Below are 115,343 nucleotides of genomic sequence, written 5' to 3' on the forward strand. Positions count from 1 at the left end.
GCAGCCAACTACGTCAACCTCCGCTTTATAATTAATAACCTTAAAATTAAACACCATGACTCAAATTGAAAAACCAACTGACGTCGATTTCTTCGATATCAATGTGTACTGCCCACAGAGGTAATTACCCCCTTACAAACTAACCTTATAAATAGTAGTGATCATTGATCCACCCGATCACTACTATTTTTCTTCAACAACTAAAAAAATTAACACTATGAATATTTCACACAATTTCTTTTTATATTTCAAAAACAACGAACCTGTCTTATTTAACTACAAAGAAAAAAAGGAGTACAGCGTAAGAAAAGAATACCTGAAAACCCTTATTGATCATTCTAATACAGGTGAAGAACAAACAAATGAAGATATTATTGTCAGAGATTTTATCAATGCTGACATCCTTACCGATAAGAATAATTTAGAAACACCCTATTTAAATTATTACGCCCACATTTTCCATAATATTACCAAAGATACCTCGGTTACCATGTCAGATTCTACAGAAGAAGAATGGGCAGGCCAATATTTGGAGGTATGCAAAAGAGTAAAACAGGAACCACTTCCAAGAAGAGGAAAAGTAGAAGATTTTGAAGTAGTGATCAAACTACCCGCACCGGATGAAATCAATCTCAATTTAGTAGATACCCTTAAAAAAAGAAAAACCGTAAGAGAGTTTGAAGAAACAGAAGTTGATATCAGACAGCTGAGCAACCTGTTGTTTTATACTTTCGGATATATACATGGAGAAGAAGAAGAATATGGAGAGTTCAGAAGAAGAAGCAGCCCTTCAGGCGGATGTCTTCAAATCATAGAACCTTATATCACAGTATTCAATGTAGAAGGCGTGGAAAAAGGAGTATACTGGTACGAGCCGGAAACGCATTCCTTATGTAAAGTAACCGATGAATTTTCCTACCAGGATTTAAGAGACTGTTTAGCAGGACAGTTCTTCGGAAACAAATGTTCATTCGGAGTCTTTTTTGCCGCCAATCTTGAAGTACTGGCCTGGAAATACAAAACCCCAAGAAATTATAAAGTGGTGTACCTGGAAGCAGGACATTTCTCTCAGACTTCCCAGCTTATTGCCGTTACGCAGTCACTTAATACCTGGATCACAGGAGCGTTTACAGAATCAGCTATCGAAAAACTATGTCAGATGGACGGCATTAAGAAGATCCCTGTCTTTTTTACCGCATACGGAAAAGGAGAATTATTATCCATGCATTCCATCATGAGAAAAAAACTAGATGAATATAGCGCCAATTAAAATACAGATCTGCTATGTGAACATGATACTAATCAAATTTAATTGATATGAATTCACAAAAAGAACTATTAAAAAGATTTTCAACCTATATCTATCCGTACATCAAAGAAGAGATCATTCTTTTTGTCCTTATGATTCTCTCCAGTGCCGGATCTTTGGTCACCCCCTATATGCTTAAAGTCATTATAGATGATGTGTTTCCCAAAGGAAACTTTCACGATCTTGCGATGCTGCTCGGGATTCTGGTTGTGATCTACGTACTGCAGATTGTTTTTTCCATGATCTCAGATGTAATGTCTACGACGGTCAGCAAAAAAATATCCTCAGATATCCGGGAAGAAGCGTTTGTGAATATTTTGAGTAAAGACGTGTCTTTCTTTAAAGATTCTAAAGTAGGAGAGCTGGTTTTCACGTTAATGAATGACGTAGATAATATCCAGCAAACCATTTCTTCACTGCTGATACGATCGATAAAAAATATCATTGTTCTGATCGGAGTAGTCGTCATGCTTTTTATCCTCGACTACCGGCTTGCCCTTATGAGTCTTCTTTTTCTTCCGGCCATCATATTTGTGCTCAGAAAATTTACCCCATACATCAAAAAGAATTTTTTGGGAATCCAGCAGATGGAAGGCGGACTGAATAATTACTTAGTAGAGAGAATAAAGAACATACGGGTGATTAAAAGCTATGGAACCATCCGGCATGAAAACCGGAATATTAAAAAACAGCACGATGATCTCGTTGCCAAACATTCAAGAGGAACATTGGTATCCGGATTAAACACCAGTATATCATCACTGCTCATGTCGTTGGCTCCCATTTTAGTATTATCATATGGAGGGTATCAGGTCTTTCAGCATACCATGAGTGTAGGCGTATTAATCGCTTTTATACAATATTTAAACAGATTATTCGGACCTACCATCGAAATTGTAAGTACCCACAGCCAGTTTTCAAAATCTCTGGTTTCGATGAAAAGAGTGGCGGAATATTTTAACGGTAAAAATCCTTATGTAGATCATCAAAATGACGGAATACGAACTCCTGTAGGAGAGATTACTTTTCAGAATGTTCATTTACATCATGGTGAACATCCTATTTTAAAAGAAATAAACTTAACTTTCAGGCAGGGGAAAACGTACGTGCTGAGCGGGAAAAGCGGAAGTGGAAAATCTTCCATCATCAATCTGCTCTGTGGTTTTACAGATCCGGTAGAAGGCCAGATTCTGATCAATACTCAAAGTATAATCGACAGTACCTACTGGAAAAATGAATACTGTCTCATAGAAAAAGAAAATCAGCTCTTTCATGATACCCTGAAAAACAATATCCGGTACGGAACTCAGGAAAGCAAATTTGAAATTGACGAAATTCTAAGATATGTCCAGCTGGAAGATGCCGTAAAAAAACTGGAAAGCGGAATGGAAACTACCATATCCTTCAGTGGCGGAACATTGTCGGACGGGCAAAAGCAGCGGGTATCCATTGCAAGAGCCATCAACAGATCGCCGTCCGTATTTATATTTGATGAATCCACCGCGTCCCTGGATGCCAAGCTGGAGAACGAAATCATTAAAAATATCCGTGGCCTGTTTCCCGAATCCATTATTATCATAGTCTCGCACCGACTGGAAACATTCGATCTTGCAGATTATATATTCAAATTGGAAAAAGGTAATGTAGTACAACATACCATGCTTGCGAAAGCAATATAAACTCAGTTAAGAAAATTAATAGAATGGGGCTGGAAGTTGGAAGCGAGAGGTTACAAGTTATACTTTCTGTGTCAATTACTTCCCTTTTCCAGCTTCAAACTTCCTTACATTGTTAAAATTTATCCTGAACTTAGATTAATTATTTAAATTACAGCATCATGACGAAGACATTATTAGCATTTCTAATGCTCATTTCAGTACAGGTTTTTTCACAAAAAATACCCTTTAAGTTATTGCCTTCAGGACACATCGTTGTACAGGCGAAAATAGAAGGAGTAGAAGGAAACTTTATTTTTGATACAGGAGCAGGAATCAATCTCTTTTTTAATGATTTTGCTGAAAAGCTGCCCAATAAACCATCCTCGTATAACTTTTTTACAGGATTCCGGGCAACAGGAGAACGTTTAGACATCCCTATGTTTAAAAATAAAGAAGTGCTTTTTGCAGGGAAAAAGTTTACAGATATCCCTTTCTCTACTGCTGAAATGAAAATACCGGGCATTGATGGTCTTATCTCACTTAAAATGTTCGAAAATACAGATATTGTCATAGATTATGGAAAACAGGAAATAAGTTTTGCCGATGCAGCTCCTGCATCCTATTCAAAATCAATTGACATTTTCCTTTCTACTCAGGCAGATGATACCGTTGATATCTTTACCTACGCAGTACTGAATGATAAGTACAAGATCAAAGTGATGCTGGACTCCGGAGCAGGAAGCAATTCTTTCTGGCTGAGTGATAAGCTGATCAAAACGCTTGGTGTGGATATCAGCAGCATGAAGGTCTTCGAGAAAGAAAGTGAATTTAATAAAGCAGTAAAAACGAAAATATATCAAGGAAATATTGGATCTATTTCCAACCCTTACGCTCGTGTGGACAAGCCGGCTGTAACATTTGTTGAAAACCTCATTTATGAAGGAAAAACAGGGATTAACTGGCTCGGAAACAAGATCGTAATAAGCATTAAAGACAGGAAGATATATATTATCGGATAAAATTATGTAACAGTGGTTTTATTCGTAAAAATGGATCAAAATATACGATTCAGGTCTTTAATCAATTCAAATAGTGTGAAACTTTTTAGTTGCAGTTAGGTAATTATATGATATTTTTGCTGAAACTCTAAATTCTTAACAGAAGATAGATCATTTCACAATGATACCATGAAAAAATATGATGCCTACAACAAATATGTCATAAGGAAGCCATTGTTTTCTTATGACATATTGTTTAATGCCGATAAACAAACAAAAAACATAGAAGAGACCGTTAATGAGCTCATACACAATGATGATTTCATAACATCAGTCTATTGGAGCTCGCCGGACGTATACCAAACCATCATCAGCTATAAGGAAAACAGGTTGAAAGCCGATAAAATTCCTAAACTTATCCATACCCTGAAAAAATATGCCATCCGTGCCAGTACTAGATGTACACCGTACGGGACTATGGCTGGTGTAGCCATCCAGGACCTGAACAATCCGGTAAACAAAAACTCAGTCAGCCGTAAAGCCAGAATTGATATGGAATTCCTGGCAGCCATAAAATCCCATATTGAAAACAATCGCTACATCAGGTATAATCTGAAATATAAAGCCAATAATACTATTGCGGCAATACCGGGACAATTCCGATATGCAGAACCCATAGAAAAAAGGGAGAAGTGGACAGACCAGATTTCCTCACTCGAGAGAAACGAATACCTTGATACGTTGTCTGAAATTTCCGAACCGTTGAGGTATGAAGACATCAAAAGACTCTTTTCATCCGATTTTGAAGAAGATGAAATATCCGATTTTCTTGAAGAACTGATCAGCATGAAATTTTTGGTAAGTGAACTGCAGCTTGCTCTTACCTCAGATAATACCGGGAAGATCATAAACGTTTTACAGCGTTTACAACAGGAAGGTATTGATGAGGTTGACCAGTATCTTGATATTTTCCATGCAGTAGATCATTGTATTGCGATCATTGAAGACTCTCCGGTCGGTTACCTTCCACTGGACGAAATAGAAAAAATTAAAAACCTGGCAGGAGAGATTGGTATTCATAAAAAGCATGTCTTCCATGTTGATCTGAAACAAGATTCAGAAAGTTCTTTCACCTTGTCAGATAAAACCCTTCGGAATATCAATACTTCGTTGTCCCTGTTGCACAAGTTTGGTACAACAAATCCGGTACAGAAAGATCTGGATCATTTTAAAAAAACCTTTACTTTAAAATACGAATCCCGGGAAGTTCCGTTGACGCAGGTATTAGATTCCGAGTATGGAATAGGCTTTCCTGCGGACCCGCAAATAGGAAATCTTCAGACCAGCGTTCTTTTGGAAGGAATTGCAACAGGGAAGGATAAAGAAAATAAACCAGCTGAAACATTTCACTCCAATATCCTTTTAGATCTCATTGAAAAGAATCCGGAAGAAACTCTTTATCTGGAAAAACAAAACCTGGGAGAACTGAATGATGAACCCATTATGTCACAAAATTTTTGCGTGGTAGGATCCCCGTTTGGAGGAGATTACTTTCATCTTCAAAATGTGGGTGCCTCAGGAGCGAATAGTATTTTGGGAAGATTCGGAGTACTGGATGAAGAAATTGAAACATTAGGCAGAGAAATACATCGGAAGGAAGAAGAACTCAGTTCAGACCTTATTTTTGCAGATCTTATCTATATCCCAGAGAAAAGAACAGGTAATATAGCCAGGCGTCCTGTGCTTTCAGGCTATGAGATTCCTATTTTTGCAGACAGTGGCTGTACGATAGACAATCAGATTCTATTAAAAGATATGATGGTTTCCGTAGACAGAGGAGAGATTATGCTGCGGTCAAAAAAACTGAACAAGAGGATTATTCCAAGGCTTTCCAATGCCCATAATTTCTATAAAAGCGAAAATGCGGCCTATCGTTTTTTGTGCTCAGTGCAAAGTCAGAACCAGAAAAATATCAATTTGAATATAGAATATTCGAAGCTAAGAAAAAGATTCTTCCCGAGAATAGCCTATAAAAATATTATCCTTCACAGGGCCTGTTGGATACTTCATGAAGATGATCTTCAGAGCATAAAAAAAGCTGCCTCACCTATCATGGCTCTTAGAGAATTTTTCCGGCAATGGAAAGTGACTCAATATGTGGTATTGGTTCAGGGAGACAATGAATTATTTTTAGATACGACCCATGAAAGCTACATGCAGTTGCTGCTGGAAGAATTAAAAAGCAGTACGATGATCCAACTCGCTGAATGGCTCCAACACGCTGATGATGGAAATTACAGTCAGCAGATCGTTCTCCCTCTTGAAAATAAACGTTTTAACAATGAAACGAAAACTGCTCAACATACTTCATCTTCATTACAAAGAAGTTTTGCACCCGGAAGCGAATGGCTGTATCTTAAATTGTATTGCAGTTCGAGTATTTCCGATGCTTTATTACGGGATGCCATAAAACCTGTTCTGGATCAGCTGGTAGAAGATAAAATAGTACAATCATCATTTTTTATACGGTACACGGATCCCCATCATCACTTACGAATCAGATTACGATTAAAAAATAAACAGCAGTATTCTGAAGCTATCCGGCAATTGCATGAAACGTTAGATCCTTATTTTCAGGAAGAAAGCATATGGAATATCCAGGCAGATTCTTACCATCGGGAGATTGAGAGGTATGGTGCAGACTATATCCAAGCAACAGAAGCGATGTTTGGATACGACAGCCAATTGATTTTAACCCTGTTGGAAGATGAAAATTTTGCAGCAAGTGAAGAAATAAGATTGTTTTCTGCCGTTAAAAATATAGACTGGTGGCTTTCCTTATTCCATTTCTCATTACCTCAAAAGCTGGAATTCTGCGAATCCGTAGAAAATGTCTTCCTGAAAGAATTCAATCCCGAATTAAAAGCTCATATCACCTCAAAATACAGGATTTTGAAAGATGATCTCCATTCTTTTGTCAAAAGTTCTGATTTTGAAAAAGAATGGAGTGAAAGAGATAAAAATATAAGTCAGTTGACATTGGATAAAAATAACCTTTCCAGTTATATTCATATGAGTCTCAACAGGTGGTTTCCCTCAGAACAGCGGGCATTAGAATTGATGACGTATTCATTCGCTGTAAAATATTATAATAGAATTTTAAATCAATCCAGGTAATTTATGTATCAGCCAAGTAACACGATAACTCCGTTTTTGGAGAAAATTTCAAAAGTAAACTTCGACAAATATTATACTCCCGGCATTAAAATACTCTGTCATGCATTCATGTGGATCTTCTTTTCCTCATTGCTTTTTCTGAACTATTGGGTAGAATTGAAACTGTCTTTTGATTCCAGTTTCTTGCTTACGGCTAGGGGAACAGTGAATAATATGGTGGTCTTTTACATATTTTTTTATGTAATTGTTCCGAAAATTTTCAAAAGTAATGTACTGGGAGTTTTCCTAGTATTGATCTGCCTTCCCATCTGTATTTATATCTGGCTTTCCGTTAATTATCTGCAGTTTATCGGGATGAATTATTTTGGGATAGAAATTAATAGTGGTCCGTTGCAGAATATTGTGAGCCGAAACGCAAAACAAACCGTTGCAGAAGCGTTGTCTTTTAAGAATGTTTTTGGAAATGCGATGCTTGTAATTTATTCATTCTCACCTCCTTTCTTTGTGAAGATGCTTTTTGATATTACCAGGTTATTCAACAGGACTATTTATTTTCAGAAGCAGACCTCAGAACTGGAACTCCAAAACCTGAATATTGAAAAAGATTTTCTGAAAGCCCAGCTGAATCCCCATTTCCTTTTTAATACCTTAAATAATTTGTATGGATTGGTTGTGAAAAAAGATCCGTCTGCTCCTGAAGCGATTATCAATATTTCAGATTTAATGGCCTATACCTTATATGAATCCAATACCGAGCAGGTACCTCTGGAAAAAGAACTGGATTTTATCCGAAATTATTTTGCATTGGAAAAGATGAGGTATTCTGCTGATAAAGAAATTGAACTGAATATTTCTGCTCCGGAAGATCTTCACCAGGTAATGATTGCTCCTTTGTTAACCTTTACGTTTATTGAAAACGGATTTAAATATGGGCTAAAGAGCTCAGACCGCAATTTTTTAATAATAAATATCAATTTTGTTAAAAATATTTTTTACTTTTCCATCGAAAATAATAAAGACACTAATATCCATAAAAACGGCCCCTTCGGAGGCATTGGAGTGAAAAACGTTGAAAAGAGATTAAATCTGCTCTATCCAGCTAATCATAGCCTGAAAATAGAAGACAGAGAAAATAGTTTTTTCGTTTCGCTCTCAATAAACTTGACCTAGATGAACGAGAAATTAAAATGCATTGTTATTGATGATGAGCCTATTGGCAAAGAACTGATTGTAGATTTTGTAAAAACCATTCCTTTTTTAGACCTGCAGGCTTCTTATGAAGATTCTATGGAAGCACTGGCTTATCTTCAATCCAATGAAGTAGATATCATTTTTAGTGATATCCAGATGCCTAAAATTAATGGAATTGAACTCATTCGCTCACTGTCCAAGCAGCCTTCCATTATATTTATTACCGCCCACAGAGACTTTGCTCTTGAGGGGTTTGAAGACGGGGTAGTAGATTACCTGGTGAAACCTGTAGCATACAACCGCTTTTTAAAAGCTGTCAACAGAGCCAAAGAACGCATACAAAGTGCTGCGGTCTCTTTTAAAACAGAAACTCCAAAGCCTGAGGAAAGCAGTAAAGCATCTGTAGACCGTATTTTTATTAAAGTAAATGGCAAACTGGTAAAAGTCATTCTGTCTGACATCCTTTATGTGGAGGCATTAGGTGACTATCTTAAAATCGTTACCGATACAGAATCATTTACTACACTGGCCACTTTGAAATCCATGGAAGACCTTTTGGTACCCCCAATGTTTTTTAGAGTGCAGCGTTCTTTTATTGTAAAGCTTACCTCTATAAAATCTGTTTCTGGAAACGTCATTGAGCTGAATAACGGAAAAGCAATTACTATCGCTTCATCAAAAAAAGATGAAATGTTTAATTTACTCGGAATATAGCTTCTGCTTTTGCATCCATAATTCTGCTGATTTCATCAACAAACTGACTGTAGATAATATGTTTGGTTAAAGTGCCTACACAAGGCAAATGTTCCTTTTCAAATAATTTATTGATGACATCCTTGGAAAGCAGGGATGAAATAACGATGATGATAGAACCAAACCCTACTATTTCTTTAACGTAAGAAGATTCTATATTTCGGGTATCTACATCCCAAAAGATGATCTGCTGGTCCGCTCCGTTCTCTGTATTTTCATGCAGTAACACTAAAAAAGGAGTTTGGATGATAAACTCCTTAAATTTAGTGTAAAGGAGTGGATTACTTGATATTATTTTACAGTTTACCCACATAAGCAAATATGAATTTAAAAAAATGATGAACTTATTGATATCGATGTAGGATTGGTTTCAAAACCTCCATCTTTAGATTTTAAAGAATAATTTTTGATAACTTTTTTTCTGATTACTAATTTCTTGTCTTGTGATTGAGTAGAGTTTTTCATGGTGTTTTAATTTATATGTCAAATTTGCAGCATATAACATTTTAAAACAATTTGCTTCGGTAGAATGAGTGATTTATCCGGTGAAATATGAATTAATACCGATGAATGGTTTTGAGGTTACTTCCTGAACATTTACATACTTGTAAGAGAATAATCTATGCATCATAATTTTATACGACGAGTTTTGGCGTTACCCGTGTCTACATTTGGCTTATAATAATTCAAATGATATGATACAAAGATTAGAATATGTTTTAAATAGAGACATTGACAGTCCTTTAGGAGAAAACAGTGTATTTTATGAAACCTTTGTTGTTCCTCCAGAGTTAAAAGACAGCTATCCCAAATCTGAAAAATACAGTGTAGTTCATCATCAGGCTGTTTTTTGTAAAAGTGGAATAGAAGTTTTTGATAGATACGAGAAGGACAAAATAGAACCTGATTATTTTACTATTTATTATGAAGAGACTTCCAAAAACACCAGTAACTTTTTTGGTACGGCTTGCAGGGTGAAAATGGGAGATTATGCAAGACAAAGATTAATAAGAGACTACAACAGTAAAGGAAAAACCATTAATTATGATGGTAATACGGTAGATGGGAGTGTGCCGGATTTTGACGGTCTTATAAGATTAATTGCTAAAGATTATGGAATTGATGATACCTTACTTAAAGGTGCTATCTATTTAGAAATACTTGATAAAAGTAAAATCAACGAAGCTTTTAAAAAAGTCTCTTCATTGAACAATCAATTAGCAGACTGGTTAAAAGGTGGTATTGAAGCCACTGAAAAATGGAAATTTACAGAGGAAAATTATGACTATATCAAGTTTTACGTAGAGCCTATGTATAGTAATTTTCAAAATAAAGCTGGTGCAAGTGGCTTTCCCAAACAAGAAGTACAATACAAGCCTATTATTCCTGTTCCGTTCTCTTGCAATGAGTATAAAAACATGTCTGACAATCAACAAGGGATTGCAGAAACAGGATTGAAAAAACTTTCTGAATTTGTTGCATCGTTTGATGAAATTTCCACTGCTGCTGTTTTCAAGATCGTAGCAGCAACACCTACTATTACTGATGATATTTTGTTTGCTGTTACATTTCTTGTAAAAAACTTTATAGAAGATAACATGCCTAACAGCATAAAGAATATTTATAATAAGTTAAAAGCATTATTTAAGGAAGTTCAGAATATCATTTCAGGCATAGGAAGTATAATTAGTGAAAAATTAAACCAAGAAATTGCAAAAATCAATGCTTTTCTCTGTGGAATACTCAATGGACTTATCTCTTTGGTGCAATTGATTATTATGCTATTAGCAATGATAGTGGACAAACTTCCTATTTTTGAATTAGAGAAAATGAGTGCTTTGGAGTTGGCAAAACACCAAGAGAAATTGGAATTTATAGAAGATTTTGTAGATTTATTTGATGAAAATGCAAAAGAATTCCTTAACGGAATTAAAAAACTTTTTACTGATGATAAAATATGGAAAGACATTTCTACTTTTATATCTGGCTTGAGTAAAAAAATTTCTAATTACAATGAGTATTTCTGGGCTTACTTCATAGGGGGAGTTGCCTTTGAATTGATTTTAGATGCTGTTATTGCCTACTTTACGGCTGGAAGTTCATTAGTTGTCGAAGCATCTGCAAAAATCAGTAGATTGACAGCTAAAGCAGAACAAGCAGGAACTAAAGCACTGAATTTTTCTAAAAATTTAGGAAAGAAAATTGTAAACACAACACAAGACCTTTATAAGTGGCTTGAAAAAGAGTTTCTTGAAATGATAGAAGCTATAAAGAATGGGAAAGTTGCAGAATGGCTTAAAAAGAAAATTGATGCTATATTTGGAAGTGGAAATAGAATTCAAGATGAAATAGTTGACGATATTGAGGAGCTTTTCAGAAAAATTAATGATGGTTTTGGATTCGATGGGGGAAGGTTGCTAACTATAAAAGAGCTTAAAAAACTTCGAAAATTGCTAAAGGAACTTTATGATGTAGATTTGAAAATAGTAGATAAGGACTTTGGAATGAAGCAAAAGCTTAAAGACTGGAATGCAAGAGGTGTAGTAGGTTCTTTCAATTCAAGACTTAAAACCATGTTTGTACGTTCAGAAGTTTCAGAGTTAACCGTTTTTCATGAAATGGTTCATATGAAAACTTGGAAAAGATTGTCATCTGAAGAGTATGCAAAATTACCCCTTTGGGAGGATGAAACAATAGTTTGGGATGCTATCTGGAAAACAAAAGAAAAATGGACAAAAATTGAACTTGTAGATTCTTATGAATATATGAATAAGTTCAGGGAAGAATCTGGAATAAGCAAAATTTTCATTGATGAAATGGAAGAATTAGTAAAATTAAGAAAATTAGGAATATTAAAATAACAATTATGAAAAATACTGAGAAACAAATACTTGAACTATCTAAAAAAATTCTAAATAATTCTGGGTTCGGTTATGATGACGAGAATCAAATAAAGTGTACAGAATTAAATGAAGATTCTTTTTTTGGTTACAGCAAAAAAGAAAATCAAAACATTTGGCAGATTTCTTTTTTATGGGGAGAAGAAGATTTTGGTAAAAGCAGAGGCGCTTTCCTATATATTGATGATGATAAAAAATTACCTCTTTTATTGGTTCATTCACTCGGTCAATCTAAAATTAAATATTCTTTATCAAATGATGGAAAAACAATTGTTAGTAGTACTAATGTAAAGTTTACTATTGAAGAGTAAAAATGAAACACACAGAAAAACAAATACTAGAAAAAACAAATTTCAGATATGATACTAAAGAAAAAATGATTATCCGTGAAAATGAGTATTTCTACTTGGATGGAGAAGAAATTAACTCTTGGAATGTATCAGTATTTTTTGGAGAAGAAGATTGGGGTAAAACAAATTAGCAGGACTTGTAATAAATGATGAAAACGGTCACCCTATTTACTTGCAACACAGTTTTAATAGTTTCATTTATTATAAGATTCATGATAATGGAGAAATCTCAACAGAAGTAAGGCAAGGTAGTAAATAAAATAATTATGATTACAAAAGAAGAAGCTTATAATAAAATTAAAAGCTATTTAGATAAAAATATTAATTATTCAAGTATTGATAGCATTGATAAAATTGCACTTACTTCAAAAGAAGAGATGACTTATCCGATTTCTTATGGAAAATATAAAGGAGAGAATATAGATTATTATGCAATTTCTTATGGAGAAATTTGGGGAATTGAAGAAAGAAGTATGGGAATTTTAATTCATGCAAAAACAGGAGAACTTTTATATATTACAACACCTCATGGGTATTTAGATATTGAAGAATAATTAAAATAAAGCAAAACTTCCTTTTTTGAGGGAAGTTTTTGCCATAATACAATATGTGTTTATCCTTGGTTCTGGATTTACGTATAAATTTCTAACTACCTTTCAAAGTATTTGCAGTAGACCTTTTCAAAACAATCATCAATTAAGATAGAGACTTCTAAGGACCCCATATTATACTGATTTGATAAAACAAAAAAGAGAAGATGTAATTATTTACATCTTCTCTTTAGTTTAAAAAGTGGAGTTGGAGGGATTCGAACCCTCGTCCAAACAAGCAACACATAAGATTTCTACATGCTTATTCTACCATTGATTTTCGACTGAAGGCAGAGGGCAGACACCCAACATCCAGCTTATCTTCTAAGGTTTTCGAGTTTCAGCCGAAGCATCTGAAACCTTATTTCTACATTCCTATATCTCAGGATCAAACGCCGTAGAACGGAGCATTTGTGAGATATCTTGCTTCCTTACTATCTTCGGGAAAGCGCTTGAATCTTACTTTATTCGGATTAAGCTGCAAGAGCGAACTCTTCGTTGCCAGTTAAAGTTGTGTAGCAAGGGATTAAAGAGATCGCGCTACGGTTCTCTGCATGCTTACTTACCCATTGATCTTGCTGTCGAAACCAGTCAACCCCATGAATTAAGTGATTGCAAATATAAAACTTTTTGTTTACATATAGTTCATAATACGGCATACATTTCAGATAATCCACGATATGTTCATATATATTGCTGTTGTTAACAATATAAGGTATAATAGAGGGTAACTCAAATGTAAGGATATTGGACTTATCCACATTCTTGTGCTTAATTGTGGATAACTTCTACTGTATTTTTTTGAAAGAAAATAGAGTTAAATTTTGCAGTTTAATAAAAAATGTCTAGTTTTGCAATCCAAAATGAGATGTAAAATATGTTAATAATTCCAGTAAAAGATGGTGAATCCATCGACAGAGCTTTAAAAAAATATAAAAGAAAATTTGATAAAACAGGTACAGTTCGTCAATTAAGATCTAGACAAGCGTTTATCAAGCCTTCTGTAACTTTAAGACAAGCTAGGTTGAAAGCTGCTTACAAGCAAAGAGGACTTAGCAAGGAAGAGCAGGCTTAAGAAATTTTTCTTAAACACATATTAAATTCACTTCTTAAATACTATATTTGAGGAGTGAATTTTTTATTTGCGCCCCAACCATGTTAGAAAAATTTTTAGACTATCTACAATTCGAAAAGAGGTATTCGCCTCATACCATTGCAAGCTACAAAAAAGATCTTGAAGATTTCCTTCATTTCTATCTCAAAACAGAATCATCCGACGATATTTCCAAAGCGGATAAAAAAGTAATCAGAAATTTTATCGTTGATCTCAGTGAAAATAATATTGCAAAGAGAAGCATCAACCGGAAATTGTCTTCACTCCGAAGTTTTTATTTATTTCTTTTAAAAATTGGTGAAATTAAAGTTTCTCCTACTGAAACGATCCCTTCCCTGAAATTTTATGCTGAAAAGCAGACTCCTATGTCCAAAGAAGAAATGCAGGCTCTTAATGACCGTCTTTTGGAAGAAGAGCCGGATCTGCTGGAAAAGTGTATTATTGAAGTATTATATCAGACAGGAATTCGAAAAGCAGAGCTTTGTGGCCTGATGTTTGACAATGTTAAGTTAGACGAAAATGAATTGAAAATTATAGGAAAAGGAAATAAAGAACGCTTTGTTCCTATATCTGAAGATTTAACTCATCTGTTGAGAAGTTACCTGGAAATAAGGAAACCGGAAGACAAACAAGAATCATGTTTTTTTGTCAATCCGAAAGGGAAAAAACTCTCAGGAAAATTTGTTTATGTTGTGGTTAATAAGTACCTTAGTCTTGTAACTACAAAGCAAAAAAAAAGTCCTCATATTCTAAGACATAGCTTTGCTACACACGTTTTAGATAATGGGGCGGAGATCTCCAAAGTAAAAAAAATATTAGGGCATTCCAGTCTTGCAAGTACTCAGGTCTATACGAATGCCAATATTGAACAATTGAAAAAAGTGTTTAATCAGGCTCATCCAAGAGCATCTAAAAAAGAAGAATTATGAAGATCACAGTTCAATCAATTGGTTTAACTCCACACGAACCATTAGAATCACACATTGAAAAAAAAGTTAGTAAACTGGAAACATTTTATGACAAGATTCATGAATGTAAAATTTTCCTAAAAGTAGAAAACACATCGGATAAAGCAAATAAAACTGCAGAGTTGATATTGGCCGTTCCGGGAGACGATATTGTAGTAAAAAAGACTTCTAGCTCTTTTGAAGAAAGTCTGGATCTTTGCGTTGATGCAGCTAAAAAGCTATTAATCAAGAAAAAAGAAATGGCTTAGAAAAAAAAGTTAAAAAAAGTTAGCAAAAAGTTTGAGAATTCAAAAAATCAGTTCTATATTTGCACTCGCAAAAAGGGAACAGTTGATCTTTTGAATTCTTTTTTATTTGCCTCCATAGCTCAGTTGGCCAGAGCACGTGATTTGTAATCTCGGGGTCGTGGGTTCGAATCCCTCTGGAGGCTCATTTAATATAAACTTTTGGGGAGATTCCAGAGTGGCTAAATGGGACTGACTGTAACTCAGTTGCTTCGGCTTCGCAGGTTCGAATCCTGCTCTCCCCACATTTTTATTTAATAAAAAATTTGCAGGTTTAAAAGGATTTTCCTAGCTTTGCAAAGCGTTAACCAATAGTTTTGGAAACAAAATTGCGGAAGTAGCTCAGTTGGTAGAGCGTCAGCCTTCCAAGCTGAATGTCGCGAGTTCGACCCTCGTCTTCCGCTCAATAAAATCACACTTTAACAGGGTGGTTTTTTTTTACAGCTGAATTGCATAGAGTAGCATTCTCTAAAGTGTTCAGTACTTTTTTTAAAATTGCCTCCATAGCTCAGCTGGCCAGAGCACGTGATTTGTAATCTCGGGGTCGTGGGTTCGAATCCCTCTGGAGGCTCAATTTTAATATAAACATTAGGGAAGATTCCAGAGTGGCTAAATGGGACTGACTGTAACTCAGTTGCTTCGGCTTCGCAGGTTCGAATCCTGCTCTTCCCACAGTTTATATTGAAAAAATAATTTGCAGATTAGAAAGAATTTTCTTAAATTTGCAAAGCGTTTACCAATAATTTTGGAAACAAAATTGCGGAAGTAGCTCAGTTGGTAGAGCGTCAGCCTTCCAAGCTGAATGTCGCGAGTTCGACCCTCGTCTTCCGCTCAAAAAAAATCATGCTAGATAGTGTGATTTTTTTGTTTCAGGCCGACTTAGCTCAGCGGTAGAGTGCTTCCTTGGTAAGGAAGAGGTCACGGGTTCAAGTCCCGTAGTTGGCTCCACTTTTAATCCCGATACAATCGGGATTTTTTTTGCCCGAAATTTTAAATCAATATCATTCAATATCCTGAAGTTTTCCGATTAGAGTCTATAATTGAGAAGCCATTAAAGCTATTGTTGACAATAGCTCCAGACATTTATTTAATGTATTTTTAGGTTTCAATATTCTTATCACCTGAAAACAACTTCGGAACACTCTACATTCTATTAAAATTTAATTAAAATACCTCAGAAAGCGAAGTCACTTCCGTCATTGATTCAAAATCATAAAAATTTTCGTTAAATTCGTATAAAATAAATTTGATGAATATTCTTTTATTAGAGGACGACCTTATTCTTTCGGCAGAACTTTGTAAGTTCTTAGAGTCAAATAATTTTACTTGTGATAAAATTTATGATGGGGAGACATTTCTTCGCCAGATTAAAAACAATAGTTATGAACTCTACCTGCTTGATATCAATGTTCCCAAGATCAATGGGCTTGATGTCTGCCAAACCATTCGTTCTTTTGATAAAAGTACACCCATTATCATCATTTCTGCATACGGCGATATTTCCGATAAAAAAGATGCTTTCAACAGGTTGGCGGATGATTATCTGGTAAAACCTTTTCAGTTTGAAGAACTTCTGCTTCGTATCAATTCCTTATTGAGAAGAAAAATGCCTTCAGAGAATACAGATCAGGACATCATCAGAATAGACGATTTGATTATTAATAAAACAGAACAAAAAGTGTATCGCGGCGGGAATGAAATTACCCTGACCTTAAAAGAATTTCAACTGCTGGCCTACCTTGCAGAAGCGCAGGGCAGAACAGTTTCTAAACAGCAGATTACCGAACATGTATGGGAGCATAATTTCAATACAAATACCAATACGGTAGAAGTGTACATTAATTTTCTAAGAAAAAAGATCGATAAAGATTTTAAACTTAAGCTGATTCATACGCGTTCAGGATTCGGATATTATTTAAGCCCATTATAAAATGTCATTAAAGAGAAAGATAGCCCTCACGATCAGTATTGCTTTTTCACTGCTTTTTGGTGTTGTGATGGCTGTGATTTATTTGTCTTTTAATGATTTCAGAAGGGATGAATTCAAGGAAAGATTCAGGCAGCGCTTAGAATTTACGACTCATTTTATCTCAAAGTCAAAAGATTTTGAAGAAGAAGCTCCCATTTTTTTTAACGAAAATGCAGATAATGTACTTCTCAATGAAACTATTTTAATCTTCAATGGTCAAAAAGAGCTGATATACAGTACTATAAAAGACCGTAATGTCACTTGGGATAGTGCTTTGCTCAAAGAATTGGATGAAAAAAAAATCATTTATACTGAAAAAACAGTTCCCGAAATTTATGCAGCCCTAAGAACAATTAATGGAGAAAATTATTATATCCTCACTAGTGCTTTCGATACCAATGGAAAATCTAAACTGAATTATCTTAAATACCTACTGATTGCTGCTTATGTAATGAGTACACTTCTTATCGGATTTTTCAGTTATTATTTCATGGGCCAGTTTCTACGCCCTTTGGAAGATTTGAATAAAGAGATTTCAGAAGTTACGGCCCATAAATTAACCACCCAAATTCCCGTTCAGGAATCCAATGACGAAATAAATGTCCTGGCTAAGTCCTTCAATACCATGATCGCCAGGTTAGATGACGTTTTCCAGTCACAGAGAGACTTTACTGCGAGTGCCTCCCATGAGATCCGGACACCCATTACGAGGATGGCTTTTCAGCTGGAAAATTTAATTAAGCTCAAGCAGCATTCCCCTGAAACCCTGCTTTCTTTACAACAGATCCAAAAAGACGTGTATCAATTGTCGGATTTAACGAATTCTTTATTGCTTCTTACTAAATTTGACAAAGAAAATATTCAAAGTATTTATGAGGAAGTAAGAATTGATGAAGTCATTTTTGAATCCTTCGAAGCCGTAGAAAAAAGTTATCCAACGCTGAAAATGGATTTTTTGATTTCCGAAGAAACTTCTGAGAACCCTCTTTTAACCATAAATGGAATCCAGTCGCTGCTGGATATTGTTTTTATCAATTTGTTTAAGAATGCCGCAGTATATTCAGATCATACGGAAGTGGATGTACTGATCACTGAAACAAATTTGAAACTGATAGTAGATGTTATTTCTCGTGGAAAAACAATTCCCGAACAAGAACAGTCAAAATTATTTGAGGCCTTTATGAGAGGTAATAATTCACAAAATATTTCAGGTTCAGGATTAGGATTACGAATTGTAAAACGAATTTTGGAATATCACGGTGCAGAAATTATCTATTCTTCTCCTGCAGAAAGCACCAACAAATTCAGTGTTATCTTTGAAAAGTAGCTTTTTCTATTTAATAATTCCTTATTTAGTGAAACGCGCATTGGTTTTTTGTTGATTTTTCATTAAAACATAGTAGGATTTTAATGAAAAATGGACATTTTATATCTTAAAAACAATTAAAAAAATCCCATAAACACAGCTGCTAGCGAAAAAATTTAATTTTTTTTTAATCCTCCTTTAAGTTTGTTTTAATCGATTCAAGGCAATTTTGTAATTTAAAAGTAAAAAAATGAACAAAATTGCAGGACTGTTTATTGTCATTTCCTCATTCATGGCAGCACAACAGGATATGTCGCTTTTGGATTGCGAAGAAGCTTTCCAGAAGAACAATCTTCAACTGCTTGCTGAACAATATAATATCAATATGGCGGATGCAGATATTCTGCAGTCTAAAATATGGGAACTTCCGCAGTTAAGCGGACAATTCAACGCATATAATCCTCAGGATAAAAAAGTTTTTGATGCTGGCCATTCAAAAGGAGCACAGGTAACGCAGCTCATTTATATGGGGGGCAAAAAGAAAAATGAAATTGCTTTTGCCAAATCAAATAAAGAACTCGCTCAGATTCAGTTTTCCCAATTATTGGTTGAGCTTAAAACACAGCTTCACACCACTTACTACAATCTTTACTACCAAAAATTAAAACTCGAAAATACCAATAAACAGCTTGGCTATATGAAAGAGTTGCTGAACGCTTATAAAGTACAGTCTGCAAAAGGGAATATTTCTCTTAAAGATGAAGTGAGGCTGCAGAGTATTGTTATTCAATTAAATAATGATAAAGTAGAGATCAATAAGACGATTTTGGAAGTGGAGCAAACTCTAAAAGTATTAACAGGAGTTACAGATGATATAGAGCCACAGCTTTCAGATGCTGAAGCTACGGAAATTCTGGCTTCCCAGCCTTTTGGAGATGAAGAAGAATTAAAAAAGAAAGCCCTGGAAAATAACGCAGATTATTTATACAATTTAAAATTGATTGATAACAGTAAGCTATTTGCCCAATGGCAGAAATCATTAAACGTTCCGGATTTGAATGTCGGAGCGGGTTGGGACCAAAATGGAGGAACTTTTCAGAATGAAGTAAACGTAATGGTTGGAATTCCTTTACCGCTTTGGAAAAGCAATAAAGGAAATGTTGAAAAGGCAGGTTTTGCCATCCAGCAGAATCAAAAAAACGCAGAATACCAAAAACTAAATCTTGAAACGAAAGTACAATCTGCTTTCAGAACCTGGAAAACACAATACGACCAGTTTTCAGAAATTAAAGCCACTGACCTTAATAATATGGATTTGGTTTACAACGGAATGCTGAAAAATTTTAGAAGCGGCAATGTCAGCCTGATCGAATTTACAGACTTTATGGAAAGCTACCGGCAGACCGCGCTTCAAATCTATGATATGAAAAACGATATCATTCAGTCGGCAGAACAGCTCAATCAACTAGTACAAACGAAAATCTTCTATTAAACAATGAAAAAATATATCATTACCATGTGGGTAGCCTTGTCTTTATTATCCTGTTCCAAAAAAGAGGAAAATAAGGCATCGCAAGCGAAAAAAGGCTTTGAATTAAGCAATACAATGCTTAAATCGATCACTTTGGCAAAAGTTGAAAAGAAATATATAGAAGATGGCTACAACTTTTATGGAAAGATATCTGCTGACAAAAACAGCTATATTGATGTCTATCCGTTAGTGGGGGGTAATGTTTTGAGCGTGAATGTAGAACTGGGAGATTATGTGAAGAAAGGACAGATTCTGGCAACCATAAGAAGTACCGAGCTTGCAGAAGTGCAAAAAGATGTAAGTGATGCGAAGACAGATCTTGTAGTAGCCCAAAATAATGTGCGGGTTGCCAAAGAAATGTACGAAGGAAAACTGAATACCGAAAGAGATGTTCTTGAAGCTAAAAGCCAATTGCAGAAAGCCCAGGATCAAATGCAGAGAGCGAATGCTGTAAGTACAGTATATAATGTAAAAAAAGGAAATATTTACAGTGTTGTTGCCCCGATCAGCGGTTATATCGTTCAAAAGAATATCAATAAAGATATGCAGCTGAGAGCGGACAGAAGCGATAATATCTTTGATGTAGCCAATACAAGCAATGTATGGGCAATTATGAACGTCAACGAATCCGATATTGATAAAATAAATCTGGGAATGAAAGCTGAAGTTTCCACCCTCTCATATCCGGACAAAATTTTCTACGGAAAAATTGATAAAATATTTAAAATTATAGATCCCCAGACTAATGCAATGCAGGCGAGGGTAGTATTGGATAATGCTAACGGATTATTAATTCCCGATAGTAAGGCAACCATAAAAGTTTCAAGATCTGAAACAAGTACGGCACTTACAGTTCCATCCAAAGCCGTGATTTTTGATGATAACAGAAGTTTTGTAGTCATTTATAAATCAAGAGCAGATTTGAAAGTTAAAGAAATAAAAGTCATGAAACAGGCCGGTGATGTTACCTATGTTTCAGAAGGTTTGTCAGAAGGAGAAGAAGTAATTACCAATAATCAATTGTTGATTTACCGTTCTCTCAACAATTAAGAGCACTGAAATTTTTCTTTAAACGGCCTTTTTAGGTTATTAATGTAAATAATCATGAATAAATTCATAAAAAATATAATTGCTTTCTCCCTTAAAAATAAGGCATTTACCTTTATTTGGGTGGCAATTTTGGCGGTTGCAGGATTTATAAGTTTCAAAAATATGCCTATTGAGGCTTTTCCTGACGTTACCAATACACAAATTGTAATCATTACTCAATGGAATGGGCGAAGCGCAGAAGAAGTAGAACGCTTTGTCACAACACCCATCGAATTAGCAATGAGCCCGGTACAGAAGAAGACTAGCGTGAGAAGTACCACAATGTTTGGACTTTCTATTGTTAAAATTCTGTTTGATGATGGGGTGGACGATACTTTTGCACGAAATCAGGTCAATAACCAATTAAGGACAGTCAGTCTTCCTGATGACGTAGACCCGGAAGTACAACCACCCTATGGGCCAACCGGAGAAATTTTCAGATACACCCTTGAAAGCAAGAAAAAAGATTCCCGAGAACTCTTAACCCTTCAGAACTGGGTGGTAGACCGAGCACTGAGAGGTGTTCCCGGAGTTGCAGATATCAATGTTTTTGGAGGTCAGGACAAAGTTTTTGAATTAAGCATTGATCCCAGAGCATTGGATAAATATAATCTTACACCGCTTCAGGTGTATGATGCCGTTACCAAAAGCAATTTAAATGTGGGCGGAGATGTTATTGAGAAAAACGGACAGGCCTACGTCGTAAGAGGAATAGGTTTGGTGAGATCCGTTGCGGATATTGGTAATATTACCATTCAAAATGACAGCGGAAACCCAGTTTTGGTTAAAAATGTAGCAGATGTTCATGAAAGCTCGATGCCTAGAGTAGGGCAGGCAGGGTTGAACAACTACGAAGATACCGTAGAAGGTATTGTCGTGATGAGAAAAGGAGAAAACCCGCGTGATGTGTTGGTAGGTGTAAAAGCAAAAATTAAAGAGCTTAACGAAAAGATCCTTCCAAAAGATGTTAAAATGGTCACTTTCTATGACCGTGACAATCTGATGGATTTTACCACGCATACTGTAATGCATAACCTTATTGAAGGAATCATATTGGTAACGGTGATTGTTTTAATCTTCATGGCAGACTGGAGAACTACGTTGATTGTTTCTATTATTATTCCTTTATCCCTGTTATTTGCATTCTTGTGTTTAAAACTGGCTGGAATGAGTGCGAACCTCCTTTCATTAGGAGCTGTAGATTTCGGGATTATTATTGACGGAGCCGTCGTCATGGTGGAAGGGCTCTTTGTAATGCTTGACCACAAAGCCGAGAAATATGGAAAAGAAAAGTTTAATAAAATGGCTAAAGGAGGCTGGATCAAGCAAACCGGAACAGGTCTTGGGAAAGCAATTTTCTTTTCAAAACTGATTATTATTACCTCATTGATTCCTATTTTTTCATTCCAGAAGGTAGAAGGTAAAATGTTTTCGCCATTAGCCTTTACCCTGGGGTTTGCATTAACAGGAGCTTTAATATTCACTTTAACGTTGGTTCCCGTTCTTTCCCATATTCTTTTAAATAAAAATGTAAAAGAAAAGAACAATCCGTTTGTTAACTTCTGGGACAGAATTGTGATAAAAGGATTCAACTATACTTTCAGACATAAAAGAATGAGTTTAATCGTTGCCATTTCATTTTTGGCAGTGACGCTGTTCTCCGGAAAGTTTTTGGGAACTGAATTTTTACCGCAGCTTAACGAAGGCTCACTTTGGATAACCGCAGAAATGCCGATGAGTTCCTCATTAAAGGAATCCTTAAAAACAGCTGATCTTCTTAAGAAAGACATCATGAGCTTCCCTGAAGTAACGGATGTGTTGGCACAAACTGGTAGAAGTAATGATGGAACCGATCCTAATGGATTTGGATTCGTGCAGTTTGCTGTCAATCTTCAGCCCAGAGAAGACTGGAAACGTAAAATCAGCTATGATAAACTGATCGAAGAAATTGATAAAAAACTCAGAAATTATCAGGGAATTACTTTTAATTATTCTCAGCCGATTTCAGATAACGTAGCAGAAGCCGTTGCCGGTTTCAAAGCAGAAAACGGAATTAAAATTTATGGAGATAATCTTCAAACCCTGGACAGACTGGCGGAAGAAGTTTTACAGCAGGTGAAAGATGTTGATGGGGTAAAAGATCCTGGAATCATTAAAAACATTGGTCAGCCGGAAGTAAGTGTAGTTTTAGACCGTGATAAAATGGCGGCCTACGGAGTAATGCCTGCAGATGCACAGGCTGTTCTTGAAATGGCTTTTGGAGGAAAAACAGCTTCAGAAATGTTCGACGGAGAAAGGAAATTTCCGATTCGCCTTCGGTATTCACAGGAATATAGAAAAGATGAGAATGATATTGCTGCTTTGATGGTTCCTACACAGGACGGAGCGAAAATTCCGTTAAAAGAAATCAGTACGATTGTTAAAGATAATGGTGCTGCGTTTATTTACAGAGATGATATCAAAAGATATATTGGAGTAAAATTTTCAATCCGTGACCGTGATTTAGGAAGTACCATTGCCGATGCACAGAAAAAAGTATCTAAAATTGAACTTCCGGACGGCTATTCAGTAGGGTGGACAGGCCAGTTTGAAAATCAGCAGCGGGCATCACACCGATTAGCGCAGGTCGTACCGGTAAGTATTCTGATGATCTTCTTCCTGTTGTTTATTCTTTTCGGAAATATAAAAGATTCATTGCTGGTATTAGCTAATGTTCCTTTTGCTTTGATCGGAGGAATTATCGCCCTGCACGTTACCCGGATGAATTTTGGAATATCAGCCGGAGTAGGAATGATTGCCCTCCTGGGAATTTGTATACAAAATGGAGTTATTCTGATTACAGAATTTCATCAAAATGTTAAAAACGGGCTCCATTTGGACCTTGCTATATTAAATGGGGTGAAATCCAGAACCAGACCCGTAATAATGACTGCCCTGATGGCCTCTATAGGTCTTATGCCGGCTGCATTATCCACCGGGATCGGATCTGAGTCGCAAAAACCGCTTGCCATTGTGATTATTGGCGGGCTTATTACAGCGACCGTCCTCACTCTTCTTATTTTCCCGATCATTTTCTGGATCTTCAACCGAACTAAAAAATCGCAGCAGATCTAGAGTTCTTTTATTTTATATTAATTGAGGCCTGAAATACATGTATTTCAGGCTTTTTATTATTGAATATGTATAATTTGTGCGAAGTTTTAAGCTTATTGGCTTGTCTTTCGGACGTCAAAAACCAATTATAATCAAGCATAATGATTGTGAGAAGATGAATTTTAAAGAAACTATTACGTGAAAATACATACTGAGCTCTTGTAAAATACTCAATAATAGGATAATATTTTTTTCATACGATTGATTTTATGGATTCATAATTATATGCAAGAAGAAATATGCCGTGAATTTTGATCTGTTTTTTGACAATATCTTTTAATAAAGGCATAAAACATGTTCCTGAAAATCAGACGCAAAGAAGAAAAACGAACAAAGTAGGGATTTGTTTTTGTTAAAACATTCGTTAAAATAGAGGATAAGGATTTTTTAAATAGAGATTTTTGTGTAAATTTGCAGTCTCAATATATAGAAATATATGGAGTTTGTAATTCTTTGGATTTGAATATTGATTTTTTTGTATAAAAAAGTTTTTAGTATTTAAAAATTCATTATATTTGCACACCGAAAATTTGAATAAACAATAAATAAATAATTTTAAATCATGGCAAAGGAAACGTTTAATCGTAACAAACCACACTTGAACATTGGTACTATTGGTCACGTTGACCATGGTAAAACTACTCTTACAGCTGCTATTTCTGCTGTATTAGCGAGCAAAGGTCTTGCTGAGAAAAAAGATTTCTCCGCTATTGACTCTGCTCCAGAAGAAAAAGAAAGAGGTATTACTATCAATACGGCTCACATTGAGTACGAAACTGTAAATAGACATTACGCTCACGTTGACTGTCCAGGTCACGCGGATTACGTAAAGAACATGGTAACTGGTGCTGCTCAGATGGACGGTGCAATCGTAGTATGTGCTGCTACTGACGGACCAATGCCTCAAACTAGAGAACACATCTTGCTTTGCCGTCAGGTAAACGTACCTAGAATCGTTGTTTTCATGAACAAAGTTGACATGGTGGATGATCCAGAATTGTTAGAGCTTGTTGAAATGGAACTTAGAGACTTATTGTCTACTTACGATTTCGACGGAGATAACTCTCCAGTAATTCAAGGTTCTGCACTAGGTGCACTTACTGCAGCTACTGCAACTCCTGTTAACACAGAAGATAAGTGGTTCAAAAGTGTTGAAGAATTAATGGATGCTGTTGATACTTGGATCGAGCAACCACCAAGAGATACAGATAAGCCATTCTTGATGCCAATCGAAGACGTATTCTCTATTACAGGTAGAGGTACTGTTGCAACTGGTAGAATCGAAGCTGGTATTATCAATACAGGTGATCCTGTTGATATCATCGGTATGGGTGAAGAAAAATTAACTTCTACAATTACAGGAGTTGAGATGTTCAGAAAAATCCTAGACAGAGGTGAAGCTGGTGATAACGTAGGTCTATTGTTGAGAGGTATTGAAAAAACTGACATCAAGAGAGGTATGGTTATCGCTAAGAAAGACTCTGTGAAGCCACACAAAAAATTCAAAGCATCTGTTTATATCCTTTCTAAGGAAGAAGGTGGACGTCACACGCCATTCCACAACAAGTACCGTCCTCAGTTCTACGTAAGAACTACTGACGTTACAGGTGAGATCTTCTTACCAGAAGGTGTAGAAATGGTAATGCCTGGTGATAACTTAGAAATTACTGTAGAATTGTTACAACCAATCGCTCTTAACGTAGGTCTTAGATTTGCGATCAGAGAAGGAGGTAGAACAGTTGGTTCAGGTCAGGTTACTGAAATCTTAGACTAATCATCTTAAAATAAATAAGGCTTCCGTAAGGAATTACGGAAGCTTTTTATCTACGGGCATCGTCCAATGGTAGGATACCGGTCTCCAAAACCGTTGATCAGGGTTCGAATCCTTGTGCCCGTGCAAATATAAATTATGAGTTCATTAATTGATTTTTTAAAAGGTTCTTATAACGAATTCAGACATAAAGTTGAATGGCCGAAGTGGGCTGACTTACAGTCTTCTACCATCGTAGTGACTATAGCGACAGTTATTTTGGCATTATTTACCTTTGGAGTTGATGAATTGTTTTCAAAAGCAATCAGCAACATAATAGGAATACTCATCAACTTGTTCAACTAACAAAAAGTATTTTCCCATAATGAGCGAATTGAAATGGTATGTGCTGAAAGCAATCAGCGGACAGGAAAATAAAGTGAAAAACTATATTGAGACAGAAATCAAACGTTTAGGGTTTGAGCAGTACGTTACTCAAGTGGTTATTCCTATGGAAAAGGTAATTCAAATTAGAAACGGTAAAAAAGTTCCTAAAGAAAGACCTTACTATCCTGGTTACTTAATGATCGAAGCAGAATTGATGGGTGAAATTCCTCATGCGATTAAGAACATCCCTGGTGTTATCTCTTTCTTGAGTTTAACCAAAGGTGGAGATCCTGTTCCAATGAGAAAATCTGAGGTAAACAGAATGTTAGGAAGAATGGACGAGCTTTCTGAATTTGCAAGTGATGTTGAAATTCCATTCGTAGTAGGTGAAAACGTTAAAGTAATTGACGGACCTTTCAATGGATTTAATGGTACTGTTGAGAAGATTCTTGAAGACAAAAAGAAAATTGAAGTTTCTGTACTTATCTTCGGTAGAAAAACTCCAATGGAGCTTAGCTACATGCAGGTAGAAAAAGTATAAACGAAAACAATACATAAAAGAAAAGCGGATTTTTTAATCCGCTTTTTTTATTTTTACTTATTAGAAGTTTATATATGCTGAGTTCCTCAAAAATGCGTTTTGCCGATTTTTTTCTTAATTGGAAAACCTTTCTTATTTTTAATGTACTTATTTTTTTAATAAAAATATCCTTTTCAGCACATCATAATTTTACTGCTGTTTTTTTTGAGGATTGGAAAATTGCTAAAAATATTGCATACTATGGGGTATATTCATTAGACTTAAGGTATGGAAGTTCTGCCTACAAACTTCCTGTTTATCCACTGTTTTTAAGTTTTTTTATAAAAATTTTAGGAAGTCTGAGCGCTGTAAAGTTTATTATTATTACCCAGCACATTTTTTATTGTATTATCCCTGTTGTAATCATTAAAATTTTTGAAAATTTAAATTTGAAAATCGCAGGCTTTTTATCTGCCTATTTCTTTATTTTTTCTCCTTCATATTTTTATTATTCCAATATTCTGGAAGCAACTAACCTATTTATCCTGTTTTTTGCTGTTTGGCTCTATCTTTATTCAGAATTGTGGATGCAAAGGAGGTCATCCTGGATGTTAATAGCCTTTTCTGTGATGACAGCTGTATTGGCATTAACTCAGGTAGTAGCCATACCTCTTATGGTATTGATGACTTTACTTTTATGCTTTTATAAAAAACTTTCACTAAAAAATATAGCAGTTGTTTTTTTGATAGCCGGGATTTGTTATTCTCCTTGGGTAATTCGGAATTATATTAGTTTTGATAGGCTTATTATGAGTAAATCTCCGGTTTGGCAGAATGTATATCTGGGATATGTTTCAGAATACCAGATCCTACCGGATAATCACTTTATTACGGAACAAGAGGAGGAAAAGATTACTAATCAGATTGTAGCCCATGATGAATTTGTAGGGGAACATATTTATGAAAATGAAGTTCATAAGATCATTGAAGCAGATCAATGGGCACCCTTAAAAAAAGGAATTAATAACCTGATCAGTTTGTGGTATGTTCCCAAAAGATATTTTGATGACAACGGATTATCCATTCTTGTTGGAAGGAAGGCATATGTGGTGATCATTAATATTTTATTATTTTTAAGCTTACTATACTTTTTTAAAAATAATAAGCAACTATTTCTGTTTCTGTGTGTCGTATTTGCAGGATTTACTTTTCCTTATCTGGTAGGGCATGCGGCGAATATTCGGTTTAAACTAGATTTTGAATGGATACAGACCTCAGTGATTGCATTATGGATATGCTACAGATTCTTTATGAATGAGAAAGAACCAGAAACTTACCTTGTTTTTGAAAATAAAATATAATTCTTTCTAAAAATCAACACATTCCGTTTGGTAATTCAAAAATATTTCATAATTTTGCAGTCCGAAAAGTAGGCTTACTATATGTGAGTGCGGTAACCTGCTGAATAAATAATGCTTCCAAACTCATTAATTATTCAAATTTAAAAAATAAAAAATGGCTAAAAAAGTCTTTAAAATGGTAAAGCTTCAGGTGAAGGGAGGGGCAGCAAACCCGTCTCCACCAGTAGGTCCTGCATTAGGTTCTGCCGGTGTAAACATCATGGAGTTTTGTAAACAATTTAACGGAAGAACTCAGGATAAGCCTGGGCAAGTTTTGCCAGTAGTAATTACTGTATACGAAGACAAGTCTTTTGAATTCGTAATCAAAACTCCTCCTGCTGCAATTCAGTTAATGGATGCTGCAAAAATTAAAGGAGGTTCCGGTGAACCAAACAGAAACAAAGTAGGTGCTGTATCTTGGGAACAAGTAAAGAAAATTGCTGAAGATAAAATGGTTGATCTTAACTGTTTTACTTTAGACTCTGCTCTTTCTATGGTTGCAGGTACTGCTAGATCTATGGGATTGAGAGTAACAGGAACAAAACCAACTAACGCTTAAAACTTAGAGAAATGGCAAAATTAACGAAGAAGCAAAAAGAAGCTTTAAGCAAAGTAGAAAAAGGTAGAGTTTATAGCCTTGACGAAGGGTCTGCTCTTGTAAAAGAAGTAAATACTGCGAAGTTTGATGCTTCTATAGATATCGCTGTTAGATTGGGTGTAGATCCAAGAAAAGCAAACCAAATGGTAAGAGGTGTTGTATCTCTTCCACACGGAACTGGTAAAGATGTTAAAGTATTAGCTCTTGTAACTCCGGATAAAGAGGCTGAAGCTAAAGAAGCGGGTGCTGATTATGTGGGTCTTGACGAATATTTACAAAAAATAAAAGAAGGTTGGACAGACGTTGACGTTATCGTTACTATGCCAGCTGTTATGGGTAAATTAGGACCTTTAGGTAGAGTATTAGGACCAAGAGGTTTGATGCCTAACCCTAAATCAGGTACTGTAACTATGGAAATTGGTAAAGCAGTAGCTGAAGTAAAAGCAGGTAAAATTGACTTCAAAGTAGATAAGTATGGTATTATCCATGCAGGTATCGGTAAAGTATCTTTTGATGCTGATAAATTGAAGGAAAATGCTCAGGAGTTAATCTCGACATTGATCAAAATGAAGCCTACTGCTGCTAAAGGAACTTATGTAAAAAGCATTTATTTGTCTTCTACAATGAGCCCAGGTATTGCAATTGATACTAAATCTGTTAACTAATATAAATCCTTAAGACAATGACAAAAGACCAAAAAGTTGTAGCAATACAAGAGATCAAAGACTTGCTTCAGGATGCAAAAGTAGTATACGTAGCAGATCTAGACGGATTGAACGCGGCTAAGTCTTCAGAATTCAGAAGACAGGCTTTCAAACAAAATATCAAAGTAAAAGTTGTAAAAAATACACTTTTACAAAAAGCAATGGAGCAAATTGAAGGAGTAGATTACTCTGAAATGTTCCAGACTTTTAAAGGAAACACTGCATTAATGGTTTCTGAGACTGCAAACGGTCCAGCGAAATTAATCCAGGGATTCAGAAAGAAAGAAGATAAGCCAGCTTTAAAATCTGCTTACCTTCAGGAAACATTCTACGTTGGAGACGAAAACTTAACTGCACTTGCTAACATCAAGTCTAGAGAAGAAATGATCGGAGAAATCATTGGATTACTTCAATCTCCAATTCAAAGAGTTGTTTCTGCTCTTCAAAACAAATCTGAAACGGTAGAAGCTAAAGCTGAAGAAGCTGCTCCTGCTGTAGAAGAAACTCCTGCTGAAGCTCCAGAAGCTGCTGCAGAAAGCACGGAAGAAACTCCAAGTGCTGAATAATTACACTCAAGAAATTAAATAAATAATCAACAAAAACATTACAACAATGTCAGATTTAAAAAATTTAGCTGAAACGCTAGTAAACCTAACTGTAAAAGACGTAAACGAATTAGCTACTATCCTTAAGGATGAGTACGGAATTGAGCCAGCTGCTGCTGCTGTAGTAGTTGCTACAGGTGGTGGAGAAGCTGCTGAAGAGAAAACTGAATTCGACGTAATTCTTAAAGCTGCTGGTGCTTCTAAATTGGCTATCGTTAAATTAGTAAAAGATTTAACTGGTGCTGGTCTTAAAGAAGCTAAAGATATCGTAGATGGAGCTCCTGCTGCTATCAAAACTGGTATCTCTAAAGACGAAGCTGAAGCTCTTAAGAAGCAACTTGAAGAAGCTGGTGCTGAAGTAGAAGTGAAGTAATTCATTTTACTCTTACATAATAAGCCTGGGCATAACTGCTCAGGCTTTTTTTATTTTAATATTATGAAAGAGTGTTTTTATTTTCAATTGTAATGCAATATAATTGTATTAAATAATTACATATCTTAATATGATTTATTATTTGATAAAAATTATAACTATGTTTTGAATAATAATTATAGTTATTGGTGTTTTGTGATTTTATTTTTAATTAATTTCATTTTTTATTGAAAAAAAGATATATCTTTGCACCTGAAAAAACACACATAATTTGAAAAGAAACGATTTTCTTTTCCTATGCTATATAATTAACTTCTTACTGTACAGGTTATTATTAAGCATAAGGAAATTAAAGGCAGGATTACCCCCATCAGCAATTACTTCGGCTGAAATGTTTTCTTGTGAGAAGAATGATAAAAGTAAGATCAGCTTGCTTAATGATGCTTTCCATTTTATCAAGAAAATGATTTTTAAGACTGATCCCTCTTTATTTAAGGAGAAGAGCCAAAATTCAGGTATTTTCTCGACTTATAAGGAATATTTTAAATCATTACCTGTGTCAGGATATAATTATATCATAGGAGAACGAATCCCATTACTCTACAAAATAGATTGTAAAATTCCTGATTTTTCATTACAACATAAAAATAGAGGTAATGAATTCCTAGAGCAATTCTATCATAATATACACTTGAATTTTTCTTTTACTAAGCCATCTCTAGTAGATCTCTGATAAGTAATTTTAAACAGAAAAGTTCAGTCGTTTGCAGGATTTGTCATACAAGCGCAAGTTGGAATTAATACTAATTTCTCAGTTTACATAATCAATTTTTACAGACAAAATTCGATCATTTGCTTATTTATTAAGCTAAATGATGAGTGCTACATCTTCAGACATTAAAACAAAAACAACAAATATCATTAGAATGAAAAACAAATTATTAACACTTGCAGTCTTATCTTTTACAGGATATCTTGTACAAGCACAGGTTGGGATTAATACTGCTCTTCCTCAAGCTACATTAGATGTTACGGGATTTCCGACAGTCACAGGTAAACTGGATGGAATTATAGCACCGAGACTTTCAATAAGCCAATTGGTTGCTAAAACATATACCTCCGCGCAAACAGGTGCAATGGTGTATGTAACCATTATTGATGCTACCCCTACTGGTCAGACCAGTAATGTGGTAACTCCAGGCTATTATTATTTTGATGGAGCAAAATGGGTGGGGCAGACTGGAACAGACTGGCATACTGTGGGAAATGGAGATAATGAAGTAAGCACAGTTGCTGAAACATTAGGAAATGCACCGGCTTCTGCTAATTATTTAGGTACTCAGGGGGCTACAGATAATTTAGTTGTTTCAAGCGGTAATAAAACACATGCTGTACTTGACACTGCAGGAGGTTTGTCAGGAGGGGGTGAAAATGGTTCTTCTTTATCGTGGGGAAGTGGTAATTCTATAAATGCAACTTCCAATAATATTGCCCTTGGTAGAGGAAATACAGCAACTGCTTCGGCTGCCAATTTTCCTGCTATTGCTATTGGTCAGAATAATAATGCAGCAGGAGGTGGAAAAGCATTTGGAACCAGTAATTCTACCCTCCAAGCTGTTAATTTCGCTTTCGGGGCTTTTAATACAACAGGAAATACAGTTGCTGTGGCAGTAGGGCATACAAACAATGCTACCAATGGAGGATTTGCTTTTGGGGCCAATAACGTTGTCAGCTTAAATAATTTTGCTTTCGGAAGCAATAATACAGTGAGTGGAACAGCTTCTGTTGCAATCGGAATTAACGGTACTTCAGTGGGTAACCAATCAACGTATGCTAATACTGCACATGTATTCTCCGGGCAGGGAGCTGTAGGTACAGCGATTACCGATGTCGGAATAAATGTAACTCCTAATCCAAGCAATTTTGCAGATTTGGAAGTGAGCAAGGCTATCCAAATAAAACCTACTACAAAACCGACATGTGATGCATCTAATGCAGGATCAATAGTATATGAAGTAACGACAGTGTTAGGTGTAACATCCGGTAATTTTTTTGGATGCAGACAGACTGGTAATACTACCTATGGTTGGGCGTCGCTATAATAGAACACAAATTTTAACAAAAAATAAAACAACAAAAAAATGGTAAAAAAATTATTCGAAAGATTTGCAGTAGTGCTTCTTATGTTGACTATGTCAGCGGTAGTATTTGCTCAAAAAGGATACGAACCTATCCGTGGGATGGGCGTGCAGGCAAAGCCTGTAAATAACTCAGGGATTTGCCTTGCTTGTTACAATGGAAGTATGAATCCGGTCATAGACGCTAATTTAGATAACAGCGTAAGCATGGGGAACTTTGCTTCATTGGTAAGTGGAAACGGTATATCTGTAAAAAACACAAATACTACTTATCCGGCGGGATACATTACAGGATTCAATGTAGATCTGGGGACAAGCTTTATTACTGTGGATTTGCTGAGTTCATTAAGAATCAGTACCTATAAAAATGGAGTTCTGCAAGAGTCTACCACAAGCAGTACTTTATTATCAGTGCCTGCCTTTGGAGGAGCTAAAAACAGAATTTTCCTTCATCTTAAAACAACAAGAGAGTTTGATGAAGTAAGATTGTATCAAACGAATGTGCTTTCAATATTCAGTGCAATGAATGTGTATTATGCTTTCGCATTTGATCCGGCTAAAGTACCAGTTGACAATAATGGAATCTGTGATGATATCATTGCTGGAAGTGGAGTAGACGGGAATGTATCAGGAAGCAGCAGTTTTCTGGCGCCACTTTCTTATGTTCAAAACAGAGAAAGAATAGGAGACGGAGATAAAAATTCTTACGGATCAATTGTATTGCCGGCTGGACTTCTAGGGTCTTACTCAGTAGGAGTATTAGATAAAAATCAAGTATATCCTGCAGGAAACAAAACAGGTTTTGTGATTTCTCCGGATGATGAAGGAAAGCTTTTAAGCGCAGAATTCTTAAAAAATATTACGATAGAAACTTATTTATATGGGCAACTGCAGGATTCCAAAACGCTATCTGATGGAGGAGGGCTTATCAATATTAAAGTGTTAGGTTTTGGTTCAGGAAAACAAAAAGTTTCTCTTACGTCTTCTAAGCCTTTTAACGAAGTGCGTTTAAAAGTTACACAAACTGTAGGGGTTAATTTGGGCGCTTTGAAAGTGTATTATGCATTTGAGGAGCCTGTAGCTTGCGAATGTAATGATAAAATTCAAACAAGTGGTGGCGCGTTCCAGGGAGACCTGGTTTCAGGAAGTAACTGGACTTCAGGTCCTGGACTTTTTGGTCTTATTTTAGCAAAAATGGTAAACCCATCAGCTATTGTAGATACCAATACATCTAATTATGCTACAGCAACTATTCCGGCTGCTTCAATTTTAAGCATTTTCTCAGCGTATGCTACAGTAAGTACTAACAGCTTACTTCCTGCTAATACTTATGCGGGATTCACATTGGAGAAAGCGGCGAACCTGATTGGAGTAAGTGTTCTTGAAAATATTACGGTAACACTTTACAATAATAGTACTCAGACAGATACTTTCACAAGTACAGGAAGTCTGATTAGTGGAAACTTCTTTACAACAGATTCTAATAAATTTTATGTAGGAGGTAAATCAACAAGGCCTTTCAACCGTATTAAGGTAACTTTCTATAGTGGTACAGGAGTACGAATTCCTCAGAACTATTATATCTATAATGCGTTTGCCAGCAGAGATGATGATAACGATGGGGTGCCTAATTGTTTTGACCAATGTCCAAACGGGAATGACAGCATTGATACAAATGGAAACGGTATTCCGGATTGTGCAGAAGGTTGTACAGCAGTAAATGATAAATCTCCTAGCATTGATACGGATGGTGATGGAATTGTAGATGCATGTGATCTGGATTCTGACAATGATGGTATTCCTGATGCTATTGAAGATCTTGATCAGAATGGTAAATTTGAAGATGATGATACAGAAGGAGTATTTGGGCCTGTTCAAGTATTGGGAGATGGAATTCCAGGTTATTTAGATCTTGATTCTGATAATGATGGTATTTTAGATTTATTTGAATCAGGTATTCCGGTATCCGTAATTAATCAAATTGATGCTGATCATAATGGTATTATCGACAATGGTATTGCTGTTGGAACTAATGGTCTTGCTGATGTTTTAGAAACTTCTCCGGATTCTGGAGTATTGAAATACCCTATTAGAAATACAGACGGTGATGATAAGCCGGATTTTGTAGATTTAAATTCAAACGGAGTTGACAATGATCTATGGGTTATCGGTAAAGATAATTTGGATGATTTTGGTTCAGGATTTATTTCCAGAATAAGCGATAGTGATAAAGATGGTATCCAGGCTGTTGTAGATACAGATCTTATAAAGAGGGGAGCACCTAATTCTCCATTGTCTCCATATGCTTCATTCGCTAAAAATGCAGGAGCTGTAGCTGCTAAATTTACTGATATTACTGCTGTTGCATCAGATGTTAAAGTATATCCTAACCCGGTAAAAGCAGGTGAAAACCTTACGATTACGTCTGGGGAAGAAGGAGTTTATACTATTTTCTCTGCACAGGGTCAATTGGTAAAAACAGACAAGTTTAAAGGGAATGCTTCTGTTAATACCTCTTCACTGGTAGCAGGTGTCTACATTGTGAAAGTGGAAACAAAAACAACCGCAAAATCTTATAAAGTTATTGTAAAATAAATTTTAAGATCATTTTTTATAATAAGGAAGGGCCGTCCAGTTTGGGCGGCCTTTTTTATTTGGGAATGATTTAACCGCTTCAAAATGAAGACGTTTATATTGTGGGACTGAATTATTTTTCGTACATTTGCAACTCTTTTGGCGCTAATAATTGTTTGTAAATCAGTAAAATATTGTAAATCAACTCTTTCGTAAATATGAAAGGGATTTCTTGTTTATACGTGTTACGGCATTTTTGCCTCAAAAGTCATTAAGAATATTTTGCATTACGCTGTGAAAAGATATACCAGCGTTGCAGTTAGAATTAGAGTATAAGAATAAAGAATTAGAATAAAGACCACTTCTGATAGCGCCAAACATCAAATGTCTTTTCTCTTACCTCTTTATCTGTCAGTCTTTTTCTGATATTTTTTGTAAAATCAAAATATTTTTTAACCCTTTCTTAAAAGTTTTATGAGTAAAACAACAGCAACAACCAGGGGAAACCAGAGAATTAATTTCTCATCAGCGAAAGGAAAAATCATCACTCCAGACTTCTTGGATATCCAAATCGAGTCTTTCAGAGATTTTTTCCAGCTTGATACCCTTCCTGAAGACAGACGTAGTGAAGGTTTGTACAAAACCTTCCAGGAGAATTTCCCGATCACGGATTCTAGAAACCAATTCGTATTGGAGTTTTTAGATTATCTAGTAGATTCTCCGCGTTATTCAATCAATGAGTGTGTGGAAAGAGGATTGACTTATTCAGTTCCTCTTAAAGCAAGACTTAAATTGTATTGTACAGACCCTGAGCACGAGGATTTCCAAACCGTAGTTCAGGATGTATATTTAGGCCCGGTTCCTTATATGACGGCCAGCGGATCTTTCATCATCAATGGTGCAGAGAGAGTTATCGTTACGCAGTTACACCGTTCACCTGGTGTATTCTTCGGACAGACTTACCACGCAAACGGAACTAAATTATACTATTCAAGAATTATCCCTTTCAAAGGATCTTGGATGGAATTTACTACGGATATCAACAGCGTAATGTATGCGTATATTGACCGTAAGAAAAAATTACCATTAACAACGCTTTTAAGAGCGATCGGTTTTGAATCTGATAAAGACATTCTTCAGATTTTCGACCTTGCAGAAGAAGTGAAAGTTTCTAAAGCTGCTCTTAAGAAAGTAGAAGGGAGAACATTGGCTGCGAGAGTATTGAACACTTGGTTCGAGGATTTCGTAGACGAAGATACCGGTGAAGTTGTTTCTATCGAAAGAAACGAAATCATCCTAGACAGAGAAACGATTCTTGAAAAAGAACACTTAGATCTTATTCTTGATGCTGGTGTGAAATCTATCCTGATTCACAAAGAAAACAGCAATGAATTCTCTATCATCCAGAATACATTACAGAAAGACCCTACAAACTCTGAAAAAGAAGCAGTAGAGTACATCTACCGTCAGTTAAGAAATGCAGATCCACCCGATGAGGAAACAGCAAGAGGAATTATTGAAAAATTATTCTTCTCTGAGCAAAGATACTCCCTTGGTGAAGTAGGACGTTACAGACTAAACAAAAAGTTAGGTCTTAATATCCCTACAACAACTGAAGTTCTTACCAAAGAAGATATCATTGCGATCGTAAGACACTTGATCGAATTGGTAAACTCTAAAGCAGAGGTTGATGATATCGACCACCTTTCTAACAGAAGAATTAAAACTGTTGGTGAGCAATTAGCAGGACAGTTCGGTGTAGGTCTTTCAAGAATTGCCAGAACAATTAAGGAAAGAATGAACGTTAGAGATAACGAGATATTTACTCCACTTGACCTGGTAAATGCTAAGACATTAACATCAGTTATTAACTCATTCTTTGGTACCAACCAGCTTTCTCAGTTCATGGACCAAACCAACCCGCTATCAGAGATCACGCACAAGCGTAGACTTTCTGCACTAGGGCCTGGTGGTTTATCTAGAGAAAGAGCAGGTTTCGAGGTTCGTGACGTTCACCATACTCACTACGGTAGAATTTGTCCGATTGAAACTCCGGAAGGACCAAACATTGGTTTGATCTCTTCATTAGGAATCTATGCGAAGATCAATAACTTAGGTTTCATCGAGACTCCATACAGAAAAGTAGAAAACAGTACGGTAAATCTTACGGCTGATCCTATTTATCTGAATGCAGAGGACGAAGAAGATAAAGTAATTGCTCAGGCTAACGTAGAATTGAGTGATAACGGTGAATTCTTAACAGATAGAATTATTGCAAGACTAGACGGAGATTATCCTGTAGTTGAGCCTCAACAGGTTGACCTTATCGACGTTGCACCAAACCAGATTTCTGGTATCTCCGCTTCATTGATTCCTTTCTTGGAACATGATGATGCGAACCGTGCATTGATGGGATCCAACATGATGCGTCAGGCAGTTCCTTTATTGAAGCCACAAGCTCCAATTGTAGGTACAGGGCTTGAGCAGCAGGTGGCAAGAGATTCTAGAATTTTGATTAATGCAGAAGGTACAGGTATTGTAGAATACGTGGATGCTGATAAAATCACTATTAAATATGAAAGAAGCGATGACGAGGATCTTGTATCATTCGAATCTGCAACTAAAACATATAACTTAACTAAGTTCAGAAAAACCAACCAGAGTACTACCATTACACTAAGACCAAACGTAAGAATTGGTGAAACAGTGCAAAAAGGACAGGTTCTTTGCGACGGATATGCTACTGAAAACGGAGAATTAGCTCTTGGTAGAAACTTAGTGGTTGCCTTCATGCCTTGGAAAGGATATAACTTTGAGGATGCGATCGTGATCAACGAAAAAGTTGTTCGTGAAGACTGGTTTACTTCAATCCACGTAGATGAATACTCTCTTGAAGTTCGTGATACCAAACTAGGTATGGAAGAATTGACAGCAGATATTCCTAACGTTTCTGAAGAAGCTACTAAAGATCTTGATGAGAACGGTATGATCAGAATTGGTGCTGAAGTGAAGCCTGGTGATATTATGATCGGTAAGATCACCCCTAAAGGTGAATCTGACCCAACTCCTGAAGAAAAACTTCTTAGAGCAATCTTTGGTGATAAAGCGGGTGATGTAAAAGATGCTTCACTAAAAGCAGACTCTTCATTAAGAGGAGTGGTGATCAACAAAAAGTTGTTCTCTAGAAACATTAAAGATAAAAAGAAGAGAAGCGAAGAAAAACTTAAACTTGAAGAAATTGAAAACACTTACAAGGCTAAGTTTGATGAGCTGAGAAATACTTTAATTGAAAAATTAAATACTCTTGTTAGCGGTAAAACTTCTCAGGGAGTTACCAATGACCTTGATGAAGAAATCATCGGAAAAGGAGTAAAATTCACTCACAGATTGTTAACTTCAGTTGAAGATTACGTAAACGTTAGTGGTGCAGATTGGACTGTTGATAATGATAAAAATGAATTGATTAAACAATTAATTCACAATTACAAAATCAAATTCAACGATATCCAAGGGGTTAAAAACCGTGAGAAATTTGCAATTTCAATCGGAGATGAACTTCCAGCAGGAATCATGAAGTTAGCTAAAGTGTATATTGCTAAGAAACGTAAACTGAATGTAGGGGATAAAATGGCAGGACGTCACGGTAACAAAGGTATTGTTTCAAGAATCGTTCGTGAAGAAGATATGCCATTCCTTGAAGACGGAACACCAGTAGATATCGTATTGAATCCACTAGGGGTACCTTCTCGTATGAACATCGGACAGATCTATGAAACAGTTCTTGGATGGGCTGGTCAGAAATTAGGAATGACGTTCGCTACACCGATCTTTGATGGGGCTACTCTTGATCAGATTACTGAATATACAGAAAAAGCAGGTCTTCCTAAATTCGGACACACTTACCTTTATGATGGAGGTACAGGAGAAAGATTTACACAGCCGGCAACAGTAGGTATCATCTATATGTTGAAATTAGGACACATGGTTGATGATAAAATGCACGCGCGTTCTATCGGACCATACTCATTAATTACTCAGCAGCCATTAGGAGGTAAAGCTCAATTTGGTGGTCAGAGATTTGGAGAGATGGAGGTTTGGGCTCTTGAAGCATTCGGAGCATCTAATATCCTGAGAGAAATCTTGACGGTGAAGTCGGATGACGTGATTGGAAGAGCAAAAACTTATGAAGCTATTGCGAAAGGGGAAGCAATGCCTGAACCAGGTATTCCGGAATCATTCAATGTATTACTTCACGAGTTACAAGGACTTGGACTTGATGTAAGACTTGAGGAATAATTTTAAATTTTGAATGTTGAATTTTGAATCAGTTCAGAATTTATAATCCAGAATTTACAATCCAAAATCTAAAATCTAAAAAATGTCAAATAAAAATAAATCAAGTAGATTTAATAAAATAACCATCGGTTTAGCTTCTCCGGAATCCATTTTACAGGATTCAAGAGGAGAGGTTCTAAAACCGGAAACTATTAACTACAGAACGCACAAACCTGAGAGAGACGGGTTGTTCTGTGAAAAAATCTTCGGTCCTATCAAGGATTACGAATGTGCTTGTGGTAAATACAAGAGAATTCGTTACAAAGGGATCGTTTGTGACCGTTGTGGAGTAGAAGTTACGGAGAAAAAAGTAAGAAGAGAGAGAATCGGACACATCAACCTTGTTGTGCCTATCGCTCACATCTGGTATTTCCGTTCTTTACCAAACAAAATCGGTTACCTTTTAGGAATACCTTCTAAGAAATTAGATATGATCATCTACTACGAAAGATATGTAGTGATTCAACAAGGTATTGCTAAAAAATTAGACGGTTCTGATTTCGATGATAAAGAATTCCTTACAGAAGAGGAGTACTTGGATATCATGGAAACTCTTCCAGTTGAAAACCAGTATCTTGATGATTCTGATCCAAACAAATTCATCGCTAAAATGGGTGCTGAAGCTGTTGAGGAACTATTAAAAAGAATCAACCTTGATGCATTGTCTTTCGACTTAAGACACAAAGCTCACAACGAAGGTTCTAAGCAAAGAAGAACAGAAGCTCTGAAAAGATTAAATGTTGTAGAAGCATTAAGAGGTGCTAATACAAGAATGATCAACAGACCAGAGTGGATGATCATGCGTGTACTTCCTGTAATTCCACCAGAATTAAGACCATTGGTTCCATTGGATGGGGGACGTTTCGCAACTTCTGACTTAAATGACCTTTACAGAAGAGTGATCATTAGAAACAACCGTTTGAAGAGATTATTGGAGATTAAAGCTCCTGAAGTAATCTTAAGAAACGAGAAGCGTATGCTTCAGGAATCTGTAGATTCATTATTCGATAATACAAGAAAATCTTCAGCTGTAAAATCTGAATCAAACAGACCATTGAAGTCACTTTCAGATTCATTGAAAGGTAAGCAAGGTCGTTTCCGTCAGAACTTACTAGGAAAAAGGGTAGATTACTCTGCGCGTTCGGTAATTGTTGTAGGTCCAAACCTAAAACTTCACGAGTGTGGTATTCCTAAAGATATGGCTGCGGAATTATACAAACCGTTTATCATTAGAAAACTAATTGAAAGAGGGATTGTAAAAACAGTAAAATCTGCAAAGAGAATTATTGATAGAAAAGAACCAGTAGTATACGATATCCTTGAAAACGTGATGAAAGGTCACCCGGTTCTATTGAACAGGGCTCCTACACTTCACAGACTAGGTATCCAAGCTTTCCAGCCGAAAATGATCGAAGGAAAAGCAATCCAGCTGCACCCATTGGTAACGACGGCATTCAACGCCGATTTCGATGGTGACCAGATGGCGGTACACTTACCGTTAGGTCCTGAAGCGATCTTGGAAGCTCAGTTATTGATGTTAGGTTCTCAGAATATCTTGAACCCGGCGAACGGTTCTCCAATTACAGTACCATCTCAGGACATGGTTCTTGGTCTTTATTTCATGACCAAAGAGCTTAGTTCAACAGATGATATGAAAGTATTGGGTGAAGGACTGGCATTCTATTCTCCTGAAGAAGCAGAAATTGCTTACGCAGAAGGTAGAGTTTCTCTTAACGCTAAAGTAAGATGTAGACTACCGGTAAAAGAAAACGGAGAATTGGTTACAAGATTAATCGAAACTTCTGTAGGTAGAATTTTATTCAACCAAATCGTACCTAAACAGTCAGGATATATTAATGAACTTCTAACGAAGAAATCATTAAGAAACGTTATCGGTAAAGTTCTTGCAGATACAGACTTCCCTACAACAGTGAAGTTCTTGGATGCAATGAAGGACTTAGGATATTCAAATGCATTCAAAGGAGGTCTTTCATTCTCACTAGGGGATATTGTAGTTCCTGTTGAGAAGAAGCAGATGGTTGCTTCCGCAATTGAAACAGTAGATGAAATTAGAGCCAACTATAACATGGGTCTTATTACAGATACAGAACGTTACAACCAGGTAATTGACGTTTGGACGAATACCAACGCAGGATTAACTGAAATGATTATGAGCAGAATGAAAACCGATCAAGGTGGGTTCAACTCTGTATACATGATGCTTGATTCCGGGGCGAGGGGTTCTAAAGAACAGATCCGTCAGTTATCAGGGATGAGAGGTTTGATGGCAAAACCGCAGAAAGCCGGTTCTACTGGTGCGGAGATCATTGAAAACCCGATTCTTGCAAACTTTAAAGAAGGTCTTTCGATCCTTGAGTACTTTATCTCTACTCACGGTGCACGTAAAGGTCTTGCGGATACCGCTCTTAAGACTGCCGATGCTGGTTACTTAACCAGAAGATTAGTAGACGTTGCTCAGGATGTTATCGTTACAGAAGTAGACTGTGGTACTTTAAGAGGTACTGAAGTTACTGCATTGAAGAAAAATGATGAGATCGTTGAGAAAATATCTGAAAGAATTTTAGGTAGAGTTTCTCTTCATAATATCTATGATCCTGAATCAGATGAGCTTATCGCTGAAGCTGACCAGGTAATCAATGAAGAATTAGCGAAAAGAATTGAAGCAACAGGATTAGAAGCTGTTGAAGTTCGTTCTCCATTAACATGTGAAGCTAAAAAAGGTATCTGTGCTAAATGTTACGGTAGAAACTTAGCAACAGGTAAAGTAATCCACATGGGTGAAGCTGTAGGGGTAATCGGAGCACAATCAATTGGTGAACCGGGAACTCAGTTAACGTTGAGAACCTTCCACCAAGGGGGTACTGCAGGTAACGTTTCAGAAAACCCATCAATTGTTGCAAGAAGAGATGGTATCGTGGAAATGGATGATGTAAGAACAATTACATCTGAAGATGAAGCTGGTAAAACTGCTGAAGTAGTAGTATCTCGTTCTACAGAATTTAGATTGGTTGCTGATAACGAATCCAAAACACCGTTAATGATCGCTAACGTACCTTACGGATCTATATTAGCTGTGAAACCAGGTGATAAAGTGAAAAAAGGAGATGTAATCTGTAGATGGGATCCGTATAACGCGGTTATTATTGCAGAATCTGCTGGTAAGGTAGAGTATGAAGATATTATCCAGGGTATTTCATTCCAACTGGAAATTGACGAACAAACAGGATTCGAAGAGAAAGTAATCTCTGAATCTAGAAATAAGAAAGCCGTACCTACTCTGAAGGTGGTAGATTCTAAAGGAGTTGAGCAAAAAGCATACAACTTACCGGTAGGAGCCCACTTAATGGTAAACGATGGTGAAAAAATTAAGGCTGGTAAAGTTTTAATCAAGATCCCAAGAAAATCTGCAAAAGCAGGGGATATCACCGGAGGTCTTCCGAGAGTTACCGAATTATTCGAAGCAAGAAACCCTTCAAACCCAGCGGTTGTTACAGAGATCGATGGAGTAGTTTCTTATGGAAAAATCAAGAGAGGTAACCGTGAACTTATTGTAGAAGCTAAAACAGGAGAAAGAAAAATTTACTTAGTGAAACTTTCCAACCAGATCTTGGTTCAGGAGAATGACTTCGTAAGAGCTGGTTCTCCACTTTCTGACGGTTCTATTACACCAGACGATATCTTAAGAATCAAAGGTCCAACGGCGGTTCAGGAATATCTGGTAAATGAAATTCAGGAAGTTTACCGTCTGCAAGGGGTGAAAATCGACGATAAGCACTTTGAAATCATCGTAAGACAGATGATGACAAAAGTATCAATCGTTGACGGAGGTGATACTCAATTCCTTGAAGGAGCATTAGAGCACAAATATGATTTCTTAGAAGAAAACAACAGAGTATTTGGTCTTAAAGTAGTAACTGAAGCTGGTGATTCTAAAGAATTCAAACCAGGTCAGATGATTACTGCAAGAGAATTAAGAGACGAAAACTCTAAGTTGAAGCGTGAAGATCAAAAACTAGTTGAAGTAAGAGAAGCACTTCCTGCTACAGCAACGCCTGTATTACAAGGGATTACAAGAGCAGCTCTTCAAACTAAATCATTCATGTCTGCAGCATCATTCCAGGAAACTACAAAAGTATTGAACGAAGCAGCAGTTGCTGGTAAAGTAGATTACTTAAGTGGTCTTAAAGAAAATGTAATTGTAGGACACAGAATCCCTGCAGGTACAGGTCTTAAAGAGTACCAGAATGTTATTGTAGGTTCTAAAAAGGAATTCGAAGATATTAACTAAAAAGTAAAGAAAAGTTTCAGGATTCGAGTTTAAATTTTAAATTAGAGGCCTGAAACTTTTTAAACAAAAAATATTTAAAGAAAACATGGACAATCAAAATCAAAATCCTCAAGACGGAAACATCAACATCGAATTGAACGAAATGGTAGCTGCAGGTGTATATGCTAACTTAGCATTGGTAAACCACTCTCCATCTGAGTTCGTTGTAGATTTCATCCAATTAATGCCAGGTGTTCAACAGGCTAAAGTAAGATCAAGAATCATTCTTGCTCCACTTCACGCTAAAAGAGTTTTATCTGCTCTTCAACAAAACATCGCTAACTACGAGCAACAATTTGGAGAAATCAAAGAAGTTGAGCCTTTCGTATTAGGTACAAACAACGTACAAGCTTAAGATTTATCTTATCAATACATAAGAATGCCCCAGCGATAGTTGGGGCATTTTTTATATAGTGTCTCCTGTAGTACATTCCTTACTGTGCAAGACAAGAGACTTTTGACAGTGAACAAATAATATACAATTTTGCAATTATTGTCATTCCGACGAAGGAGGAATCTTTTCATAGATGAGATTCTTCATTTCACGCCATTATATTCAGAATGACAATAGAATAAGCAGGAATAAAGTCTAGTGTAAATTACATATTCTTACCTTTATTTTAATTTGTATATGCTCCGAAAGCTACAACATCAGGATAAGAATACATTTTCAACTGATAATTACTTCCGCCATACGCAAAATCAACTACAGATCCGAAAGAGGTCATATCATCTGTTACAACTATTTCATTTGTATTATTTTCTGAAATCAATTCTCTACTAAAATTAGCATCATAACTAAGATGTGACCAATTGGAAGGAAGTATACCAAACGAGCCAATACCTGCCTTAAAGCCGGAATTTATGAAACCGTTAGTGATAAGATTGTTACTTGCATCAAGTACTTCATAACTCATGTAATATATTTTTCCCGCCTTATAAAGTAAGTCTAATTCCTTATCAGTTGCTCCGGAGCTAATAAAGCTAAAAGTAATATTTTGAGGAAAAACATTCGGTCCTATAGGAGAAATTGGGAAATGTCCTATCATAGAATCAACACCAAATCCATTTGAAGATGTTGGTAGAATTAGTTCGTCTGAAACAATTGTATTACCATATTTTAAATTGGAACTATAAAGTAATGGATAGTGGCCATTACTCAAATCAGCACCCATATAATCAGGTGAGCTTGGATTACTGCTGTCATAGTAAGCTAGACCTACATACGCTTTAATTTTGATTTTAAATGGAGTTACATTTTCAAACTTATAAATCATATCATAACCAAACCTGGAAATATCATATGGAGATTCATATCCCACTTGTGGATCAATGGTTTTTGCAGAATTCCCTTTATTAGAATTTAATTGAGTATTACTGTCATTTAAAAGACTAGTTTCTGGTGTGCTGCACGATATGAGCAATAAACTTGTTAAAAGTACAATTGTTTTTTTCATGGTAATAATTTATTTAGTTTAAATCAAATATATAAAAAATAACGAATAATAATTATGTATTTGATAAATAAATTGAAAAAAAATGATTCAATTGAGTGGTGATCTGTGTATTTGTTGAAGTATCAATTTTTTTAAATAAATAATTCATTTATATCTACAAAACTATTGTAATCCAACAAACAAATCAAGGATTGAAAATTTCTCATTTACAACGTACAGTTTTTCAGCAAATATCACAAACAAGAAGCAACAATTTACAGATCAAAGAAGTTAAGTATTTCGTATTATAAACAACGTACAAGCTTATATTCTATATTTAAAATGTACTATATGATGAATGCATTGTTACGTTTTTAATCATTATCAATAAATGTGAATATTTTTATGGATATCAGTATTCCATTTTATATATTTGTTTTGAAAATGTTAACAGATATGGTATATGAACAGTTTATTCTTAATAAATTTGGCTTTCTGGGTGAGAATTTTTCAACAGAAATACAACGATATACAGATGTAGGCATTATAAAGGCGAAAACAGAAATAATCGCTGAGGGCCAGAAAATAAAATTTGTTCCCTTTCTTATCAAAGGATCAATAAAAGTATATTCCCTGAATGACGGCCGGGAACTTATCTACTATTACATCAGACCTAATGACAGCTGTATGATGACCTTTTCCTCTATTTTTAGTGACTATAAAAGCCGGGTGTATGCCATTGCAGAAGAAGATTCGGAAGTTTTGCTGATACCAGTATCCATAATGCACGATTGGCTGATCCGCTACCCTGAAATCAATAGAGTTTTTTATAGCGAATATGATAAAAGATTTTCGGATGTTATGAATATGGTGAATGAAGCAGTATTCCACAGGCTTGATAAAAGAATCTTAAGTTATATTAAACAACAGATTGCGATTACAGGTCATAATCCTATAAAATTGACGCATCGGGAAATTGCCAATAATCTCGGAACTTCAAGAGAAGTAGTGAGCCGGGTTTTAAAAAAAATTGAAAATGAAGGGGAAATTATTCAGACGAAAGAAGGCATAAAAATTCCTGTAAATGAAAATGTTAGACATTACTAATTTATAAAGTTTCAATAGTTTATAAATATGATTGATAAAAACTATTTGATCGGTGACTTTTATCACACACTTTTGAATCCATAACTCTATAAGTTTGTCATATTATAATTTAATTGAAATTTTATATGACAAAAACTCTATTATTTTTGTCGGTCCTTTCATCAGGTTTGGTCTTTTCTCAGGAAGACCTATTGAAAGATATCGACACAATCAAAACAAACACCGAAATTTCACCGCCGGCTTTCAAAGGGCTCCAGATTGTCACCGCGCAGTCTACAAAACTTACTGCAAAAAATGAATGGTATATTGTAGTCGCCCATCGTTTTGGGGACATCAGTACAGGGTTTAAAAACTTCTTCGGACTCGATGAAGCTTCCACTAAGTTAGGCGTTATTTATGGTTTGACAGACGGTCTCTCCTTAAGTCTTTCAAGAGAAACCAATATGAAAACTTTTGAATTGGGTGCAAAATACAAACTGCTGAAACAGAACGATGATATGCCTGTTGATCTGGTAGGCTATAATGTAATGGCCATCAATACAGACCTGGATAAAGACAATTACCCGTATCTCAAATTTAGCGACAGGCTGTCTTACCTTACGCAAGCCCTTATTTCCAGAAGGTTTAATGATAATCTTTCATTGCAGCTTACACCGTCTTTTATTCACAAAAACCTGTATGACCAGCATATTGAAGATAAAAATCAGTTTCTGACAGGGCTAGGTGGCCGCTATAAAATTTCCAAAAGAATTTCTATTAACGCGGAATATTTTGTGAATTTTGACAATCATAGTTACTATAAAAATCCATTATCCGTAGGAATGGATATAGAAACAGGAGGACATGTTTTCCAGCTTGTATTCAGTAATTCTCAGCTCAATTCAGACATAGGCTATCTCAGCAATGCCGCAGGAAAATGGGCAAAAGGACAGATTTTCTTTGGGTTTAATCTTTACAGAGTATTTTAGAATGAAAAAGTTAGCATGCCTATTACCCGTTCTCATTTTCATGGTTTCCTGTGACAGCAGGACTTATGAAGAAATCTCAGATAGAACCCCAGTGCCTGATCAGGTAAGATATGCCGTAGAAGTGAAGCCTATTGTAGAGGCAAATTGTATCGGATGTCACGCTCCGGGAGGATCCGCTGCCTATGAACCGCTCACGAACTATAATGAGGTTAAAACAAATATTGCGAGCATCCTTGACCGCATTCAAAGGCCCAACGGAGATCCTCAGAAAATGCCGAAAGGCGGTTCATTATCGCCCACCCAGATTGCTATTTTTATCAAATGGAATACCGATGGACTCATCGAAAACTAAATCAATTACTATGAAAAAAATACTATTATGTACCGCATTGCTGCTGCTGACTTCTCTGACTTTTGCCCAAAAGTACAGTTCAAAAACAGGAAAAGTCACTTTTGAGGCCTCAGTACCATTGTTTGAAGACGTGCATGCACAAGATGACAATAATATTGTCGTCCTGAATGCAGATACAGGAGATATGGCTTCTATTTCAATTGTTAAGAATTTCCATTTTAAAGTCAAATTAATGGAAGAACATTTCAATGAAAACTATGCCGAAACCACAAAATATCCTAAAACAACTTTTACAGGAAAAATTCTAAATTTTGATAAGGATAAACTTACAGCTGCTCCTCAGAAATACACAGTTCAGGGCAAACTAAATTTCCATGGAGTCGACAGGGCAGTTTCTTCTGCCGCGACACTTTATGCTAAGGACGGTAAGATCTATATGCAGGGAACCTTTACAGCAAAACCTGTAGATTATAATGTGACCATTCCTAAAATGGTTACTAAAAAAGTAGCTGAAAATGTTTCGGTAGAGTATAATTATATATTGGTAAAACAATGAAAAATATAATCCTATTAACAGCATTCTTAATGTGTTTAAGCCTGCAGGCACAGGAAAAGGCAAAATCAATCTTTGATATTGCGAGAAGTGGAACAGTAGCTGAGGTTCAGGAGCTTATGAAGCAAAATCCTAATATTATCAGCCAGACCAATGAAAATGGATTTTCGCCATTGATTTTATCATGTTATAGAGGAAATACTGCCGTTGCAGAATTTTTAATCACTCATGTTAAAGATATAAACTATGTAAGTGGAGAAGGAACAGCTTTAACAGCTTCAGTCTTTAAAGGAGATAAAAATATCACTCAACAATTACTGCAGAATAATGCTGATCCGAATATTGCAAATGCCAGTGGAGTAACTCCGCTCATGTATGCTGTCCAGGCCCAGAATAAGGAGATGGTAGAACTCTTATTAAAGAATAAAGCAGATAAAAACCTATCCGATAAACAGGGGAAAACTGTTTTTGAATATGCCCTATTCTCTAAAAATCAAGATATTATTAACTTATTAAAAAATTGATCATATGAAATTTAAAATTACCTTATTAATGATCGGATTTTTGACTTTTTGTAATGTAAAAAGTCAAACATATTCTACAGGAACTGTCCCTCTCTTTTCTACTCCGGGTGGAACTGATCTGGCTTATTCAGTTAAGATAGACCTTACTCCTTCTTTGGTTACCCTTACCCTTGTCGGACCATCTACAGGATGGCTGGGCATGGCTTTTAATACCACTAATATGGATGACCTGGGAAAGGATGCTGTGATTTTTGACGGAACAAATTTAACAGACAGAACGTTTAACGGACAGGGTATTGTACCGCCTCTGGACGGGATTCAAAATTGGACCGTAATATCCAATAGTGTAGCAGCAGGGGTACGTACTGTGACAGCTACAAGAGCTTTAAACACAGGGGATCCGAATGATTATGTTTTTACAGTACCTCCGACAAATCCGTTGAACCTTACTTATGCTCGTAGATTATCAAATTTTACGATTGCTTATCATGGTGTTAACAGCTGCGGTACCGCTGCTGTTTCTTTTGCTGGGACTTTAGGCACTGATGAAGCTGCTTTAAAGAGTAAGAAAATAAGTCTTTATCCTAATCCAGCAAAATCTACAGTTCATTTCAAAAATGCAGATAAGATCAAATCTATTGACATTTATGAATCTACAGGAAGAATGGTCAAATCCATACAACTGAATGGAGAGGATATTGGTATTTCCGATCTGAAATCGGGAAATTATTACCTCGAAATAACGCTAAAAGATGGTAGCTTAACTTATGAGAAATTGGTTAAAGAATAATAAAACAAAGAATAACTAAAGTAGAAATCTCTCACAAAGTGAGAGATTTTTTTTATGTAATATAATATTATGAGGTTGCATTGGTTTGTTTTGAGATCCAAGTAAGCAAAGTAGTTTTTGGTATTCCGTATTCATTGATAATCTGTTTCTTGGTTTTTTGTCCGGTATTAATCATTTCTAAGATCAGATCTATAATTTCTTTAGTATAAGTATTCTTTCTAAATATGGGAAGGCTGGTATCTGGAACATTTTTTTTGGGGGCAGGTGAATAGAGTAATAAATGATAAGAATGCAACCTGAAAAAATCGTATCCTAGCAACTTACTCCATCTTAATAACAGATACGTATCTATGCTTTCAGATCTGTACATGGCCTGTATTTCATCATCGGTTGCATTCAAAAAATTACCGATTCTATCTTTTGATATGTTCTGCTCTTCGACTTTTGTTTTCAGAAATTCTCCTATATGAATATGTTTGAATTTTTCTTTTGAATCCTGGTTCATGAGATGATATTAATTTTATAGAGATGAATGAATTTTTGATGATATTACCTTCATAGATTTAGGATTAACTTGGGAATCTGTTACGCTGAATTTCATCATATAATTCTATGTACCTGGGATCTTCTGTGTGCATGATCCTGTCCCAAAATCTAAAATATAAACCATAATTTCCATGAAATTTGCTATGATGCATATTATGATATACAGAAGTATTGAGAATATTAAATAAAAAAGATTTTCTAAACCATTGAGGAGCAATCTCGTATCCCAGATGACCATATACATTAATGATAAGAGAAAAGAGAGTGAAACTATAAATGGCAATAGGATGAAGCGGAATGATGAATAGCAATAAAGGAATAATCAATGCTTCCCCAATCGCTTCCAGAATATGGAATGAATAAGATGAAAAAGGGCTGGGATTATTAGATTGATGATGGACAAGATGTACATGCCTGAATATTTTTTTATAATGCAGGAAGCGATGTAGCCAATAAAAATACGTGTCATGAATAAACATTCCAATAGGAATACTTGTTATAAGCCATAGGATAGAGTAATCAGAAGTATTGTGATATAATTGGGTATAGGTTGCAATATCCGTATGCATGATTAAAAATACAAGAAATGTCATGATGATGGAGGAGACTAAAGAATGATAGATTTCTCTTCTTATATCTTTATTTGAAACCTCTCTTTTTTGTATTTTGGCAGAAGCCAATGATTTTTTATAGATCAGATAACATACCAAATAAAAGATACCTGATATCAATATATACCGAATTATATCAATCATAGTGAGGCTGAAAAATTTTTCTAATAAGTTCATGATTTGTGTTTTTGGAATATAAAAGAATTTGTTTAAATCATTGTATGTGAATTGGGTAGGGCTGGGTTAAAAATAAATACCCCGCTGAATCTTATATTTTGTCTATGAAAAAAAATATAATAAGAGACAGCAGGATATTTTTATATACAATTATGTTTTGTATTTGAAGTTGAAAAGAAGACAGCCTTTACAAACTGCCTTCACTTTTCATTATTTTACAAACCACTGCAATACCCTTCCTTCTCCACTGTTGAATGAGTGTGGAACCAGCTGGCTGCTGCTACAGTTAGTTGTTGTAAATGCAAAATCATCTGATCCGGCACCACATTTACCAAAATGGTGATTAATCTCTGTTTCTCCAAAGAAACCAAAAAGGTCATTAAAGTAGTACGCATTAAAGGTCTGGCCTCCCGGTATTACGGTATAATTAGTTGGGTTGCTTGCAATCCTTTGGCCTGCATCAAAGTGATTTCCATATCCTGTTCCTACATAAGGACAAATGTCTCCATTAACTGCAACTCCATTATAAGTAGGAGTGTTCGTTGATCCGTTATAAGCGTATCCAAATAATTTACCTACTGCTGATACATTACTTTCAGTACATGTACTGTTAGAGTTTGCAATATAATCGTATCCTGAGGTTGGCTTTATTCTGAAAAAATTATTCACTCCCCAGGTATCATTCATATCTGTAGGGCTTACGGTGATTCTCACTCTGTAATCTCCAGGGTTTGCAGAACGTATATTCTGCATAGTTGCTAAAGAAAGTCTGTAATCATTATATAAGCCAATATTAGTACCGGTTATATTTGAACCGTTTGTCGTAACCATATTTCTTGGTCTATTTTGTAAAAAACCAGCTGCAGTATTGCTCATGTCCATGTTATTGGTATTGGCACCATATAAATCTGCATTGATAGAATAAGCTGATTTTTCGGAAAATGACCATAAAAGGGTATAGCCGCCATTCGTCATATCACAAAGTGTTTTTACAGGTGTAGTATCGGAAGAGCTTGTTTTTATCCAGTATTCACCATCTGCCTTACTCGCATCAGCTTGTAATATCTGGTAACATCGGTCTGCCGGATTGGCAAAAGTTCCTATTGTGGTATCAAACTTCACGTTAAAAGAGCAGGTAACAGGCGTTGCACCATTAGTAATAAAGGTGAAGGTGTACGTCCCGGCACTTGTTGGAATACCCTGACCTTTCAGTGTAATAGAAGTGCTGGATGTCGTAATGGTCTCTGTCGTAGAGAAAGTAACGCCATTATTAGTACCTGTAGCAATTGTAACTGTACCTCCGGTAGTAACGCCGGACAAAGGGATTGTTACATAATTACTTGCATCCAGAGATTCACCCTGCATATAGGTTCCGTTTACCACTGCACTACCACAATTGATGCTATAACTCACCTGAGAGCCTAAAACGCTAATCGTTTTGCTGGTACATGTAGTATCTGTTACTCCATCATATATGAAAGATAGTGTATCGGTTTGTGGCCCTGTAACTGGTGCTCCGGAACCATCTAAAGTAATGGTGAAAGTTCCTGTATTTGGAAATACACCGGATTTTTCGAAATAATATCCATTAGTTGTTTTAGCAATAATGCTATAAGTACCTGCCTTTGTTACGGTAATAGGCATTGTAATATAATTACTTGTATTTAGTGACGTCCCTTGTGTGTAGGTGCCAAATACTTTAATGTTAGCACAATTTACTGTGTATACTGCTTTTTGATAGGTACCACATAAGCTTAACCATGCTGCATTAGTTGACTGATAATAGTTGTAGCATTTTTCATCTGTATTATAGATGGTTAATCCATCTTCAGTAGAGGCTGCTCCAATGGCATCTCTTTGTGCAGTGGTGAGACGGGGAATTAGAATTCCTGTATTATTGTTTTTAGAAACTATATCCAATGCAGATTTAGTATTAGGAGTAGAGGTATTTATCCCTACTTGTCCAAATATTCTTGCTGAAAAACATAGCAGTAAGAACATATAAAGTATTTTATTTTTCATCTTAATGAGTTTAAATTTTAGAGTAAATGAAGAAAAGCTTTATGCTCTTCTCTTAATTGTTTGTATGTATTTAAAATCATTGGTTGGAGGGGGCCTGATACTTAAAATTATGTTTTTGTCATGCTCAATTGAAATATGATTATAAGCAGATAACAATACCATCCTAAAATCATGTAACTGTATATCTGTGTAATAAATAGCGGCCAGACCTAATTCATGCTGTTCAATTAATCTTATACACGGTGCTTTTTTATTAGCAGAAGCGAACAGTTCTGTATAGTTATATAAAATTGTGTTCTTAAAATGGACTTTCTTTACAATGGGTATTGTATGTTTAGCTTTTCCGGGCTTATTTTTATTGGCTGAAAGTTTATGATTTGTCTTGAATTTTTTCGTTTTTATTACAGTATAATTTGCATTATAAATGATCTCCTCTCCAGAAATACATGTTTCTTCAGAAATAAAAATGCTTGCTTTTTCTGGTTCTTGGTCTATATTTTTTTGATCTACAGAATCATTATTCTCGCGTGCATTGGCAAAAATAAATAAGATCAACATAATGCTGATCAATATTTTTTTTATGAGAAAATAGATATTCAATATAGAGGTCTTAGTGAGTTAATTATATTTGATGTTACAAAATTATATATCCTAACAAATCAAAATAATCAGGAGTAAGATAATTTTCAATATCTATTTAAAGTAGTTATGTTGTTGTTTTATATATTGTTAAGTGAGTTATAGTCTGAATATAATTACTTAAATCAGCTATAGTCTGAATATAGTTGCCTAGTAAACTTTAAAATGAGATTTAGATCTTATATATTAATTCATATGATCTAATGATAGTAGGCGCCATACAAGAGGATTATTGGTGTTGATAGAGAGAAAATATTTTTACTGATTTTTCTCTTTCTCTGGATGCGTATGTGGTTTTTAGAAAACAATGGATTTTAGTGTCCGCAATATTTTGATTAGTAAAAAGTAAAATACCCCACTGAATCCTATCTATGAAAATTAAGATAAGAAACAGCAGGGTATTTTTATAGAAAGTTTGTGTTTTTTATTTAAATCCAGAGACTTTAAAGAGAATCTCTGGGAGAAAGATGAACTATTTTACCCAATACTGGATAATTCTTCCTTCGTAATTACCGGATCTTAAATTAAAATTATGAGGTCTCCAGTTAGTCCATCCCGCATTACAAAAACTTGCTCCTCCGTAATCATCTGTACTGTTTGAGCAGGTACCGATATGGTGATTGAGCTGAGTTTCGGAGTTCATATACAATCCAAACATATCATTAACGTAATATTTATTAAAAGTATAGGTTTGTGCGGTAGGATAAGTATACGTCAGGTTATTGGCTGGTGTATTACTTCCTGCATATCCATTACCACCATAAATTCCTGTATAGAAATTGGCTGAACTGTACAGTCCTGGAATATTGATAGCGAAATCAACACCGTTTAATTTATAAGGAGTATTTCCTGTAACAGGTTTACTGAAATCAAAGCCGAACAATTTACCTGATGTTGTGTTTCCAAAATTACTGTAATTGGATGTTGCTAAGTTTCCATCGGTAACGCTGGCATTAATATAATTGATCTTTGCCCAATAATCATTCACCGGCGCTACCGTAGTACTTTCTACTTCTGTTAATGTTGTCCCAGTATGTCCTTTTTCTTTTATCGAAAAACGGTATTCTTTGGCACCTGTACCACCACTTCCTATGTTATTTACTGTAGCAGAGGATAAAGAGAATGCATATTCATTAAATACTCCTGTTTCCGTAGTTACAGCATTTCTTACTGTTTGGGTAGACCATGATTCATTCTGTGTTCTTTCTACGACTAAGATTTGTCTTTCAGAAAGAGACTTAATCAAAGTCCATCCTCCATTGAACATATCACAGTATGTTTTATACTTATTACCACTGGCATCTTTTACCCAGTAATAACCATCTGCTGTTTTTCCATCATTGTATATTTCAAGACATCGGTTTGCCGGATTGGCAAAAGTACCTGTAGTAGTTCCGAAGACTACAGAGAAAGTGCAAGTCTGAGGGTTAGCTCCATTAGTAGTAAAAGTAAAAGTATACATACCGGCACTTGTCGGGGTTCCTACACCATGCAATGTGATGTTTGTACTGCTGGCTGTAATAGCTTCTGTAGTAGTAAAGCTTACTCCATTATTGGTAGATGTATTAATACTCACGGTCCCTGCAGTATCTACATTGGAAAGAGCAATAGTAACAGTATTGGTGTCATATACCAGTTGTACATTTTTATTGTAAGTTCCGTTTACCACTGCACCGCCGCAATTAATTCCATAGCTTACCTGAGATCCTAATACATTGAGTGTTTTGTTTGTACAGGCAGTATCGGTAACTCCGTCATATACAAAAGAAAGGGTATCGGTCTGAGGTCCGGCAACAGGGGCTCCGGATCCATCTAAAGTGATGGTAAAAGTACCGGTGTTGGGAAATACCCCGGACTTTTCAAAGTAGTAACCATTAGTTGTTTTGGCAATAATACTATAGGTTCCTATTTTCGTTACCGTCACAGACATCGTAATGTAATTGCTGTTATTTAATGACGTTCCTTGAGTGTAAGTACCAAATGTTTTTACCGAAGTACAATCCACAGTATAGGTTGACTTTTGATAAGTACCACATAAACTCAGCCATGTTGCATTTGTAGACTGGTAATAATTGTAGCACTTCTCATCTGTATTATAGATGGTCAATCCATCTTCTGTGGTGGCTGCTCCAATAGCATCTCTTTGCACAGTGGTAAGACGGGGAATTAGAACCCCGGTATTATTGTTTTTAGAAACCACATCCAATGCAGCTTTAGAATTGGGAGTAGCGGTATTAATCCCTACTTGCCCGAATGCGGTTGCTGAAAAGAATATCAGCAAGAACATATAAAATATTCTATTTCTCATATTTATGAAGGTTAAATGTTAGATTAAACGAAGAACAGTTTTGTGTGTTTTTTTCTTATTATTTGTATATACTGAATCATTTTTGGAGGGGCCTGATAATTAAAACCATATTTTTGCAATACTCAATTTTTTCTTGTGCATTTTTATAAGCTGCAAAATCATTCCTCTTTTTGACTTGTCCAAAAACAAATAGTACTAGCATAATACTGAGCAATGTTTGTTTTGTAGTTATATAAATATTCAATTAGGTAGAGATTGGTAAATTATTGTACTTGATTTTGCAAAATTAACTATCTTAGTAAATCAAAATAATTAGAGTTAAGTTGATTTTCAATATGAACTTATTATTTTTAATCTGCTTAAAGTCAGTATTTTATTTAAGTTATAATTGAAAAATAATTTTAGTATATTGTATGATATGATGGAAGCTTTATATCTTGATAAAATTGAAAGCCTGAAAAAGCAATTTATACACCGGTACAGTGTCATTTTGTGCTGTGTATTCATATTATTTATTATTGTTTTTAAATTTTTCATTTATAATCCCCCTATAGTATTATACCTTATAGGAGGCTCACTATTTTTTTCTTATACCTATCTTCTGGTAAAAGGAAAATATTCTGCAGATCAGATTATCCATGGGTATTTGATTATTGCACCATTGTATAATTTTTATATTATGCTTACATTTTGGGATAATTCTATTAGCAGTATTGTTTCGCTATTTCCTCTTCCGCTGGCAGCATATGTATTTTTTTCAAAAAAGGAAATCATCTTGTATTCTGTTTATTTAATTATAAACATTGTTGCCTGTTTTTTTGTATATCAATATTTTGGGTACAAATTTTTCAAATATTCCCGTGATGAAGTTGTTATTGCGGATGTATTTCTTTTTGGATATAATCTCCTTGTTATCATTCTACTGCTTATCTATAATAATAAAATCAACAAAGTGAAGATTCTGGCAGATGTTGAGACCTATAAACAGGAAGGTAGTAAAGTGCAGAATACAGAAATGATAAACCAGAAAAGTATTGAAAGTGTACCTGTTATAGACGAGGGAGATGAAAAATTATTTGAAAAGCTGGAAAGTATGATGGAGAATGAGAAAATGTTTCAAAAGACAAACTTAAATATCTCCATGCTAAGTACCTCTCTTAATATTAATTATACACATCTTTCAAGGGTTATTCGGTGTAAAGGCTATCAGAATTTTAGTAACTACTTGAATGAGCATAGAATTAATTATGTTAAAACGCTGATTAATGAAAGTAATTTGCAGAAAGTAACATTAATGTACATTTATACGGAGGCCGGATTTTCTAACCAGGCTACTTTCAACAGAGTATTTAAATCGATAGAAGGAATTACCCCCAGCGAATATATTAACCGGATACAGGAAGAAAATAATTCCGAGAAGGTTAAATTTTAATACTTTTCATTCCGGTTCTTTTTTTTCAATTTAATGTTTTTTTAACCCATGAAACTTTTCTGTAAGAATTACGGGCTGTAACTTTGTGGAAAATTTCTATAATGAAGCGAGGATTACAATTTTTACTGCTGTTGGTTTCTTTAACTGCTTTTGCACAAAAAGAAAATGTAGATACAGCACAGGTAATAATTCCCAATCGATATAACTCTGTTGATGCACAAACCAAACCGTATGTAATTATGATTTCTACAGACGGTTTCCGCTATGATTATGCTAAAAAGTATAATGCTCAGAATCTTTTACAGCTGTCAGGCGAAGGAGTACAGGCTAAAGCCATGATTCCGAGTTATCCAAGCATTACTTTTCCCAACCACTGGAGCTTAGTTACCGGTCTTTACCCTTCACATCATGGTTTAATAGATAACTTTTTCTATGATTACAAAAAGAAAGAGACCTATGCAATGAGCAATAAAAAAAATGCTGAAGACGGAAGCTGGTACGGTGGAACTCCACTTTGGGGATTGGCCGAAAAGCAGGGAATGCTTGCAGCATCTTTGATGTGGGTAGGTTCTGCAAGTGATGCCGGCGGAATGAGGCCAACCTATTATTACCCTTACCACGAAAAATTTACCCCTTCTGAAAAAGTAGATAAAGTAGTCAATTGGTTGAAATTGCCTATGGACAAAAGACCTCATTTTATTTCATTATACTTTCCGGAAGTGGATGGAAGCGGACATCATTTCGGACCAGATACAAGGGAAACGGAAGATGCTGTTCATTTAATAGATAAAGCCATAGGAGACCTTGTTCAGAAAGTCCATGATTTAGGATTGAACAATGTAAACTTTGTTTTTGTTTCTGACCATGGAATGATTAAAGTAGATGGAGGAGCACCTTTGGAAATTCCTGCAATGCTCTTCAATAAAGATCGATTTGATTTTTATAATTCCCAGACATTATTACGGGTATACGTTAAAAACCCGGATGAGGTGAAAGCAGTTTATAAGCAATTGGCAGCAGAAAAAACAGATGATTACGAAGTATATTTAGATAAAAAGCTTCCCAAATACCTTCATTTTGCAACCAGAGATGATCGGTATAACAGAATTGGGCAGATTCTTCTGATTCCAAAAGCTCCTAAAATATTTTTAGAAAAAGGGAAGAAGACTTCCGTAGGAAAACATGGTTATAATCCGAAAATAGTCCCGGAAATGAAAGCAACATTTTATGCCTGGGGACCTGTATTTAAAAATAATCTGGTGATCGATGAATTTTCAAATGTAAATGTCTATCCATTGGTTGCAGAAGTTTTAGGATTAAAAATAGATCAGCCTGTTGATGGAAAATTTAAAGTACTAAAACAAGTCTTGAAAAAATAGATTTGATATAAATAAGATGAGTTACAAAAGATTCCGGCGCACCTTTGGTGCGCCGGAATCTTTATATACAGTATCAGTTTAAGAATTAAATTGGGTAGCAAATTCCTTCGCAAACTCTTCTAATGTAATCTTTCCGTTAACCGGAGAACCTTGCTTGATAAAATCATCCTGAACAACGCCTGTTCTAATCCCTTTCCCCATTTCAACATATAATTCAGCCATTTCCTGTGGAAGACCTGCCTGAAGCATTCCATTTAGAGATTCTTCATCTTTGAATTCCACCCATGGCAATTCGGGTGTTGCAATTGCAGCGCCAAGTATTTTAGCAAAATCACCAGCCGGTCGAACATCGCTCACGATATATCTTACCTGTTTGCCATCAGAATTTTTTACCAGCTCTTCTGCGGCTGCTTTTGCAATATCAACAGGATGTACTAATGGAACATTTATATTTTCAGCGTAATTTCCACCGATAATTCCGGCATTTTTAATCAAAGGAATATCATTAAAGAAATTAATATAAAAATAACCCGCTCTTAGAAAAACAGCGGAGGTATTTTCCAGTGTACCATATAATTTTTCAATATGATGAAGTCCTTTAATAGGGCCATTATCGATTGGAGAATCTGCTCCAACGCTGCTGAGCATAACCACTTTTTTTACTCCTGTTTTTGAAATGGCTTCTGCATAATTTTTTCCTGCATGAATCGTATTTTCAACAATATGAGTGGCACCCATAATTGGAGGGGTCATCGCAAAAACTGCATCTGCTCCTTCAAAAGTTGCTGTTAAAAAATCCAAGTCTGTTACTGAACCAATGGCAGGTGTTGCTCCCAAAGCTTCAATTTCACTTTTTTTTGATGGATTGCTGCTGATCACTGTAATATCATGCCCTTCTGCAATCAATTGTTGTGATAAAGGCTTTGCTACATTTCCCAGAGAACCTGTGATGATAATTTTCATAATAAATATTTTTTATTTCTGATAACAAAGGTATATTTGTACTTACTTTTATACAAGTACTTACCCTAAAGTATGTATCATGACCGTAATTAAAGAGAGTTCTACCATTCAGGAGAATCGAAAAAATATACTGGAGCAGTGCCCTGTAATGTATGTGATGGGAAAAATTGGTGGCTTTTGGAAACCAATTATTCTGTTTCATCTTTCCACAGGAAGTAAACGGTACAGTGAGCTGAAAAGAGCCATTCCGGAAGTAACGGAAAAAATGCTGATCCAGCATTTAAAACAGTTGGAAGCAGACGGATTGGTGGTCCGAACAGCAAAAGCTGTCGTTCCTCCTCATGTTACTTATGAACTGAGTGAAGCGGGCAGCCAATTAGCTCCTGTCATTGATGCAATGGCGGATTGGGCTTTTCAGGATATGAAGAGAGATTACAAAGAACGGATACAACCTTGATGTTGTAATTATAAATAAAAAGGCCCTTCTGAATGAAGAGCCTTTGTGTTTATCTTTTAAGAATTATAAAGATTTCATATCAATTACGAAACGGTATCTTACATCGCTTTTCAGCATTCTTTCGTACGCATCGTTGATATCCTGCATTTTGATCATTTCAATTTCAGAAACAATATTATGCTCTCCGCAGAAATCCAGCATTTCCTGAGTTTCAGCAATACCTCCGATTAAAGAAGCCGCTACAGATCTTCTTCCCATAATCATAGGAACCGTATTTAAAATAGGCTCTAATCCACCTAAATATCCTACCAAAACCAAAGTTCCACTGATATTTAAAGTAGCCACATAAGGATTTACATCATGCACATACGGAACCGTATCAATAATGACATCGAATTTTCCTTTTACAGAATCCATATGATTTTCATCTGTAGAGATCACTACATGATCTGCACCCAGTTGTTTGGCATCCTCAGTTTTTCCAGGTGTTCTGGAGAATAACGTTACTTCAGCGCCTAATCCTTTTGCCAATTTAATTGCCATGTGTCCAAGACCTCCCAATCCTACAACCGCAACTTTAGAATCCGGACCTACGTTCCAGTGTCTTAAAGGCGACCAGGTAGTAATTCCTGCACAAAGAAGAGGTGCTACCGCAGCAAGATCTAAATTTTCTGGCACTCTTAAAACGAAATTTTCATCTACCACTACTTTCTCAGAATACCCTCCGAAAGTATGACCTCCTAAATGCTTATCATTTCCGTTATACGTTCCTGTAAATCCGTTCAGGCAGTATTGCTCCAAATCTTTCTTGCAGCTTTCGCAAGTTCCGCATGAATCTACTAAGCAACCTACTGCTGCCAGATCTCCTACTTTAAATTTAGTGACATCATTCCCGATGTTGGTAATTCTCCCTACGATTTCATGTCCCGGAACAGCAGGATACTTTGTTCCACCCCAGTCATTACGTGCTGTATGAAGGTCAGAATGACAAACCCCGCAATATAGAATTTCAATTTCTACATCCTTGGGAGTGGTCTCTCTTCTTTCAATATTCATTTCCTGTAAGTCTGCTGTCGTAGACTCAGTTCCGTAAGCTTTTACTGTGATTGTGCTCATTTAATTTTTTTTATTAATATTTGTTTGTACTCTTATTGTTATTATTCCTCATCAGGTATCGGCTTCATACATTCAATATCATCATAGGAAAATGATCATTATTGAATGTTTTCATAACGATGCAAAATTCGATACTTTTAGATGAACCTGGCTTATACAAATTACGGAAATACTTACCAATTTTACAGACATCATAGAAGGTAAATCAGAAAGTAGTAATTTTGAATGCGCTTAAAATGCATTTCATGGATAATCAAGAAGTTGAAATAATAGATAATGTTTCGGATTATAACAGGATGGTGAATCACGAAACCCTTCATCCGCTGGTGAGTGTGGTCGATTTTGCAAAATCTGACCCGATCTGCCAGTACCGCAGGAATTATGGATTCTATACGGTTTTCCTAAAAGATGTGAACTGTGGCGATATGTATTATGGCAAACACACGTATGATTATCAGGAAGGAACACTTGTATTTATTGCTCCCGGGCAGCTCAGCGGCATTACAGGTGATGGAACCTACAGACAGCCTGCAGGATATGCTTTATTATTTCATCCGGATCTCATCAAAGGAACCAATCTCGGGAAGCATATCAATGATTATTCTTTCTTTTCGTATGATGTACATGAAGCCCTGCACCTTTCCGAAAAAGAACGGGAAATTATTCTTGAGTGTTTCAAAAATATCAGACATGAACTGGAACAGGCTATTGATAAACACAGTAAATCTTTAATCGTCAATAATATCGAATTGTTTTTAAACTACTGCATGCGTTTTTATGACCGTCAGTTTGTGACGAGAGATCATGTGAACCGTGGATTCATTGGTAAATTTGAACATCTTCTCGATGACTATCTGCGTTCTGACAAGCCTAAAAACTTAGGTTTTCCAATGGTTAACTATTTTGCAGAGCAGCTTAATCTTTCAGCCAATTATTTCGGAGATTTAATAAAAAAAGAACTTGGGGTCTCAGCCCAGGAATTTATTCATAATAAACTGATAGAAGTCGCCAAAGAACAGATTTTTATTCCTGCAAAATCGATCAGTGAGATTTCTTATGATCTTGGTTTTAAATATCCGCAGCATTTTACAAGACTCTTTAAAACAAAGGTTGGAATTTCCCCGAGTGAATATAAAACGTTACATTAAATTTTCTCTTTAAACCTATAACTGATCAGTTTACGGACTTCCCTTTACAAAAGGGGAGTACTTTCCTGTGATGTAAAAGGCATTTTTTTTTAATAAATGCTCTCCTTCTACCATAACTAAAAGAAAAAAACAATCGTAAAAGTTTTCTCTTTTCAAAAAACTGAATTAATTTTAAGGAGAGAAGTTATTTTTTTGAGAATGAAATCACAACAGAATATCGGCACCTATACTTTTCAGACCCCGTCAGGAAAAATCATCGCATTAAAGGAAAATGGAATTATTAAGGCGAAAAGTATCCGTTATGCCCATTCCGAAAGATTTCAAAAGCCTGTTCCGGTAGAGTCTTCATCCTCAGAAATCATTTTTCCCCATAAAACTCCTGTTGCCCCGCAAACGATCAGTCCATTGGTGGAAAATATGATCGGTCCTACTCATATTGAACGTTTTGACGTAGATGAATCTACCCAGTTTTTATCCGTAGTTCGCCCTGAAAATGATAATGAAGATGAAAAATTTCCTGTAGTGGTATGGATTCACGGCGGATCGTATGAGATCGGATGCGGAGACTTGCCCACCGCTGATCCGTGCGAATGGGTAAAAGAACAGCATATTATGGTGGTTACTGTTTCTTACCGACTGGGATTGTTCGGATTTTTAGGTGGAAACGAAAAGAGACTTCCTAACTTAGGACTTTTCGATATCATAGAAGCTTTGCGCTGGATAAAAAAAAATATCAGTTCGTTGGGTGGAGATCCTGAAAATATCACCCTGATGGGGCAGTCTTCAGGAGGAGATGCGATTGCCCATTTGATGATTTCAGAAGGAGTGGATGGGTTGTTTCAAAGAGCGATTATTCAAAGTGCTCCATTGGGGCTGCGTGAAAAGCGGCAAAAAATGACCGCAGAATTGTTACGGAAAACGGAATTTCTGAAAGATGATGCCGACGTGCTAAAAATGATGAATGAATATAGAAAATATGTTCCGTCTGTAGTACAATACGGATTGAAAGCTGCGATGCCTTTTGGGGTTCAGTATGGCTTTCCACCTCTATGCAGAGAAGATGAAGTGACTGAACAATGGAAAAAGAAAGCTGCAGCGTATGATGTGCTGATCGGCCTGAATAATGATGAAACAGCTTTTTATCTCAAAACATCCCCAACCCTGAAGAAATATGCTGGAAAAGGATTTGGACTTACCATCATCAACAAACTTGTCCGGTTAACGACAGAAGCTATTTACGGAAAACCTGCAAAAATATTTGCTGAGAACTATGCTGAGGCAGGAGGAAATGTGTATCAGTTCAGAATTCACTCCACTATAAAAAATCATAGTCTGGGAGCGGCTCACTGTATAGATCTTCCATTAATTTTTGGAAAAGAAGAGGTCTGGAAATCTGCAGAATTGCTAAAAGATATTCCCTGGAAATATATCGCGGAAAATGGGCGGAAAATACGATCGCTCTGGGCAGAATTTGTCCGAAATGGTTCTATCGCTGATCATTCAGAAAAACCAGAAATACTGGAACTTCATAAGGTCATTTAATAGTAAAACACTAACAACACAAATCCTAAGAGGGACTGGTATTGTTAGTGCTTAAAAATATTTATTCAGGAATCCAGACGCTTACATTGCCGGCAGGAACAGGGAAATTGCCCCAGCCTTTTTCATCAATGACCACTTTTTCATCTGATCTTCCAAGGAAGTCGTAAAAGGTTTTACCAATATATTTTTCACCCATTTCCATAGGTTTGCTGTATGCATCTTTATTGCTTACCACCACGGCACAGCCCTGATGCTCATCATCACCTTCACGAACCCAGCCAAGGCAGTTCGCATCTTCAAAATAATCTTTCTGAATGCCGTAAGCATAATCTTTTCTGGCTTTTAACAATCCTTCAAGACCATCAATTTTATTAAGAAATATTTCCTGATCATTTCCTTCCTTATCTTTATCAGTGTAATGGGCACCATATAAATCCGGATAGAAAATACATGGGTAACCGTCTTCCCGCAATAAAATCAACGCATAAGCTATTGGTTTAAACCATTCTTCAACGGGAGCTTCCAGATCCTGTAATGGCTGTGTATCATGATTATCAACTAAGCTTACGGAATGCATCGGATCAGCCTGAGTAAGGGTTTCATCAAGAATTTTTCTCAGGTCATAAGAATTTCCTTCTTTGGATGCCGTATGGAAATTATTTTGCAGAGAACTGTCAAATAAACTCATACAACCTTCCGTAACTTCAATGTATTTCTGAAGTAAGCTTAAATATCCTGGAGCCCAGTATTCTCCTACCGCAAAAATATTTTTTTCAGAATTGGAGCGAAGCATCGTAAGCCATTCCTTATAGAAATCAAAAGAAATATGTTTTAAAGCATCCAGACGTACCCCATCAAAATCGGTCTGGTCAAAATACCATTTTGCCCAGGTATTGAGCTCTTCCCGTACAAAAGGATTCCGGTGTTCAATATCGTTGTACATCAGGTAATCATAATTTCCCTTCTCATCATCAATCATTTCTTCCCAGCCGTTTCCATATTCAGACTGTATTTTGAAAATATGGGAATCCATGCCTTCTGCATAATCCACTCCGCTGAAGCAGGTGAAATTCCATTCAAAATCAGAGTATTTTTTTCCTCTTCCCGGAAAGGTAAATTTGGTATAGGATTCTATTTCGATAACATCAGAAATTATTTTATCTCTATTCTCTTCGTCTACTTTTACCGCTTTGAATTTTTCGAGTTCATCACCGCCTCCTTTATGCCCGAGGACAACATCTACAATAACCTGTATATTATGTTTCTTTAAAGCAGCAATTGCTTTTAGGTATTGATCTTTGGTGCCGTATTTTGTTGGTACCGTTCCTTTTTGATCAAATTCGCCCAGATCAAACAGGTCGTAGGCATCATATCCGGTAGAATAACCTCCATTCGTTCCTTTGTAGGCGGGAGGGAACCAAACTGATGTAATTCCTAATTCTGATAAATATTTCGCTTGTTGTTCAGCTTCATTCCATAATTTTCCGTCTCCTTCTGAGTACCAGTGAAAAAATTGAATTATCGTTTGATTCATATAGTATAAAATTTGGTTTCTACAAGTTAGTGATAATTTACCAACAATTAATTCTCAAATTCTTCAAACGGTATTTTTAGTTGAATAGAAACCTGTTTTTTTTCCTCCGTATTCAGATGGGAAAGCGATAATCCCAATAAACGGACCGGCTTATCAAATGGACGGAGCTCCCAAAGCTTTTTTGAGGTGGTATAATATTCTTCAGGTGATATAAAATACTCTTCTTTGGTACTGCTTCTGGTAAACAGTGAAAAATCTTTATATTTAATTTTTAAGGTTAAAGATCTGCCTAAGATATTGTTTTTCTGCAGTCTTTGATGAAGTTCAGCACTCAGGCTCTCCAGCTTTTCATTGATCTGCTGTTCATCAAAAAGGTCTTCAAAAAATGTTCTCTCTACAGCGACACTTTTCTGAATCCGATGAGGTTTCACTTCGGAAGTATGAATGCCCCGAACCACATTGTAGTAATACCCTCCTGATTTTCCAAACAGAGTGATCAGTTCCTGTAAAGATTTTTTCTTGAGGTCTTTTCCTTTAAAAATTCCCAGGGTAAACATTTTATTGGCCGTCACTTTTCCGACCCCATAAAATTTCTCAACAGGAAGCTCTTCCAGAAAACTTTCAATTTTATCAGGATGAATGGTTTTTTGTCCGTTCGGTTTATTAATATCGGAAGCTACTTTTGCTAAAAATTTATTGACAGAAATGCCTGCTGAAGCCGTTAATCCGGTTTGTTCGAAAATCTTCTGGCGGATTTCTTTAGCAATCTGATTGGCAGATTCTATTCCTTTTTTATTTTCCGTAATGTCCAGGTAGGCTTCATCTAAAGAAAGGGGCTCAACTAGGTCTGTATATTCGTAAAAAATATCCCGGATCATTTTTGAAATTTCTTTATACCTCGGAAAACGCGGCGGAACAAAAATAAGGTGCGGGCATTTTTCTTTTGCGGTCTTGCTGGGCATGGCAGAGCGCACGCCAAACTTTCTCGCTTCATAGCTGGCCGCAGAAACTACTCCGCGGTGTTCACCTCCTACAGCCACAGGCTTGCCTTTCAGTGCAGGATTGTCATGCTGCTCCACGGAAGCATAGAATGCATCCATATCAACATGAATAATTTTGCGGATAGGAAAAGGAAAATCCATATCACAAAGATATGGATTCATTTATTTCCGGGAATTGAATACTTGTTATTTCAATCGCATCGTAAGAAATAAGGGTTCAAAACCAGCTTTTTCATACGCTTTTACAGCAGATTCATTTTGATCATAGACATCAAGCCTGATTTCAGAAATGCCTTTATTTCTGGACCATCGGATCAATTCATCTACAATTAACTGATTCACGCCTTTTCCTCTGTGCTCCGGCTTTACAAACATAAAACCGAGATATGCGTAGTCTTTAAAAGTAGAGTAGTCTTTTTCAGGCTGTTTAATCAAAGCATAGCCTGAGGCAATGACTTCATGATCTTTTTCAGCAACAATAAGTGTTGCGTCCTTAGAATTCATAAGGGATTCCAGATCATAATAATGGATTTTTTCTTTTCTTAACGTTACGTTGTAAGGTCTTTCTGCCTCAACAACACCCTGTTCAAAGGCTAGGAGAATATCTAAATCCTCCCTGGTGGCTTCTCTTAAAATCATAGAATACTTTTACTGTAAAAGCTTATTGATGGTAGTTTGTATTTCCGGATCTTCAGGCGAAATTGCATAGTATTTTGCAATGGAAGATTTTTGATCGATGACCATATATCTTGGGATCCAGTTCAGATCAATATAATTATTGAAATCATTTTTCCAGCCCGAAGCAAACCAGTAATTGTCTTTATCTTTCATGTTGAACCGATCAAGGCTTCTGTCAAAGCTTTCTTTTGTCCGTTCCAGTGAAAGGAATACAAAATCGATATTCGGATTGTTTTTTTCCAGTTCCTGAGCTTTCGGAAGGGCTTGCAGACAGTCTCTGCACCATCCTGCCCAGAAATCAAGGACGACTACTTTTCCTTTATGCTGATTCAGAATATCCTGTATGGTAATGCTTTTTCCATCTTCACCTTCCAGTTTCTGATGTAAGGCTTCTTTAGAAAAGCTGGTTTTAAGGACGGTGGGAACTTTTTGGGAAAAACTTAATCCAAAAATACCGATCATAAATAATAATAATGACTTTCTCATTTTTTCAATTTCATTTATACAAAGCTAAATAATGAAACGCAATTAGAACCTGATTTCTTATGAATTAGGAAAAATTTAAGAGATTGAAATTTTCTATAAATGCTTAGTGGTAATTTTTCACCAAACCTTTTACTACGGTAATAACGTTAGGCATGGCTTTATTGGCAGCATTAAGCACTTCTTCATGGGAAACGGCAAATGCAATATCCGGTCCGCCAAGATCTGTAATAATAGAAACACAGAAAACATCCATTTCCATATGTCTGGCAACGATCACTTCGGGAACGGTACTCATTCCTACCATGTCACCGCCAATGGCTTTGATCATCCCATATTCTGCAGGAGTTTCAAAAGTAGGACCCTGTAATCCGACATATACTCCCTGGTGAACGGTAATATTATTTTCAGCAGCCACTTTTTCGGCAGCGGCAATCATTTTTTTGTTGTAAGGTTCGCTCATATCTACGAAACGAGGTCCAAATTCTTCAATATTTTTTCCCCGAAGCGGATGTTCAGGCATCATATTGATGTGGTCTTTTAAAATAACCATATCTGCTACCTTATAAGCAGGGTTTACCCCTCCGGAAGCATTTGAAAGAATTACATTTTTAATACCTAGCAGATGAAAAACTCTTATAGGAAATGTAACGGTTTCCATGGAATGTCCTTCATAGTAATGAAAACGGCCGCTCATCATTAAGACTTTTTTGCCTTCCAGTATTCCGTAAATCAATTTTCCACCGTGCCCTACAACTGTAGTTTGCGGGAAATTGGGAATATCGTGATATTCCATCACATGAATGGGTTCTACTTCGTCTTGAAGTTTTCCCAATCCTGATCCCAGCACAATCGCAAAATCGGGACTATCCTGAATAATATTTTTAATAAACTGAGCTGTTTCCTTAATTTTTTCTAACATAATCGATGATGATTTGGTTGAATTCTTCCTTTTTATCGATCACTACATTAATAGGCCAGTAGTAAACAATATCTCTAAGATAGTCAAAGGTTTTTAAACGGACATAATCTTTCTCCGTCGTCAGTATCAATTTATATTCACCTAATTTTTTGTATTCTGCAACGATCTTTTTAATATCATCGTCTGTAAAATTATGATGATCCCTGAATTTTAAGTGCTTAACCCTCTGTGAAAATTTAGCAAGATGCTCAAGCAGAGGTTTGGGATTGGCAATTCCGGTGATGAGTAAAATATCATAATAATTCAGGTTGTTATCCGGAAGCATTTTTTCTTTTCCATATACATTTTCGTCGTAGCCGATTGAAGAAAAGAATACTTTTTGATTTCGTTCAGGTCTTATCCTTGAAATATAATACCGTTTGGTTTCTTCTGTCAGTTCATCAGGACATTTACTGACCATAATGATGTCGGCTCTTTTATAACCGTTTCTGGATTCCCGTAAATCTCCCGCAGGAAGAAGGTGGTCTCTGAAAAAAGGATCATTAAAATCAGTCATTAAGATATTAAATCCTGCCTTGATCGCTCTGTGCTGGAATGCATCATCCAATACCAGGACATCGAGATCCATATCAGAAATTACTTTTGTAGCTCCGGGAACTCTTTCTTCTGAAACAGCAATTACAAAACGGTTCTTAAAACGTTCAAAAAGCTGCATGGCTTCGTCGCCTACTATTTTGTAGTTGCTTTCATAATTGGTGACTTCATAGCCCTTGGAAAGCCTTCCGTAACCCCTTGAAAGGACGCCGGTTCTATAATGTTTGGATAGGTATTGAGCCAAATACATCACCATTGGCGATTTTCCGCTTCCACCCACAGACAAATTACCGACATTAATTATCGGTGTCTTGAATTTCGTAGATTTAAAAATTCCCAGATCATACAATGTGTTCCGGATACCCGTTACCAAATGATAACCAAGGGAAAAAGGATAGAGGTACCATCTTTTCATACGAATGCAAAAATAAGAATTTCAGAAGGATTTGATTCAATATTCTGCAGGAGTTTTCAACAATTATTTCATTAATTTAAATTAATTTTGTGGAGTTATATTATTACATTGAGGTATTTTATTGAATTTTCCTACAACGGCAAAAATTATTTCGGCTATCAAATCCAGCCGGATGCCATTTCTGTACAGGAGGAACTGGAAAAAGCACTTTCCACTATTTTAAGAGAAGATATTAAAACTACCGGTGCCGGAAGAACAGATACAGGCGTTCATGCCAAAAAAATATTTGCTCATTTTGATACTGAGAATCCTGTAAGCGATCAGCTTACCCATCGGTTGAACAGTTTTCTTCCGCCGGATATTTCCATTAAGAGCATTTTTCCGGTACGGGATGATTTCCATGCCCGTTTTGATGCAACGTACAGAACATACGAGTATTATATCTCCATGGAGAAAAATCCTTTTACCCAGGAATCGGCCTGGCAGCTCTGGAGAAGATCTCTGGATATTGATAAAATGAATGAAGCCTGTAAAATTTTATTTGAATATGAGGATTTTACAAGTTTTGCAAAATTAAAAACAGATAATAAAACCAACATCTGCAAAATGTATAAGGCAGAGTGGGAGCAGAATGGGAGTGAACTTAAGTTTACCGTTTCTGCAAACCGTTTTCTTAGAAACATGGTTCGGGCTATTGTAGGAACCATGGTGGAAATAGGGGCCGGAAAAATACAGCCTGAAGAACTTCGGAGGGTTATAGAAGATAAAAACCGCAATGCAGCGGGAACTTCGGCGCCTGGTCACGGATTATTTCTGGTAGACGTGGGCTACGAATTTTAAAAACATTAAAAAAACTAATAATTATGATGTCAATTTTTATTTTGATAGGAGCTTACCGCTATTATGCCGGGTTAGCGGAACGATTTGGTAAAACAAAATGGCAGTATGGGCTTTTAGCTATTGCCATTTATCTGTTTTTCCAGGTTGCTTTTCTTATGTGCTATGGAATATATCTGGGAATTACCAATCCTGATTCTGTACAGCAAAACAATTACACCGATTTTTCCTTTGCTAATCTTATTAGCTGGGTATTTGCAATTGTAGCTGTATTTGGGATTTATAAATTACTTGAGAAAAAATTTGAAAAAGAATATTCCAAAAAACCTTCTATAGAAATCGAAGAGATAGGCACTCCACAGAAATTTTAAAATCTTTGACGAAATTCAGGCCTGGTAGTTTGTTTGATTCATTCGTGTTCATTAAGATGTTGATGCTGAGTTTTTTAATTGCTTCTTATTGCAGTGTGTTCATTCATACTGTAAATAACAGCTATCTGAAATTTTCTATCACTATTTGATCAAGTTGTTCTGGCTGTCAAATTATAAAGTCTTATTTTTGCAGAGAATTTTATTTTAATTCTTTTTCTTCAATTCGTACAATGAAAAAACAAGATACCTGGGAGATAATAAAGAGGCTGTTCTTTATTGGAATGAAGTTTCGTTCATGGTTCATCCTTACTTTAATTATCTCCATCATACTGTCTATAGTTTCTACTTACAGGCCCTATCTTACCATGGAAGTGGTGGATAATGACATCACAAAGCTCCACGATAAAGCTTTAATGATGAAGCATATCTATATCCTTGTAGGGTTGGTCTTTGCGGAAACTGTTTTAAACTTTTTTTTAGTCTATTTTTCAAATTATATTTCTCAGAATGTTATCCGGGATATCCGGGAACGATTATATGCTAAACTGATTTATTTCAGAACCTCATTTTTTGATAAAACGCCGATCGGGCAGCTTGTCACCCGTGCAGTAGGAGATGTGGAAACCATTGCCACAGTGTATACCGATGGATTTCTGATGGTTTTTGGAGATATTCTTAGAATTGTATTCGTATTGGTGATGATGTTCAATACAGACGTTCATCTGAGTTATATCACGCTTGCTATTCTTCCGTTAATGGTTCTTATTACAAGATTTTTCCAGAAAAGGCTGAAGAAAGCTTTTGGAGATGAAAGAACATGGACTGCCAATCAAAACTCATTCGTTCAGGAAAGACTGGCGGGAATGCCGATTATTCAGGTGTTTAACAGACAGGAAGCTGAGTTTAAAAAGTTTGATGATATTAATATTACCCTGAAAGACGCGTTGTTGAAAACCGTTTTCATTTTCTCATTATTTTTTCCGGTAGTAGAGCTTATTTCTTCTCTTTTTATAGGTTTTATCCTGTTTTATGGAGGATATATTACCATTAGTGCCGGGGTTGTTATTGCTTTTATTCAGTATATTTCTATGTTGATTCGTCCTTTGAGACAGATTGCAGACCGTTTTAACAATATCCAGAGAGGAATTGTAGGAGCAGAAAGAGTGCTGGGAGTGATGGATGAAGATTATGCGATGCCGAATACCGGAACGGTAGAGAAAGATCATTTTGACGGAAAGATAGAATTCAAGGATGTTCATTTTGCCTATGACAGCAAGCAGGAAGTATTGAAAGGAATCGATTTTAAAGTGAATCCCGGAGAAACGGTTGCTATCGTAGGAGCCACAGGAGCTGGGAAATCTACGATTATCAGTTTGATTACCAGATTGTATGATATTAATTCAGGGCAGATTTTTATTGATAATGTAGAACTTAAAGAATACGAATTATACAATTTAAGAAAACATATAGGAGTGGTACTGCAGGATGTTTTCCTGTTCCACGGAAGTATTTTTGAGAATTTAGCTTTTGGAGATGATAGCATTACTTTAGATAAGATAAAAGCCGGTGCCAGGGAAATTGAAGTCGATGATTTTATCGAAAGCCTTCCCGGAGGCTATGAATATGTCGTAAGTGAAAGAGGTTCGTCAATCTCTCTTGGACAAAGACAGTTATTGTCATTCCTAAGAGCGTATTTGTCAGATCCTAAAATCCTTATCCTGGATGAAGCCACTTCTTCTATAGACCATGAAAGTGAAAAACTGATCCAGAGGGCAACAGAAAAAATCACCAAAAACAGAACCTCAATTATTATTGCTCACAGGCTTTCCACCATTGAAAAAGCAGATAAAATTATTGTTATGGAGCGTGGAAAGATTGTTGAAGAAGGTAAGCATCTTGAACTTCTGGATAGAAACGGATATTATGCAACCCTTTATAAAGCCCAGCTGAGACATGAAGTGGAAGTAAGTGCCGTCTCAAAATAATATGAATCACTTTTAAGTATAAAAATAGAAAAGATACTCTTTACAGAAAGAGTATCTTTTTTTATAGTATCATAAGGGAGCTTACATTATAAACCATAAGGAATAATTCCAAGATCTTTTTTCCATGCATCACCATACTGAGCCGTTAAATTTTTTGCAAGTGCACGGTTGTTTTCTTTAGCCTGCTGGGATAGGGTAGGACTTATCACACAGTTTTCGTAGACCACATCCGTTTTGTATTTGGATCTGAAGTTTTCATGGTTTTTGGACATGATCCCAAATTGAATAAAATGAGGCAGTTTTTCTTTCTGAGACGGAACATCATGCTTCCCTTTCTTATCTTTAACAGTTATTTTAATGTCATTTTTTTGCTGGGCAGCGGATAATCCAGCAAAAGAAAGGGTGAGCAAAACGAGGAATAATTGCAGGTTTTTCATAGGTTTGTTTTTATAGTAGATAAGAAAATCAGGATAAAGTTAAATCTTTTATAACAGCTGTTTCTGATCGTAAGAAGATAATGCGTACTCTACAATCGCTTCAGAATGGATCTTTGTAGTATCAAATACAGGAATTGAAAAGTCTGTCTGGTTCAGCAGCAATGGGATTTCTGTACAGCCTAAAATAAGCCCTTGTGCGCCCCGTTGTAGTAAGTCATCAACAATATCCATATATCTTTCTTTGGTTTCCTGAAGGACAATCCCTCTTCCCAATTCTTCTTTCACTGTCTGCTGCACATATTCCCTTGTTTCTTTGAGTTCCGGTGTCAGGACCTGGATTCCGAAATGTTCTAATTTTTTCCGGTAAAAATCCATTTCCATGGTGAATATGGTTCCTAAAAGCCCCACGGTGGTAAGTCCGGTGCTGTTGATCTTTTTGGCCGTCTCTGTTACAATATGAATAAAAGGAAGTTGAATTTCTTTTTCCAGGCGGTCGGCAAATAAATGGGCAGTATTCGCGCATAATACGATGGCTTCCGCACCGCTTCTCTGTAAATTCTTGCAGGCATTGAGAAGCAGATCATAGGAGTTTTCCCATGTTTTTTCCTGGATGTCTGCAAAATTCAAGGAGTAGATCATACATTCTGCATACTGTAACCCACCCAGTTGGCGGTTGATCCCTTCATTGATGAATTGATAATAATCCATTGTTGAAACCCAGCTTATTCCTCCTACAAGTCCTATTTTTTTTAATTTCATATCATTAAGTTTTTGCATCCACTATTACTCATAGAATGGACTGGTATCCCCATTTTAAAGGAAAAAACCATTTCTTCAAAATTAAATAAAAAACATCAGAGCCATTGAGTTTTTCCTCCTGTAAATGATAAAATATTACGGAGTGTTTACTTCTTCAAATTGCTGTTTTTCAAAACTCTAGAAATTGTTTATGCAATAATCACTACAGAAATAGGTATAGTTTTTGCACTATACTAAAATTAATTAAAAAAAGTGATCTTTACCCAGTGTTTATATTGGAAAAATCATTAATTTTATTAAATATTTAAAACTAGCCTTTATATGTTGAAGGGTGTGTAGAGTAAAGTTAAAATTTTTAAATTAAATCCAAAAAATATAAATGAATAATATCCAAGATGAATTCCAAACCTTTAAAGAGGAATTAAAAAAGTTGAATATCGAAGTACAGAAAGTAGTGAAAGTTGGAAATGGAAGCATGGACTTTCATGAGGTTTTTTATAAATCTCCGAGGTATGATGATGTAAAGAGTGTCTATGTTCAGCGTCATAATCTGGACAATATGATTGAAAAATTCAAACAGGCCTACCATTAAAAATAAACAACCGCTACAGATTCTGTGGCGGTTGTTGTTGGTATAAGTATATTAATCTTGATCTAAGGTTGAGGTTTTTTTCGTGTCCTTCATTCTGGCGTACACCACTAGTGAAAGGAAAATACAGGCCGTGATATACCAGTAAAAATAGTTTTCCATATTAGCCTGCTTAAGCCAAAGTGCAATATATTCGGCGGTTCCTCCAAAAATAGCTACAGTCAGGGCGTATGGTAATCCTACCCCAAGAGCTCTTACTTCGGAAGGAAAAAGTTCTGCCTTCACAACAGCATTAATCGACGTATACCCACTTACAATAAGCAAAGCTGCCATAATCAAAAAGAATGCGCCCCACATTGAAGTCGTCGTACTTAAAGCAGTAAGAAGCGGAACGGTACATAATGTGCCTAAAATCCCGAAACCTAACAATAAAGGTCTTCTTCCTATTTTATCAGACAATGCTCCAAATGCAGGTTGCAGGCACGCAAATATAAAGAGCGAAATAAATGAAATCAGCGTAGATTCCTCTTTGGTAAGATGAACCGTATTCACCAGGAATTTCTGCATATAAGTCGTATAGGTGTAGAAAGCTAAAGTTCCTCCTAACGTAAGTCCTACTACAGTAAGCAATGCCTGAGGATGTTTCAGAAGTTCTTTGATGCTTCCTTTTTTCTTTTCGCTGACATTTTTTTTATTCTCGAATGCTTCAGTCTCATGAAGATTGGCCCTTAAATATAAAGCGATAACAGAAAGTAATGCCCCGATTACAAAAGGAATTCTCCATCCCCAATCTTCAAGCTGGGCTTCTGTCAGTAATAATTTCTGTAAAATAAGCTGGATTCCTAAAGCAATCAGCTGGCCGCCAATTAAAGTTACATATTGGAAACTTGAATAAAATCCCCTTCTGTTTTCAGTTGCCATCTCGCTGAGGTAAGTTGCTGAAACTCCATATTCTCCACCCACACTCAATCCCTGGAGCAATCTGGCCAGTAAAAGTAATAAAGGTGCTAAAATGCCTATGCTTTGATAGGTTGGAGTAAGGGCAATAAGCAAAGAACCGAATGACATCAGGAGAACAGAAAGCGTCATGGCTCTTTTTCTTCCGATTTTATCTGCGATACTTCCGAACAGCCATCCACCGATAGGGCGCATAAGAAAGCCTACTGCAAATATTCCAGCTGTGTTCATCAGCTGTGCATTAAGATCCGAATCCGGGAAAAAAGAATTGGAAAAATAGATCGCAAAGGCAGCGTAGGCATACCAGTCATACCATTCTACAAGATTTCCTATCGATCCGCCGACGATCGCTTTGATCCGCTGGGCGGTGGTGATGGAGGATGTATTCATATTATTAATGAAGGAGCAATATTAATTCTTTCTGAAAATTCTTTTTAATTTTTCTAAAAAACCTGCTTTAGATTCAGTATTTTGTCTTGTCCCAGGAGGATATGGAGAAGCCATTGCTTCTGGTTTTTCAGCGGGTGTGCTTTTATAGTCAGAAGTTTTTTTCTGTTCCTCCGGATTGTGGATATTTTCGTTTTGGGAAGAATCTATTTCCGCCAGGTTTTGGGCCGCAGGGCTGTCTTTGACATGAACTCTGTTAGGTTCTTCTATTTCATGTCCTGTCAGCCTTTCATAATGCATTTTAGCTTTATTGAAAACCTCAATTTCTTCTTCCGGTCTGTCGTCTACATGAGACATTTCAGGGATAAGTCCGCTACTTAATTTTACAGAATCACATTCAAAGTCATTCATAATTCCCTGATGGATTCTTATGGCAATCTCAATTTCACCTACATTTTCAAAATATTGGGCGAATTGAAGCATGTCATCTCCGATTTCATACTTCTCAAGGATATTACCGATAGAACTGCTTATTTTGGCTTTGGCTGAAGCAAGATTGGCAATGGCTTTTTCTTCTCCGCTTTTGGTTTTCAACAGATCTATAAATTCCTGGATACGTCCTCTTATTTCCGGATTAAGTTTGTATTCCTTAATATGTCCCAGATCCGTAAGGTAAACACCCTGGCTCATTGCCTCATCAGAAAGAACATGGATGTAGCTGCTCATGATAAATGATAAATGCACCAGAAGATTTGAGAATTTTCTTAATGAATCTGTGCCTATTGAAGACTGCTCTAATGCTTTATACAGTTGTAAACCTTCCAGAAATTCAGTCTGATATTGAGGAGGTAAGAAACTTTCGTCCTTAATCTCGACCTCTTTGCCATTTAAAATTTCAGCAAGAAAGTAATGAACCCTCGGGTGTTCAGAGTTTTTCAAAACTTCTTTTAATTCTTCAAATTTGTTTTCACGGATGAGTTCTATCATTTTTTTTGATGTAAAGTGCTTCGAAGATACAAATTTCATCAATAGATAAAAATGCTCCGAGACGAGACGGTAAAAAATAATTATGTTTTAAAATCTGTACCCCAAAGACAATCCGCTTCTGAAACCTGCCCATGGCCCGTCAATCTTTATTTTGGCACCGTTTGCATTGGTTTCTACGGTATAATCGACAAATGGAATATCCATTTTTTCAATTTCCTGCTTAAGCTGTGCCTGCATTTCAGGAGTAAGGACATAATCGCTGGTCATGGTAAAATCACCTTTTCCGCTGCCGTAATGGGCACCTGCAATCCAGAAATCCAAGACTAAGTTTTGGCTTCTGGTAAGGAAAAACTGAACTCCTACCATAAGTCCGCCACTGTTTCCATTCGTGCTTCCTGTTCCTTTAAGAGGAATCTGGTAAGTAGCGGCATTTACTGCAGTATAGTCATAATAGAAATCAAAAGTATTGGAAGACACTTTGGAATACCGGTAATAAGGAGCAAAATAAAATCCCTTTCCATACCCTTTTCCGATGTAGAAACGAGGTTCTATAGTGAAGTTGGTCGCTTTTATCCTAAGGTTCTGGAACTTTTTTTCATCTTCATCATTCAAAAATGCATTGATGAAGGGCACTTTTCCTTCCGTCATCGTACCAAATCCTATATTCACTGAAAACCATTGGTTAATGGCTCTTTCATACGACAGATTGATATTTCTGAAGGCGTAGGCTGTAACATTCGTCTTAATGATGTTCATTCTTTCCGAAGGAACAACAGTTGTTTCCTGTGCATCCATTCCTGAAAACAGAAAACCGGGGATTAAAATGAGGTATTTTTTCATGATCTTATATTTTAGTGGTTGGTGTTTGGTGAAAAATAAGCAAAAAACGGGCAAAAATTAATTAAAAAACACTAATTGGTGAAAAATTAACTATTGCTTATCAATAATTTGAACTTTAGCACATACTCCATTTGGAATACATGTAATAAATACCGCATATTAGCGGTCTTATAGATGATATTCCTTTTTTATATGAAAAAAACTATATGTTCTGTACTTTTTCTTTGCGGCGTTTTTGTATACTCGCAGGAAAATGTAAAAAAAGACACCATTAACCCATTGAAAACGAAAGAGATTCAGGAAGTAATCTTAAAATCACAACGTAAAAAACAGTTTGCCGATAAATCAGTATATACTTTTGATAAAGAAGCGCTTGAGAAAGCAAGATATGCAAAAGATTTACTGGAAACCTTGCCGGAACTGCAATTGGATCCGATCTCAAATAGTATTACCAGTACAAAAGGAGGAACTTCTTTATTTCTGATCAACGGAATTGAAGCTACCGACCTTCAGATTCGGAGTGTAGCACCCAGCGAAGTAGTAAAAGTGGAGTATTACGATATTCCTCCGGCAAGATGGGCTTCAAGAGCCGATACAGTAGTCAATATTATCACCAGATCTACAGAAACGGGATATGTTTTTGGAGCAGATGTGAGTTCTGCTTTAACTACAGGTTTTGTTAATGCTTCTGCCTATGCAAATTTTACCAAAGGAAAGAATAATTTTGGATTGGAATATTCCCTTAACCTCAGAGACTACGACAATAGAAAAGCTCAAAGTATTTATGATTATAATCTGAATGGTGAGCATTACCGTTCGGATGAAAACCGTACCGATCATTTTGGGTATACTTTCCAGAATGTTGCGCTGCGTTATACCCGATTAGTACCCGATGATTATGCTTTTCAGGCAAAGCTGAATATGGATATTTTCAGCAGGTTTTCTAAGGGAACGGGGCAGAGTATTTTTGAAAAAGATGATTTCAGTGAAGAACACGCGATGTTTAAAAACAATGCTTCAGACTACGTTATCCCGAAATTAGATTTGTATTACTCAAAAAAGATAGGCAAGAAAGATGAAGTAAGTCTTAATGTTGTGGGTTCCCATTATACCACCAATACCACTGAATTTGCGAAAGAATGGATTGTTCCTTCAGGAATTTCTGTATACGATAATGATATGATTCTTAATACAAAACAGACCGATTTTGTAGGGGAGTTAGCTCATACCCATGATTTTAAAGGTGGAAAGTTATCTTCCGGGTACCGTATTTCAAATACTTCTATTTCCAATGACCTGAATAACCTTGCAGGCTACTCTGAATACAGCGTTAACTACCTGGAGCAGTATTTTTATACAGAATATTCGGGAAAGGTCAATAAATTCAGCTATCGTGTTGGGGCAGGGGTTACCAATATCCATAATAAAAGTGCAGCCAATACTTTTGATGAATGGTCTTTCACTCCGAAACTTATTTTAGGCTACCAGCTGAAAAATAATCAGAGCCTTCGTTTAACCAGTAGTTTTAGTCCTACGAGTCCATGGAGCAGTGCTTTGAGCAGCAATGTAGTGCAGATGGCTCCTAATATTGTACAAAAAGGAAATCCTTTCCTGAAGTCACAGCAAACTTTCGCGAATAATCTGATTTATTCTTTTAATAATAAGCATTTCGATTTTAATGCGAATTTATTTTACCGTTACACCAATAGAATTATTAACCAATATTATGTGGTAGACGATACGTTCGGAGGATATGCTCTTACGTATGAGAACGGGAAAAATGCCCAGCGGTATGGATTACAGCTTTCGGGATCCTATAAACCTTTCGGAAGCAGTCTCCTGGTAATAAAAGCTGTTCTTACACCGGCATCCGAAACAGTAAAAACCAGTACGGGAGCATTGATTAAAAATGATTATCTCGCCAATAACTTTGTGGTGTCCTCAGAATATAAATCTTTCAGCATCCAGTATCAGCTTAATATTCCTGTCTATACGCTGAGCGGTGCCTTTTTGAATACCAATGAAAATCAAAACCATATTTTCGCAAGATATAAACTGAAAAGCTGGTCTTTCACGACCGGGATGTATTGGATGGGAATGCCTTCTCAATATAAAACCAAAAGTCTTCCGGAAAGTTTAGTCAACTATAATGTAGATACAAAGATCATGAATAACAAATCGATGTTTGTTTTAGGACTAAGTTATGATTTCTCAAAAGGAAAGAAAACGGAGATTCAGAGAAAGCTGAATAATGATACGGCACCTGCGGCTACTTTTTAATAGAGTTTAATTTTAAAATATAGTTTAAAAAAAATCTGCACAATCTATATTATCAGCGATAATATAAATCTAAAGAATAATCACAATAAATAATCCGCCCTGAAACAAGGCGGATTATTCTATTATATGATCAAAGATTTCTTTTGATAAACGTTGTATTTCTTGGGTTCAGCATTTTTTAATTTATATGTAACTTGTTTTTAATGAAATATTTAAATAAAATAACCACCCATTAAAATTGAGTGGTTATTCTGTGCGCTATATTCTTACTATGATTAGTTGCTGATGATCATTTTGCGGTAAGCATGGATGTCTTCAATAGTCACAACGCTCATTCCTTTTCTGGTCGCAAAATCTACAATTTCCGGAAGTCTTGCCATAGAACCATCTTCATTGGTTAATTCGCACAGTACGGCATCATCTCCCAGGTTGGCTAATTTTACAAGATCTACACTGCCTTCCGTATGGCCGCGTCTTTCAAAAACACCGTCTTTTCTGGCGATTAACGGGAAAACATGACCAGGACTTGCGATCTGTTCGGCGATAGCATTCTGTGCAATAGCAGTTCTGATCGTTGTGACACGATCTTTCGCTGAAACCCCGGAAGAAACACCTTCTTTAGCTTCAATAGAAATGGTAAATGCGGTTTGATTTTTAGAGTTATTGGTTTCCACCATGGGACGAAGATTCAAGTGCTTACTTTTCTCTTCAGAAATACACAGGCAGACAATCCCGCTGCATTCGCGGATCAAAAGGGCCATGTCCTGTTCTGTAATGGTGGAGGCTGGAAAGATGATATCACCTTCATTTTCGCGGTTTTCATCATCTACCAATAGAATTCCTTTGCCTTGTTGTAATGTAAGAAGTGCATTTTCTACACGTTCTCTGGACGTAAGTCCGAATTTTTCTAGTAATTTTTCCATGTTATTTTACTGTTAAAAGTTAAAATACACTTCGGTCCATGGAAATGAAATACGGCCAATAAGTCCATAAGATAGCCTTATTGATTGTTTCATTTTCTTCTCCCATCCAGACTGTAACTGTCGGTTTTGGAATTTCACCAAATCAGTCCTTTCGTTAAAAAGGAGTCGCGGACTGTAACCGCCGGTAGGGAATTGCACCCTGCCCCGAAGAAAACTTATCTAAGTTTTACTGTATGTTTGTTGAATTGTTTTTTATTTCATTAATGTATATATAACGCACATACTGCAAATCTCCGAAAGTTTTTTGAATTGAAGAAAGAATTCTGTAGAATTTGGAAACAAAAAAGCCACCCTGTATAGAGAGCGGCCGTATATTGTAAAGAGTTGATTACGTATCACACGATATATCATCCCACTCCTGATTCATATAAGTAATCAGCCAATTTAAAGCATAATGTCTTTCATACACGATGCCGGGATCTACCGTTGTCATTTCCAGGTGGTTAATGCGGGCATCAACACAGGCCCAATGGTATCTGTAGTACAAATCATTAGCATCCAGTATTTCCGATTTGGAACGGATGTTATAAGGAGTATTGATGAAATCATTGGGATCTTTATCGCCGCCTACAGGATAGTTTTCTGCAGGAACATCATTTAAGTCACATAATTCATTGGGAAAAGGAAGCGTATCAACAATTTGTAATGCCCACAATAAAACCCAGATGCATTCGCATTTCCAGGTTTCCTGAAATTTTTTATCTTCTGTAGGATGCTGTAGGAAATCTTTTTCATTCGGCGTAGTATACTGCCACAGATTACAGTCTTCCAGATAGCCGATGGCTTCTTCTGCGTCTATACTGTCAAAAGCAACCAAGTTGGTAATAGCCAGAATGGTAACTCTGGTAGCGATTTCTTCAGAAGTTCGAAGGGTTGTTTCCTTTTCTGTTTCTATGTGGGGAAGGTTAAAATTAATTTTTATTCCTTCTTTTTTAAGAATTTCCTCACTTCTTTCTTTTCGTGAAAGTTCTTCTTTTTTCGTAGAAATATGTGGCATGATAAAGAGTTAACGTGAATAATTTAGATGAGTTCTTTAATGGTCTGTTCAAGTAATTGATTGAATTTTTCTGGATTTTCCAGCATTGGGTAATGGCCTGTTCCGGTTATTTCCACATAATTGTAATCATTTAAATATTTTCTGTTATTTTCAAGATTAGTAGGAGAGTTATCTGAGTTGATGGCTCTTACCGGTACCTGAATTTTTACAGCAGCTTCCCTGAAATCTGTTTTATACAAAGGTCTTAGCAGATTGATTGCTGTTTCCGATGTGTTTTGGAGGAATTCATTCTGTAGTTTTTTTCTCACATCAGAAGGTGTTTTTTCCACAAAAAGATATTGAGGAAGAATATTTTCAACCGCATTTTTAAAATCATTACGGTAATGCACGAATAAATATTACTCAGCCTGTTCATCCGTAAAAGTTTCATCAAGATCTTTTACGGTATCTATTAGAATAAGACCCTTTACCTGAGGAATTTTTGAAGCGGCTTCCAGAACGTAGGCTCCTGACATCGAGTGTCCTACAAGAATGATCTCCTGAGAATCGATCTGGTCGGCTACTGCTTTGATATCTTCTGCATAGGATTCGCTTGACCATTCTTTTCTGGAGGCATCCGATTTTCCGTGGCCAGCAAGACTCATCTGTACAATGTGATATTTGTCTTTGAAATATTCCTGTTGGCCGTTCCACCATTCTGCATTGCCGAGCCATCCATGTACGAATAGTATGGAAGGATTTCCCTTTCCGCTTTCTTTATAGTGAATATTCTGTCCGTCTGACGATTGTGCGTATTTTTCCATGAGTGATTGCTGTCCCGATTTATAAATTGTGATTTTTGTGAAACTAAAATACAAAAAGTCTGGTAAAGACTTCCGTTTTACCTCTTTTCAGCATTTTGATTTCAGAATATGAGTCAATCATAGTAAGATGTTACCATTTCCAGATTTGGGGCTCATCTTTCCAGATCAGCAGCCTGAATTCTTCATTATGATTTCCGTTGCCAATGGTGTGGGTATCTCTGCGGCCCTGGTCTAATTTGAGTTTATGTAAAATACCAGAATGGGCAGCTGCCCAAAGCGTTTTCCCATCATCTGAAAGAGTCATTCCGGAGATGGTAGAACCCAGAAAGTGCCTCCAAAGTTGGTTTCCATCTTTGTCAAATGCTTTGATGTAGCCGTAAGCATCGCCAAGAATGTAATAGTTTTTTGCAGCAGTACCAGCGTAGACTCTCATTTCTTCATCGATAATGGTATAATCATCACTTTCCGTATACGCTTCAATATCAGCACCTACATATTGATCGGAATTGATTCCGATGGTTATTCCGTTATAAAAGTGGCATGAATTGGTAATCAGCTGGCTGTCATCTTTTGCAAACAGACAGAAATGTGGATATGAAGATTGTGCTCCAATGGAACCTAACGTATTGCCATTTGCATCTAAAATTCTGTGGTCATAACTTTGATCTCCTACCACAATATAGGAATTGTCATGAGAAAGCGTTGCGTTTTCCATATCAATATCTGGTGTCCAGTCTTCTTCGTTATCTTCATTCAGGGGATGGATGAGCCTTTCTTCATTTTTAGAAATTAGATAGATTCCGAATGAGGTAACCAAAATAATTTTGCTTCCGTCGTTGAATGGGATCAGCTCTGTAATTCCTGATTCTATAGTCTGGCCCAATTGAAATTCGTTGATAAGTTCTCCGGCCCAGCCTTTATAAATTGATATTTTACCATCAGTTGCTATCGCAAAAACATTGTCTTGTTTTGATTTTCCAACTGCCTGAATATTTTCGTCAAGTTTGGTCACCCGATCATGATCCAGCAGATAAGCCTGTCTTTTTTCATAAGAAGTTCCCGTCATAAAAACAATCTTTTCATCAGCAATGAATTGCAGCTGCTCGATACTTTGAGCTTTGTTTTCCATTAAAGGAATTATAGGTGTGTGGGCCGGTGGGAAATGTGTTCTGAAAGTTTCTGTATCGTAATTCTGGTTGGCTGTTTTAAGCAGGTTAAATACCGCTTCAGCAAGATGGGATCTTGTATCTTCAGGTTCTTTGCCTTTCCAGTTTTCCCAACCGTTTTTTTCACCGAAGTCAACCATTTCATTAATTTCTTTAGCATACTGCTCTCCTTTTGAGAACCATTCTTCCTGGATTTTAGTGTTTTGCATAATTGATGATTATATAAAGTTTGAGATATTCTTCACAGGAATATCCTATCTGAAAATTTAAGAGTACCGTATTATTTAAAGGTTGTATGTTCATCATGGTATCCGTTGATTTTACTGCTACTTCCTTTTAACAGCTTAGGATTGACGGTTCCGGTTTTCTCTGCTGTGAATTGAAATGCCAGAATATCTAACGTTTCGCCAGGTTTGGAAAATTTTTCTTTTTTTAGGGTGTAAGTTCCTGCCGGTCCAATTTTTATGGTATCTCCGGGCTGTTCCATAAAGGTTTCCACATTGCTTTTTTCTTTGGTGTTTACTTTAACGGTTTTAGACAGATACAACACGTTTACATCCTGAAGGCCGGACCAATGGATAGAGAAATCTTGACTTAATGGTACCTCTTCTTTATAGATAATATTTCTTGCACTGCTTAATTTAAGGGAAGGAACACTGCCCAGGAAAAACTTTTTACCGTTCGCCAGTTGAATCTGAAACTCATATTGATTATTTTCCGGCGCTATCTTCTCTGTGTGATATAGATACGTTTTGGTATAATATAGTCCCTGTACAATTTTGTAGTCTATTTTTTTGCCATTCACGGTAATATTTACCGAATCGTTGCCAAACATTTTACCTTTTCTGTCGTATAAACTAACGGAAATGCTGTTGTCATTTTGATCAGTTAAAGTCTGGTAGATATCAATCACCGCTTTGATATCAGAAATATCTGTAACCTTTGATGCCGGAATAGGCTCTGAACAGGAGCTAAACAGAAAATATAGACCGCATAATAATATATAAAGCCTTGTCTGTACATAGCTGTTGATTTTCATATGATTATATTTTGGGTGAAGAGTGTTAAATTACAAAAAATAGGATTAGGTGCATCCGGAAAATTCTGAACTGTTACTAAAAAATAGTGTCTAAAGTAATTATCAGTAAAATTGCTGTATGGTTTCAATAGCTCCGGTTTCTGGATCCAGAAAAAGATAAATGCTGCTGGTGTCGTGAAAAAATGGACAGTCTTTGATGTCCACCTGAGCGAGAAAAAATAAAGGTTTGTCATTCTTTATCGGCCATTGTGGGTTTTGTATCCATTTTGGCGGCTTCGACTGGTACTGAAAAAGCTGAGCATACCGGGCTTTGATGAATTGATTTACAGCTGATTTTGAAAGCGTTTTATCCGAAGGCAAAATATATTTTTCAATGAATGCTGAATCTGCATCGATGTATTTTGGACTCAGCACAGATGCAAGATTGTATTCATCGGCATATTTTTCTGTGGGCGTTGTTTCAATTCCTGATCTCTCTAAAAAAAGCGCTGCTGTACCTTGCGCATTTAAAACACCGGCTGTACTGTTATAATCCTGTTCAGCTAGATACAAAAATGCATTGGTCCCTTCAAGGTAAGTTCCGTGCCAGTTGATCTCCGTTTCAGAAAGAAATTTTTGGAGAGAATGGCTGGTATAAAGGTGCTGTTCAAATTCTTTGGGAGGAAGTGCTCCCTCAACAAATTTCGTTAATATTTGTATTTCTTCTGTCATAATTTGGGCTGTGAGTAGGTTGTTATTTCTTTTCAACAGTGACCTCTTTCAGTTCAAAAGGTATTTTCCTGATGGATTTTTCATTTTCTATCATCAACTCAACCCGGACCTTGCTGACTTCAGAGGGAGTCATCCCTTTTTTTAGTTTAACGAATTTATAAGTAATGCCTGTCTTTTTATTACGAATGGACAGATTATCATACCCGGGATCTCCATCATCATTGATGAAATACATTATTTTTTGTTTCTTGTTATACCGGTAGGCATAGATAAAATCATACGACTTGAAATCAATTTTTTTGTAGTCTTCATCCTCATTTATTTTATAACTGAAATCAGGGAAAATTTTGTTAATCACGGTTGAATCTACAATACTGAAATAAAGCTCAGGATTTTTGTCCGTTATTTTTTTATCAATCAGATTAGTATTTCGGGGTATATCTCCAAGAGTGCCCAGATCAAAGTATGATCCGTTGGCTTTTGAAGGGGTGAAATATTTCATAACCCCTTTTATATTTACCGTTTTGAATGTATGATCCGGGATATAATACCGTTTTACTTTGTTTTCTCCGTTATTGTAGTTGTAATTAAGAGGATATTCCTTATTCTCTTTCCATACGTTTTTCTTATTATCAGTAACCGTTACAGTATCAAAATCGATCAGATCGAATTTACTGGTTGGCTTATTCATCTCTATATCGATTTCAATAAAATCATCATATTGAGAAGCATAGGAAAGCTTTATATTGTCCTGAGAGAAACACAGAACGGATATGGAGATCAAAAGGAGCAGAAGTAGTTTATTCATTTTTTGTATTCGGTGTCTGGTTTTGCTGAAGGTTAAATTAGTGAAAATATAAGTAAGGAAAATGAAAGCATTTCCTATACGAAACACCCGTTAAAATTTCAAACTGTTTTTGATATAACTATGGGCAGAATAGATCAGTCTTCAATAGCTTCGATACCCTGTCTTTTAAGTTCTTCAAGACGGTCTTTCATTGTTTTGAGCTGTTCTGCGGAATGTCCTGTCCATTCTGTAACTTCTCCTATCACTTTGAAAGGATGTTGTGAACGGTAGGATTTAGTAGGATTGCCCGGAAATTTTTTGTCTGTTAAATTGGGATCATCTTCAATCGGACCTGTAGGTTCTACAATATAAATTCGTTCTTTCCCCTCTCCGAAAGCCAGTTCGGCGCCCCATGTTGCCGCTTCCAAAGTAGCAGAAAGATAGATGTATTTTGCTTTTCTCTTGGTGCCGTAGTTGGAGCTGAAGCCAATTTCTATGAGGTCTCCGGTTTTGAGATCTGCTTTCGTGCCGTGATAGTAGGTAGCATTTTCTTTGGATGTTGTGTTCATAGGGTATTTTTGTGATGTTGTGTAAAGATAAAAACGGAATGAATCGTAATCTGGATGAATTATAGCCCGAAATGTCTGTTATAACCTGAATTTTCGGGATTAATGAGTGCCTTGTTGCAATAGGTGGCTGCTTCGAGTTCATGGATGCTGACCGCGAGGAAAGAAATATCTGGGAACAAAGCAGTAACATTCGTGCAGATTTGTTTTGAAAGCACTGCCTTCTGTTCCGTACTGCGTCCTTCCATGATATAGCCGAAAATATGCAGAAAGCTATCCTTCTGATCCCCAAGCCTGTAATATTCATAGGGATGAAGCCTTACTTTAATATCATTGAGAGCAAATATTCCTGATGAATCGGCGGTTTCATACACCACGTTCATTATTTCTTCCGGCGTTCTCTGCTGAAGAATATTCTTTGAACATTCTATGATGAAATGAGGCATAACAATTTTTTATGATTTGTAGTTTATAAAAATAAATAAAATAATCATTTGATTTTGTTATTTCTGAGAATTAGCAAGATCGTATCGATCAGTGAATTTGCACGATTTGATCCTGAAATTCATTTGCTGTGACAATTCCCATAGCAAACTGATATTGAAGCTGTTCAATTTTTTCGTTTTTTGTCAGCGGTCTGTTATGAATAGTTTCTATCATCTGATCCTCGTCCGGTAATGATTCCAATATATGCGTTTTTTGTTGAAATGCTTTAAAGTATCTGATTCCAAATTTTCTCTGCGAAATGGCATTAAAATGAATATTGTCAGGATTAGCTGTTAAACCTTTAGCAGACACAAAGTAACAGTGATCATGATCTTCTGCAAATTGGATGAGTGCTTTATTGACTTCATTGTACTCGCTGAAATATTGACCATAGATACCATCCTGTAGAAAATCACCCAACCCCCCAATGATGAGCGGAATGTCTGGTACATTAAGCTCTTCTCTCAGGGTTTTTATAATAAGGGCCAGTTTTTCTCCATACAGCCTGTATTTTTGACTGTTGCTGTTATTTTCTCCCTGATGCCATAGAATTCCGCGCAACGTGCTGATTTTTTGTGCAACTTTTGCCTGAAGAACTGCATTTTGAAATAATACACCTTCTACCGACCAGTCTTCCAGACTTGTACCGCCATCCGCGCATGGAATTAGTGCAATATCATCTTGCTGATTATGAAATAAACGCCATGAAGAGGCAAAGGTAGCTGCCAGACTGATTCCGGAAGTGGAACGGTCAGGATTAACAGGCTCTGCCATCATTTGCCATCTTCCGTTTCTTAACATTTTAATCTTTTCGTCATAAATAGAAGGGACTTCCTTTAAAAAACCACGACCTGCCATATTAGACTGGCCAATCATTAAAAATGAGTGTATCATTGTACTTGTGTATGTATTATTTTCTTTATTCTTTTAGTGCTTTGCAAACCTTTGAGAAAGTAGCCCATACCATTTCATCTGTTAAAACAAAAGGTAATCCACTGATGCTTTTTCCCTGTTGATGAAAGCGTAATAAGGTATATAGCGGAGAGAAAGCGATTGACCAGTAAATTTCAAACGGAACTTCAGCGATTTCTCCTCTCTGCACTGTATTAGAAATGAACCGTAAAAGATTGTTCTTGAACTCACTCATAAACATTCCCGGCTTTTCATTAAACATTTCAGCAAATCGATGACTGTAATGAGAATTGTTGATTTGTTCAAAGAAAGTAAGCAGCAGAGGATTTTTGAGGGCATAATTATATCGGTTTTTCCATTGTACACGCAGTCCGTCTTCCAAAGAAGAATCCGGATCGAATCCCTTATTGATTTCAGTTTCCATTTTGTTGCCTTCTTCAATGACCAGTTTTACAATGAGATCATCTTTATCTTTATAATATACATATGGAGTACCTACTGAGATATTGCATGTTTTTGCCAATTTATTGATCGTAAAACCATCCAGCCCTTCTTTAACAATAATTTCAATCGCTTTCTGTTTAATACTGTTTTCTTTATTAAGATCCCTGTTGCGCATATATACTGTATTATTAAGTTATTATAATTAAATGAATATTCATTTAATTATAAATTCAAATGTATACATTTTAAATCAATACAAAGAAGTTAGGCGTTAAAATTTTTTAAAAAATAAATGAATTATTTTTTAAGCAATATTAATAATCAACAATGACAAAATCCGGATTCTTAATCATGAAAAGAAATCCATCTATATGCTCTTCAGTAGAAGGCTGTTCGTCTTCCTTTTTTAATGCTGTGATTTCTTTTTTTGATGTTCCTTTAGTATTTTCTTTGGACAGTTCCGGTTTTTTGTTGTCTTCCGGGTCTTCAATATATTTTTTTAACTCCGTTTTGTAGTCCTCCGTTTTTTTATATTCCTCAAATTGACTGAGTTTAAATTTAATAAATTCATCTTTATTTAATTCTTTCTCTTTTACAACCGTATCATTGTTGATGGTCATTAATTTGTACCGATCGTACAAAGATGAATATCCGAAATTGACAGCTTCAATGAGTTGACCAGTTGGGATAATAAGTATTCCGGAATAATTGAGAACTACTTTTTTATTTTTAAATAATTGTTTATAAACAGAAATATATTCACGCTTTTTGGAATCAATATTTTTAACTGTAAGATCCGCTAAAACTAACATGTTATTTTCAATTTTGAATGTTGCAATATAGCCCCGATAGTTTCCCGTTGAGAACGGAATCGGCATGTCTCTGTTTTTATATTTTTTAAACAGAGTGAGTTTAGATCCGTAGATGGGATGATATTCAGGATTATTCTCAAAAAATTTTTCCAAAGGATTATTCAGTACACTATACTCTTTGTTGTTGATAATGATAATATCAGGTGCCTGACTTGTAGCATACATCTTTATGAGAGAAAAAGTAAATAGGATAATTAATATTTTGAATTTCATTTTAGGATATTTTTTATGAAGGGTCAAAAGGTATTTTGCTTTCATCAATAAGTTTTGCTTTTAGTGCATCTGCATATGTATGAGCAAATTTTTCTTTTTCACTTTTAGGGATACTGAAATAAAAATCCATTCTTTTCTCTTTTTCATCATAATCTTCTTCTCTCCCGAAATTCTCTCCCGATCTTTCAACAATCTCTAAATAATGAACATAGTGGCCGAATTCATGTGGTAAGGTTCTGTAAAGTTGAGTGTTTCTCGTAAATTCTGGTTTGAATTCAGCGATAAAGTTTCTTTTTGTGTCACTAAATGTATGTCCATCAGTTTTTAATCTTGCAAATTCTCTTTGATCCTCAACAGTCTGCTTTTTAGACCAAATCAATTTTTTCTCTGTATCAATTGCATCTAAAATAACAGCAGGAAAGTATTCATTTTCAAACTCGTAACTATAAATTAATCTTCCCCATACCGGTGAAAGAATTTCTTCTTTTCTTTTTGGTTGTCTCAAAATAATGAATTTTAAATCTCCATAATCTTTAGGTGGAATCAGTTCAATTATTTTCTGAATATCATTTACGGAACAGGAGTGAATGGAATTTTCGCGGTTTTCTTCGATTATAAATATAAATTCGTGATTATTTATTACTCTGATTTCTTTTCGATAATGAGTAAGCCTTTCATAAAATGTTTTTAAATCTCCATAAGGCGAAGAGATTGTCAATTTATTATTTTGACCATAGCCTTGATTTTCGGTTCCTATGTTTCTGTTTCTTCTGGTTGGACTATACATTGTCAATAATTTATGATTGAAGAAAGGGGCTGTATTTAATTTCAGTTTGTTCTAATATTTCTTCCATGGATAGCAACTTACTTTACATCTTTTCAAAATATTTACCCTTGAACTGGTAACGGATCCTCTTTTCCGTGATTTTTGAATTATCAAGGATTAAAGGAATGCTGATGATCTTATTTTTGGAATCATATTCAATATCATAATTTGTGATTTCATTATCCCTGTTGGAAGATGCGGTAAGATCAACTTCATAACCCAACTGATTTTTAATTCCGCTTTGGGTTTTGATTAATTTTGCGTTATGATTAAGCTTTCCTTCATCAATGGAAAAAACTTTGATGTTATGATAGCTGAGTCCTGAACTCAAAATAGCCGTGTTTTGAGCGAGGTAATATTTTTTGTTTTGAGACAGTATATCATTGATCTGATGATAAAAAGATTGGGCATCACCTTCAGTTTCACTTTCTGTAGCTTCAGAATAGACTTTTTTATTCCCTTCATACTGGAAAACATTTTTAAAATAATGCATGGTTCCGCCTGTCCAGGTATCCCAGGAATAAATCCTGAATTTCCCATCCTCAGAAGTCGTAATGATTAATCCGTTTTTTTTGAGTGCATTAAAGTCATAATGTAGCGTCTCAGGGTTTGAGGCAGTATATTGCAGCAGCAGTTTTTCAAATTGTGTATTGGCTGTCTCAAGAGTATCATAATAATCTGGATTGCTTTGATTTTCAGGAGTTATTTTCTGAAAAACAGCATTTAATTGTTTTTCAATTTCAGGTAATTTTTGCGCAAACGTATAATGGGTGGCTAGCAAAAACAGTACGATTACAAGTATTTTTTTCATTGATGTGATTGATGTGATGTTGGGTGATTGTATTTTATTTCGCTTTACTAGAGTTTGATGAATCATTATGAATTACCTTTTTTACTTTTTAACTGAAAGACGTTTCCTTCCGGATCTGTTCCGTCACACAGCCAGAAATCATAATTGTCAAATGTTTTGATTGCTCTCATTTGAATGTTTCTGGATACAAATTCATTTCTTGCCGATTCTATATCCACATCAATTTCAAAAACAAGCTTTGTATTGTTATCAAATAGGTGTCCTTCTTCTATTTTTTCAAGGTACGAATCACCTATTTTATGCAATCCAATCTGTATCGCTCCTGCATTCAGAAGAGCCCAAACCGGATCTTCTTCCATTACTTCTAAACGAAAGTTTTCGACATAGAAATTTTTAAGTAATTCAACATTTTTAACGTACAAAATGATGGTGTCAAAAGTTGCCTTCATGGATGAGCTTTAATAAAAGTAAAGATAAGAAAAGTCGTTCTAGTAGTATTTTTAAAATAAAGGTTCTCCATTGAGATCCGTTGTCAGCACTTCACTCATATAATCGAAAAAAGGACGCATGGCCAATAAAGTCAGGAGTGATTCCTTTTGAAAACCGTCCGATAAAACTTCCCTATCAGTGAATTTCCGCATCACGACATATTGCTTTTTTCGGATGAGATCAATGGCGGGATGATTTTTATCAAAACCTCTCGGAGCCGTTTTTACTGCTTCACCTTCAATATTTCCAAAATATTTTTTGAAAGTTTCATCAGACGTAATCTTCTCTATTGCTGTTGTATTAAGTTCGAATTCTTTACGGATACGGAGTAAATCTTTGGTGTCAGGACCCCAGAATCCGCCTCCCACAAAACTGTTGTTGGGTTCCAGCTGAATATAATATCCACCTCTTAACATCGGTTTTGAACGGGAATAGCCTACACCAAAATTATTTTTATAGGGCGTTTGATCTTTTGAAAAACGAACATCTCTGTAAATCCTATATATATGGATTCCCTTTAAATTATCATGTTCCTGAAGCTCAGTATAGATCTGATCAAAAAAAGCTTTGTTTTCTTTCACTATCAAGTCATATTCTGGTTTATGCTGGGCAAACCATTCCCGATTGTTATTTTTTTCAAGCTGTTTAAGGAATTCAAATGCTTTTTTCATATTATATGAGTATTAAAAAGAAGTCGTGTAAACTTTGTGGTTTATTTTTAAATGAAATTAAAAGTTATAAGTCTGAATGCATGTGGAATAATGTTTTTATTTGATGTTGTTCATATGTTCGTCGTAAAGACCGATTAACAAACTGTTTCCGTTTTCATCGATTTTTACGCCGCCGTATTTAGCCTTTTCATACTTTTTAGCTTGTCCTTCCTGAAAGAAGAAAGATTCTGCTCCTATATTGATATTCCATTCGTTGGGGGCAGTATATTTAATGACATATTCGCCTTTATTCAAAGGTGTTTTTTCTTGTTGGAATCTTATTCTTTCTGCAATACCTTTATCATCAAGACGTACAACACAATATGCTCGTTTAGGAAGGTATTTTGAATAGATGTTTTCTGATATGCTGTAGCGTAAATTCATATAATCGCCCTGCATCAAAGAACGGGGATCAACCGGGGCCAGCTGTAAAAGAACCAGTTGTCCGCTTTTTAAGAGTTCTTCCTTTTTAGAAACGGAATAATTGAAATACACCAGCAAAATAACAAGGTTTAGCAGTATGATAATCCATTTATACTTTTTCATTGGTTGTCAGTTTTTTACGGGTTAATAAATAAAGCCCCAGAAATAAAATTCCAGACGAAAATAAAAGTATGGATTTGGTCAGCAGGGTAAAATGAAGGTCATAATAATATCGTGAAACGAAATAAATAAATGCCATAATACCAACGGCCAGACTTGTTTTGTAATTCACTAAAAAGCTTACAAGAATAATTAGAATAGCTCCGGATATGGCAGGAGACAGGAGAGTGGGCAGTAACAGAGCCATCGTCACGATATAAATTCCTGCCTTTTGTGAGGTTTGGGAAATATTCAATACTTCAAAAAGATGGGAAAGGACATACAGAATAGTCAAAATAATCACGACGGATGTTATCCAAATGTAATTTCCAGTTACTTCAATAAAGTCATTACCAAGAAAAACCAGTCCTGCAAGGAATGAAAAAATCAGTCCGATACGAACCGGACTGTACAGTTTTGAAAAAGCGGGATGCAGCGTAATGATTTTGGCTTCTTTCAGGAAAACGGCTGTAACCATAATAGCCAGAAAAGAAGTATAAAGGTGAATCAACTCAGAATTATGATTCGATATAATCAGCGTTAGAATACATCCACTGATCATTAATACAGCGATGAAGGCAATGATATAGCTCCGGACAATCACTAATGAAACCGCTGCAATGAGAATGCAAATAAGGCTCACTGTATTTTCAGTCATTTCCATTTTAAATAAACCCAGTGTCAGAAGGACAAATCCAATAATATAAGACGAAACACTTACGGTATCAAAGATGGTGGTATTGTAAATGGTATTGATGAATATTCCTCCTGCGATTAAAAGGATTCCCAATATCAGTAACCCTCCAGTTGAATCATACAATCCTGTGATGAACAGAAAGCCTAAAAAAGCAAGACTCGCTAAAATACCTCCAAAAATGGAAAGAATTTTTACTGCTAAAGACTGATGGTCATCATTTTTTTCATAAGCGGCGTAGATGGCTTCTTCATCAAACTTCAGATCTTTATTTTCTGTAGTCCGGAAATAATTCAGCAGTTCTTTTATTTCTTCTTTATTTCTCATGGTCCCATTTTTTTTGAAGGTTAATCAGATTCATAATCACCAACGTAACACTTACGATGATAAACAGGCTGACGAGTAAAAGCATGCTTCCGCCTTCTGATATTTTGAGGAGTAAAGCTGAAATAATAATGATGATGCTTAATGGAATCACAGAAAGATAAAATCCATTTTTTGATTGGATACCATGCCGGATTCCGAGTGCAAAAATCAGCACCACAATTGGAATTAAAACCGGAAACACAGGATCATATCCGTCAATAATCCCGAAAATTGTTCCTATAGTCGCAAATGTCACAGAGCCTAAAGCCAGAATATAGATAAACCATTTAGGGACATTTTTAATTTTTTTATCCTTATCCAGAAAAATAAAAGTAAGAAGTATGGCTGTATTGAAAAGAAAAAGCAGTGTAATGACCAATGGTGCGGACCAATCTTTGGCGACCTGCTCTGTATATAGAAAAAACGTGGTGTTGAGTAACACAATATACAGCAACCACAACGGTGCAAAGTTGGAAACTATTACCCATAGCGTTATAAAAAGAGTCCAGGCTAAAAAGAAATCATAGGCATTGGCGCCTGTCTGATAAATCTGTCCGAAAACTGCAAACAGTACTCCAACTAAACATGCAGAACCTGTCAGGACAATATTTCTGGTAGTATTATTTATTTTGGGGAGTAAAACGATGATGGTGGTTGCAATAACGAGAATTTCGGTCAGTCCCAGTTTAGCAAACTTATTCAGATCTGCCCAATTATAGGCAAAAAAGAAAATGATTCCCGCAGTGGTAAACCCGATTCCCAGGGTGATAAAAAACAGACGCAGGAATTTCTGCCACATCTCTTTATCATGGTAAATATTTTCTTTCAGGGTCTTTTCTATGACCTGTTCCGTCACATTGCTGTGGCGACTGATGAGGTATATGTCTTCTCGTTGGAGGTTTTTCATGGATTGTGTTTTTAATTGATATAATGAAATAGTATGTTTCATCAGACTTCAAGAAACGAAGCTACAAAAAATAGGAGAAACTGAAATAGTAGTTTTTTGAACAGAAAACCTTAAATCTTTATCTTGTCATCATTTCGTTCATATAATTTTGTTTTTTGAAGTCCGTAATTATTAATTCTAATGGTAGGAGTGTTTAATTGCCAATCTGGAAGATGATTATACAGCTCATTGGCTAGCTTTTCGATTCCCGGTGTGTCTCCCCCGAGTTCATAACTACCTTTTTCAGTAATTATTTCCAAACCTGTTTCTCTTCTATGTTTTGAAATTGGAATGCTAAATGAATATACTGAAATGATTTTATCCCATTTTATAAGTTTCAACGGGGTTTTCTGTTTATTATAAAATCCTTCATTAGTATATTGGAAGTCCCCATCATATTTCTCTAATTGATCGGCTTCTTTTTCAACGGAATCATAATCCTCTTTATCACTGGGGAAATATATTTTTGCGCCTGAAAAACAAATAGCAACGAAACAGGCAAAAATGATAAGATAAGATATTCCTTCACTTTCAAAAACTGGGTAGTTAAAAAAATAAGCACTACAATTATACAGCTTATTACAATTATTTTTTTCATTCAAAATCTATGTTTATAATTTTAAATACTATTCTCAATAGTAAAATCGTGAGACTGTAAATATTAGTCTCAACCCAATATTAGCGTAGGAATCCCTGTCAATATCTTATAGATCTAGTAAAAATTACGGAACCGGAACCCCTGCACTTTCTGACCAAAGCGCAAACCAATCCTGCAATTCTATATTGATTGTTGTTGCTTTCATCAGGTTGGCTAATCTCGATGGATCAGCGGTGCCGCAAACCGGTAAAATTCCGGCAGGATGTTTTAGAATCCATGCCAGAAGGATAATATCTGCAGGAACTTCATATTTTGCTGAGAAATTGGCCAGCATCTTTTTCAAGCGCTGAGTTTGATCGTCATCCTGTTTAAAGACGATTCCCAATGGTGACCAGCACATCGGCTTAATATGGTGAGCCTGCATATGATCTAAACTTCCGTTGATCATCGCTTCAAAATCGGTAATAGAAAAACTGATTTGATTATAATTGATTTTGATTTTTGTCTCAATCAGATCCGTTTGTAATGGAGTAAAATTAGAAACACCAAAATCCAGGATTTTTCCATCCTGTTTGAGCTTTCCGATGGCTTCAGCAATTTCATCAGCTCTCATTAACGGGCTGGGACGATGCAATAACAGTAAATCTAAATAATCCGTTTGCAGGTTTCTCAATGACTGTTCCACGGACTCAATGATGTATGAAGTAGAATAATCGTAATGCTTTACAGAATTATTTCTTTTGTCGGATTCCATCTGAATGCCACACTTGGAGATAAGCTGTATGCTGTTACGGTCTATGGTACTTTCGTTGAAAGCTTTTCCAAAAGCAGCTTCCGTAGTATAGTCGCCGTATATATCTGCGTGATCAAAAGTTGTGATGGTGTTTTCCACGCAGCAGTGCATCAATTCTATCATCTGTTGAGTGTTGCAGTTTTTACCCCAAACTCCCCACGTCATGGTACCGGCAATAATCTTCGAAAATGGTATTGTATTCATGTTTTTTTATGCTGTTTATCTGAACATTTCTTTTGGCTCATTAATATAGGAGAATTTTTGATATCCTGAATATATCTGGTAATATATCTATAAGTTTCACAAATAGTTTGAACACCACCCTAGATTGGAAATTTATGGATACAATCACCTCTTCTTGCCAATATTATAATGCTAATCCATTTCCCCAGCCATTACCTTATAATATTATTTTGACAAGACAATAATTTTTAAACCGCTTTTTAGAGGTTTTTTGTTAATGTAAACAGGTTTGCTGTCCAGATTAATTAAAAAGAAAGTATTTATAATACCTGCTGACCAAAAATATCCCATGCAGATTTTAAAGAATAATAATCTTATTAATTACCTAAACGTTTCTTTCAGCTTATCAAAATAAGAGAATTTTTCATATCCAAGGTCTCTGAATTGTGTTCTAACATAGCTTTTTACCTCAGCATAATTTCGATGGTAGAATTGGGATATTTTAATAATTTTACGGCCATCTTTATAGAGGTATAGATATTCATAGGTGCCTCCCTTTGAAGGTAAATGACTGTATTTCCATCCTTCTATTTCAGAACATCGATATGATTTTGTCTGAAGACCCCAAAACCGCTTTTCAATGATTTCATCTGTATTGATTTCTACGGAGATATATTTGGTTCTGATTTCTCCAAAAAATATAACTATAAATGAGAATAAAAGGATACCCGGAAGAAAAATTTTAGGAAACAATTTATCATCATAATAAGGATCGCTAAAAATGGAGGGCAAAACAGATATCATTGCGTATACTAAACCGAATAAGATGGGTACCGTGAATATTGATTTTATGGTGAATTTTGTTTTCATATGAGATAACAGTTTTTTCGCTTGATGTCGTTTGTTATACTTCCTTTTCAATTATAAAACCATGAGACTGCAGGTATTCATCAAGATCAACATCAAAAGGAAGGACATAATTATTGTCTAAATCAAACATTCCGCTTTCCCCGTCTGAAGATTCTAAAAATCCGAGCATTTTAGATTGTGTTTTTTCTTTGGCATTTTTCCAGCAGCTCATTAAGAAATCACTTTCCAGACCAAACTGGTTTTCCCAATAATTGGCATAATCCAATTGACCGCCTTCATTCAGATAGGCAGAATAATCGATCGTATTTTCATCCAATACTTTTTTGCATAATTCCTGAACATCCATAGGGGAGTAATCTTCCAGTGAATGCTCTTTCAAATGAAGCTCTGCGATCTGAACAGTTTTATCAGTAGAGTAGTATTCATAATTAGGCAAAGCAAATAAAGCACTTAAAGGGCTTGAAGCATAATAATACAAACTGATCACCTCAATTTTTTTATCATCCTCTCTGAATTTATATTTTGAGCTCAGAACATCCATCAGGAAATTCGTAACTGCTTTTTCTCTGGGAAGTAGAAAAGTGTCTGTAAAAGCTTCATCAATTTTCTGTTCTATTTTCTTCATGTCTTATTTACTTTTTGTGGGGGTAAAAATAAAGAAAATGCGTTAGAAAAATCGAGACTATCAATATGAATAATGGTCTTTTCACCGGGAATTGTAATATTTCGGCAAACATATAAATTGAAGTATTACATCAGTATTATAAATGCCAGCATTAGTGTGGCCGTTCTTTTATTTATATAATCCTCTTTCAATAAAATTATTACTCTTTTTTAAAGTTTCTGCTGCTATTTGTTCTTTTCGTCTAATTAAATCTTGTTTGGTTAATGGGTTTCCATTAACATCGGAAAATATGGTTTCTGACATTTCTGAAGAGCTATGAATAATTTTTATATTCTTTGCAGGATCTTTTTTATATTCATTCCAGAGTTGATTAAATTTTTCATTGGTCAGAAAAATTTCTTTCATTTTCGAATCCATCAATAAGGGTTCATCATTGAGTTTTTTACTTCCAACCAGGTTGAAAACATGATCCCCTTCTTCGTCTCCGATATTTAAGATTAAACCGGGAAGGCCACAAAATTTATAAGGTCCGTCCTGTATTTGAATATCATTCGTGAACCAGGCAATCCAGTTCCTTCCGCCAAAAGTGGTGGTTGCTTTTTGAACTTTAAAACCTTCAATGGTTTTTGTTTCAGGAAGAATAGTCCAGTTTATTTTCTGATTTTCTTTTAAAGCGACATTGCTGGCGTTGAGAGAAGTATGGTAAATGGTTTCTAAATTAGGATAGGTTTTAGAAACCCGAAAATTAACTTTTGCTCTTTTAATTTTTCTCATATCAAAGACTATAGATTGAGAAACTTTTCCTTTTTCAATTTCTGCTTTAAAAAGAGAATCTCGGGTGATCAATAAAGAACTATAGAAATTGGAACCTTCTTTTGTAATGTCAAGATTCATGATTTCTTTTTCAACGTTTTCTTTGTGTAAAGAATCCATTTTAAAAGAATATTCATAGATAAATCTTTGATTTTGAGCAAACACTAAAGAAGAAGCGAAAATGAAAATTAAAAGGATACTAAGTTTTCTCATTTTTGATTAATCGTTTTAAATGTGCTTTTTGTTGAAATGACAGCTAACATTTCCGGGCTTTGTGTTCGGGCGGGAAATCGAGGCATAAGCTAATATTATTACTAAATATTTAATTGAAAACTGCTGCTGGATTTTACACTTCAGCCTGTCTGATGCTTTTATCTACGGGCAAAATTTCCAATACGTTGTTCAAGTTTTATTTTTACGTTGTCGCTCCACTCGTTTTTTAAAATGCTTAGTCGTGTTACATCAATTCTATTTCCATCTGCATCTGTGCTACAATTCCTTAAAACTCCTTCGACTACACATCCAATGCTTTTCATAGCATTTATACTACGATTATTTTTAGTATTTGCAGCAAATGCGACACGTTCCATATTCAGTTGTTCGAATGCGAATTTCAATAACAAATATTTACAATTCTTATTTATTCCGGTTCCTTGAAATTCTTTCCCATACCAAGTGTAGCCAATTTCAATGGTTTTATTTTCCGAAAAAATAGCATAAAAACGCGTGCTGCCAACATATTTTTTAGTTGCTTTATCAAAAATGATAAAGGGGTATTCCTTTTCATTTTCTCTTTGTAAAATTGCATTTGAAATATATTTTTCAAGATTTTCTTTTCCATTTGCACCCCCTGAATTAAATTCCCAAATATCTGGCTCATTTTCAGAGTAGCTTAACAATACATCAAAATCAGAATGTTGTAGAGGTTCTAGTCTAACAAACTCATTTTCTAAAATATAATTTTCTTTAAAGTTAAATTCCATCTTTTTTTTGTGTAAAAATAATATAATTTATGTTGGACTTATTTCCCAATCATTTTTTGTTATCTGAAATAATTCCATTTTTTTGTTATTGTAATGTATGTGTTTTAAGAGCTTCATTCCATTTTTTATTGCAACATTTTTTGAAGATTCATTTTCAGGAATAATTATTGATACAAGTCTGTCGTGAAAATTGTTGCTAAATGCAAAATCTTTGCATTTTTTTGCACTCTCGATTGCATATCCTTTTCCTCTAAATTCTTGTAGAATTGAGTAAGCAATTTCGATTTCAAAACTGTTCTCAATTTCTCGAACTAATAATCCACACTGTCCTACAAGCTGATTGGATTCTTTAGATATTAAAACATTTTGCCCGCCTAAATTATTCTCATATCTGCTAAAAGTCCATTCAAACCACTTTTCGCAGCGCGTATCAGCTCCTTTGAATTCATCCATACCAAGCATTTTAGCGGTATTTTCATCTTCAAATAAGTTCAACCATTTGCCAAAGTCCGAGTGTTCTAATTTTCGGAATAATAATCTTTCAGTTTCTTGATTCGTTAAAAGGTATTTCATTTGTAGGTTGTATTGTGAATTACTGTTAGCGGTTCGGGCGTTTATTTTTTGAGATTAAAATTTTAATGTCTACATATAAGTAAACACAAGCAGCCACAATTTCTCCAATTCCACGCAATTTATCTTTCGGAGTCGTCGGAGAATTGGTCAATGTATAAAATCCAAGCCAAATGAGGAATACACAAAATGAATAGGCAAAAACTCGGACAATGTTTTTTTTTAAGGTCCATGCGCTATTTTCTTTTTCTGGATTTTGCATTTATTGATATTTTGGTTGTTAATTTATTTTTGTCATGTAGCAGTTTTTTAGTCTGACCGTTAACATCCAAATTTACGAATTGTGTAAATGTGATTTATCGCTCAAAACCGGTGACTTTTGAAGCTACTGTGTTTTATTCAGTATAATTTCCTGAAATAATATGACCTTCCATTACTTTCACAATCTCAGAAACAGGAAGTTAAAATTATTGAGGAAACAACGGTAATAATTATTGACGGCTTCATTGATAAGATGATTGTATTTGAATATTTTATTCCTTTAATCGGGCAAGTGTTAGGCTTTTTTTCGAGACACATGTATTGGAATCGAAGTCTGAAGACCTTGAAGCATTTTTTAAAGGGATGTTTAAAATTGGGATGCTTTACGGAATGGGAAAATATAAGTTTTATCCCACATCTTGTCAATACTGTTGTGCTTATTGTTGCTCAGCATTTTTAAATTCTGAATTTACTTTCCACAATCTATATTCCACAGTCCAGTTTTCAGGGATATAGAACGGAATTGCAAAATGCCCATTATATTCTTTTAAAATATTTTGAGAACTTAAAACTTTCTTTTTTACTTTCTTACTTTCATCGCAGTTAGATTTGTTATTATTTAAGGTAAGAATGTCTATTGGTATTTCTTTCGGTAATACATAATAAGGAAATCTATAAGGTTGAATTCCATATTTTTCTTCTAACTTTTTAATATTAAAATTAAAATCATTAACTGCTGAACATTCAGAAACATTCATTTCCATTCCAAATCTTATTTCAACTTTATATTCGTTGTCATTCTCAATTTTTGGAAGTTTAAGGTCAACTCTTTTCATTCCTTTTTCCGGCTCCGGATAATTAGGTTTTTCTTGCGAATAAACATTTAATGAGTATAAGATAGAAAAGAATAAAATAATATTTTTCATTGTCAAGTTTTGTTTTTTTAATAATACTGCTTTTTTGGAAATTTCAGAGGCTTTCGATCTATGGAGTCTCCAAACTTAGAAATATGTTTTAAAAGTACTGTTTTTATTTTATTGGTTCAAAGTTGGTGACTTTTGAAGGAGAGGTGCTTTATTCAGTATAATTTCCTGAAATAATATGATCTTCCATCAATCCCACAATTTCAGAAACAGGAACCTTGAATATCCCGGCCTCTCCTTTGTCAAACTCTTTTTTCCAATAAGAGTATCCATCCATTTCAAGGGAATCGGGCATTTTGCCGTTTTCATTGTGTAGTTTGGTGATACTTTTCTTCAATGCTTCTTCAGAAATCGGAATGTGGCTTAATTCATTTGCAAAACCTTCAGAACTTTTTGGATTTTTCATCTTTAATCCGCTAACTGAAATATGAATCACTTTCCCGGTTTGTGGATACTCTTCAATCTTCAAAATTTTTAGAGTCGATTTTTCTTCCCCGGGACGGGCTTTATATTTCCATTCTTGGCCTACGCGATATTTATTAGCCTCTGAATGATCTTTGCAATGGCTTAGAAATAGAGTGGCAATTATTAAAATGAGAAAACGAATCATAGAATTGATATTCATGTTTGAAAGCTTATAATTATCTTATAATTTTAACCTGTTGTAAGAGCCCTTTCTCATTTTTAAAACTAAAAATATAAGTTCCCTTTTGTACGTTTGATAAATCTATATTTTTATTATAATAGGCAAAACCTCTGCTAATTGGTTTTCCATCCATTGATAAAATGGTGTATTCAAACTGATTACTGTTATTTTTATTACTGATGACAAAACCGTCTCTGGATGCGTTGGTATAAACCTTTGTTTTAATCACTTGATCTTCATTGGCTGCATTTGCAGAGAGTGCACTTTCGTCAATATCTGCCACCTGTATGCTTTTAATAGCTGAGCTGGTGAGAGCCGTTGTGCTTCCGCCGATGATGTATAATTTATTGTTATATACTTCCGCTGCAGCATGTCTTCTGGGAATCATATTGGAGGATAACTGATGGACTGTATTGGTTGTAGTATCAAAATAGGCCAGAAAAGTCTGATTATTAAAACCGCCTACAATAAAAATCTTATTACCGGATACCGCCAATGCATGTCCGGATATACCAGCAGGCATCGTATATTGATCAATCCAAAGATTAGTTTTGAGATCATAAACATTGATCAGACGAGATGGGGTACCGTTAAAACCACCAATTACATACAGCTTATCATTAACAATTTTGCCCTTTGCTTCTTTGGCTGTGGGCATATTGGGTAATGGATTCCATGTATTGGAAGCAATATCATAATACTGGAATTTATTAGAAAATGTAGTCTTTGCAGCTCCATTGAGTCCGCTGCCACCAAACACATATATTTTGCCATTATAGATTGCTGAGCCTGAATTTCCTGTGTAGGAATGATTCACAGCACCCTTCGTTACTGTATTGGTTGCAAGGTCTACAATTTCAAGATGGCTATTTCCCCAACCGTTAAAAATGTAAATTTTATTATTGTAAGTTTCGGAATTAGCAAATCTTTTGGGAAGGAGGGTAGAATTGAGAACACTCCAACGGTTATCGGTAATACTATATTTCTCAATATACTTTGCATCACTTGCTTTTTCCTGATATCCATTGCTCACGTATATATTATCATTCACGATTACACTGGCTATGGCACCTCTGCCTACAGACATATTGGCGAGATTTTTAAATTGAAGTGTTTGTGCATGAGCTAACCATGAGCTCAACAATGAAAGAAGTACTAATTTTATTTTCAATGGTGTTAAGATTTAGTGTTTGGTTTCCTTGATTTTCTGTTGAAAATCCGGGATTGTTTTTAGCCCCGGATATCAATAGAACATCGAAGTTCAAATATAGGAAAAAAGTGTAAGTGAATTTTTTTCGGTTGGCTTTTTCAAGGTTCCAAACATAAAGATATTTTTTGCAAAAAACTTTGCTTTCCAACGTCTTGTTCAGTACAGTCTCTTTAATCGCAGTAAATTGCTAAACGTATTTGATCGAATCCACCTTTTCTTCTAAAACGAAATAAATAAGCATTCAAATTTTTACTTTGCCATTTTATATCATCTCTTACTGTTTCTTCTTTGGATTTTTCTAAATCTTCATATACTTCCAGGTATGGTTTTCCAAGCTTTTGAGTTATATATTTTTTGATTTCATAAAATTTTTCGTCAAACAAACTATGAGCCACTTCAATTTTTCCATTTTCATTCCATTCATAAAACTTGAATTTGGTTCGGTCACCTTTTGTGAAAAAATAATCTACTTTAAGAATGAAGTTATTCTCATTTCTTTGATAAGATTTAGGAATTTCAAATGTATGCTTTTCAAAAGTTGGATAAATATCTTCTCCAATTCCCCAAAAATATCCAAGCGTGATATCTTTTGATTTTTTACCTATTTCTTCTTTTTTAATTTCAGTGAAACTTTTAAGGGAAAGATCAATTTCATCTTGTACAGGAACATTGCTATATTTATTTACTGAACAACTATAAAATATTAGTAAGATAAAGACATAGAAAATTCTGGATTTCATTATCATGTTATTTTTGAGTGATTTTGCAGCTGGTGTTTAGTATAGATACAGTTTTTATTATTCTATTTCAATTTTGTTGTATGAAATCCATCGTTTTAAATTTCCAACCATTCTTTTTAAATGGTCTTCATTCAGGAAAATATTGGTCCAATAGTCAAATCTGTCGCACTGAACACTAATGTAATAGGTCATAATTGCTAAACAGGCAAACGGTAAAAACTGTTTTTCTTCGTTACTAATTTCAGTTACAGCTTCGTAACCTTTTAAAAAACTTTCTGCTTTTACTTGGTATTCTTCTTCGTTTAAATTAGTTGCAAGCAACTGAAATAGAAAATAAGAAATGTCAAAACATAAATAACCGTTGCCACAAAAATCAAAGTCAAAAAATGTTATTTCCTTTTCATCGTCAATATGCAAATTGTCAAACCAAACATCAAGATGAACACTTCCATATCTCATTTTCTGCTGGTCAATATTATCGATTTTCAGAGTTAAAAAAGCAGACAGTTTTTCTAAAAATTCAATTTCGCTGATATTTTTATTAAAGAATTCTTTTGTTCTTGAAACAGGTTTTATAAGCAAGTTTTGGCTATTGTAAGACACTCTATTGAGTTCAAAACCTCCTGTGGATTGATGAACTTTTGCTAATGCTTGTCCAATAAGAAAACTTGTTTGTTGTGAGAATTTTGCTGTCTTTGCGCCTTTGGCATACGAAAATAAAACGCCAAACCTTGTTCCTTCTGATGCTTCAATTTCTTGGATGTATTGATTCGATTTGTCAGCAATTGGATACGCAACTTGTCGGTCAGTTTCTTTTAAGTGAAGTAAAAGTCTTAACTCTTCTTTAATTTCTAATTTTGTCCGCCAATTATGTGTGTAAACTCTAAAAACGTATTTGTTTTCGTCATCGTAAACAATGTATAAATGGTTCATAGCAAGTCTAAATATGCTACATTCCGTTTTATCGCTTAGTCCATATTTTTGTCGAATAAGTTTGGCAAGTTCATTTGATGAAAGTGTGCTATTTATTGTGGGAAATTTCTCTGTCATTAATTCTTGATTTGTCTATGGTTACGGTAGTTCTACAATGAAGGGCAACATCCAAATTTACGCATTGCGCCAGTATACACTATATACAATTGCGCTAATGTTGTTTTAATTTCATCTACCTATTTGTAAATCAGTAAACTAAATTATACTATTTTCTTACGTAAAAACCATGATTTTAAAAAAAACTGCGCTGCAAAACCCCTCCGCTACCACACGATACAATTGCACGGCAGCAAGGAGTTTATTTTTTTCCTCTCCTTTCAAGAATAAGGTGCGCTGCATCCAGCATTTTAATCAGATGGATGTAGGGATTCACGATATTCCTTTCCGGGAGATGGTCATAGATTCCCAGAGAAAAGTAAACCATTCCGGACATAAAATAATCAAATTCCTTGATGCTGTATTCTTTGAATGCTTTTTTAAAGACCAACATCGGATTTTGGTATTCTTTCTCGGAAAGTAAGCCAAGAACCAACGGAGAGACCTCTTGCAACTGAGTATTAACGGGCCATTTCTTTTCCTTCAGCGTGATGAGGTAACCTGCATGGACAAACGACTGCATCGACTGCCGAAAGTGAAAGATAACGGACGGATCTTCTTTGATCCAGCTATTCCTTTTTACCGCGTAATTCATAATGTTGTGTAATGTCTTTTTAGAGGCGGCCAGTTCATTGAGCTGAAAAAAGGTTTCCATCAGCTGGAGTCCGGAGCGTTTTCTGCTGTCTGCCCAAAGACGGGTTTCAAAGTCTGTTTTAATTTTTTTCATGGGTGTGTATGTTTTTATAGGTGACAGAATACATGTGATGTACAATGTTTTTTCTTAACCGTTAAGAGCTTTTAAACTTAACTTACCTTAATCTCTTCATTTTCCTTAATGGTTTATATTTTTTTATGTAACTGTTTTACTTAACCATTAAGAACTTTTAAGGGTATAAGAATCATTAAGATTATAGCTGAAGCTATTGTATTCAGCGAGCTTGCTTCATCCATCTTTGATGGAGCTTAACTCGTCTTAATCTCTTCATTTCCTTAATGGTTTATATTTTTCTACTAAATGTTTACTGCCTGTAAAGGAGGAAGTCCGGGCAATGCTGAACTTCCTGCCCATACAAGACAAAAAATAAAGGGTATTGTATACAATTTTACATCTCCTGTCATTCCGAGGAAGGAGGAATCTCGTTCATGATTAGATTCTTCATTTCACTTCGTTACATTCTGAATGACAGTAAGCACGCCATACAGCCTGGTGCAGCATTGTATATTCTTACCAAAAAATATGATAGAATTTGTGTTTTTATAAAAGCCCGAAAGCCGCAATGGATTGTACACCCCATTGTAATATATCATGATACTGTATGTGGTAAAGCTGGCTTAGGAAAAGATAATTGTAGAAAAGCAGAACTGCATAAAATAAAAAACGGCATGGGACTCTACAATATCTGTAATAGAGGTACTGGTATACCGTGCAACAGATAAGAGAGCCCACGCCTAGGTCGTGAGCTTCATACTTATCATCTTGTTGCATTAAAAATTACCAGTTTTCTATTACAAGACTCTAAGCAATAGCTTCTATATTTCGTTGAAGTATCGCAAAATTACATCTTCAGATGTAATCTATTGACAAATATAATAAATTTTCTGATATATGGTAATATATTACCATGAAATATTTGATTGAAATTCTAAAATTGCTACTAATTATAAATTAATGGATAGCAAAGACGTTTTAAAATTGTATATGCAAAGTTTTTCTGAACATCTCAAAGAGATAAGAAAGGAAAAATATACTTCTATGGATGCCGTTGCACAAAATTCGGTTTTCGATTCCAGTAATTATAACAAATATGAAAATGGTAAAGGAAATCCGACGATTGAAACCATTCTTAAAATGGCTTCAGCATTTAAAATTCCTCCTAAGGAACTATTTGATTTTGACTTCGACATAGAAAAATATAAAATAGAAGAATAAATCCTGACAAGAGTTGGGATTTTTTTTATTGACTTAAAATTAGTAGACTTTCAGTAGCTGATATTTTGAGTAATCGACAATATAATATTAGTAATAACCATATTATTTAATATCTTCTGCGTTAATCCAACCTGTTTGAGGTAAACCATCATTTGGGTCAAAAAAATTAATTAATACCCAAGTAGGTTGTGTTTTAAGTATAATAATCTCATACTTTTTTGGTAATTCATTAATAACAATGGCTCTTGAGTTCGGCTTTAATTTTATATAACATTTTTTATTTGTATATGAAACTTTATTTTTTTTACTAATTTGCTTCTTAACTTCTTCAAGGGTACTTATAATAACTGTTTGTGTGTTTTTAAGTTCTGTAGTTTCAATTTTAGTTGCAGATTCAGGCTTATCTTTTATGAAATCATAATATTGATGAAGTCCTGCAAATCTTAATATAACATCAATAACAAAAAGCATTATAATCCCAGCTTCTTTGTTTTTTTGATAGAATTCTTCAACTGATTTAAGAAAAAAATTAAATCTAATTGAAAAACTTTCAATATTTACTTCATTATGTTCTCCTACTAATTGATCAGATAGAAATATAGCATCTGTTGTTAAGTCCTCAAAATCTTCAATAATATTCCAATTTTGATTTAATGATGCTATTTTTGCAATTTCACTAGAAAGACTTGTAAATGCAATATTAAGATTCTTGATTTTATTTATTTCGCTAGCTGCAATAGAAATAGAATTGATAGAACTTAAAGATCCAAATAAATTTTTATTGATGTCCTCTTGTTGTTTTGCTAATTTTGAAAGAGCACTTAAAGTAGAATCGGATATTGTAAATGATTGATTGGTTTTTTGAAAATCAAAGTTATGAAATACCTGTGTAATAGATATCGTGGCAATATTTATACTATCACTAATTTTATTAACATTAATTAAACTATTCTGAAAACTATTGTTTGTAATTAATTTTGAAATTGGCATTAATGCAGCCAAAACATTGGGTTGAATATTAATATTTGAAAGTTTTGTCATTTCACTCATTTGAATATGTAATGATGAAGATAGTGCATTTAATGATTTTGCTCTTTCAGACAAATCATTAATTGATTTTAAGAAATCAAAAATATTACTCATTTGTTAGTGCTTTTTTGAGGATGCTTATAGCAAATGAAAAAAAATGGTGAAGTAAACTTTGAAAAACTTCTAGTTTAATTATAATAAAAATGGTCCGATATTTTTTCTCATTACACTAAATTAAGGAATAAATTTGAAATCTGAAAATAGTAATGATACTTCGTTTTTGAATAAAAGACTACTCTCCGCTACCGTACAAATCCTTTCGTGTGGTTTAAGTATAATAAATTAAACATTCTAATAATATAATTTAAAAGCTAAGTCATACGATACAATCGTGCTGTAACGAGGATGTATTTTTTTTTATTAGTTCAAAAGAAGGAGACTTTGCATACGAAGTCACAGTTAAAATATATTTATTGCATTTTTTCTCTCAGTGAGTCAATATAATTACTTAGGTGCTCAAGATTACATAATAATTCTTTATAAAATTCTTCATCCTCAATAGTATTTGTGTAATTAATTCCCAAATTATCATCATTATCAATGGTAGTTAAATAATAATGATTAAATGGATTTGTTTTGTGTGTAAATCCATTTCGTATTTCTTCTCTAAATCTTTTTGTTTTGTATTCAAAATTATTTATAATCTTTAAAAATTCTTCATCATTAAGATTTTTTATTAGCTTTTCAAGAGAAACTTTATACTCTTCTTTGATTGGAGAATCTATATAGGAATTTATAAGTTGTAAGATATTATCTCTAATTGATATAAAATAGTATGAGATAATTTCTGAAAAATAGCGGTAATGTTGTTGGTCTTTAGATAAATTAGATTTTTTAAATCTATTAAGGTAAGCAGATAGATAAATAAAAGTATTTCTTAGGTGAATTATCTTAATTGTTATTTCTGTGTTCCATCTAATTAAATTATTTAGTTTTTCACGTTCTCTAATATTTTTATCTGGGATAGGATCAAAAAGTATTTTAAAAGTATTTCCTATAAAATTAAACATATATACTGAACCATTATCTTCTTTGTACTTAAAATTGATTCCCTCTAAATGTTGAATTTTAGAAATTGCTAGTTGAGTTTCACTTTTTTTTAGATTTTCTATCATAGGTGTTTATTTTTATTGACTACATCATTTTTGAAATTTAAAAAGGGTATTAAAGAATTATCCTTTTGTTCCCCCGAATCCTTTCGTGTGGTTATAGTATTATAAATTAAATAATCTAATACTATAAATCTAAAAGCCAAAGCAACGATACAATTGTGCGGTAGTGAGGGAAGCACAATTTTTTTTTGCACAAAAGTTCAATAGAAGAAAACTGTCGTTGAACTTTGCAGTTTTGCCCCACTATTGCGAAATCCTTGTTACCAGCTGGCATTTTTTCGGTTAGTTAAAGTCATACGGATAACCAATTTCGTTTAGGTCAGTTTCAAGTTGTTCCCAATCTTCAAGTTCCTCAACGATTGTCAAAACCATTTCTTTTGCCAGTGTTTTTCCTTTATAAATTTCTGTCACAGTTTCCAATGGAATTCCACTTTCTATAAAACTTTCTTCAAAATATTCTGTTGCCCAATCAATGTAAGTTTGTGGATTTCCGTCAAAAATATTCAACATTTTCTCAGAATTATCTTCGTAATTTTCGATTTGTCCAGTTTTCCAATTTTTCGCTTCCGTTGTCCAAATGCAAAATGTGGTTCCAATTGTTTTTACAGGTTCTCCGAAAATAAATTCGTTAAAAATAGAAGGCAAATCTTTTGTTAATTTCTCCTTTTCTTGCTGTTGATATTCGTGGGCAAATCCATTTATTACACAGCCATCTTGTCTAAATAAAATTAGCATTTGGTCGCCAGAACCATTTCGCATTTCGCAAAATTCTTCCTTGTCTGCCCATTTATTGTTGTAAGAATAATAACGATATTCCCATTCTTGCGAAAGAATTGCGTCTAAAACAGAAATTGCTTTACAAATTGTCTGTAATTTTTGTCTGTCAGGTAAATTTAGTTCTTTGGTTGAAATCATTTGTTGTGTTATGTTTTTTGTTTCGGTGAGTGTCGTGATACGCTTGCTGGTAACGTTTCGGGACTTTGCGATGTGGTGGAAATTTAGCACAAAAGTTCAATAGAATTATGACCTTTAAACCTTGCACAAATATACAAGCACGAAACCCGCCATATTGCCAAACTGCTGTTATATGATATGCTTTTTTAAAGTGAATTTTTATACAATTCGCTGATATTAACCAATTTACGTCCGAGTATTTTCTCAGCATCTTTCGGTGCATTATTTATCTGTTCCTTTGTTAAGGTTTTTTCTATTTCCTTAATTTCTTTGATAACGTCCTCCTGTTTTAAAATACTAAAATCAACTTTTGATTCATTATATATTAAGTACCATAAATAACTTTGATAACTATTTTGTTCAAAATGTTCTCCTTTTTTATAAAATTTTGCAATTTCTAATCGTGCAGAAGTAATATTTCCACTTAATGCTAAGTTTTCAGGATTTGGCAATTTTGCAAGTCTTATAATCCATTCTTTAAATTTCGAATTATCGGCTTTTACACCATTTCCAGTTAAATAGCAATTTATAACATTCCGCATACAAGTTGTATCGTCATTATTCGCACATTTTAAAGCGTATTCAAATGCTTTTTCAGAATTCTGTTCAACTCCTTCGCCATTTCCATAAGCCATCATCATTGCATAATGTCCATTATTAAAGCCATTGTCTGACGATTTTTCATACCATTTAATTGCTTCTCTTACATCTTTAATTCCGGTTGTTCCACTTTGCAAAAAGTATCCAAAGTTATATTGAGCTTCTGAATTGCCTAATTCGGCTGATTTTTTTAAAATAGGAAAAGCTTCATTATACTTTCCTTGCTGAATTAATTCTTTTGACTGATTATTTAATTGATCTGCATTTTGTCCAAACGAGAATTGAACAAATAAAATTGATAGAATAATTAAGAAGTTTCGTTTCATTTGCGATTTTGGTTTTAGCACATCATATAACATCCAAATTTACACATTGCGCCAATATACAATATATACAATTGCGCTAATGTTATTTTGGTTTTTATTTTGAAGATATAGATTTTTTACTATTCAATGCTTTCTGCTTTATCCATTGTACAGCGGTATCAACAGGGGCTGGATCATTGCTGGAAGAAGTATTGTGCCCCAGTTTAGAAAAAGAAGTATATTCGAAAGGTTTTCCTTGTGCTGTAAGGGTGTTCAATTGTTCTATACATAACTTTACTGGAATCTGTATGTCTTTTTCACCAAAAAGCCAAAGTCCGGGAATTGAAAGGGTGTTCAGATAGGTTTTTGGGTCAGTGGCTGCAAATTGATATTTGTCCGGATCATTTTTGGTATGTTCAATGGCATCTGCTTCTGTATGATTTTCCCAAAAACTATTGTTTCCATTGGTATAAAACTGAAATCGAAGTTGTTCCAGCGTGGTAATGGTAGGTCCACTAAATAAAACCATAAATTTAATTTGTGGATTTTTGCTTGCCGCCATCGGGATGATCCATCCTGCCTGGCTAAATCCGACTAATCCAATGGGTATTTTTTTATCTTTCAGATAGGTCTGAAATGTTTCTGCAGCTGCATTGGCATCCTGAGCCAATAAAGTAAGATTAGCAGTGTCGATATTATTGGTGCCCACAGAGGGTCCTACATAGACACCACCAGATTCTCCAACTCCGCGTTTGTCATAGGTGAATACAGCAATGCCTTCTTTGGCAAGACGTTTTGCGAATTCCATTTCTCTTTTTACTGGATCAGATCCGTGAACAATGACCACTGCTGCAAACGGTTTTTTAGGTTGTAAAATGGAGCCTGCAAGAGTGATACCCTGACTTTCAAACTTTACATCCTGAATGGTAAAGTCAGCCGATTGTGAAAATACCATTTCTGGTAAAGCTATTAATAACAGCCAAATAAATACGTTAGAAAGAAAGTTGTTTTTCATGGGTTATAGTTATCTATCAAATATAATAAAAAACCGCATTGCAAAAGCAAAGCAGTTAATATATTAAATGGTCTCAGCGACAAGCTGTTATACCATTCCTTGCATTCTACCTTACATAAGCAATACCTTGTTGATGGCCATTTTTTATGCTTGATTTTCTATTTTTGCTACATAATGCCCACTGCAACTGTCAATAATATCTGGATTAGAGATAATTTGAATTCTATAAAAAAAACCGGATATTGTGTTGCCCGAACAAACTCCTGCTAATGTTTGCGACCATTTACCATAAAGTTTATCATCGCTCCAATAAATATCGTCATAAAATGAATAGTTTGTATAGTTCATTCTTTCACCATTTATTTCTGTTGGGATATTTGGAATTTGCATAATTTCTTCCGTCATTTCTCTTGTAGGAATTTGAAGAGTTTCTATTAGCTTTTCTGTCTTTTGAATGTCATTACAAATTGTTTCAAATTCTTGAATTGCAAGTATGTGCGCTTCGGTGTCATTTGTTGAAATTACTGTAATATTTCTTAAATTATCATTAGAGAATTCACATAAATAGGTGTATTTGAATGTCTTGTCTTTTTTTTCTTCTATTGCCTGTTTAGAAACTAATTTAACTTTGTCAGATTTTTTCAATTGATAGAGTCTCCAAGATCCGTCAAAGCATTGATAATAATGTCCATCATCAAATTTAGTAATAGACCCTTCGCTGTAATTTTGATTTTTGTAAGTACACATTTTTTTATAATTTTTTTTGCCTACTTTGTAATACGGTGTTCAGCTTGTCCGCTATTTTTATGATATCAAAGATGTAAAATACACCGTCACCTGTCAATTACCCATTTGTGTAGTTTTTATGGGAATTCAAAAAACAAAAAAAAACCGCCTTGCAAAAGCAAAGCGGTTAGTGTATTAAATTGCCTCGGTCGCTGACCGTTAGCTGTTGGTAACCGTTTATTTTAAGACGGTATTTAATTCAACCACTTCAAAGTCGTCATTATTTTGCAGCAGGTGTTTTAATATAGGAATATGTCCTTGTCCAAATATGAGGATAACGTATTTGTCATTGGCATTTATTTGTGTTATTATATTAGAGTAAATTGCTAAATTCCTCAAATACCAATCAGAAACTGACTCTGCACCAATATAATTGTCGCCAGCACCAATTTTTGCATAATATTTTAAGTACAATGATAAATTTTTCTGCAAAAGTTCTTTTGTGTTGATATACTTCAGTATTCCGGTGATTGAATTTTGTTTTGTTACACGATCTATTTCACCCATAAAATTATTCGCAGTAGTCCCTAATTCATTTAATATATATAACTGATTTTTTTCTTTAGCCGTTACAGAAACCAAACTGTCATGTTTCATTCCATAAAAAATATCTACACAATTGATCTGTTTTAAATTTAATTTTTTAGCTAATCTAAAACCAATTTGCTCTCGTTCAGAAACGGTTAATGTGTACTTGTTTTGGGAATACGCATTATATAAACTGTCAATTTGCTTTTGTTGATTCAATGGTTTTTCTATCATCACTTTATCAGCATTTGTTCGTTTTAAAATTTCGGTCAGTTCTTCCAGTTCCTTTTGTCTTTTCGGAGCTAAAAAATCGTCAGTCTTTAATTCAAACGTATCTAAATGTGGCGTTTCGAAGTGAATGGTCCCGATTAACAGGATTTTAGTTTTATGTTTAGATTCTTGTCCAAAAGTTGTTGTGACAAATAAAAGAGTAATTAAAAATGTAGAAATTGTTTTAATGAAAGTCATGGTTTTAGTTTGTTATTAGTTTTTTTTTCGTTGTTGTTCTCCAAAATTGCCAGAAAATGTTGAACCGTTATTTCTGACACTTGAAAATAGAGTACAACGTGCTACCGCTTATGCAGCTGCGAACTTCGATAGTTTTTATTTGGGGCTAAAGATAAAGCTTCTTGCGAAACGTAAAGATGAATTCACCACAAAATTCGCGACTGTTGAACTCAATCTCCGGTAACTTTTCTTGATTTGCTGTTTTATTAACTTCGTTTTATTATTCCAAACAAAAAAACCGCCCTGCAAAAGCAAAGCGGTTTATATATTAAATGGTCTCAGCGACACGCTGTTACATCATTCCCGGCATTCCACCTCCCATTGGCATAGCAGGTTCAGTGCTTTTAATTTCAGTGATTACGCACTCAGTAGTAAGAAGCATTCCAGAAACAGAAGCTGCATTTTCAAGGGCAACTCTTGTTACTTTCGTAGGGTCAATGATTCCTGCTTCAAGCATGTTTACATACTCGTCAGTTTTCGCATTGTATCCGAAATCTCCGCTTCCTTCTGCTACTTTAGCAACGATTACAGAACCTTCACCTCCTGCGTTGGCAACGATTTGTCTTAATGGCTCTTCGATAGCTCTTTTCACGATTCTAATTCCTGTAGTTT

At 35.3% G+C, this 115,343-nt stretch carries 110 protein-coding genes, 8 tRNA genes, 1 other RNA gene, 1 pseudogene and 1 riboswitch (1 of these 121 running past the window's edge); of the genes and pseudogenes, 56 read left to right on the top strand and 64 right to left on the bottom strand.

Going from position 1 to position 115,343, the window contains the following annotated elements; all coding sequences use genetic code 11:
- The first annotated feature begins 217 nt into the window (after positions 1-217).
- The 6 genes from SB679_RS13655 to SB679_RS13680 all read left to right on the top strand — a co-directional run bounded on the left by SB679_RS13655 (position 218) and on the right by SB679_RS13680 (position 9,047).
- Complete coding sequence (locus SB679_RS13655; RefSeq protein ID WP_410702863.1) at positions 218-1,270, top strand: SagB/ThcOx family dehydrogenase; 1,053 nt, start codon at positions 218-220, stop codon at positions 1,268-1,270.
- A 47-nt stretch (positions 1,271-1,317) separates the two neighbouring features.
- Complete coding sequence (locus tag SB679_RS13660; protein ID WP_410702864.1) at positions 1,318-2,988, top strand: ABC transporter ATP-binding protein; 1,671 nt, start codon at positions 1,318-1,320, stop codon at positions 2,986-2,988.
- A 158-nt stretch (positions 2,989-3,146) separates the two neighbouring features.
- A complete protein-coding gene (locus SB679_RS13665) occupies positions 3,147-3,986 on the top strand; it encodes a retropepsin-like aspartic protease (RefSeq protein WP_410702865.1) in 840 nt (279 codons plus the stop codon).
- A gap of 168 nt (positions 3,987-4,154) precedes the next feature.
- Entirely contained in the window at positions 4,155-7,142 is a 2,988-nt protein-coding gene (locus SB679_RS13670; protein WP_410702866.1) for a lantibiotic dehydratase, read from the top strand.
- A 36-nt stretch (positions 7,143-7,178) separates the two neighbouring features.
- The gene (locus SB679_RS13675) at positions 7,179-8,312 is read left to right on the top strand and encodes a sensor histidine kinase (protein WP_410702867.1); all 1,134 of its coding nucleotides are present in this window, start codon (positions 7,179-7,181) and stop codon (positions 8,310-8,312) included.
- On the top strand, positions 8,313-9,047 hold the full coding sequence (locus SB679_RS13680) for a LytR/AlgR family response regulator transcription factor (RefSeq protein ID WP_410702868.1): 735 nt from the start codon (positions 8,313-8,315) through the stop codon (positions 9,045-9,047). It abuts the gene before it with no gap.
- Here the strand turns inward: SB679_RS13680 and SB679_RS13685 are convergent.
- Both SB679_RS13685 and SB679_RS13690 read right to left on the bottom strand, forming a co-directional pair.
- Positions 9,028-9,315: a hypothetical protein gene (locus tag SB679_RS13685; protein ID WP_410702869.1), complete on the bottom strand. Its 288-nt coding sequence runs from the start codon at positions 9,313-9,315 to the stop codon at positions 9,028-9,030. The two genes, SB679_RS13680 and SB679_RS13685, sit on opposite strands and share 20 nt — an antisense overlap.
- 98 nt (positions 9,316-9,413) lie before the next feature.
- Positions 9,414-9,551: a hypothetical protein gene (locus SB679_RS13690; RefSeq protein WP_410702870.1), complete on the bottom strand. Its 138-nt coding sequence runs from the start codon at positions 9,549-9,551 to the stop codon at positions 9,414-9,416.
- Between the two features lie 230 nt (positions 9,552-9,781).
- Between SB679_RS13690 and SB679_RS13695 the strand changes: the two genes are divergently transcribed.
- From SB679_RS13695 to SB679_RS13710, 4 genes are all read left to right on the top strand, one after another.
- Positions 9,782-11,947, top strand: a complete 2,166-nt coding sequence (locus tag SB679_RS13695) for a zincin-like metallopeptidase toxin domain-containing protein (RefSeq protein WP_410702871.1) — start codon at positions 9,782-9,784, stop codon at positions 11,945-11,947.
- A 5-nt stretch (positions 11,948-11,952) separates the two neighbouring features.
- Positions 11,953-12,297 (top strand): hypothetical protein, encoded by a 345-nt coding sequence (locus SB679_RS13700; RefSeq protein ID WP_066754142.1) that lies wholly within the window; start codon positions 11,953-11,955, stop codon positions 12,295-12,297.
- Positions 12,298-12,299: 2 nt separating this feature from the next.
- Entirely contained in the window at positions 12,300-12,467 is a 168-nt protein-coding gene (locus tag SB679_RS13705) for a hypothetical protein (protein ID WP_410702872.1), read from the top strand.
- Between the two features lie 135 nt (positions 12,468-12,602).
- Positions 12,603-12,890, top strand: coding sequence for a hypothetical protein (locus SB679_RS13710; protein ID WP_410702873.1), 288 nt, complete (start codon positions 12,603-12,605; stop codon positions 12,888-12,890).
- A 236-nt stretch (positions 12,891-13,126) separates the two neighbouring features.
- Here SB679_RS13710 and ssrA read toward each other — a convergent pair.
- Positions 13,127-13,525: a transfer-messenger RNA gene (ssrA, locus tag SB679_RS13715) on the bottom strand.
- Positions 13,526-13,803: 278 nt separating this feature from the next.
- Between ssrA and rpsU the strand changes: the two genes are divergently transcribed.
- The 29 genes from rpsU (at position 13,804) to SB679_RS13860 (ending at position 44,427) form a co-directional block, all read left to right on the top strand.
- Complete coding sequence (gene rpsU, locus SB679_RS13720) at positions 13,804-14,001, top strand: 30S ribosomal protein S21 (RefSeq protein WP_034702010.1); 198 nt, start codon at positions 13,804-13,806, stop codon at positions 13,999-14,001.
- Between the two features lie 80 nt (positions 14,002-14,081).
- Entirely contained in the window at positions 14,082-14,969 is an 888-nt protein-coding gene (locus SB679_RS13725) for a tyrosine-type recombinase/integrase (RefSeq protein ID WP_410702874.1), read from the top strand.
- Positions 14,966-15,256 (top strand): HPF/RaiA family ribosome-associated protein, encoded by a 291-nt coding sequence (locus tag SB679_RS13730; RefSeq protein WP_034710340.1) that lies wholly within the window; start codon positions 14,966-14,968, stop codon positions 15,254-15,256. The genes SB679_RS13725 and SB679_RS13730 overlap by 4 nt, the downstream gene beginning before the upstream one ends.
- Positions 15,257-15,364: 108 nt before the next feature.
- Positions 15,365-15,438 (top strand) — tRNA-Thr (locus tag SB679_RS13735).
- Positions 15,439-15,456: 18 nt separating this feature from the next.
- Positions 15,457-15,537, top strand: a tRNA-Tyr gene (locus SB679_RS13740).
- Between the two features lie 86 nt (positions 15,538-15,623).
- A tRNA-Gly gene (locus tag SB679_RS13745) sits at positions 15,624-15,696 on the top strand.
- Positions 15,697-15,789: 93 nt separating this feature from the next.
- A tRNA-Thr gene (locus tag SB679_RS13750) sits at positions 15,790-15,863 on the top strand.
- Positions 15,864-15,883: 20 nt separating this feature from the next.
- Positions 15,884-15,964 (top strand) — tRNA-Tyr (locus SB679_RS13755).
- A gap of 87 nt (positions 15,965-16,051) precedes the next feature.
- Positions 16,052-16,124, top strand: a tRNA-Gly gene (locus SB679_RS13760).
- A 41-nt stretch (positions 16,125-16,165) separates the two neighbouring features.
- Positions 16,166-16,240, top strand: a tRNA-Thr gene (locus tag SB679_RS13765).
- Positions 16,241-16,541: 301 nt separating this feature from the next.
- Positions 16,542-17,222, top strand: a complete 681-nt coding sequence (locus SB679_RS13770; RefSeq protein ID WP_034710341.1) for a response regulator transcription factor — start codon at positions 16,542-16,544, stop codon at positions 17,220-17,222.
- 1 nt (position 17,223) lies between these two features.
- Positions 17,224-18,588, top strand: a complete 1,365-nt coding sequence (locus SB679_RS13775) for an ATP-binding protein (protein ID WP_410702875.1) — start codon at positions 17,224-17,226, stop codon at positions 18,586-18,588.
- A 229-nt stretch (positions 18,589-18,817) separates the two neighbouring features.
- Positions 18,818-20,059 (top strand): TolC family protein, encoded by a 1,242-nt coding sequence (locus SB679_RS13780; RefSeq protein WP_410702876.1) that lies wholly within the window; start codon positions 18,818-18,820, stop codon positions 20,057-20,059.
- Between the two features lie 3 nt (positions 20,060-20,062).
- Entirely contained in the window at positions 20,063-21,148 is a 1,086-nt protein-coding gene (locus SB679_RS13785) for an efflux RND transporter periplasmic adaptor subunit (RefSeq protein WP_410702877.1), read from the top strand.
- A 54-nt stretch (positions 21,149-21,202) separates the two neighbouring features.
- Entirely contained in the window at positions 21,203-24,301 is a 3,099-nt protein-coding gene (locus SB679_RS13790) for an efflux RND transporter permease subunit (protein ID WP_410702878.1), read from the top strand.
- Between the two features lie 601 nt (positions 24,302-24,902).
- Complete coding sequence (gene tuf / locus SB679_RS13795) at positions 24,903-26,114, top strand: elongation factor Tu (protein WP_410702879.1); 1,212 nt, start codon at positions 24,903-24,905, stop codon at positions 26,112-26,114.
- A 52-nt stretch (positions 26,115-26,166) separates the two neighbouring features.
- A tRNA-Trp gene (locus SB679_RS13800) sits at positions 26,167-26,237 on the top strand.
- Positions 26,238-26,249: 12 nt separating this feature from the next.
- A complete protein-coding gene (gene secE / locus SB679_RS13805) occupies positions 26,250-26,456 on the top strand; it encodes a preprotein translocase subunit SecE (RefSeq protein WP_034710350.1) in 207 nt (68 codons plus the stop codon).
- 19 nt (positions 26,457-26,475) lie between these two features.
- Complete coding sequence (gene nusG / locus SB679_RS13810) at positions 26,476-27,018, top strand: transcription termination/antitermination protein NusG (protein WP_034710351.1); 543 nt, start codon at positions 26,476-26,478, stop codon at positions 27,016-27,018.
- 788 nt (positions 27,019-27,806) lie between these two features.
- Positions 27,807-28,358 (top strand): hypothetical protein, encoded by a 552-nt coding sequence (locus tag SB679_RS13815; protein ID WP_410702880.1) that lies wholly within the window; start codon positions 27,807-27,809, stop codon positions 28,356-28,358.
- Positions 28,359-28,512: 154 nt separating this feature from the next.
- Positions 28,513-28,956: a 50S ribosomal protein L11 gene (gene rplK, locus SB679_RS13820; protein ID WP_034710356.1), complete on the top strand. Its 444-nt coding sequence runs from the start codon at positions 28,513-28,515 to the stop codon at positions 28,954-28,956.
- Between the two features lie 11 nt (positions 28,957-28,967).
- Positions 28,968-29,660, top strand: coding sequence for a 50S ribosomal protein L1 (rplA, locus tag SB679_RS13825; RefSeq protein WP_034710357.1), 693 nt, complete (start codon positions 28,968-28,970; stop codon positions 29,658-29,660).
- Between the two features lie 17 nt (positions 29,661-29,677).
- Positions 29,678-30,265, top strand: coding sequence for a 50S ribosomal protein L10 (rplJ, locus tag SB679_RS13830; RefSeq protein ID WP_410702881.1), 588 nt, complete (start codon positions 29,678-29,680; stop codon positions 30,263-30,265).
- A 46-nt stretch (positions 30,266-30,311) separates the two neighbouring features.
- Positions 30,312-30,677, top strand: a complete 366-nt coding sequence (gene rplL, locus SB679_RS13835) for a 50S ribosomal protein L7/L12 (RefSeq protein ID WP_410702882.1) — start codon at positions 30,312-30,314, stop codon at positions 30,675-30,677.
- Positions 30,678-31,603: 926 nt separating this feature from the next.
- Entirely contained in the window at positions 31,604-32,779 is a 1,176-nt protein-coding gene (locus SB679_RS13840; RefSeq protein WP_410702883.1) for a hypothetical protein, read from the top strand.
- 39 nt (positions 32,780-32,818) lie between these two features.
- Positions 32,819-35,410, top strand: a complete 2,592-nt coding sequence (locus SB679_RS13845; RefSeq protein ID WP_410702884.1) for a T9SS type A sorting domain-containing protein — start codon at positions 32,819-32,821, stop codon at positions 35,408-35,410.
- 453 nt (positions 35,411-35,863) lie between these two features.
- The gene (gene rpoB, locus SB679_RS13850) at positions 35,864-39,685 is read left to right on the top strand and encodes a DNA-directed RNA polymerase subunit beta (RefSeq protein ID WP_410702885.1); all 3,822 of its coding nucleotides are present in this window, start codon (positions 35,864-35,866) and stop codon (positions 39,683-39,685) included.
- An 82-nt stretch (positions 39,686-39,767) separates the two neighbouring features.
- Positions 39,768-44,033 carry a DNA-directed RNA polymerase subunit beta' gene (rpoC, locus tag SB679_RS13855; RefSeq protein WP_034710362.1) on the top strand — a complete coding sequence of 1,422 codons (4,266 nt, stop codon included), beginning with the start codon at positions 39,768-39,770 and terminating at the stop codon, positions 44,031-44,033.
- An 85-nt stretch (positions 44,034-44,118) separates the two neighbouring features.
- The gene (locus SB679_RS13860; protein ID WP_317742542.1) at positions 44,119-44,427 is read left to right on the top strand and encodes a DUF3467 domain-containing protein; all 309 of its coding nucleotides are present in this window, start codon (positions 44,119-44,121) and stop codon (positions 44,425-44,427) included.
- A gap of 265 nt (positions 44,428-44,692) precedes the next feature.
- Here SB679_RS13860 and SB679_RS13865 read toward each other — a convergent pair whose 3' ends face one another.
- Positions 44,693-45,529: a hypothetical protein gene (locus tag SB679_RS13865; protein WP_410702886.1), complete on the bottom strand. Its 837-nt coding sequence runs from the start codon at positions 45,527-45,529 to the stop codon at positions 44,693-44,695.
- Positions 45,530-45,952: 423 nt separating this feature from the next.
- On the opposite strand from SB679_RS13865, the gene SB679_RS13870 reads away from it, so the two are divergent.
- The 6 genes from SB679_RS13870 to SB679_RS13895 all read left to right on the top strand — a co-directional run bounded on the left by SB679_RS13870 (position 45,953) and on the right by SB679_RS13895 (position 49,802).
- Complete coding sequence (locus SB679_RS13870; protein WP_410703120.1) at positions 45,953-46,615, top strand: Crp/Fnr family transcriptional regulator; 663 nt, start codon at positions 45,953-45,955, stop codon at positions 46,613-46,615.
- Between the two features lie 125 nt (positions 46,616-46,740).
- Complete coding sequence (locus SB679_RS13875) at positions 46,741-47,583, top strand: DUF5777 family beta-barrel protein (protein ID WP_410702887.1); 843 nt, start codon at positions 46,741-46,743, stop codon at positions 47,581-47,583.
- A 1-nt stretch (position 47,584) separates the two neighbouring features.
- Positions 47,585-47,935: a c-type cytochrome gene (locus tag SB679_RS13880; protein ID WP_410702888.1), complete on the top strand. Its 351-nt coding sequence runs from the start codon at positions 47,585-47,587 to the stop codon at positions 47,933-47,935.
- Between the two features lie 10 nt (positions 47,936-47,945).
- Entirely contained in the window at positions 47,946-48,491 is a 546-nt protein-coding gene (locus tag SB679_RS13885; protein WP_410702889.1) for a YceI family protein, read from the top strand.
- Positions 48,488-49,012 carry an ankyrin repeat domain-containing protein gene (locus SB679_RS13890; protein ID WP_410702890.1) on the top strand — a complete coding sequence of 175 codons (525 nt, stop codon included), beginning with the start codon at positions 48,488-48,490 and terminating at the stop codon, positions 49,010-49,012. Before SB679_RS13885 ends, SB679_RS13890 begins: the two co-directional genes overlap by 4 nt.
- 4 nt (positions 49,013-49,016) lie before the next feature.
- The gene (locus SB679_RS13895; protein ID WP_410702891.1) at positions 49,017-49,802 is read left to right on the top strand and encodes a T9SS type A sorting domain-containing protein; all 786 of its coding nucleotides are present in this window, start codon (positions 49,017-49,019) and stop codon (positions 49,800-49,802) included.
- Between the two features lie 67 nt (positions 49,803-49,869).
- On the opposite strand, the gene SB679_RS13900 is transcribed toward SB679_RS13895, so the two are convergent.
- The 5 genes from SB679_RS13900 to SB679_RS13920 all read right to left on the bottom strand — a co-directional run bounded on the left by SB679_RS13900 (position 49,870) and on the right by SB679_RS13920 (position 56,105).
- The gene (locus SB679_RS13900) at positions 49,870-50,307 is read right to left on the bottom strand and encodes a transposase (protein ID WP_410702892.1); all 438 of its coding nucleotides are present in this window, start codon (positions 50,305-50,307) and stop codon (positions 49,870-49,872) included.
- Between the two features lie 64 nt (positions 50,308-50,371).
- Positions 50,372-51,136, bottom strand: a complete 765-nt coding sequence (locus tag SB679_RS13905) for a sterol desaturase family protein (protein ID WP_410702893.1) — start codon at positions 51,134-51,136, stop codon at positions 50,372-50,374.
- A gap of 210 nt (positions 51,137-51,346) precedes the next feature.
- Entirely contained in the window at positions 51,347-53,158 is a 1,812-nt protein-coding gene (locus SB679_RS13910) for a fibrinogen-like YCDxxxxGGGW domain-containing protein (protein WP_410702894.1), read from the bottom strand.
- 39 nt (positions 53,159-53,197) lie between these two features.
- Positions 53,198-53,716 carry a hypothetical protein gene (locus SB679_RS13915; protein WP_410702895.1) on the bottom strand — a complete coding sequence of 173 codons (519 nt, stop codon included), beginning with the start codon at positions 53,714-53,716 and terminating at the stop codon, positions 53,198-53,200.
- Between the two features lie 553 nt (positions 53,717-54,269).
- Positions 54,270-56,105, bottom strand: coding sequence for a fibrinogen-like YCDxxxxGGGW domain-containing protein (locus tag SB679_RS13920; protein ID WP_410702896.1), 1,836 nt, complete (start codon positions 56,103-56,105; stop codon positions 54,270-54,272).
- Positions 56,106-56,493: 388 nt separating this feature from the next.
- Here SB679_RS13920 and SB679_RS13925 point away from each other — a divergent pair, with 388 nt between their 5' ends.
- Positions 56,494-57,537 (top strand): helix-turn-helix domain-containing protein, encoded by a 1,044-nt coding sequence (locus tag SB679_RS13925; RefSeq protein WP_410702897.1) that lies wholly within the window; start codon positions 56,494-56,496, stop codon positions 57,535-57,537.
- Positions 57,538-57,638: 101 nt separating this feature from the next.
- On the top strand, positions 57,639-58,916 hold the full coding sequence (locus SB679_RS13930; protein ID WP_410702898.1) for an ectonucleotide pyrophosphatase/phosphodiesterase: 1,278 nt from the start codon (positions 57,639-57,641) through the stop codon (positions 58,914-58,916).
- Positions 58,917-58,994: 78 nt separating this feature from the next.
- On the opposite strand, the gene SB679_RS13935 is transcribed toward SB679_RS13930, so the two are convergent.
- The gene (locus SB679_RS13935) at positions 58,995-59,879 is read right to left on the bottom strand and encodes an NAD(P)H-binding protein (RefSeq protein ID WP_410702899.1); all 885 of its coding nucleotides are present in this window, start codon (positions 59,877-59,879) and stop codon (positions 58,995-58,997) included.
- Between the two features lie 79 nt (positions 59,880-59,958).
- Here SB679_RS13935 and SB679_RS13940 point away from each other — a divergent pair, with 79 nt between their 5' ends.
- The gene (locus SB679_RS13940; RefSeq protein ID WP_410702900.1) at positions 59,959-60,336 is read left to right on the top strand and encodes a winged helix-turn-helix transcriptional regulator; all 378 of its coding nucleotides are present in this window, start codon (positions 59,959-59,961) and stop codon (positions 60,334-60,336) included.
- A gap of 63 nt (positions 60,337-60,399) precedes the next feature.
- Here SB679_RS13940 and SB679_RS13945 read toward each other — a convergent pair whose 3' ends face one another.
- Entirely contained in the window at positions 60,400-61,452 is a 1,053-nt protein-coding gene (locus tag SB679_RS13945; RefSeq protein WP_410702901.1) for an NAD(P)-dependent alcohol dehydrogenase, read from the bottom strand.
- Between the two features lie 245 nt (positions 61,453-61,697).
- Here SB679_RS13945 and SB679_RS13950 point away from each other — a divergent pair, with 245 nt between their 5' ends.
- Complete coding sequence (locus tag SB679_RS13950; RefSeq protein ID WP_410702902.1) at positions 61,698-62,600, top strand: helix-turn-helix domain-containing protein; 903 nt, start codon at positions 61,698-61,700, stop codon at positions 62,598-62,600.
- A 198-nt stretch (positions 62,601-62,798) separates the two neighbouring features.
- On the top strand, positions 62,799-64,142 hold the full coding sequence (locus SB679_RS13955) for a carboxylesterase family protein (protein ID WP_410702903.1): 1,344 nt from the start codon (positions 62,799-62,801) through the stop codon (positions 64,140-64,142).
- Positions 64,143-64,203: 61 nt separating this feature from the next.
- On the opposite strand, the gene SB679_RS13960 is transcribed toward SB679_RS13955, so the two are convergent.
- From SB679_RS13960 to lpxK, 6 genes are all read right to left on the bottom strand, one after another.
- On the bottom strand, positions 64,204-65,676 hold the full coding sequence (locus SB679_RS13960; protein ID WP_410702904.1) for an alpha-amylase: 1,473 nt from the start codon (positions 65,674-65,676) through the stop codon (positions 64,204-64,206).
- A 47-nt stretch (positions 65,677-65,723) separates the two neighbouring features.
- On the bottom strand, positions 65,724-66,818 hold the full coding sequence (gene dinB / locus SB679_RS13965) for a DNA polymerase IV (RefSeq protein WP_034710386.1): 1,095 nt from the start codon (positions 66,816-66,818) through the stop codon (positions 65,724-65,726).
- A 45-nt stretch (positions 66,819-66,863) separates the two neighbouring features.
- Positions 66,864-67,316 carry a GNAT family N-acetyltransferase gene (locus SB679_RS13970; protein WP_410702905.1) on the bottom strand — a complete coding sequence of 151 codons (453 nt, stop codon included), beginning with the start codon at positions 67,314-67,316 and terminating at the stop codon, positions 66,864-66,866.
- A 9-nt stretch (positions 67,317-67,325) separates the two neighbouring features.
- Entirely contained in the window at positions 67,326-67,841 is a 516-nt protein-coding gene (locus SB679_RS13975; protein WP_410702906.1) for a TlpA family protein disulfide reductase, read from the bottom strand.
- A gap of 103 nt (positions 67,842-67,944) precedes the next feature.
- A complete protein-coding gene (locus SB679_RS13980; RefSeq protein ID WP_410702907.1) occupies positions 67,945-68,760 on the bottom strand; it encodes a purine-nucleoside phosphorylase in 816 nt (271 codons plus the stop codon).
- On the bottom strand, positions 68,744-69,769 hold the full coding sequence (gene lpxK, locus SB679_RS13985; RefSeq protein ID WP_410702908.1) for a tetraacyldisaccharide 4'-kinase: 1,026 nt from the start codon (positions 69,767-69,769) through the stop codon (positions 68,744-68,746). Before lpxK ends, SB679_RS13980 begins: the two co-directional genes overlap by 17 nt.
- A 108-nt stretch (positions 69,770-69,877) precedes the next feature.
- Between lpxK and truA the strand changes: the two genes are divergently transcribed.
- The 3 genes from truA (at position 69,878) to SB679_RS14000 (ending at position 72,962) form a co-directional block, all read left to right on the top strand.
- Positions 69,878-70,609 carry a tRNA pseudouridine(38-40) synthase TruA gene (truA, locus tag SB679_RS13990; RefSeq protein ID WP_410702909.1) on the top strand — a complete coding sequence of 244 codons (732 nt, stop codon included), beginning with the start codon at positions 69,878-69,880 and terminating at the stop codon, positions 70,607-70,609.
- A 23-nt stretch (positions 70,610-70,632) separates the two neighbouring features.
- The gene (locus SB679_RS13995; RefSeq protein WP_410702910.1) at positions 70,633-70,977 is read left to right on the top strand and encodes a hypothetical protein; all 345 of its coding nucleotides are present in this window, start codon (positions 70,633-70,635) and stop codon (positions 70,975-70,977) included.
- 230 nt (positions 70,978-71,207) lie between these two features.
- On the top strand, positions 71,208-72,962 hold the full coding sequence (locus SB679_RS14000) for an ABC transporter ATP-binding protein (protein ID WP_410702911.1): 1,755 nt from the start codon (positions 71,208-71,210) through the stop codon (positions 72,960-72,962).
- A gap of 86 nt (positions 72,963-73,048) precedes the next feature.
- On the opposite strand, the gene SB679_RS14005 is transcribed toward SB679_RS14000, so the two are convergent.
- Together SB679_RS14005 and SB679_RS14010 are read right to left on the bottom strand one after the other, a co-directional pair.
- Complete coding sequence (locus SB679_RS14005; RefSeq protein ID WP_410702912.1) at positions 73,049-73,399, bottom strand: hypothetical protein; 351 nt, start codon at positions 73,397-73,399, stop codon at positions 73,049-73,051.
- Positions 73,400-73,447: 48 nt separating this feature from the next.
- Positions 73,448-74,158 (bottom strand): aspartate/glutamate racemase family protein, encoded by a 711-nt coding sequence (locus SB679_RS14010; protein WP_410702913.1) that lies wholly within the window; start codon positions 74,156-74,158, stop codon positions 73,448-73,450.
- Positions 74,159-74,537: 379 nt separating this feature from the next.
- Between SB679_RS14010 and SB679_RS14015 the strand changes: the two genes are divergently transcribed.
- A complete protein-coding gene (locus SB679_RS14015; RefSeq protein WP_034710397.1) occupies positions 74,538-74,750 on the top strand; it encodes a hypothetical protein in 213 nt (70 codons plus the stop codon).
- A gap of 51 nt (positions 74,751-74,801) precedes the next feature.
- Here SB679_RS14015 and SB679_RS14020 read toward each other — a convergent pair whose 3' ends face one another.
- The 3 genes from SB679_RS14020 to SB679_RS14030 form a co-directional block, all read right to left on the bottom strand.
- A complete protein-coding gene (locus SB679_RS14020; RefSeq protein WP_410702914.1) occupies positions 74,802-76,094 on the bottom strand; it encodes an MFS transporter in 1,293 nt (430 codons plus the stop codon).
- Between the two features lie 21 nt (positions 76,095-76,115).
- Complete coding sequence (locus SB679_RS14025) at positions 76,116-77,078, bottom strand: hypothetical protein (RefSeq protein WP_410702915.1); 963 nt, start codon at positions 77,076-77,078, stop codon at positions 76,116-76,118.
- Positions 77,079-77,165: 87 nt separating this feature from the next.
- Positions 77,166-77,918 (bottom strand): DUF3575 domain-containing protein, encoded by a 753-nt coding sequence (locus SB679_RS14030; RefSeq protein WP_410702916.1) that lies wholly within the window; start codon positions 77,916-77,918, stop codon positions 77,166-77,168.
- A gap of 192 nt (positions 77,919-78,110) precedes the next feature.
- On the opposite strand from SB679_RS14030, the gene SB679_RS14035 reads away from it, so the two are divergent.
- Positions 78,111-80,198, top strand: coding sequence for a TonB-dependent receptor plug domain-containing protein (locus SB679_RS14035; RefSeq protein ID WP_410702917.1), 2,088 nt, complete (start codon positions 78,111-78,113; stop codon positions 80,196-80,198).
- Between the two features lie 275 nt (positions 80,199-80,473).
- Here the strand turns inward: SB679_RS14035 and ribB are convergent, their stop codons facing one another.
- The 34 genes from ribB to SB679_RS14205 form a co-directional block, all read right to left on the bottom strand.
- Complete coding sequence (gene ribB / locus SB679_RS14040) at positions 80,474-81,121, bottom strand: 3,4-dihydroxy-2-butanone-4-phosphate synthase (RefSeq protein ID WP_410702918.1); 648 nt, start codon at positions 81,119-81,121, stop codon at positions 80,474-80,476.
- Positions 81,122-81,211: 90 nt separating this feature from the next.
- Positions 81,212-81,337, bottom strand: a riboswitch (FMN riboswitch).
- A 172-nt stretch (positions 81,338-81,509) separates the two neighbouring features.
- On the bottom strand, positions 81,510-82,178 hold the full coding sequence (locus SB679_RS14045) for a DUF4272 domain-containing protein (RefSeq protein ID WP_410702919.1): 669 nt from the start codon (positions 82,176-82,178) through the stop codon (positions 81,510-81,512).
- 23 nt (positions 82,179-82,201) lie between these two features.
- Positions 82,202-82,567 carry an alpha/beta fold hydrolase gene (locus SB679_RS14050; RefSeq protein WP_410702920.1) on the bottom strand — a complete coding sequence of 122 codons (366 nt, stop codon included), beginning with the start codon at positions 82,565-82,567 and terminating at the stop codon, positions 82,202-82,204.
- A gap of 9 nt (positions 82,568-82,576) precedes the next feature.
- Positions 82,577-82,981 carry an alpha/beta fold hydrolase gene (locus tag SB679_RS14055; protein WP_410702921.1) on the bottom strand — a complete coding sequence of 135 codons (405 nt, stop codon included), beginning with the start codon at positions 82,979-82,981 and terminating at the stop codon, positions 82,577-82,579.
- A gap of 130 nt (positions 82,982-83,111) precedes the next feature.
- Positions 83,112-84,356, bottom strand: coding sequence for a hypothetical protein (locus tag SB679_RS14060; protein ID WP_410702922.1), 1,245 nt, complete (start codon positions 84,354-84,356; stop codon positions 83,112-83,114).
- Positions 84,357-84,427: 71 nt separating this feature from the next.
- On the bottom strand, positions 84,428-85,186 hold the full coding sequence (locus SB679_RS14065) for a hypothetical protein (RefSeq protein ID WP_410702923.1): 759 nt from the start codon (positions 85,184-85,186) through the stop codon (positions 84,428-84,430).
- A 102-nt stretch (positions 85,187-85,288) separates the two neighbouring features.
- A complete protein-coding gene (locus SB679_RS14070; RefSeq protein ID WP_410702924.1) occupies positions 85,289-85,897 on the bottom strand; it encodes a hypothetical protein in 609 nt (202 codons plus the stop codon).
- Positions 85,898-85,919: 22 nt separating this feature from the next.
- Entirely contained in the window at positions 85,920-86,705 is a 786-nt protein-coding gene (locus SB679_RS14075) for a hypothetical protein (protein WP_410702925.1), read from the bottom strand.
- Between the two features lie 134 nt (positions 86,706-86,839).
- Positions 86,840-87,253: an NAD(+)--rifampin ADP-ribosyltransferase gene (gene arr / locus SB679_RS14080; protein WP_410702926.1), complete on the bottom strand. Its 414-nt coding sequence runs from the start codon at positions 87,251-87,253 to the stop codon at positions 86,840-86,842.
- 59 nt (positions 87,254-87,312) lie between these two features.
- Complete coding sequence (locus tag SB679_RS14085) at positions 87,313-87,696, bottom strand: 5-carboxymethyl-2-hydroxymuconate Delta-isomerase (protein WP_410702927.1); 384 nt, start codon at positions 87,694-87,696, stop codon at positions 87,313-87,315.
- Positions 87,697-87,784: 88 nt separating this feature from the next.
- Positions 87,785-88,630, bottom strand: coding sequence for a sialate O-acetylesterase (locus tag SB679_RS14090; RefSeq protein ID WP_410702928.1), 846 nt, complete (start codon positions 88,628-88,630; stop codon positions 87,785-87,787).
- A gap of 25 nt (positions 88,631-88,655) precedes the next feature.
- Complete coding sequence (locus SB679_RS14095; protein ID WP_410702929.1) at positions 88,656-89,267, bottom strand: TetR/AcrR family transcriptional regulator; 612 nt, start codon at positions 89,265-89,267, stop codon at positions 88,656-88,658.
- A gap of 139 nt (positions 89,268-89,406) precedes the next feature.
- Positions 89,407-90,177, bottom strand: a complete 771-nt coding sequence (locus tag SB679_RS14100) for a hypothetical protein (protein WP_410702930.1) — start codon at positions 90,175-90,177, stop codon at positions 89,407-89,409.
- Positions 90,178-90,190: 13 nt separating this feature from the next.
- Positions 90,191-90,964, bottom strand: coding sequence for a hypothetical protein (locus SB679_RS14105; protein ID WP_410702931.1), 774 nt, complete (start codon positions 90,962-90,964; stop codon positions 90,191-90,193).
- Between the two features lie 82 nt (positions 90,965-91,046).
- On the bottom strand, positions 91,047-91,814 hold the full coding sequence (locus SB679_RS14110) for a hypothetical protein (protein ID WP_410702932.1): 768 nt from the start codon (positions 91,812-91,814) through the stop codon (positions 91,047-91,049).
- Between the two features lie 65 nt (positions 91,815-91,879).
- Positions 91,880-92,263 carry a VOC family protein gene (locus SB679_RS14115; protein ID WP_410702933.1) on the bottom strand — a complete coding sequence of 128 codons (384 nt, stop codon included), beginning with the start codon at positions 92,261-92,263 and terminating at the stop codon, positions 91,880-91,882.
- Positions 92,264-92,314: 51 nt separating this feature from the next.
- Positions 92,315-92,974, bottom strand: coding sequence for a DUF2461 domain-containing protein (locus SB679_RS14120; protein WP_410702934.1), 660 nt, complete (start codon positions 92,972-92,974; stop codon positions 92,315-92,317).
- A 96-nt stretch (positions 92,975-93,070) separates the two neighbouring features.
- A complete protein-coding gene (locus SB679_RS14125) occupies positions 93,071-93,559 on the bottom strand; it encodes a GDYXXLXY domain-containing protein (protein WP_410702935.1) in 489 nt (162 codons plus the stop codon).
- Entirely contained in the window at positions 93,546-94,616 is a 1,071-nt protein-coding gene (locus SB679_RS14130) for a DUF4401 domain-containing protein (protein WP_410702936.1), read from the bottom strand. Before SB679_RS14130 ends, SB679_RS14125 begins: the two co-directional genes overlap by 14 nt.
- Entirely contained in the window at positions 94,606-95,562 is a 957-nt protein-coding gene (locus SB679_RS14135) for a DUF2157 domain-containing protein (RefSeq protein WP_410702937.1), read from the bottom strand. The genes SB679_RS14130 and SB679_RS14135 overlap by 11 nt, the downstream gene beginning before the upstream one ends.
- Before the next feature lie 110 nt (positions 95,563-95,672).
- Positions 95,673-96,203, bottom strand: coding sequence for a hypothetical protein (locus tag SB679_RS14140; protein WP_410702938.1), 531 nt, complete (start codon positions 96,201-96,203; stop codon positions 95,673-95,675).
- A gap of 120 nt (positions 96,204-96,323) precedes the next feature.
- Positions 96,324-97,196 (bottom strand): aldo/keto reductase family oxidoreductase, encoded by an 873-nt coding sequence (locus tag SB679_RS14145; RefSeq protein WP_410702939.1) that lies wholly within the window; start codon positions 97,194-97,196, stop codon positions 96,324-96,326.
- A 360-nt stretch (positions 97,197-97,556) separates the two neighbouring features.
- Complete coding sequence (locus tag SB679_RS14150; RefSeq protein WP_410702940.1) at positions 97,557-98,045, bottom strand: hypothetical protein; 489 nt, start codon at positions 98,043-98,045, stop codon at positions 97,557-97,559.
- A gap of 34 nt (positions 98,046-98,079) precedes the next feature.
- Positions 98,080-98,670 carry a hypothetical protein gene (locus tag SB679_RS14155; RefSeq protein WP_410702941.1) on the bottom strand — a complete coding sequence of 197 codons (591 nt, stop codon included), beginning with the start codon at positions 98,668-98,670 and terminating at the stop codon, positions 98,080-98,082.
- A gap of 168 nt (positions 98,671-98,838) precedes the next feature.
- Positions 98,839-99,696, bottom strand: coding sequence for a GLPGLI family protein (locus SB679_RS14160; protein WP_410702942.1), 858 nt, complete (start codon positions 99,694-99,696; stop codon positions 98,839-98,841).
- Positions 99,697-99,854: 158 nt separating this feature from the next.
- Positions 99,855-100,466 (bottom strand): GNAT family N-acetyltransferase, encoded by a 612-nt coding sequence (locus SB679_RS14165; protein WP_410702943.1) that lies wholly within the window; start codon positions 100,464-100,466, stop codon positions 99,855-99,857.
- 27 nt (positions 100,467-100,493) lie between these two features.
- Positions 100,494-101,039, bottom strand: coding sequence for a GNAT family N-acetyltransferase (locus tag SB679_RS14170; RefSeq protein WP_410702944.1), 546 nt, complete (start codon positions 101,037-101,039; stop codon positions 100,494-100,496).
- Between the two features lie 25 nt (positions 101,040-101,064).
- On the bottom strand, positions 101,065-101,298 hold the full coding sequence (locus SB679_RS14175) for a hypothetical protein (protein WP_410702945.1): 234 nt from the start codon (positions 101,296-101,298) through the stop codon (positions 101,065-101,067).
- 436 nt (positions 101,299-101,734) lie between these two features.
- Positions 101,735-102,223 (bottom strand): ecotin family protein, encoded by a 489-nt coding sequence (locus SB679_RS14180; protein ID WP_410702946.1) that lies wholly within the window; start codon positions 102,221-102,223, stop codon positions 101,735-101,737.
- A gap of 148 nt (positions 102,224-102,371) precedes the next feature.
- Positions 102,372-102,689: a hypothetical protein gene (locus SB679_RS14185; protein WP_410702947.1), complete on the bottom strand. Its 318-nt coding sequence runs from the start codon at positions 102,687-102,689 to the stop codon at positions 102,372-102,374.
- A gap of 172 nt (positions 102,690-102,861) precedes the next feature.
- Entirely contained in the window at positions 102,862-104,037 is a 1,176-nt protein-coding gene (locus SB679_RS14190; protein ID WP_410702948.1) for a kelch repeat-containing protein, read from the bottom strand.
- A gap of 209 nt (positions 104,038-104,246) precedes the next feature.
- Positions 104,247-104,816: a hypothetical protein gene (locus SB679_RS14195; RefSeq protein ID WP_410702949.1), complete on the bottom strand. Its 570-nt coding sequence runs from the start codon at positions 104,814-104,816 to the stop codon at positions 104,247-104,249.
- A 57-nt stretch (positions 104,817-104,873) separates the two neighbouring features.
- On the bottom strand, positions 104,874-105,866 hold the full coding sequence (locus SB679_RS14200; RefSeq protein WP_410702950.1) for a phosphotransferase: 993 nt from the start codon (positions 105,864-105,866) through the stop codon (positions 104,874-104,876).
- A 241-nt stretch (positions 105,867-106,107) separates the two neighbouring features.
- Positions 106,108-106,632, bottom strand: a complete 525-nt coding sequence (locus SB679_RS14205; protein WP_410702951.1) for a hypothetical protein — start codon at positions 106,630-106,632, stop codon at positions 106,108-106,110.
- A gap of 942 nt (positions 106,633-107,574) precedes the next feature.
- Here SB679_RS14205 and SB679_RS14210 point away from each other — a divergent pair.
- On the top strand, positions 107,575-107,835 hold the full coding sequence (locus SB679_RS14210) for a helix-turn-helix domain-containing protein (protein ID WP_410702952.1): 261 nt from the start codon (positions 107,575-107,577) through the stop codon (positions 107,833-107,835).
- A 102-nt stretch (positions 107,836-107,937) separates the two neighbouring features.
- On the opposite strand, the gene SB679_RS14215 is transcribed toward SB679_RS14210, so the two are convergent.
- From SB679_RS14215 to groL, 8 genes and pseudogenes are all read right to left on the bottom strand, one after another.
- Positions 107,938-108,978 (bottom strand): hypothetical protein, encoded by a 1,041-nt coding sequence (locus SB679_RS14215; protein ID WP_410702953.1) that lies wholly within the window; start codon positions 108,976-108,978, stop codon positions 107,938-107,940.
- A 356-nt stretch (positions 108,979-109,334) separates the two neighbouring features.
- Positions 109,335-110,039, bottom strand: coding sequence for a hypothetical protein (locus SB679_RS14220; RefSeq protein WP_410702954.1), 705 nt, complete (start codon positions 110,037-110,039; stop codon positions 109,335-109,337).
- Positions 110,040-110,318: 279 nt separating this feature from the next.
- Positions 110,319-110,951 (bottom strand): hypothetical protein, encoded by a 633-nt coding sequence (locus SB679_RS14225; protein ID WP_410702955.1) that lies wholly within the window; start codon positions 110,949-110,951, stop codon positions 110,319-110,321.
- A 185-nt stretch (positions 110,952-111,136) separates the two neighbouring features.
- The gene (locus SB679_RS14230; protein ID WP_410702956.1) at positions 111,137-111,916 is read right to left on the bottom strand and encodes a tetratricopeptide repeat protein; all 780 of its coding nucleotides are present in this window, start codon (positions 111,914-111,916) and stop codon (positions 111,137-111,139) included.
- A gap of 94 nt (positions 111,917-112,010) precedes the next feature.
- Entirely contained in the window at positions 112,011-112,910 is a 900-nt protein-coding gene (locus tag SB679_RS14235) for an alpha/beta hydrolase family protein (RefSeq protein WP_410702957.1), read from the bottom strand.
- A 144-nt stretch (positions 112,911-113,054) separates the two neighbouring features.
- Positions 113,055-113,660 (bottom strand): annotated as a pseudogene (locus tag SB679_RS14240) (hypothetical protein); the annotation flags it as partial.
- A gap of 213 nt (positions 113,661-113,873) precedes the next feature.
- Positions 113,874-114,692 carry a DUF5694 domain-containing protein gene (locus SB679_RS14245; protein ID WP_410702958.1) on the bottom strand — a complete coding sequence of 273 codons (819 nt, stop codon included), beginning with the start codon at positions 114,690-114,692 and terminating at the stop codon, positions 113,874-113,876.
- Positions 114,693-115,023: 331 nt separating this feature from the next.
- Positions 115,024-115,343, bottom strand: partial view of a chaperonin GroEL gene (groL, locus tag SB679_RS14250; RefSeq protein ID WP_410702959.1) — the end only. 1,306 nt of this gene lie beyond the right edge of the window; the window shows 320 of its 1,626 coding nt (coding positions 1,307-1,626); the start codon falls outside the window, past its right edge — the gene reads right to left on this strand; it ends in the stop codon at positions 115,024-115,026.

It is taken from the genome of Chryseobacterium sp. SIMBA_029, assembly GCF_046535275.1.
In the GTDB taxonomy this organism is placed as follows: Bacteria; Bacteroidota; Bacteroidia; order Flavobacteriales; family Weeksellaceae; genus Chryseobacterium.

Bases quoted from the DNA above. Each gene is read 5' to 3' on its own strand.
- SB679_RS13700 (WP_066754142.1), top strand. From the start codon at position 11,953: ATGAAAAATACTGAGAAACAAATACTTGAACTATCTAAAAAAATTCTA.
- SB679_RS14055 (WP_410702921.1), bottom strand. From the start codon at position 82,981: ATGGAAAAATACGCACAATCGTCAGACGGACAGAATATTCACTATAAA.
- SB679_RS13905 (WP_410702893.1), bottom strand. From the start codon at position 51,136: ATGAACTTATTAGAAAAATTTTTCAGCCTCACTATGATTGATATAATT.
- SB679_RS13690 (WP_410702870.1), bottom strand. From the start codon at position 9,551: ATGAAAAACTCTACTCAATCACAAGACAAGAAATTAGTAATCAGAAAA.
- SB679_RS14005 (WP_410702912.1), bottom strand. From the start codon at position 73,399: ATGAAAAACCTGCAATTATTCCTCGTTTTGCTCACCCTTTCTTTTGCT.
- ribB (WP_410702918.1), bottom strand. From the start codon at position 81,121: ATGGAAAAATTACTAGAAAAATTCGGACTTACGTCCAGAGAACGTGTA.
- SB679_RS13885 (WP_410702889.1), top strand. From the start codon at position 47,946: ATGAAAAAAATACTATTATGTACCGCATTGCTGCTGCTGACTTCTCTG.
- SB679_RS14245 (WP_410702958.1), bottom strand. From the start codon at position 114,692: ATGACTTTCATTAAAACAATTTCTACATTTTTAATTACTCTTTTATTT.
- SB679_RS14180 (WP_410702946.1), bottom strand. From the start codon at position 102,223: ATGAAAAATATTATTTTATTCTTTTCTATCTTATACTCATTAAATGTT.
- SB679_RS14230 (WP_410702956.1), bottom strand. From the start codon at position 111,916: ATGAAACGAAACTTCTTAATTATTCTATCAATTTTATTTGTTCAATTC.
- rpsU (WP_034702010.1), top strand. From the start codon at position 13,804: ATGTTAATAATTCCAGTAAAAGATGGTGAATCCATCGACAGAGCTTTA.
- SB679_RS13930 (WP_410702898.1), top strand. From the start codon at position 57,639: ATGAAGCGAGGATTACAATTTTTACTGCTGTTGGTTTCTTTAACTGCT.
- SB679_RS14195 (WP_410702949.1), bottom strand. From the start codon at position 104,816: ATGAAATCCAGAATTTTCTATGTCTTTATCTTACTAATATTTTATAGT.
- SB679_RS14220 (WP_410702954.1), bottom strand. From the start codon at position 110,039: ATGATAGAAAATCTAAAAAAAAGTGAAACTCAACTAGCAATTTCTAAA.
- secE (WP_034710350.1), top strand. From the start codon at position 26,250: ATGAGTTCATTAATTGATTTTTTAAAAGGTTCTTATAACGAATTCAGA.
- SB679_RS13845 (WP_410702884.1), top strand. From the start codon at position 32,819: ATGGTAAAAAAATTATTCGAAAGATTTGCAGTAGTGCTTCTTATGTTG.
- SB679_RS14000 (WP_410702911.1), top strand. From the start codon at position 71,208: ATGAAAAAACAAGATACCTGGGAGATAATAAAGAGGCTGTTCTTTATT.
- SB679_RS13680 (WP_410702868.1), top strand. From the start codon at position 8,313: ATGAACGAGAAATTAAAATGCATTGTTATTGATGATGAGCCTATTGGC.
- SB679_RS13880 (WP_410702888.1), top strand. From the start codon at position 47,585: ATGAAAAAGTTAGCATGCCTATTACCCGTTCTCATTTTCATGGTTTCC.
- SB679_RS14100 (WP_410702930.1), bottom strand. From the start codon at position 90,177: ATGAAATTCAAAATATTAATTATCCTATTTACTTTTTCTCTCATAAAG.
- SB679_RS14155 (WP_410702941.1), bottom strand. From the start codon at position 98,670: ATGAAGAAAATAGAACAGAAAATTGATGAAGCTTTTACAGACACTTTT.
- SB679_RS13665 (WP_410702865.1), top strand. From the start codon at position 3,147: ATGACGAAGACATTATTAGCATTTCTAATGCTCATTTCAGTACAGGTT.
- SB679_RS13705 (WP_410702872.1), top strand. From the start codon at position 12,300: ATGAAACACACAGAAAAACAAATACTAGAAAAAACAAATTTCAGATAT.
- SB679_RS13980 (WP_410702907.1), bottom strand. From the start codon at position 68,760: ATGTTAGAAAAAATTAAGGAAACAGCTCAGTTTATTAAAAATATTATT.
- SB679_RS13940 (WP_410702900.1), top strand. From the start codon at position 59,959: ATGACCGTAATTAAAGAGAGTTCTACCATTCAGGAGAATCGAAAAAAT.
- SB679_RS13725 (WP_410702874.1), top strand. From the start codon at position 14,082: ATGTTAGAAAAATTTTTAGACTATCTACAATTCGAAAAGAGGTATTCG.
- SB679_RS13785 (WP_410702877.1), top strand. From the start codon at position 20,063: ATGAAAAAATATATCATTACCATGTGGGTAGCCTTGTCTTTATTATCC.
- SB679_RS14210 (WP_410702952.1), top strand. From the start codon at position 107,575: ATGGATAGCAAAGACGTTTTAAAATTGTATATGCAAAGTTTTTCTGAA.
- SB679_RS13790 (WP_410702878.1), top strand. From the start codon at position 21,203: ATGAATAAATTCATAAAAAATATAATTGCTTTCTCCCTTAAAAATAAG.
- SB679_RS13955 (WP_410702903.1), top strand. From the start codon at position 62,799: ATGAAATCACAACAGAATATCGGCACCTATACTTTTCAGACCCCGTCA.
- rplJ (WP_410702881.1), top strand. From the start codon at position 29,678: ATGACAAAAGACCAAAAAGTTGTAGCAATACAAGAGATCAAAGACTTG.
- SB679_RS14090 (WP_410702928.1), bottom strand. From the start codon at position 88,630: ATGATACACTCATTTTTAATGATTGGCCAGTCTAATATGGCAGGTCGT.
- rpoB (WP_410702885.1), top strand. From the start codon at position 35,864: ATGAGTAAAACAACAGCAACAACCAGGGGAAACCAGAGAATTAATTTC.
- SB679_RS13960 (WP_410702904.1), bottom strand. From the start codon at position 65,676: ATGAATCAAACGATAATTCAATTTTTTCACTGGTACTCAGAAGGAGAC.
- SB679_RS14130 (WP_410702936.1), bottom strand. From the start codon at position 94,616: ATGAGAAATAAAGAAGAAATAAAAGAACTGCTGAATTATTTCCGGACT.
- SB679_RS14160 (WP_410702942.1), bottom strand. From the start codon at position 99,696: ATGAGAAAACTTAGTATCCTTTTAATTTTCATTTTCGCTTCTTCTTTA.
- SB679_RS14105 (WP_410702931.1), bottom strand. From the start codon at position 90,964: ATGTATAGTCCAACCAGAAGAAACAGAAACATAGGAACCGAAAATCAA.
- SB679_RS13710 (WP_410702873.1), top strand. From the start codon at position 12,603: ATGATTACAAAAGAAGAAGCTTATAATAAAATTAAAAGCTATTTAGAT.
- SB679_RS14135 (WP_410702937.1), bottom strand. From the start codon at position 95,562: ATGAAAAACCTCCAACGAGAAGACATATACCTCATCAGTCGCCACAGC.
- SB679_RS14075 (WP_410702925.1), bottom strand. From the start codon at position 86,705: ATGAATAAACTACTTCTGCTCCTTTTGATCTCCATATCCGTTCTGTGT.
- SB679_RS13815 (WP_410702880.1), top strand. From the start codon at position 27,807: ATGAGTAAATCTCCGGTTTGGCAGAATGTATATCTGGGATATGTTTCA.
- SB679_RS14175 (WP_410702945.1), bottom strand. From the start codon at position 101,298: ATGCAAAATCCAGAAAAAGAAAATAGCGCATGGACCTTAAAAAAAAAC.
- dinB (WP_034710386.1), bottom strand. From the start codon at position 66,818: ATGGATTTTCCTTTTCCTATCCGCAAAATTATTCATGTTGATATGGAT.
- SB679_RS13730 (WP_034710340.1), top strand. From the start codon at position 14,966: ATGAAGATCACAGTTCAATCAATTGGTTTAACTCCACACGAACCATTA.
- rplA (WP_034710357.1), top strand. From the start codon at position 28,968: ATGGCAAAATTAACGAAGAAGCAAAAAGAAGCTTTAAGCAAAGTAGAA.
- SB679_RS13860 (WP_317742542.1), top strand. From the start codon at position 44,119: ATGGACAATCAAAATCAAAATCCTCAAGACGGAAACATCAACATCGAA.
- SB679_RS13770 (WP_034710341.1), top strand. From the start codon at position 16,542: ATGAATATTCTTTTATTAGAGGACGACCTTATTCTTTCGGCAGAACTT.
- SB679_RS13780 (WP_410702876.1), top strand. From the start codon at position 18,818: ATGAACAAAATTGCAGGACTGTTTATTGTCATTTCCTCATTCATGGCA.
- SB679_RS13910 (WP_410702894.1), bottom strand. From the start codon at position 53,158: ATGAAAAATAAAATACTTTATATGTTCTTACTGCTATGTTTTTCAGCA.
- SB679_RS14095 (WP_410702929.1), bottom strand. From the start codon at position 89,267: ATGCGCAACAGGGATCTTAATAAAGAAAACAGTATTAAACAGAAAGCG.
- SB679_RS13895 (WP_410702891.1), top strand. From the start codon at position 49,017: ATGAAATTTAAAATTACCTTATTAATGATCGGATTTTTGACTTTTTGT.
- rpoC (WP_034710362.1), top strand. From the start codon at position 39,768: ATGTCAAATAAAAATAAATCAAGTAGATTTAATAAAATAACCATCGGT.
- SB679_RS13945 (WP_410702901.1), bottom strand. From the start codon at position 61,452: ATGAGCACAATCACAGTAAAAGCTTACGGAACTGAGTCTACGACAGCA.
- SB679_RS13915 (WP_410702895.1), bottom strand. From the start codon at position 53,716: ATGTTGATCTTATTTATTTTTGCCAATGCACGCGAGAATAATGATTCT.
- tuf (WP_410702879.1), top strand. From the start codon at position 24,903: ATGGCAAAGGAAACGTTTAATCGTAACAAACCACACTTGAACATTGGT.
- SB679_RS13695 (WP_410702871.1), top strand. From the start codon at position 9,782: ATGATACAAAGATTAGAATATGTTTTAAATAGAGACATTGACAGTCCT.
- SB679_RS13865 (WP_410702886.1), bottom strand. From the start codon at position 45,529: ATGAAAAAAACAATTGTACTTTTAACAAGTTTATTGCTCATATCGTGC.
- SB679_RS13775 (WP_410702875.1), top strand. From the start codon at position 17,224: ATGTCATTAAAGAGAAAGATAGCCCTCACGATCAGTATTGCTTTTTCA.
- SB679_RS13900 (WP_410702892.1), bottom strand. From the start codon at position 50,307: ATGAACCAGGATTCAAAAGAAAAATTCAAACATATTCATATAGGAGAA.
- SB679_RS14110 (WP_410702932.1), bottom strand. From the start codon at position 91,814: ATGAAAAAAATACTTGTAATCGTACTGTTTTTGCTAGCCACCCATTAT.
- SB679_RS14125 (WP_410702935.1), bottom strand. From the start codon at position 93,559: ATGAAAAAGTATAAATGGATTATCATACTGCTAAACCTTGTTATTTTG.
- SB679_RS14200 (WP_410702950.1), bottom strand. From the start codon at position 105,866: ATGACAGAGAAATTTCCCACAATAAATAGCACACTTTCATCAAATGAA.
- SB679_RS14060 (WP_410702922.1), bottom strand. From the start codon at position 84,356: ATGCAAAACACTAAAATCCAGGAAGAATGGTTCTCAAAAGGAGAGCAG.
- SB679_RS14065 (WP_410702923.1), bottom strand. From the start codon at position 85,186: ATGAAAATCAACAGCTATGTACAGACAAGGCTTTATATATTATTATGC.
- SB679_RS13840 (WP_410702883.1), top strand. From the start codon at position 31,604: ATGAAAAACAAATTATTAACACTTGCAGTCTTATCTTTTACAGGATAT.
- SB679_RS14205 (WP_410702951.1), bottom strand. From the start codon at position 106,632: ATGAAAAAAATTAAAACAGACTTTGAAACCCGTCTTTGGGCAGACAGC.
- SB679_RS14020 (WP_410702914.1), bottom strand. From the start codon at position 76,094: ATGAATACATCCTCCATCACCACCGCCCAGCGGATCAAAGCGATCGTC.
- SB679_RS13870 (WP_410703120.1), top strand. From the start codon at position 45,953: ATGTTAACAGATATGGTATATGAACAGTTTATTCTTAATAAATTTGGC.
- SB679_RS13975 (WP_410702906.1), bottom strand. From the start codon at position 67,841: ATGAGAAAGTCATTATTATTATTTATGATCGGTATTTTTGGATTAAGT.
- SB679_RS14170 (WP_410702944.1), bottom strand. From the start codon at position 101,039: ATGAAATACCTTTTAACGAATCAAGAAACTGAAAGATTATTATTCCGA.
- arr (WP_410702926.1), bottom strand. From the start codon at position 87,253: ATGAACACAACATCCAAAGAAAATGCTACCTACTATCACGGCACGAAA.
- SB679_RS14085 (WP_410702927.1), bottom strand. From the start codon at position 87,696: ATGCCTCATTTCATCATAGAATGTTCAAAGAATATTCTTCAGCAGAGA.
- SB679_RS14045 (WP_410702919.1), bottom strand. From the start codon at position 82,178: ATGCCACATATTTCTACGAAAAAAGAAGAACTTTCACGAAAAGAAAGA.
- lpxK (WP_410702908.1), bottom strand. From the start codon at position 69,769: ATGAAAAGATGGTACCTCTATCCTTTTTCCCTTGGTTATCATTTGGTA.
- SB679_RS14025 (WP_410702915.1), bottom strand. From the start codon at position 77,078: ATGATAGAACTCATCCGTGAAAACAAATTTGAAGAATTAAAAGAAGTT.
- SB679_RS14070 (WP_410702924.1), bottom strand. From the start codon at position 85,897: ATGACAGAAGAAATACAAATATTAACGAAATTTGTTGAGGGAGCACTT.
- SB679_RS14145 (WP_410702939.1), bottom strand. From the start codon at position 97,196: ATGAATACAATACCATTTTCGAAGATTATTGCCGGTACCATGACGTGG.
- SB679_RS13950 (WP_410702902.1), top strand. From the start codon at position 61,698: ATGGATAATCAAGAAGTTGAAATAATAGATAATGTTTCGGATTATAAC.
- SB679_RS13995 (WP_410702910.1), top strand. From the start codon at position 70,633: ATGATGTCAATTTTTATTTTGATAGGAGCTTACCGCTATTATGCCGGG.
- SB679_RS14115 (WP_410702933.1), bottom strand. From the start codon at position 92,263: ATGAAGGCAACTTTTGACACCATCATTTTGTACGTTAAAAATGTTGAA.
- SB679_RS13920 (WP_410702896.1), bottom strand. From the start codon at position 56,105: ATGAGAAATAGAATATTTTATATGTTCTTGCTGATATTCTTTTCAGCA.
- SB679_RS14035 (WP_410702917.1), top strand. From the start codon at position 78,111: ATGAAAAAAACTATATGTTCTGTACTTTTTCTTTGCGGCGTTTTTGTA.
- rplL (WP_410702882.1), top strand. From the start codon at position 30,312: ATGTCAGATTTAAAAAATTTAGCTGAAACGCTAGTAAACCTAACTGTA.
- SB679_RS14150 (WP_410702940.1), bottom strand. From the start codon at position 98,045: ATGAAAACAAAATTCACCATAAAATCAATATTCACGGTACCCATCTTA.
- SB679_RS14235 (WP_410702957.1), bottom strand. From the start codon at position 112,910: ATGAAAAACAACTTTCTTTCTAACGTATTTATTTGGCTGTTATTAATA.
- SB679_RS14010 (WP_410702913.1), bottom strand. From the start codon at position 74,158: ATGAAATTAAAAAAAATAGGACTTGTAGGAGGAATAAGCTGGGTTTCA.
- SB679_RS13660 (WP_410702864.1), top strand. From the start codon at position 1,318: ATGAATTCACAAAAAGAACTATTAAAAAGATTTTCAACCTATATCTAT.
- rplK (WP_034710356.1), top strand. From the start codon at position 28,513: ATGGCTAAAAAAGTCTTTAAAATGGTAAAGCTTCAGGTGAAGGGAGGG.
- SB679_RS13670 (WP_410702866.1), top strand. From the start codon at position 4,155: ATGAAAAAATATGATGCCTACAACAAATATGTCATAAGGAAGCCATTG.
- SB679_RS14120 (WP_410702934.1), bottom strand. From the start codon at position 92,974: ATGAAAAAAGCATTTGAATTCCTTAAACAGCTTGAAAAAAATAACAAT.
- SB679_RS14030 (WP_410702916.1), bottom strand. From the start codon at position 77,918: ATGAAAAAATACCTCATTTTAATCCCCGGTTTTCTGTTTTCAGGAATG.
- SB679_RS13875 (WP_410702887.1), top strand. From the start codon at position 46,741: ATGACAAAAACTCTATTATTTTTGTCGGTCCTTTCATCAGGTTTGGTC.
- SB679_RS13970 (WP_410702905.1), bottom strand. From the start codon at position 67,316: ATGATTTTAAGAGAAGCCACCAGGGAGGATTTAGATATTCTCCTAGCC.
- SB679_RS13935 (WP_410702899.1), bottom strand. From the start codon at position 59,879: ATGAAAATTATCATCACAGGTTCTCTGGGAAATGTAGCAAAGCCTTTA.
- nusG (WP_034710351.1), top strand. From the start codon at position 26,476: ATGAGCGAATTGAAATGGTATGTGCTGAAAGCAATCAGCGGACAGGAA.
- SB679_RS13890 (WP_410702890.1), top strand. From the start codon at position 48,488: ATGAAAAATATAATCCTATTAACAGCATTCTTAATGTGTTTAAGCCTG.
- SB679_RS13655 (WP_410702863.1), top strand. From the start codon at position 218: ATGAATATTTCACACAATTTCTTTTTATATTTCAAAAACAACGAACCT.
- SB679_RS14015 (WP_034710397.1), top strand. From the start codon at position 74,538: ATGAATAATATCCAAGATGAATTCCAAACCTTTAAAGAGGAATTAAAA.
- SB679_RS14165 (WP_410702943.1), bottom strand. From the start codon at position 100,466: ATGGAATTTAACTTTAAAGAAAATTATATTTTAGAAAATGAGTTTGTT.
- SB679_RS14225 (WP_410702955.1), bottom strand. From the start codon at position 110,951: ATGATTTCAACCAAAGAACTAAATTTACCTGACAGACAAAAATTACAG.
- SB679_RS14215 (WP_410702953.1), bottom strand. From the start codon at position 108,978: ATGAGTAATATTTTTGATTTCTTAAAATCAATTAATGATTTGTCTGAA.